Source organism: Streptomyces sp. NPDC004838 (assembly GCF_053600955.1).
The window spans coordinates 64298-175671 of sequence record NZ_JBSGAW010000009.1; the positions used below are offsets into that span (position 1 = coordinate 64298).

General features: G+C 69.6%; 116 protein-coding genes and 1 tRNA gene (2 of these 117 running past the window's edge). 39 read left to right on the forward strand and 78 right to left on the reverse strand.

The window, feature by feature from the left end:
• Positions 1-96, reverse strand: the 5' end (the start) of a protein-coding gene (locus tag ACWEFL_RS12690) for a response regulator transcription factor (RefSeq protein WP_003948568.1). It extends 516 nt beyond the left edge of the window; 96 of the gene's 612 nt are visible here — the first part of the coding sequence; it begins with the start codon at positions 94-96; its stop codon lies off the left edge, out of view.
• A gap of 441 nt (positions 97-537) precedes the next feature.
• On the opposite strand from ACWEFL_RS12690, the gene ACWEFL_RS12695 reads away from it, so the two are divergent.
• On the forward strand, positions 538-864 hold the full coding sequence (locus ACWEFL_RS12695) for a WhiB family transcriptional regulator (protein ID WP_451710936.1): 327 nt from the start codon (positions 538-540) through the stop codon (positions 862-864).
• A 686-nt stretch (positions 865-1550) separates the two neighbouring features.
• On the opposite strand, the gene ACWEFL_RS12700 is transcribed toward ACWEFL_RS12695, so the two are convergent.
• A complete protein-coding gene (locus ACWEFL_RS12700) occupies positions 1551-2468 on the reverse strand; it encodes a LysR family transcriptional regulator (RefSeq protein ID WP_451710938.1) in 918 nt (305 codons plus the stop codon).
• Positions 2469-2547: 79 nt separating this feature from the next.
• On the opposite strand from ACWEFL_RS12700, the gene ACWEFL_RS12705 reads away from it, so the two are divergent.
• Together ACWEFL_RS12705 and ACWEFL_RS12710 are read left to right on the forward strand one after the other, a co-directional pair.
• Entirely contained in the window at positions 2548-3231 is a 684-nt protein-coding gene (locus ACWEFL_RS12705; protein WP_451710940.1) for an MOSC domain-containing protein, read from the forward strand.
• Between the two features lie 123 nt (positions 3232-3354).
• On the forward strand, positions 3355-4128 hold the full coding sequence (locus tag ACWEFL_RS12710; RefSeq protein ID WP_451710942.1) for an SDR family NAD(P)-dependent oxidoreductase: 774 nt from the start codon (positions 3355-3357) through the stop codon (positions 4126-4128).
• Positions 4129-4334: 206 nt separating this feature from the next.
• Here ACWEFL_RS12710 and groL read toward each other — a convergent pair whose 3' ends face one another.
• From groL to ACWEFL_RS12730, 4 genes are all read right to left on the reverse strand, one after another.
• Positions 4335-5957: a chaperonin GroEL gene (groL, locus tag ACWEFL_RS12715; RefSeq protein ID WP_451710944.1), complete on the reverse strand. Its 1623-nt coding sequence runs from the start codon at positions 5955-5957 to the stop codon at positions 4335-4337.
• Between the two features lie 154 nt (positions 5958-6111).
• On the reverse strand, positions 6112-6420 hold the full coding sequence (gene groES / locus ACWEFL_RS12720) for a co-chaperone GroES (protein WP_266486653.1): 309 nt from the start codon (positions 6418-6420) through the stop codon (positions 6112-6114).
• A 526-nt stretch (positions 6421-6946) separates the two neighbouring features.
• Positions 6947-7597: a hypothetical protein gene (locus ACWEFL_RS12725; RefSeq protein WP_451710946.1), complete on the reverse strand. Its 651-nt coding sequence runs from the start codon at positions 7595-7597 to the stop codon at positions 6947-6949.
• A 307-nt stretch (positions 7598-7904) separates the two neighbouring features.
• Positions 7905-8732 (reverse strand): polysaccharide deacetylase family protein, encoded by an 828-nt coding sequence (locus ACWEFL_RS12730; protein WP_451711199.1) that lies wholly within the window; start codon positions 8730-8732, stop codon positions 7905-7907.
• Positions 8733-9171: 439 nt separating this feature from the next.
• Here ACWEFL_RS12730 and ACWEFL_RS12735 point away from each other — a divergent pair, with 439 nt between their 5' ends.
• Positions 9172-10380: a THUMP-like domain-containing protein gene (locus tag ACWEFL_RS12735; protein ID WP_451710948.1), complete on the forward strand. Its 1209-nt coding sequence runs from the start codon at positions 9172-9174 to the stop codon at positions 10378-10380.
• Positions 10381-10549: 169 nt separating this feature from the next.
• On the opposite strand, the gene ACWEFL_RS12740 is transcribed toward ACWEFL_RS12735, so the two are convergent.
• The 7 genes from ACWEFL_RS12740 to tsaB all read right to left on the reverse strand — a co-directional run bounded on the left by ACWEFL_RS12740 (position 10550) and on the right by tsaB (position 16483).
• Positions 10550-11158 carry a hypothetical protein gene (locus ACWEFL_RS12740; RefSeq protein WP_451710950.1) on the reverse strand — a complete coding sequence of 203 codons (609 nt, stop codon included), beginning with the start codon at positions 11156-11158 and terminating at the stop codon, positions 10550-10552.
• A 404-nt stretch (positions 11159-11562) separates the two neighbouring features.
• Positions 11563-12846, reverse strand: coding sequence for an RNA polymerase sigma factor (locus ACWEFL_RS12745; protein WP_451710952.1), 1284 nt, complete (start codon positions 12844-12846; stop codon positions 11563-11565).
• A 134-nt stretch (positions 12847-12980) separates the two neighbouring features.
• Positions 12981-13337 carry a YciI family protein gene (locus tag ACWEFL_RS12750; RefSeq protein ID WP_451710953.1) on the reverse strand — a complete coding sequence of 119 codons (357 nt, stop codon included), beginning with the start codon at positions 13335-13337 and terminating at the stop codon, positions 12981-12983.
• 356 nt (positions 13338-13693) lie between these two features.
• A complete protein-coding gene (locus ACWEFL_RS12755; RefSeq protein ID WP_451710955.1) occupies positions 13694-13987 on the reverse strand; it encodes a hypothetical protein in 294 nt (97 codons plus the stop codon).
• Positions 13984-15129 carry a tRNA (adenosine(37)-N6)-threonylcarbamoyltransferase complex transferase subunit TsaD gene (gene tsaD, locus ACWEFL_RS12760; RefSeq protein ID WP_451710956.1) on the reverse strand — a complete coding sequence of 382 codons (1146 nt, stop codon included), beginning with the start codon at positions 15127-15129 and terminating at the stop codon, positions 13984-13986. The genes ACWEFL_RS12755 and tsaD overlap by 4 nt, the downstream gene beginning before the upstream one ends.
• The gene (rimI, locus tag ACWEFL_RS12765) at positions 15129-15686 is read right to left on the reverse strand and encodes a ribosomal protein S18-alanine N-acetyltransferase (RefSeq protein WP_451711201.1); all 558 of its coding nucleotides are present in this window, start codon (positions 15684-15686) and stop codon (positions 15129-15131) included. The genes tsaD and rimI overlap by 1 nt, the downstream gene beginning before the upstream one ends.
• A gap of 29 nt (positions 15687-15715) precedes the next feature.
• The gene (gene tsaB / locus ACWEFL_RS12770) at positions 15716-16483 is read right to left on the reverse strand and encodes a tRNA (adenosine(37)-N6)-threonylcarbamoyltransferase complex dimerization subunit type 1 TsaB (protein ID WP_451710958.1); all 768 of its coding nucleotides are present in this window, start codon (positions 16481-16483) and stop codon (positions 15716-15718) included.
• A 116-nt stretch (positions 16484-16599) separates the two neighbouring features.
• On the opposite strand from tsaB, the gene ACWEFL_RS12775 reads away from it, so the two are divergent.
• Positions 16600-17148: a hypothetical protein gene (locus ACWEFL_RS12775; protein ID WP_451710960.1), complete on the forward strand. Its 549-nt coding sequence runs from the start codon at positions 16600-16602 to the stop codon at positions 17146-17148.
• A gap of 235 nt (positions 17149-17383) precedes the next feature.
• Here ACWEFL_RS12775 and ACWEFL_RS12780 read toward each other — a convergent pair whose 3' ends face one another.
• The 5 genes from ACWEFL_RS12780 to ACWEFL_RS12800 form a co-directional block, all read right to left on the reverse strand.
• Positions 17384-17578, reverse strand: coding sequence for a hypothetical protein (locus ACWEFL_RS12780; protein WP_451710962.1), 195 nt, complete (start codon positions 17576-17578; stop codon positions 17384-17386).
• Positions 17579-17728: 150 nt separating this feature from the next.
• Positions 17729-18292 carry a tRNA (adenosine(37)-N6)-threonylcarbamoyltransferase complex ATPase subunit type 1 TsaE gene (tsaE, locus tag ACWEFL_RS12785; protein ID WP_451710964.1) on the reverse strand — a complete coding sequence of 188 codons (564 nt, stop codon included), beginning with the start codon at positions 18290-18292 and terminating at the stop codon, positions 17729-17731.
• Positions 18264-19499: an alpha/beta fold hydrolase gene (locus ACWEFL_RS12790; RefSeq protein ID WP_451710966.1), complete on the reverse strand. Its 1236-nt coding sequence runs from the start codon at positions 19497-19499 to the stop codon at positions 18264-18266. Before ACWEFL_RS12790 ends, tsaE begins: the two co-directional genes overlap by 29 nt.
• A 91-nt stretch (positions 19500-19590) precedes the next feature.
• The gene (gene alr / locus ACWEFL_RS12795) at positions 19591-20832 is read right to left on the reverse strand and encodes an alanine racemase (RefSeq protein ID WP_451710968.1); all 1242 of its coding nucleotides are present in this window, start codon (positions 20830-20832) and stop codon (positions 19591-19593) included.
• Positions 20833-21231: 399 nt separating this feature from the next.
• The gene (locus tag ACWEFL_RS12800; RefSeq protein WP_451710970.1) at positions 21232-22683 is read right to left on the reverse strand and encodes an NAD(P)H-hydrate dehydratase; all 1452 of its coding nucleotides are present in this window, start codon (positions 22681-22683) and stop codon (positions 21232-21234) included.
• Positions 22684-22925: 242 nt separating this feature from the next.
• Between ACWEFL_RS12800 and ACWEFL_RS12805 the strand changes: the two genes are divergently transcribed.
• From ACWEFL_RS12805 to ACWEFL_RS12815, 3 genes are all read left to right on the forward strand, one after another.
• Positions 22926-23504 carry a hypothetical protein gene (locus ACWEFL_RS12805; RefSeq protein WP_451710972.1) on the forward strand — a complete coding sequence of 193 codons (579 nt, stop codon included), beginning with the start codon at positions 22926-22928 and terminating at the stop codon, positions 23502-23504.
• Between the two features lie 2 nt (positions 23505-23506).
• On the forward strand, positions 23507-25768 hold the full coding sequence (locus tag ACWEFL_RS12810) for an endoglucanase (protein ID WP_451710974.1): 2262 nt from the start codon (positions 23507-23509) through the stop codon (positions 25766-25768).
• 113 nt (positions 25769-25881) lie between these two features.
• Positions 25882-27108, forward strand: a complete 1227-nt coding sequence (locus ACWEFL_RS12815; RefSeq protein WP_451710976.1) for a serine hydrolase domain-containing protein — start codon at positions 25882-25884, stop codon at positions 27106-27108.
• Positions 27109-27207: 99 nt separating this feature from the next.
• On the opposite strand, the gene ACWEFL_RS12820 is transcribed toward ACWEFL_RS12815, so the two are convergent.
• The gene (locus ACWEFL_RS12820; protein ID WP_451710978.1) at positions 27208-27576 is read right to left on the reverse strand and encodes a holo-ACP synthase; all 369 of its coding nucleotides are present in this window, start codon (positions 27574-27576) and stop codon (positions 27208-27210) included.
• 142 nt (positions 27577-27718) lie between these two features.
• Positions 27719-29566, reverse strand: a complete 1848-nt coding sequence (gene glmS, locus ACWEFL_RS12825; RefSeq protein ID WP_451710979.1) for a glutamine--fructose-6-phosphate transaminase (isomerizing) — start codon at positions 29564-29566, stop codon at positions 27719-27721.
• 195 nt (positions 29567-29761) lie between these two features.
• On the opposite strand from glmS, the gene coaA reads away from it, so the two are divergent.
• Together coaA and ACWEFL_RS12835 are read left to right on the forward strand one after the other, a co-directional pair.
• Positions 29762-30757, forward strand: a complete 996-nt coding sequence (coaA, locus tag ACWEFL_RS12830) for a type I pantothenate kinase (RefSeq protein ID WP_451710980.1) — start codon at positions 29762-29764, stop codon at positions 30755-30757.
• A gap of 13 nt (positions 30758-30770) precedes the next feature.
• Positions 30771-31751, forward strand: a complete 981-nt coding sequence (locus ACWEFL_RS12835; protein ID WP_451710982.1) for a DUF389 domain-containing protein — start codon at positions 30771-30773, stop codon at positions 31749-31751.
• A gap of 106 nt (positions 31752-31857) precedes the next feature.
• Here the strand turns inward: ACWEFL_RS12835 and glmM are convergent, their stop codons facing one another.
• The 4 genes from glmM to ACWEFL_RS12855 form a co-directional block, all read right to left on the reverse strand.
• Positions 31858-33216: a phosphoglucosamine mutase gene (glmM, locus tag ACWEFL_RS12840; protein WP_451710984.1), complete on the reverse strand. Its 1359-nt coding sequence runs from the start codon at positions 33214-33216 to the stop codon at positions 31858-31860.
• Between the two features lie 154 nt (positions 33217-33370).
• Positions 33371-33901: a 30S ribosomal protein S9 gene (gene rpsI, locus ACWEFL_RS12845; protein ID WP_451710985.1), complete on the reverse strand. Its 531-nt coding sequence runs from the start codon at positions 33899-33901 to the stop codon at positions 33371-33373.
• 40 nt (positions 33902-33941) lie between these two features.
• The gene (rplM, locus tag ACWEFL_RS12850) at positions 33942-34385 is read right to left on the reverse strand and encodes a 50S ribosomal protein L13 (protein WP_451710986.1); all 444 of its coding nucleotides are present in this window, start codon (positions 34383-34385) and stop codon (positions 33942-33944) included.
• 412 nt (positions 34386-34797) lie between these two features.
• On the reverse strand, positions 34798-36420 hold the full coding sequence (locus tag ACWEFL_RS12855) for an ATP-binding cassette domain-containing protein (protein ID WP_451710987.1): 1623 nt from the start codon (positions 36418-36420) through the stop codon (positions 34798-34800).
• A gap of 55 nt (positions 36421-36475) precedes the next feature.
• Between ACWEFL_RS12855 and ACWEFL_RS12860 the strand changes: the two genes are divergently transcribed.
• Positions 36476-37426 (forward strand): hypothetical protein, encoded by a 951-nt coding sequence (locus tag ACWEFL_RS12860; RefSeq protein WP_451710988.1) that lies wholly within the window; start codon positions 36476-36478, stop codon positions 37424-37426.
• Here the strand turns inward: ACWEFL_RS12860 and truA are convergent.
• From truA to ACWEFL_RS13035, 35 genes are all read right to left on the reverse strand, one after another.
• The gene (truA, locus tag ACWEFL_RS12865) at positions 37397-38278 is read right to left on the reverse strand and encodes a tRNA pseudouridine(38-40) synthase TruA (RefSeq protein ID WP_451710990.1); all 882 of its coding nucleotides are present in this window, start codon (positions 38276-38278) and stop codon (positions 37397-37399) included. The two genes, ACWEFL_RS12860 and truA, sit on opposite strands and share 30 nt — an antisense overlap.
• 77 nt (positions 38279-38355) lie before the next feature.
• The gene (gene rplQ / locus ACWEFL_RS12870) at positions 38356-38898 is read right to left on the reverse strand and encodes a 50S ribosomal protein L17 (protein ID WP_451710991.1); all 543 of its coding nucleotides are present in this window, start codon (positions 38896-38898) and stop codon (positions 38356-38358) included.
• Positions 38899-39365: 467 nt separating this feature from the next.
• Positions 39366-40388, reverse strand: coding sequence for a DNA-directed RNA polymerase subunit alpha (locus ACWEFL_RS12875; protein WP_146481858.1), 1023 nt, complete (start codon positions 40386-40388; stop codon positions 39366-39368).
• 124 nt (positions 40389-40512) lie between these two features.
• Positions 40513-40917, reverse strand: coding sequence for a 30S ribosomal protein S11 (gene rpsK / locus ACWEFL_RS12880; RefSeq protein ID WP_003956432.1), 405 nt, complete (start codon positions 40915-40917; stop codon positions 40513-40515).
• 65 nt (positions 40918-40982) lie between these two features.
• A complete protein-coding gene (gene rpsM / locus ACWEFL_RS12885) occupies positions 40983-41363 on the reverse strand; it encodes a 30S ribosomal protein S13 (protein ID WP_389266408.1) in 381 nt (126 codons plus the stop codon).
• Between the two features lie 194 nt (positions 41364-41557).
• Positions 41558-41671, reverse strand: a complete 114-nt coding sequence (gene rpmJ / locus ACWEFL_RS12890; RefSeq protein WP_003956441.1) for a 50S ribosomal protein L36 — start codon at positions 41669-41671, stop codon at positions 41558-41560.
• Positions 41672-41739: 68 nt separating this feature from the next.
• Positions 41740-41961, reverse strand: coding sequence for a translation initiation factor IF-1 (infA, locus tag ACWEFL_RS12895; RefSeq protein ID WP_003956442.1), 222 nt, complete (start codon positions 41959-41961; stop codon positions 41740-41742).
• Between the two features lie 240 nt (positions 41962-42201).
• Positions 42202-43044, reverse strand: a complete 843-nt coding sequence (gene map, locus ACWEFL_RS12900) for a type I methionyl aminopeptidase (RefSeq protein ID WP_451710993.1) — start codon at positions 43042-43044, stop codon at positions 42202-42204.
• Between the two features lie 174 nt (positions 43045-43218).
• Positions 43219-43878, reverse strand: a complete 660-nt coding sequence (locus tag ACWEFL_RS12905; protein ID WP_451710994.1) for an adenylate kinase — start codon at positions 43876-43878, stop codon at positions 43219-43221.
• Entirely contained in the window at positions 43878-45197 is a 1320-nt protein-coding gene (gene secY, locus ACWEFL_RS12910; protein ID WP_451710996.1) for a preprotein translocase subunit SecY, read from the reverse strand. Before secY ends, ACWEFL_RS12905 begins: the two co-directional genes overlap by 1 nt.
• Positions 45198-45430: 233 nt before the next feature.
• Entirely contained in the window at positions 45431-45886 is a 456-nt protein-coding gene (gene rplO, locus ACWEFL_RS12915; protein ID WP_451710998.1) for a 50S ribosomal protein L15, read from the reverse strand.
• Positions 45887-45888: 2 nt separating this feature from the next.
• Positions 45889-46071, reverse strand: a complete 183-nt coding sequence (gene rpmD, locus ACWEFL_RS12920; protein WP_006347219.1) for a 50S ribosomal protein L30 — start codon at positions 46069-46071, stop codon at positions 45889-45891.
• Positions 46071-46676 (reverse strand): 30S ribosomal protein S5, encoded by a 606-nt coding sequence (gene rpsE / locus ACWEFL_RS12925; protein WP_451711000.1) that lies wholly within the window; start codon positions 46674-46676, stop codon positions 46071-46073. The genes rpmD and rpsE overlap by 1 nt, the downstream gene beginning before the upstream one ends.
• Positions 46677-46722: 46 nt before the next feature.
• Positions 46723-47106, reverse strand: coding sequence for a 50S ribosomal protein L18 (gene rplR, locus ACWEFL_RS12930; protein ID WP_451711002.1), 384 nt, complete (start codon positions 47104-47106; stop codon positions 46723-46725).
• A gap of 3 nt (positions 47107-47109) precedes the next feature.
• A complete protein-coding gene (gene rplF, locus ACWEFL_RS12935) occupies positions 47110-47649 on the reverse strand; it encodes a 50S ribosomal protein L6 (RefSeq protein ID WP_451711004.1) in 540 nt (179 codons plus the stop codon).
• Positions 47650-47669: 20 nt separating this feature from the next.
• On the reverse strand, positions 47670-48068 hold the full coding sequence (gene rpsH / locus ACWEFL_RS12940) for a 30S ribosomal protein S8 (RefSeq protein ID WP_018550614.1): 399 nt from the start codon (positions 48066-48068) through the stop codon (positions 47670-47672).
• 210 nt (positions 48069-48278) lie between these two features.
• On the reverse strand, positions 48279-48464 hold the full coding sequence (locus ACWEFL_RS12945; RefSeq protein WP_003956452.1) for a type Z 30S ribosomal protein S14: 186 nt from the start codon (positions 48462-48464) through the stop codon (positions 48279-48281).
• A gap of 5 nt (positions 48465-48469) precedes the next feature.
• Positions 48470-49027 carry a 50S ribosomal protein L5 gene (gene rplE, locus ACWEFL_RS12950; RefSeq protein ID WP_451711006.1) on the reverse strand — a complete coding sequence of 186 codons (558 nt, stop codon included), beginning with the start codon at positions 49025-49027 and terminating at the stop codon, positions 48470-48472.
• Positions 49027-49350 carry a 50S ribosomal protein L24 gene (gene rplX, locus ACWEFL_RS12955; protein ID WP_451711008.1) on the reverse strand — a complete coding sequence of 108 codons (324 nt, stop codon included), beginning with the start codon at positions 49348-49350 and terminating at the stop codon, positions 49027-49029. The genes rplE and rplX overlap by 1 nt, the downstream gene beginning before the upstream one ends.
• A 1-nt stretch (position 49351) precedes the next feature.
• Positions 49352-49720 carry a 50S ribosomal protein L14 gene (gene rplN, locus ACWEFL_RS12960; protein ID WP_003956455.1) on the reverse strand — a complete coding sequence of 123 codons (369 nt, stop codon included), beginning with the start codon at positions 49718-49720 and terminating at the stop codon, positions 49352-49354.
• Between the two features lie 124 nt (positions 49721-49844).
• Positions 49845-50126, reverse strand: coding sequence for a 30S ribosomal protein S17 (gene rpsQ / locus ACWEFL_RS12965; protein WP_451711010.1), 282 nt, complete (start codon positions 50124-50126; stop codon positions 49845-49847).
• Positions 50126-50350 (reverse strand): 50S ribosomal protein L29, encoded by a 225-nt coding sequence (gene rpmC / locus ACWEFL_RS12970; protein WP_451711012.1) that lies wholly within the window; start codon positions 50348-50350, stop codon positions 50126-50128. The genes rpsQ and rpmC overlap by 1 nt, the downstream gene beginning before the upstream one ends.
• On the reverse strand, positions 50350-50769 hold the full coding sequence (gene rplP / locus ACWEFL_RS12975; RefSeq protein ID WP_006347227.1) for a 50S ribosomal protein L16: 420 nt from the start codon (positions 50767-50769) through the stop codon (positions 50350-50352). The genes rpmC and rplP overlap by 1 nt, the downstream gene beginning before the upstream one ends.
• Before the next feature lie 5 nt (positions 50770-50774).
• On the reverse strand, positions 50775-51626 hold the full coding sequence (gene rpsC, locus ACWEFL_RS12980) for a 30S ribosomal protein S3 (RefSeq protein WP_451711015.1): 852 nt from the start codon (positions 51624-51626) through the stop codon (positions 50775-50777).
• Entirely contained in the window at positions 51626-51973 is a 348-nt protein-coding gene (rplV, locus tag ACWEFL_RS12985) for a 50S ribosomal protein L22 (RefSeq protein ID WP_358876482.1), read from the reverse strand. The genes rpsC and rplV overlap by 1 nt, the downstream gene beginning before the upstream one ends.
• A gap of 52 nt (positions 51974-52025) precedes the next feature.
• A complete protein-coding gene (rpsS, locus tag ACWEFL_RS12990) occupies positions 52026-52307 on the reverse strand; it encodes a 30S ribosomal protein S19 (protein WP_030742199.1) in 282 nt (93 codons plus the stop codon).
• Between the two features lie 12 nt (positions 52308-52319).
• On the reverse strand, positions 52320-53156 hold the full coding sequence (gene rplB, locus ACWEFL_RS12995; protein WP_451711018.1) for a 50S ribosomal protein L2: 837 nt from the start codon (positions 53154-53156) through the stop codon (positions 52320-52322).
• A 50-nt stretch (positions 53157-53206) separates the two neighbouring features.
• Positions 53207-53530: a 50S ribosomal protein L23 gene (gene rplW, locus ACWEFL_RS13000; protein ID WP_451711020.1), complete on the reverse strand. Its 324-nt coding sequence runs from the start codon at positions 53528-53530 to the stop codon at positions 53207-53209.
• The gene (gene rplD / locus ACWEFL_RS13005) at positions 53530-54183 is read right to left on the reverse strand and encodes a 50S ribosomal protein L4 (RefSeq protein WP_451711022.1); all 654 of its coding nucleotides are present in this window, start codon (positions 54181-54183) and stop codon (positions 53530-53532) included. The genes rplW and rplD overlap by 1 nt, the downstream gene beginning before the upstream one ends.
• 5 nt (positions 54184-54188) lie before the next feature.
• Entirely contained in the window at positions 54189-54833 is a 645-nt protein-coding gene (gene rplC / locus ACWEFL_RS13010) for a 50S ribosomal protein L3 (protein WP_451711024.1), read from the reverse strand.
• A gap of 14 nt (positions 54834-54847) precedes the next feature.
• Positions 54848-55156, reverse strand: coding sequence for a 30S ribosomal protein S10 (gene rpsJ, locus ACWEFL_RS13015; protein WP_003948644.1), 309 nt, complete (start codon positions 55154-55156; stop codon positions 54848-54850).
• Positions 55157-55822: 666 nt separating this feature from the next.
• A complete protein-coding gene (locus tag ACWEFL_RS13020) occupies positions 55823-56218 on the reverse strand; it encodes an Imm7 family immunity protein (protein WP_451711026.1) in 396 nt (131 codons plus the stop codon).
• A gap of 5 nt (positions 56219-56223) precedes the next feature.
• Positions 56224-60936: a putative T7SS-secreted protein gene (locus tag ACWEFL_RS13025; protein WP_451711028.1), complete on the reverse strand. Its 4713-nt coding sequence runs from the start codon at positions 60934-60936 to the stop codon at positions 56224-56226.
• Positions 60937-60943: 7 nt separating this feature from the next.
• Positions 60944-61585, reverse strand: coding sequence for a hypothetical protein (locus tag ACWEFL_RS13030; protein ID WP_451711204.1), 642 nt, complete (start codon positions 61583-61585; stop codon positions 60944-60946).
• 371 nt (positions 61586-61956) lie between these two features.
• Entirely contained in the window at positions 61957-63054 is a 1098-nt protein-coding gene (locus tag ACWEFL_RS13035; protein WP_451711029.1) for a hypothetical protein, read from the reverse strand.
• Positions 63055-63358: 304 nt separating this feature from the next.
• Here ACWEFL_RS13035 and ACWEFL_RS13040 point away from each other — a divergent pair, with 304 nt between their 5' ends.
• The 5 genes from ACWEFL_RS13040 to ACWEFL_RS13060 all read left to right on the forward strand — a co-directional run bounded on the left by ACWEFL_RS13040 (position 63359) and on the right by ACWEFL_RS13060 (position 68989).
• The gene (locus tag ACWEFL_RS13040) at positions 63359-63793 is read left to right on the forward strand and encodes a hypothetical protein (protein WP_451711031.1); all 435 of its coding nucleotides are present in this window, start codon (positions 63359-63361) and stop codon (positions 63791-63793) included.
• Positions 63794-64264: 471 nt separating this feature from the next.
• A complete protein-coding gene (locus ACWEFL_RS13045) occupies positions 64265-65254 on the forward strand; it encodes a helix-turn-helix domain-containing protein (protein WP_451711033.1) in 990 nt (329 codons plus the stop codon).
• Positions 65255-65262: 8 nt separating this feature from the next.
• Positions 65263-66147, forward strand: a complete 885-nt coding sequence (locus tag ACWEFL_RS13050; protein ID WP_451711035.1) for a hypothetical protein — start codon at positions 65263-65265, stop codon at positions 66145-66147.
• Between the two features lie 68 nt (positions 66148-66215).
• The gene (locus ACWEFL_RS13055) at positions 66216-66539 is read left to right on the forward strand and encodes a hypothetical protein (protein ID WP_451711036.1); all 324 of its coding nucleotides are present in this window, start codon (positions 66216-66218) and stop codon (positions 66537-66539) included.
• Positions 66540-66877: 338 nt separating this feature from the next.
• On the forward strand, positions 66878-68989 hold the full coding sequence (locus tag ACWEFL_RS13060) for a PIG-L family deacetylase (RefSeq protein WP_451711205.1): 2112 nt from the start codon (positions 66878-66880) through the stop codon (positions 68987-68989).
• A gap of 313 nt (positions 68990-69302) precedes the next feature.
• On the opposite strand, the gene tuf is transcribed toward ACWEFL_RS13060, so the two are convergent.
• The 6 genes from tuf to ACWEFL_RS13090 all read right to left on the reverse strand — a co-directional run bounded on the left by tuf (position 69303) and on the right by ACWEFL_RS13090 (position 75543).
• Entirely contained in the window at positions 69303-70496 is a 1194-nt protein-coding gene (gene tuf, locus ACWEFL_RS13065) for an elongation factor Tu (RefSeq protein ID WP_451711038.1), read from the reverse strand.
• Positions 70497-70649: 153 nt separating this feature from the next.
• A complete protein-coding gene (fusA, locus tag ACWEFL_RS13070; RefSeq protein WP_451711040.1) occupies positions 70650-72776 on the reverse strand; it encodes an elongation factor G in 2127 nt (708 codons plus the stop codon).
• A 39-nt stretch (positions 72777-72815) separates the two neighbouring features.
• Entirely contained in the window at positions 72816-73286 is a 471-nt protein-coding gene (gene rpsG, locus ACWEFL_RS13075) for a 30S ribosomal protein S7 (protein ID WP_003956472.1), read from the reverse strand.
• Between the two features lie 2 nt (positions 73287-73288).
• On the reverse strand, positions 73289-73660 hold the full coding sequence (rpsL, locus tag ACWEFL_RS13080; RefSeq protein WP_003948652.1) for a 30S ribosomal protein S12: 372 nt from the start codon (positions 73658-73660) through the stop codon (positions 73289-73291).
• A gap of 451 nt (positions 73661-74111) precedes the next feature.
• Positions 74112-74807, reverse strand: a complete 696-nt coding sequence (locus ACWEFL_RS13085) for a hypothetical protein (RefSeq protein WP_451711041.1) — start codon at positions 74805-74807, stop codon at positions 74112-74114.
• 301 nt (positions 74808-75108) lie between these two features.
• Entirely contained in the window at positions 75109-75543 is a 435-nt protein-coding gene (locus ACWEFL_RS13090) for a helix-turn-helix domain-containing protein (protein WP_451711043.1), read from the reverse strand.
• A gap of 195 nt (positions 75544-75738) precedes the next feature.
• Here ACWEFL_RS13090 and ACWEFL_RS13095 point away from each other — a divergent pair, with 195 nt between their 5' ends.
• The 3 genes from ACWEFL_RS13095 to ACWEFL_RS13105 all read left to right on the forward strand — a co-directional run bounded on the left by ACWEFL_RS13095 (position 75739) and on the right by ACWEFL_RS13105 (position 77231).
• The gene (locus ACWEFL_RS13095) at positions 75739-76038 is read left to right on the forward strand and encodes a WhiB family transcriptional regulator (RefSeq protein WP_451711044.1); all 300 of its coding nucleotides are present in this window, start codon (positions 75739-75741) and stop codon (positions 76036-76038) included.
• A gap of 378 nt (positions 76039-76416) precedes the next feature.
• Positions 76417-77052 (forward strand): hypothetical protein, encoded by a 636-nt coding sequence (locus ACWEFL_RS13100; RefSeq protein WP_451711046.1) that lies wholly within the window; start codon positions 76417-76419, stop codon positions 77050-77052.
• Complete coding sequence (locus tag ACWEFL_RS13105; protein ID WP_451711047.1) at positions 77049-77231, forward strand: hypothetical protein; 183 nt, start codon at positions 77049-77051, stop codon at positions 77229-77231. The genes ACWEFL_RS13100 and ACWEFL_RS13105 overlap by 4 nt, the downstream gene beginning before the upstream one ends.
• A gap of 220 nt (positions 77232-77451) precedes the next feature.
• Here ACWEFL_RS13105 and ACWEFL_RS13110 read toward each other — a convergent pair whose 3' ends face one another.
• On the reverse strand, positions 77452-77754 hold the full coding sequence (locus ACWEFL_RS13110) for a hypothetical protein (protein ID WP_451711049.1): 303 nt from the start codon (positions 77752-77754) through the stop codon (positions 77452-77454).
• A gap of 300 nt (positions 77755-78054) precedes the next feature.
• On the opposite strand from ACWEFL_RS13110, the gene ACWEFL_RS13115 reads away from it, so the two are divergent.
• The 18 genes from ACWEFL_RS13115 (at position 78055) to ACWEFL_RS13200 (ending at position 93085) form a co-directional block, all read left to right on the forward strand.
• On the forward strand, positions 78055-78462 hold the full coding sequence (locus tag ACWEFL_RS13115; RefSeq protein WP_451711051.1) for a hypothetical protein: 408 nt from the start codon (positions 78055-78057) through the stop codon (positions 78460-78462).
• Positions 78463-78621: 159 nt separating this feature from the next.
• Positions 78622-79230 carry a phage tail tube protein gene (locus tag ACWEFL_RS13120; RefSeq protein WP_451711053.1) on the forward strand — a complete coding sequence of 203 codons (609 nt, stop codon included), beginning with the start codon at positions 78622-78624 and terminating at the stop codon, positions 79228-79230.
• A gap of 102 nt (positions 79231-79332) precedes the next feature.
• Positions 79333-79623: a hypothetical protein gene (locus ACWEFL_RS13125; protein WP_451711055.1), complete on the forward strand. Its 291-nt coding sequence runs from the start codon at positions 79333-79335 to the stop codon at positions 79621-79623.
• A gap of 131 nt (positions 79624-79754) precedes the next feature.
• A complete protein-coding gene (locus tag ACWEFL_RS13130; RefSeq protein WP_451711056.1) occupies positions 79755-80042 on the forward strand; it encodes a hypothetical protein in 288 nt (95 codons plus the stop codon).
• 449 nt (positions 80043-80491) lie between these two features.
• On the forward strand, positions 80492-80728 hold the full coding sequence (locus tag ACWEFL_RS13135; protein ID WP_451711058.1) for a hypothetical protein: 237 nt from the start codon (positions 80492-80494) through the stop codon (positions 80726-80728).
• Between the two features lie 111 nt (positions 80729-80839).
• Entirely contained in the window at positions 80840-81721 is an 882-nt protein-coding gene (locus tag ACWEFL_RS13140) for a hypothetical protein (protein WP_451711059.1), read from the forward strand.
• A 28-nt stretch (positions 81722-81749) separates the two neighbouring features.
• Positions 81750-82946, forward strand: a complete 1197-nt coding sequence (locus tag ACWEFL_RS13145; RefSeq protein WP_451711060.1) for a phage tail protein — start codon at positions 81750-81752, stop codon at positions 82944-82946.
• 8 nt (positions 82947-82954) lie between these two features.
• Positions 82955-84199, forward strand: coding sequence for a tape-measure protein (locus tag ACWEFL_RS13150; protein WP_451711061.1), 1245 nt, complete (start codon positions 82955-82957; stop codon positions 84197-84199).
• A gap of 43 nt (positions 84200-84242) precedes the next feature.
• A complete protein-coding gene (locus ACWEFL_RS13155; RefSeq protein ID WP_451711062.1) occupies positions 84243-85151 on the forward strand; it encodes a phage distal tail protein in 909 nt (302 codons plus the stop codon).
• Between the two features lie 423 nt (positions 85152-85574).
• Positions 85575-86768: a hypothetical protein gene (locus ACWEFL_RS13160; RefSeq protein WP_451711064.1), complete on the forward strand. Its 1194-nt coding sequence runs from the start codon at positions 85575-85577 to the stop codon at positions 86766-86768.
• 45 nt (positions 86769-86813) lie between these two features.
• Positions 86814-87998 carry a hypothetical protein gene (locus tag ACWEFL_RS13165; protein WP_451711065.1) on the forward strand — a complete coding sequence of 395 codons (1185 nt, stop codon included), beginning with the start codon at positions 86814-86816 and terminating at the stop codon, positions 87996-87998.
• A gap of 42 nt (positions 87999-88040) precedes the next feature.
• On the forward strand, positions 88041-89177 hold the full coding sequence (locus ACWEFL_RS13170) for a hypothetical protein (protein ID WP_451711067.1): 1137 nt from the start codon (positions 88041-88043) through the stop codon (positions 89175-89177).
• Positions 89178-89187: 10 nt separating this feature from the next.
• Positions 89188-90288 carry a hypothetical protein gene (locus ACWEFL_RS13175; protein ID WP_451711069.1) on the forward strand — a complete coding sequence of 367 codons (1101 nt, stop codon included), beginning with the start codon at positions 89188-89190 and terminating at the stop codon, positions 90286-90288.
• Positions 90288-91004, forward strand: coding sequence for a hypothetical protein (locus ACWEFL_RS13180; RefSeq protein WP_451711071.1), 717 nt, complete (start codon positions 90288-90290; stop codon positions 91002-91004). The genes ACWEFL_RS13175 and ACWEFL_RS13180 overlap by 1 nt, the downstream gene beginning before the upstream one ends.
• 22 nt (positions 91005-91026) lie before the next feature.
• A complete protein-coding gene (locus ACWEFL_RS13185; protein WP_451711072.1) occupies positions 91027-91410 on the forward strand; it encodes an ATP-binding protein in 384 nt (127 codons plus the stop codon).
• An 82-nt stretch (positions 91411-91492) separates the two neighbouring features.
• On the forward strand, positions 91493-92458 hold the full coding sequence (locus tag ACWEFL_RS13190; protein WP_451711074.1) for a peptidoglycan-binding protein: 966 nt from the start codon (positions 91493-91495) through the stop codon (positions 92456-92458).
• Positions 92459-92592: 134 nt separating this feature from the next.
• Positions 92593-92832 carry a hypothetical protein gene (locus tag ACWEFL_RS13195; protein WP_451711076.1) on the forward strand — a complete coding sequence of 80 codons (240 nt, stop codon included), beginning with the start codon at positions 92593-92595 and terminating at the stop codon, positions 92830-92832.
• Positions 92819-93085 carry a hypothetical protein gene (locus ACWEFL_RS13200; protein WP_451711078.1) on the forward strand — a complete coding sequence of 89 codons (267 nt, stop codon included), beginning with the start codon at positions 92819-92821 and terminating at the stop codon, positions 93083-93085. The genes ACWEFL_RS13195 and ACWEFL_RS13200 overlap by 14 nt, the downstream gene beginning before the upstream one ends.
• Before the next feature lie 79 nt (positions 93086-93164).
• On the opposite strand, the gene ACWEFL_RS13205 is transcribed toward ACWEFL_RS13200, so the two are convergent.
• The 10 genes from ACWEFL_RS13205 to ACWEFL_RS13250 all read right to left on the reverse strand — a co-directional run bounded on the left by ACWEFL_RS13205 (position 93165) and on the right by ACWEFL_RS13250 (position 106899).
• Positions 93165-97082: a DNA-directed RNA polymerase subunit beta' gene (locus ACWEFL_RS13205; RefSeq protein ID WP_451711079.1), complete on the reverse strand. Its 3918-nt coding sequence runs from the start codon at positions 97080-97082 to the stop codon at positions 93165-93167.
• Positions 97083-97182: 100 nt separating this feature from the next.
• Entirely contained in the window at positions 97183-100665 is a 3483-nt protein-coding gene (rpoB, locus tag ACWEFL_RS13210; protein WP_451711081.1) for a DNA-directed RNA polymerase subunit beta, read from the reverse strand.
• A gap of 589 nt (positions 100666-101254) precedes the next feature.
• On the reverse strand, positions 101255-101638 hold the full coding sequence (gene rplL / locus ACWEFL_RS13215; protein ID WP_451711083.1) for a 50S ribosomal protein L7/L12: 384 nt from the start codon (positions 101636-101638) through the stop codon (positions 101255-101257).
• Positions 101639-101746: 108 nt separating this feature from the next.
• Positions 101747-102277: a 50S ribosomal protein L10 gene (gene rplJ / locus ACWEFL_RS13220; RefSeq protein WP_451711085.1), complete on the reverse strand. Its 531-nt coding sequence runs from the start codon at positions 102275-102277 to the stop codon at positions 101747-101749.
• A 666-nt stretch (positions 102278-102943) separates the two neighbouring features.
• Positions 102944-103888 carry a hypothetical protein gene (locus tag ACWEFL_RS13225; RefSeq protein ID WP_451711087.1) on the reverse strand — a complete coding sequence of 315 codons (945 nt, stop codon included), beginning with the start codon at positions 103886-103888 and terminating at the stop codon, positions 102944-102946.
• A gap of 166 nt (positions 103889-104054) precedes the next feature.
• Complete coding sequence (gene rplA / locus ACWEFL_RS13230; RefSeq protein ID WP_451711088.1) at positions 104055-104777, reverse strand: 50S ribosomal protein L1; 723 nt, start codon at positions 104775-104777, stop codon at positions 104055-104057.
• 107 nt (positions 104778-104884) lie between these two features.
• Entirely contained in the window at positions 104885-105319 is a 435-nt protein-coding gene (rplK, locus tag ACWEFL_RS13235; protein WP_451711089.1) for a 50S ribosomal protein L11, read from the reverse strand.
• 166 nt (positions 105320-105485) lie between these two features.
• The gene (gene nusG / locus ACWEFL_RS13240) at positions 105486-106358 is read right to left on the reverse strand and encodes a transcription termination/antitermination protein NusG (protein WP_451711091.1); all 873 of its coding nucleotides are present in this window, start codon (positions 106356-106358) and stop codon (positions 105486-105488) included.
• 77 nt (positions 106359-106435) lie between these two features.
• Positions 106436-106717, reverse strand: coding sequence for a preprotein translocase subunit SecE (gene secE, locus ACWEFL_RS13245; protein WP_451711092.1), 282 nt, complete (start codon positions 106715-106717; stop codon positions 106436-106438).
• A gap of 109 nt (positions 106718-106826) precedes the next feature.
• Positions 106827-106899 (reverse strand) — tRNA-Trp (locus tag ACWEFL_RS13250).
• 424 nt (positions 106900-107323) lie between these two features.
• Here ACWEFL_RS13250 and ACWEFL_RS13255 point away from each other — a divergent pair.
• Complete coding sequence (locus ACWEFL_RS13255) at positions 107324-108550, forward strand: pyridoxal phosphate-dependent aminotransferase (RefSeq protein ID WP_451711094.1); 1227 nt, start codon at positions 107324-107326, stop codon at positions 108548-108550.
• A 176-nt stretch (positions 108551-108726) separates the two neighbouring features.
• A complete protein-coding gene (locus ACWEFL_RS13260; protein ID WP_451711096.1) occupies positions 108727-109767 on the forward strand; it encodes an adenosine deaminase in 1041 nt (346 codons plus the stop codon).
• A 115-nt stretch (positions 109768-109882) separates the two neighbouring features.
• Here the strand turns inward: ACWEFL_RS13260 and ACWEFL_RS13265 are convergent, their stop codons facing one another.
• Together ACWEFL_RS13265 and ACWEFL_RS13270 are read right to left on the reverse strand one after the other, a co-directional pair.
• Positions 109883-110938, reverse strand: coding sequence for a UDP-N-acetylmuramate dehydrogenase (locus ACWEFL_RS13265; protein ID WP_451711097.1), 1056 nt, complete (start codon positions 110936-110938; stop codon positions 109883-109885).
• A 145-nt stretch (positions 110939-111083) separates the two neighbouring features.
• On the reverse strand, positions 111084-111374 hold the 3' portion of the coding sequence (locus ACWEFL_RS13270) for a MaoC family dehydratase (protein WP_451711207.1). 138 nt of this gene lie beyond the right edge of the window; the window shows 291 of its 429 coding nt (coding positions 139-429); the start codon falls outside the window, past its right edge; the stop codon is at positions 111084-111086.

Here is a 111374-nt window from a genome sequence, read left to right on the forward strand (position 1 = left end):
GGTCGTCACGCGCTCGACGCCGGGCACGGTCGCGACCGCGCGGCGGAGCGCCTCTCGGGCAAGCGGGGAGTCGTCGCAGACGAGGACGGATGTCATGGCCGCCCTCCGCAGCTGATGCGCGTCACCTTGTGCCTCCAGGCTGGGTACGTTTCGTCACCTGTGCGGTTGAACGCACTCGGACATGTGCCCGAGCACTCGTTCCTTCAACCGCCTCCGACCTACCAACGACGGTCACTCGAAAGAGTTACGGGTTCCCTGGCTCTCTTCAACACTCCACGCGAAACGGCGTGTACGGAGGGGAGTCGCGCGGGAGCGGTGCAGGTCAGAGGCTTGTCACCCAGAAGCTATGCCCCATTTGGACGCATTTCTTCACTTTGAGTAGTGTCTGCGGCTAGATTTCACAATGAATCATATTTACATCTACTTACATAGTCGATGTACGGTCGTGAGGCATGGTGCGGGTGCTGGATGCGGCTCGCATCCCTCACGCGCCAACCTGACCGAATCCACTCAGCACGGTTTCAAGGGGCAAGCGCTATGGCAGATTTCTCCCGCCTTCCCGGACCCAACGCCGACTTGTGGGACTGGCAGCTCCTCGCGGCCTGCCGCGGGGTGGACAGTTCACTCTTCTTCCACCCTGAAGGTGAGCGGGGGGCCGCACGGAGTGCGCGCGAGAACTCGGCGAAAGAGGTTTGCATGAGGTGCCCGGTACGCGCGGAATGCGCGGCGCACGCACTGGCGGTGCGGGAGCCGTACGGCGTGTGGGGCGGACTGACGGAGGACGAACGCGAAGAGCTGATGGGGCGCGCGCGGCACCGGTTGATCCCGGCGACGAGCGGAGCGCCGGGAGCGGGGCGCGGCTGAGTCCGTCATCCGCCCGACCATCGCAGAAACGATTCTTCGAGGTCCTGGGCGTGTAGGCGGGCGCGGGCCGCGGGGTGCGGTTCCGCGTCGGTGAGGCGTGCGCGTTTCCGCCGGGGGCGGGAACGGGGGCGTCCCGCAGGCGTGCGCGTTTCCGCCGGGGCGGGAACGGGGGCGGGGTCTCGTGGCGCGGGGCGGGCCGTCTGTGCGGGTCCTCGCCGAGGCTCGGGCCCCGCGCCTCACACGTCGGCGAGACGGAAAGGGGGCGGGGGCTCGTGGGTGCGGCCGCCGTGGTGCTCCCTGCGGGAGTCCGCGGCACCGCGTCGGCGGGCCGCGGCGGACGGGTGCGGCCGCCCCGGCCCCTGCGGGCTCCCGCGCTCACGGGCTCACGGGCTCCGTACGGTCACAGGGGTCGACTCACAGGCGTCGACTCACAGGCAACGGTTCACAGGCGACAACGCGCCGGAGCACGCGCTCCGGCGAACGCGGCCACTCCAGCCGAGGCCGCGCCCCTGCGGGAAACCCCGGCACCGCCCGCTCCGGCGGGCCGCGACATGACGGGTGCGGCTGCCTTGGCTTCGGCGCTCACGGGACCGTCCGTACGGAACCACGAGGGTCGGGGGCGGCCCGCCCGCGGCGGCAGGGCAGGGCAGGGCAGGAGCGGACTTCGCTGGACTGCGGTGCCGAGGTCACGCGGGGGACGGGGTGGAGCGGGAGGCCGCGAGGGTCAGGTGGTGGAGGGTGGCCGACACCGCGGGGACCTGGGCGAGGTCGGGGAGGGTCAGGGCGACGATCTCGCGGGCCACGCGGGGGGCCACCGTGACCGTACGGGTGCCGTTGAGGCGTACCGACTCCAGCGCGAGTTCCGGCAGGACCGCCACGCCCAGGCCCGCTCCGACCAGGCCGATGACCGCGGGGTAGTCGTCCGTGGCGAAGTCGATGCGCGGGGTGAATCCGGCCTCTTCGCAGACCTCGACGAGTTGGCGGCGGCAGCGGGGGCAGCCGGCGATCCAGGGGTCGTCGGCGAGATCGGCGATGGCGACGGAGCCGGACTCGGCGAGCGGGTGGGCCTCGGGGAGCAGGCCGACGAGCCGGTCGTCGAGCACCGGGCGGACGATCAGGCCGTCCCATTCCGCTTCCCGTTCGGCGGTGCCGCCGTAGCGGAAGGCGAGGGCCACATCGCAGTCGCCGTCGCGCAGCATCTCCACCGAGCGCGGCGGTTCCGCCTCCACGAGGGAGACCCGTGTGCCGGGGTGGGCGGCCCGGAGTGCCGCCAGGGCGGTGGGGACCAGGGTGGAGCTGCCGCTGGGGAACGAGACCAGGCGGACCCGGCCGGCTCTCAGACCGGCGATGGCGGCGATCTCCTCCTCGGCCGCGGTCAGACCGGCGAGGATGCCGGAGGCATGGCGGACGAGGGCCTCCCCGGCCTGGGTGAGCCGCATCTCGCGGCCCGTGCGGATCAGCAGCGGGGTGCCCGCGGACGCCTCCAGCGCCTTCATCTGCTGACTGACGGCCGGCTGTGTGCAGCCCAGGGCGCGTGCCGCGGCGGAGAACGAACCGCTGGCGGCGACCGCGCGCAGGACTCGGAGATGACGGGCCTCTATCACCCTTCGATGATAAGAGTTCCTTGGGGGTGAAGCGAATTACTCGCTGGTTTCTTTGAGGGGTGCGGTTTAGCGTGGGGGCATGAAGCTTCTGACCGTGAATGTGGGCCGTCCCAAGGTCGTGGACTACTCGGCTACGCCGGGCGGGCTCACGGGGATCGACAAGCGGCCGACGGACGGGCCCGTTCGGGTGACGGACCCCGGTCCGGAGGGAGAGGGCGGCAGCGGGGTCGCGGGGGACAGCATCTGCGATCTCCGCTATCACGGCGGTACCCACCAGGCCGTGTACGCGTTCGCGCGGGAGGATCTCGACTTCTGGCAGCTCGAACTGGGCCGCCCCATCCCCAACGGCACCTTCGGTGAGAACCTCACCACGGTCGGCGTCGATGTGAGCGGGGCCAGGATCGGCGAGCGCTGGCGCATCGGCGGGGAGCTGGTGCTGGAGGTGACGAACGGCCGCGTTCCGTGCCGTACGTTCGCGGGCTGGCTGGGTGAGAAGGGCTGGGTCAAGCGCTTCACCCAGCAGGCCGAGCCCGGCGCGTACTTCAGGGTCGTCGAGCCCGGTGAGATCCGCGCGGGCGACCCGATCGAGATCGTGCACCGGCCGGACCACGAGGTGACGGTCTCCATGGCGTTCCGCGCCGCCAGCACCCAGCGGGAACTGCTGCCGTCGGTGCTCGCGGCGGGCGACGCGCTGCACCCCCTGCTGGCGGCGAAGGCGCACGACTACCTGCGGAAGCACGGGGACCGCCGCCTCCCGCTGTAGGTCTCGCGGTGGGCGACCGGTCCCCCTGGGGGGATGGGGCCGTTCGGTACGGGGCGGCGGGCGGGCGGCCCGCGTACGCCGGAGTCGTACGCGGGGCACGCGCGGGGCACTAACGTGCCGCCTATGACGACTGCACTGATTACGGGAGCGACCGCGGGCATCGGTGCCGCGTTCGCGCGGCGGCTCGCCGCCGATGGACGCAACCTGGTCCTGGTGGCCCGCGACACCAAGCGGCTGCAGGAGCAGGCCACCGAACTCCACGACCGGCACGGCATCGAGGCGGAGGTGCTGACCGCCGATCTGTCGCGGGACAACGGGATCGCGGCGGTCGAACGACGGCTCGCGGACCGCAGGCATCCGGTGGATCTGCTGGTCAACAACGCGGGCTTCGGCAACAAGGGGCACTTCCTGGAGGTGTCCATGGCCGATGAGCTGATGATGCTGAAGGTCCACTGCGAGGCCGTGCTGCGGCTCACCGCGGCTGCGGCGGAGCCGATGCGCGAACGCGGCCGGGGTGGCGTGGTCAATGTGGCGTCGGCGGCGGCCTTCCTCCCTCGCGGCACCTACGGGGCGTCCAAGGCGTGGGTGGTGCAGTTCACCCAGGGCGTCGCACGGGACCTGGCGGGGTCGGGCGTGCGGCTGATGGCCCTGTGCCCCGGATTCGTACGCACCGAGTTCCACCGGCGGGCCGGGATCGGGACGGACAAGATCCCGGGCTGGATGTGGCTCGACGCGGACAAGGTGGTGGAGGCCGCGCTGACGGACCTGGCGCGTGGGAAGCAGGTCTCCATCCCGGACGCCCGCTACAAGGCGCTGCTGGGGATGGCGAAGCTGGCGCCGCGCGGAGTGCTGGGCGGAGTCACCTCGAGCACAGGGCGCAAGTACGGCCCGCGGTGAGCCCGCGGTGAGCCTCTGGCAGGTCCGCGCCCCGGGTCGATGACGCCGGCCCGGCGGGCGGGGTCCGGTGCGAGGGGCGTGAGCCGCCGGTTCGGAGGCGTCGGCGCGGTGTGGAAGCAGCGCGGGCCCGCGGGCGGGGGTCTCGAAGACAGCGAGCCCGGTGCCCCCGCGACGGGGGCACCGGGCTCAGCCGTTGGCGTACCGGGTCAGTGGGCGTGACCGTGGCCGTGGCCCGCGTCGGCCTCTTCCTCGGCCGGCTTCTCGACGACCAGGGTCTCGGTCGTGAGCAGCAGGGAGGCGATGGACGCGGCGTTCTCCAGCGCGGAGCGGGTGACCTTGACCGGGTCGATGACACCGGCCTTCACCAGGTCGCCGTACTCGCCGGTCGCGGCGTTGAAGCCCTGGCCCTTGTCCAGCTCCGCCACCTTGGAGGTGATGACGTAGCCCTCGAGGCCGGCGTTCTCGGCGATCCAGCGCAGCGGCTCGACGGCGGCGCGGCGGACGACGGCGACACCGGTGGCCTCGTCGCCCTCCTTGCCGAGGTTGCCGTCCAGCACCTTGACGGCGTGGACGAGCGCGGAGCCACCACCGGAGACGATGCCCTCCTCGACCGCGGCGCGGGTCGCGGAGATGGCGTCCTCCAGACGGTGCTTCTTCTCCTTGAGCTCCACCTCGGTGGCGGCGCCGACCTTGATCACGCACACGCCGCCGGCCAGCTTCGCGAGGCGCTCCTGGAGCTTCTCGCGGTCCCAGTCGGAGTCCGTGGCCTCGATCTCGGCCTTGATCTGGTTGACACGCCCCGCGACGTCGGCGGAGTCGCCGCCGCCGTCGACGATGACGGTGTCGTCCTTGGTGATGGTCACGCGACGGGCGGTGCCCAGCACGTCCAGACCGGCCTGGTCGAGCTTGAGGCCGACCTCCTCGGCGATGACGGTGGCACCGGTGAGGGTGGCCATGTCCTGGAGCATCGCCTTGCGGCGGTCGCCGAATCCGGGGGCCTTGACGGCCACGGCGTTGAACGTGCCGCGGATCTTGTTGACGACGAGCGTCGACAGGGCCTCGCCCTCGACGTCCTCGGCGATGATCAGCAGCGGCTTGGAGCCACCCGACTGGATGACCTTCTCCAGCAGCGGCAGGAGGTCCTGGATGGAGGAGATCTTGCCCTGGTTGATCAGGATGTACGGGTCGTCGAGGACGGCCTCCATACGCTCCTGGTCGGTCACCATGTACGGGGAGAGGTAGCCCTTGTCGAAGGCCATGCCCTCGGTGAAGTCCAGCTCCAGACCGAAGGTGTTGGACTCCTCGACGGTGATGACACCGTCCTTGCCGACCTTGTCCATGGCCTCGCCGATCAGCTCACCGACCTGCTGGTCCTGAGCGGAGAGCGCGGCGACGGCGGCGATGTCGGCCTTGTCCTCGATGGGACGCGCGGTCGCGAGCAGCTCGTCGGAGACGGCCTTGACGGCGGAGTCGATGCCCTTCTTCAGGGCGGCCGGGGAGGCGCCTGCTGCGACGTTGCGCAGACCCTCGCGGACCAGCGCCTGGGCCAGCACGGTGGCGGTGGTGGTGCCGTCACCCGCGATGTCGTTGGTCTTGGTCGCCACCTCCTTCACCAGCTGGGCGCCGAGGTTCTCGTACGGGTCGTCGAGTTCGACCTCGCGGGCGATCGTGACACCGTCGTTGGTGATGGTGGGAGCGCCGAACTTCTTGTCGATGACGACATTGCGGCCGCGGGGGCCGATCGTCACCTTGACCGTGTCGGCAAGCTTGTTGACGCCGCGCTCGAGGGCGCGACGGGCGTCCTCGTCGAACTTCAGAATCTTCGCCATGAGAGCTTCTCTGTCCTCTTCTGATACGAACCGCGCCCCCAGCGCCCGGTTATGAGAGTCAGCGGGGGCCAGGGGCGCGGTTCAAGACAAAACGGAGTACGAAGAGCGCGGGTCGTCCGGAGCGAGCCCCGGGAAACCCGTGCTTCCCCTTCGACTACTTCTCGACGATCGCGAGCACGTCGCGGGCCGAGAGGACGAGGTACTCCTCGCCGTTGTACTTGACCTCGGTGCCGCCGTACTTGCTGTAGAGCACGACGTCGCCGGTCTTCACGTCGAGCGGCAGGCGCTCGCCGTTCTCGAAGCGACCCGGACCGACGGCGAGGACGACGCCCTCCTGGGGCTTCTCCTTCGCAGTGTCCGGGATGACCAGGCCGGAGGCCGTGGTCTGCTCGGCGTCGAGCGGCTGGACCACGATGCGGTCCTCAAGCGGCTTGATGGCAACCTTGGAGCTGGCGGTCGTCACGATCCGACCTCCCCCTTCGGAGATCTCACGGGGTTAACTGTCTGAGGTGGCGACCAGGTGGATCCGTCGTCGCGGGTGCCGGACCTGCCCGTCGCTGTGTTGGCACTCTCCGGTGGGGAGTGCCAGAGGCGAGACTATGACCGCGATTAGCACTCGGTCAAGCGGAGTGCCAATGCGGCGGGCGTGGCGAGGGTCCGGCGGGGGCCGGAAGGGGTGCGGAAGCAGGCCGGGACAGGGCCGGGAGAAGGCGGGGGTGAGACGGGGGCGAGACGGGGCGGAGAACTGCCGGGGCGTCCGGCGTGGCGACGATCCGTGGGCGGGCGACCCGGCCGGGGGCGGGTCGGCCGGGATGAGGTGGGTTGACCGTGCCGGGGTGGGCGACGTCCGGGCTCCGCCTCGGCTGACATGGGGTTTCCATGGTTCAGGGGTCCCTGTGGTCTGGAGGTCCGGCCGGGGGGGCTCTACGGCTCGCCACGGCGCATGAGCCGGCTTGTGAGCCGGCTTGTGAGGCGACTTATGAGGCGGCTCATGCGCCGCCCCGGCGGGCGCTCGGGCCTGTGTCGCCGTTCCGGTTCTCTGTGTCCACGCGGGTGCGCGGGGGAGCTTTCGGGTGTGAAGGAGCGGGGGCAGGCGTACGGAAGCGGTGGAGGCGGGTCAGCAGGCGCGTCGTCGATTCGGTGAACGCGGGCGGGTGAAGTCCGGGCGTACGCGGGGTGGGGGCCGGGGCGGGCGCGGGCCGCGTGCGGACGCGTGGCGCGGGCGCTTTGTGGCGCGCTCTCCGGGGCGCGCGGCGAGCGCCCGAAGCCCCGGCCCCGGAACCGGGCTGGGCTCGGGCCGTCTCGGGGAGACCCTTCGGGGCCTCGGGGCCGTCGCCCGCCGAGGCGGGGCGGGCCCCAGGAGCCCTCGGCTGGGCATCCCGCCCGGCAGCCGGTTCCTCGTGCTGCCCGGCATCCCGCCCTGCGGAGTCACTCGCCCCCGGCGCGGGGCTCCGCCGGATCCGGGCCACGGACGCGGGGGCGTCGGGGTGGACCGCCTTGCGGCCGAGCCGTTCGATGGGATCCACGGACACGGTGGGGTCCATGGACGGCGGCGCGCATGCGGTGGAGGCGAGCAGCGCGCCGAGCACGACCGCGAACGGCCCCGCCAGCGCGGCCGGAAGCCGACGGACACGGCTCATGCGCGACGCTCCGGAACCGGGCGTTCCGGAGCGGGATACTCCGGAGCGGGACACATGGCCGCGCAACGCTCCGGAAGGCGAGGCCCCGGAACACGGCGCTCCGGGGCGCCGACCGCCGACTCACATACCGTCGGTTTGCAAACCATCGGCTCAGACACCGCCGACCCGCCCGCCCCCGGTGCGCCGGCATCCGCCGAGTCGGCGGTCTCCAGCGCGTGCGCTCGGCCCACCGGTCGCGGCCCGCCCGTCGCGGCCCGCCCGTCGCGGCCCGTCGGTCTCCGGCCCGTCGGTCTCCGGCGCGGCGAGGTCATACGTAGTCCTCAAGCCGTGCCACGGCGTACCCCTTGTCCGTCACGGTCTTCATGACCTGGCGGACCATGTCGGCCATGGAGCCCTTCCAGGCGCCGCGGCCCCGGAAGTGCGTGAGGATGATGTCGCCGGGATGCAGGTCCCGGTCCGTTTCCCGCCACTCCATACGGTCGGGGAACGCCTCGGCGGCCCAGATCGGCACCGCCTTGACACCGCATGACTGGGCAGCGTGCAGGGTTTCCCGGTTGTAGTTGCCGTACGGCGGGCGGAAGAGCGGGGGTCGCTTGCCGAACTGCTTCTCCAGGATGTCCTGCTGGCCGCAGATCTCCTTCTTCTGCTCGTCGTAGGAGAGGCCGGGCATATAGCGGTGGTTGAGGGTGTGGTTCTGCAGGGAGACGCCTCGGTCACGCATCTGCCGGAAGTAGCCGTAGTTGTCGTTGATCACATAGTCGCTGAGGAAGGCGCTGTACGGGATCTGGAGCTCCGTCATCATCCGGAGGAACTCGGGATCCTTCTCCGCGCCGTCGTCGATCGTCAGGAAGACGATCTTCTCCTTCACCGGCACCGTTGTGAAGACCGGTGGCAAGGACTCGCCATCCGCCACCTCGAAGCCCTTGCGGGTGGTGATCGTCGGTTTGATGGCGGGCGGCTGGGGCGCGGGCAGCGGGGTCTTGGTCAGCCCCCACTTTCTCGCCGCGACGGCACGTTGGGCCTGTAGGCGTTTGACCCTCTCCACATACGCGGCGAGCGACCCGGCGGGGCCCGCCTGCTGTGCCGCCTTCTCCGCCTCCTCGATCTGATCGGCCTCCACCTCCTGGCCGGGCAGCGACTTCACCCTGTCGCTGTCTTCCTGGGTGATGACACCGCAACCGGTGCCGAAGAGGCCCAGGAGAAGGGCTGCCGCGACGGCGCGGCGGCACGATCGGCCACGGGCGGCCCGCGCACCGGTCGGCCGGCCGCGTGGCCGGGGGACAGGGTGGCCGACCGTGTGCCGAGGGTCCCGCTCGTTCGCCGGGCCGCCTGCCGAACCGACCCCCGAACCGACCCCAGGACCGGCTGCCGGTCCGGCTGCCGAACAGACCGCCGGACCGGCTGCCTGCCCGGCACCCCGGCCCTCGGCCGTCGCTTTTCCCGCTTGTCTGACTAGCTGCATGGCGCTGGATCCTGTCAGCGCGGATCAGCCGGACCCGGCCGACACCGCGGCCACCGGTGGAGAGTGACCCTCCTGGTCCACAGCGGAGACGGCACCTGGCCCACAATGGACAATGGACCGGGTGAACGACCTCTCCGCCCTCCTCACCGACGAGGGCCAGGCCCTGCTCGCCGAAGTCCGGGACCACGACCACTCCCAGGAGTTGGCGATCGCCACCCGCCTCCGCCGCGATCACCCCGCCGAACTGGTCTCGGCGGCACTCGGCCAGGCGCGGCTGAGGCAACGCGCGGTGGCGAAGTTCGGCGAGCACGACGCGTACCGCATGTACTTCACGCCGAACGGTGTCGAGCAGGCGACCCGTAAACCGGTCGCCGAGTACCGGGCCGCCCGCTTCGCCGCCCTCGGGGTGCGCAGCGCGGCGGATCTGTGCAGCGGCGTCGGCGGCGACGCGATCGCCCTGGCACGCGCCGGCATCCGGGTGCTGGCCGTCGACCGGGACCCGCTGACCGCCTCCGTCGTCCGCGCGAACGCCGAGGCCCTCGGGCTCGCCGACCTGATCGAGGTCCGGTGCGCGGATGTCATGGCGACCGACACCTCGGCGTACGACGCCGTCTTCGTGGACCCGGCCCGCCGGGGCGGCCGTGGCCGGGTCTTCGACCCGGAGGCGTACTCACCGCCGCTGTCCTGGGCGATCGCCGCGGCCCGCACCCGTCCGCACGCGGCCCTCAAGATCGCGCCCGGTGTCCCGCACGAGCTGGTTCCCGCCGACGCCTCGGCGGAGTGGATCTCGTACGAAGGCGATGTGAAGGAGGCGGTCCTCTGGTTCGGCACGGCACCGGACACGCGCACCGGCACGGTACCGGGTGGGATCGCCGCGACCCTGCTGCCGGGGCCGTACACGCTGACCGGCCGTGGCCTCCCGAACCCCGCGGTCCGTCCCGTCGGCCGCTTTCTCTACGAGCCGGACGGGGCGGCGATCCGCGCGCATCTGGTCGCCGAGGTCGCCGCCGAGGTGGACGGCGGTCTGATCGACGAGACGATCGCCTACATCGCCTCGGACGTTCTGCGGGCGGTTCCGTACGCCACCGCGTACGAGATCACCGACGAACTCCCCTTCAGCCTCAAGAAGCTGAAAGCCCTGGTGCGCGAGCGTGAGATCGGTGTGCTGACGGTGAAGAAGCGGGGCTCGGCGGTGGAGCCCGAGGAACTGCGGCGCAGGGTGAAGCCACAGGGGCCGAACGCCGCGACGGTGTTCCTGACGAGGGTGGCGGGAGCGCCCACCATGCTGATCGGCGGGCCCGTGCGAACGGAGTCGCCCTGATGTGCCCCCGCGGCCCGAAGGCGTACTCACCGGCGGACCGCTGACGCGGCTCGTCGCACGGCCGCGCTCGGGCCGGACATGGACCGGACGCGGGCCGGACATGACCGGAGGCGGATCGGAGGCGGATCGGAGGCGCGGACGCCGCGGGTTCACCGGCAAGCCTCTCCGGTCAGCGGTGTGCTCCTCCGCGTTCGCGGGACGGGACCGCGGTGAGGAGGCCGGCGGCCCAGCGATGGTGGGCGATGGTCTTCGTCAGGCCCAGGACCCCCGCCGCGCAGAGGAGAACGCCCGTGCCCACCAGGAAGGTGGTGAGGCTGGTGGTCGTGCCGCCGACGGGCGCGGGGCTCGTGAGCGCGGTGACGGTGAGCCAGAGGCCCGTCGTGGTGAGCGCGAGGGACAGAAGCAGCCAGGCCGAGGTCATACCGGGCCACTGGAAGCGGGTGTCACCGACCGGGTCGCGGTCCAGATCCCCCCACTGGCGGAGCAGATCGCGTACGGCCCGGTCGCGGCGGACCCCGATGACCAGGGCGATGCCGGACGGCACCAGAACCGGGAGAGCCAGGACGCAGAAGGCGGCGGAGAAGACCAGAGTGAACGCGTCCACGGTGTCTTCGAGGGAGATCAGCGCCGTGCTGACCAGCGCCCAGCCCAGTTCGCTCCCCGCCACCACCAGCAGGAAGAGCGCCAGCCTGGCCGGGCCGACGGATTGGCGCGTCAATTCGGTCAGGGCCGCGGTCCGGTCCGCGAACAGGGCGTCGCGGTCCTGGCGGGACCGCATCCGCTCACATGGTGGGGGTGGGGGGAGCGCGGGGGGCATGGCGCGAGACTATCGAGCGCCGACGTGGTACCAGTCCGTCCCGCCGAACGCCGCGCTATCACCGCGCCCTCACCGCCCGCCTCGGCCTGGCCGCCCCAGCCGTCCATGAACCGTCCATGAACCGTCGGCCCAGCCGCCGTGGGTCCGGGTTGGGACAGGTCGCGAACCCGGTCCGGTCTGTGCACGGTCCGGATGCCGCTCCTCCTTCGCTTTCCGGTCCGGAACTTCCTGGTTCGGAATTTCCCGGTCCGGATCCTGCGCCCGGCCCCGGCTCCGGCCCTGATTCGGATCCTGGGCCCAACCCTGGACCCTGTCCCGGTCCCGGTCTCCCGGTCCGGGTGCGGCCCCGTACCCGTACCCCTCAGTCAGCCGTCCGTCCCCCCGCCGACTCCCCCCGCGCGTGCCCGCAACAACTCGCGCTCCCTCTCGTTCCGGGTCAGCTCGGCCGCCCGTTCGAACTCCCGGCGGGCCTCCGCCGTGCGGCCGAGGCGGGCGAGCAGGTCTCCGCGAACGCTCGGCAGGAGGTGGTACTCCTTCAGTGCGGGGGCCGACGCGACCGCGTCCACCAGGGGAAGGGCCGACTCGGGGCCGTATGCCATGGAGACGGCGACGGCACGGTTCAGTTCGATGACCGGGGACGGGACGATGGACGTGAGCCGGTCGTACAAGGTGGCGATGATCCGCCAGTCGGTGTCCTCGTAGCGGACGGCTCGGGCGTGGCAGGCGGCGATCGCCGCCTGGAGGACGTACGGCCCCGGCGGGCCGCCCAGCGCGTTGGCGCGGGCGAGAGCCGTGAAACCCCGCTGAATGAGGAGTTTGTTCCAGCGGGTGCGGTTCTGGTCGGCGAGGAGGACGGGTGCGCCGTCCGGAGCGGTGCGGGAGGCGATGCGGGACGCCTGGATCTCCAGCAGCGCGCTCAGGCCGTGGACTTCGGATTCGCCGGGCATGAGGCCGGCGAGCACCCGGCTCAGGCGGAGCGCGTCCTCGCAGAGGGCGGGGCGGAGCCAGTCGTCGCCCCTGGTGGCGGAGTAGCCCTCGTTGAAGACGAGGTAGACGACTTCCAGTACGGACCCGAGGCGGGCGGCGCGATCGGGTCCGTACGGCACCTCGAAGGGGACGCCCGCCGCGGCGAGGGAACGTTTCGCCCGGACGATGCGCTGGGCGATCGCCGCCTCCGTGGCGAGGAAGGCTCGCGCGATCTCCTCCGTGGTCAGCCCGCCCAGCAGCCGCAGGGTGAGCGCGATCCGGGCGTCGGTCGACAGCACCGGATGGCAGGCGGTGAAGATCAGCCGCAGAAGGTCGTCGTCGATGTCGTCGGCGTCCGTCAGCAGGGCCGGTTCGGCGGGCGGCGGGACGTCTTCGAGGGCGCGCCCGACCTCCGCCAGCTTGCGGGCGTAGGTCTCCTTGCGGCGTACGAGATCGATGGCGCGGCGCTTGGCGACCGCCGTGAGCCAGGCTCCGGGTCTCTCCGGGACGCCTGATCGCGGCCACTGCTCCAGCGCGGCGACCAGGGCGTCCTGCGCGATCTCCTCGGCAATGCCCACATCCCGGACGATCCTGGTGACACCGGCGATGATCCGCGCCCGCTCGATCCTGAATGCCGCTTCCACCGCGCCCGCGGGCGTGTCCGCCGTGCTTACTGTCGTCACGGCAATCCATCAGAACAGCCCCGGGCAGCGGCGGCAACCGCGACGGATCCGGACCGGTCCGGGGCGAGTCCGGAGCGGTCCGGGGCGAGTCCGGAGCGGTCCGGGGCAGTCCCGTCGGTACCGGTCAGTTCATGTCAGTCCTCGGAGATCTGGCGCACCTCGGCGGTGACCGTCCACTGGTCGTCGTGGACCTGGAGGAAACGCTTCGCCCATTCCAGCGCCTCGGCCTTGTCCTTGCACTGCGTGATCGAGTAGCCGCCGATCACTTCCTTGCTCTCGGTGAACGGCCCGTCGGTGTACGACAGCTTGCCGCCGGCCCAGGTGACGCGGGTGCCGTCGGCGGTCGGGGTGAGGCCGGCCGTGTCGAGCATGACCCCGGCCTTGGTGATCTCTTCGAGCAGGGCGCCCATCCGCTCGCCCATCTCCTCGCTGAAACCTTCGGCGGGGATGTTGTTCTCATCGATACGGATCATGGTCAGAAAGCGCGGCATGGTGACTCCTCGGTCGAACCGGCCGACGCGGCGGTCGCGGCGGTCGCGGCAGTCGCTGCGGTTGCTGCGGTTGCTGCCTTCGCTGCGGTTGCTGTGATCGCGGCGGTCGAACCGGTCGATTCGTTCGGTGTGGTCGTGGCGGCGGGATCGTTCCCGCCGCCCTCTCTCACCCCTCTGTCGAACGGGAGACGACCGGATCGACACCTTCCGCGAAATTCTCCGAAGTTTTCTTCCCGGCGGCCACCGGAGCCTGGCCGACCCCGGCCCCGACCCCGACCCCGGCCGCGACCCCGACCCCGCCCGGCAGCACGACCGGCGCCGTCAGGGAACCCGCCGCCGACCCCGGACGTCGGCGGTCAGTCGGTTCCCAGCGATTCGAAGCGCCAGCGGTGCACCGGCCTGGTGATCAGGTCCGCCGCGGGCTCCGGCAGTTCCGGAAGCTCCGCACCCGCGCCGACGCTCCCGGCCGGGCCCTCACCCGCGTCCGCCATCTGCCACCACGTGATGACCAGCACCCGGTCCCGCCCGGCCCGGAAGGACTCGCGGCGCAGCGGATCACGGGCCAGTTCCTGGGCCCGGGCCCACTCCAGCAGCTCCGCGCCCCGGCCCTGGACCGCCCGCGCCTCCCACATCAACGCCACGACGGTCATGAGTACAGGTTGTCCTTACTGACCTCGTGCACATGGTCGTGAGAGTGAGCATGAGCATGGGAGTGGGAGTGGGAGTCCGTATGGGCGTGGGCACGGGACTGGCCCGGCACATGCGGGTCCGTCACCGGCAGCGAGGAGTCCGCCGACAGCTCCAGATCCGATGCGGGCCGGTTCCGCGCCACCATCTCCGCGCCCAGTGCCGCCACCATCGCCCCATTGTCGGTGCACAGTCCGGGGCGGGGCACCCGCAGCCGGATGCCCGCGCGCTCGCAGCGCTCCTCGGCCAGCGCCCGCAGCCGGGAGTTGGCGGCCACACCGCCGCCGATCATCAGATGATCGACGCCTTCGTCCACACAGGCCCGTACGGCTTTACGGGTCAGCACATCGACCACCGCCTCCTGGAAGGAGGCCGCCACATCCCGTACCGGGACGTCCTCCCCCGCCGCCCGCTTGGCCTCGATCCAGCGGGCCACCGAGGTCTTGAGACCGGAGAAGGAGAAGTCGTACGCGGGGTCCCGCGAGCCCGTCAGTCCGCGCGGGAACGCGATCGCCGCCGGGTCGCCCTCCCTCGCCAGCCGGTCGATGACGGGTCCGCCGGGGAAGCCCAGATCCAGCACGCGCGCGATCTTGTCGAACGCCTCGCCCGCCGCGTCGTCGATCGTCGCGCCCAGCGGCCGTACATCGCTGGTGATATCGGGCGCGAGCAGCAGCGAGGAGTGGCCGCCGGAGACCAGCAGCGCCATCGTGGGCTCGGGCAGCTTGCCGTGCTCCAACTGGTCGACGCAGATGTGCGAGGCCAGGTGGTTCACTCCGTAGAGGGGCTTGCCCAGCGCGTAGGCGTACGCCTTGGCCGCCGACACCCCCACCAGCAGCGCGCCCGCGAGGCCGGGCCCGGCCGTGACCGCGATCCCGTCGAGGTCCCGCGCGGAGACCCCCGCCTCCTTCAGTGCGCGCTCGATCGTCGGAACCATCGCCTCCAGGTGCGCGCGGGAGGCGATCTCCGGGACCACTCCGCCGAAGCGGGCGTGGGTGTCGACGCTGGACGCGACGGCGTCGGCGAGCAGGGTCGTGCCGCGTACGACGCCGACGCCCGTCTCGTCGCAGGAGGTCTCGATACCGAGTACGAGCGGTTCGTCAGCCATCAGTGAACATTCCCTTGCACATGGAGCCGCATGACGAGCGCGTCGACGTTGGCGGGCTGGTAGTAGCCGCGGCGGATTCCGATGGGCTCGAAGCCGAAGCGCTCGTACAGCTTCTGGGCCCTGGTGTTGTCCACCCGGACTTCGAGGAGTACTTCCTCGCACTCGAAGGCGGTGGCGTGGCGCAGCAGATCGGTGAGGAGGCGCGCGCCGAGACCTGTGCCCCACTTCTCGCGGGCGACCGCGATGGTCAGCACGTCGCCGAGGCCGCCGGCCGCCGCCAGACCCGCGTATCCGACGATGGCTCCCCCGCCGGTCTTCCCGTTGTCGCCCTGGTCGTTGTCGTTGTCGTTCTGGTCGTTGTCGTTCTCGCGTTTCGCGTCGTTCGCGTCGCTGTCAGGGCTGCCGGTCCCTCCGGCCTCCGCCACGACGTATCGGCGGGTGGCGCGCGGCCCGCGCGCGTGGGCGAGATCGGACCAGAACATCCCGAGCGACCAGGCGTCCTCGGGGAAGAGATCCCGTTCCAGCTCGTACACGGGCCCGATGTCCCACCAGCGCATCTCGCGCAGGACGGGATCCTGTACGTCCGTCACTTCGGGGTGACCACCTTGTAGTTCTTCGGCACCTGGGCGTCCGGCCTGCGCAGGTACAGCGGCAGCGGCGGAAGGAACCCCGTCGTGGACGGGAGATCGCCGGGCGTCGGGGCACCGTCGGAACCACCGGCAGCGGCATCCGCCACGGCCGGCACGTCATCGGCCGGCACGTCCACGACCGCGCTCGCCGCCACGGCCCCGGCCGCGAGTCTCTCCGCGGCGAGCGACGCCAGCGCGCCGGCGCGGACATGCTCGGGGCCGCGCGCGTCCGGGAAGGCGTCGGGGTAGAGCAGCGCCCCCGCTCCGACGACCGGCAGACCCGCGACCCGCTCGGCGATCTCGGACGGCCGGTCCACGGCGGGCTCGCCGACCCGCTCGCGCGCGGACGCGTAGGGCGCCCAGTAGACCTCCTTGCGGCGCGCGTCGGTCGCCACCACGAAGGGCTCGTCGAGACCGCTCGCGTACGCGAGCCCGTCCAGCGTGCACAGCCCGTACACCGGCACGCCCAGCGCCGAGGCGAAGGTCGCGGCCGTCACCAGGCCGACCCGGAGTCCGGTGTACGGGCCGGGGCCGACGCCCACGACCACCCCGGTGACGGCGTCGAGTTTCACCCCGGCATCGGCGAGCACCCGGTCGACGGCGGGCAGCAGGAGTTCGCCGTGGCGGCGCGCGTCGACGCGGCTGGACTCGGCGATGACGCGGTCGCCGTCGTGGAGGGCGGCGGTGACGGCGGGCGTGGCGGTATCTACGGCGAGCAGGAGCACGCAAACAGCCTACGGCTCCCGCGCCGGGCGCACGGCTCCCGCTCTCAGGGGTGCGGCGGCTGCTACCGTCGCCCACGGGTACGTTCGATTCGAAGAGCTTCGAGAGGTGGCGCACGGTGGCACGGAGCAGCTCGGGACTGGTGGCCGGGCTCACGGCGACCGCTCTGGCCGCCGTCTGTTTCCTCGCCTATCAGGCGCAGGCGAGCGTTTCCGACGCCAAGGGCAAGCTCGGGACCCCGAGTGCGGCGCCCACGTCGAAGTCCCCCCAGAAGACAGTGGATCCGCAGGCTCTGCCCGTGAACTCGGGCAGTGGTGTGCGGGTCGTCTACGGGCTTGTGGCCAAGCGCGTCTGGCTGGTCGACGGGCAGAACAAGGTGTCGCGCACCTTCGAGGTCATGCCGTCGACCGTGAACCCCTCGCCCGGCTCGTACTCGGTGACCTCACGGTCAGGGACGATCCCCGGCTCGGACGGGCAGCCGATCGAGCACGTGGTGCGGTTCGCCACCGTCGAGAAGGTCTCGATCGGTTTCAGCGCCGCGGTGAACGGATCGATGAAGAGCCCCGACCCCGAGAAGAAGACCGGGGGCGTGCGGATGACACGCGCGGACGGCAACGCGATGTGGAAGTTCGCGGCGATCGGCTCGAAAATCGTCGTCGTTCCGTAGTCCCGTGGTCCCGTGGTCCCGTGGTCCCGTGGTCCCGTGGGGCCTCTCGTTCGGATCTTGCCCCCAGGGGCGCGGGAGAGCGGCCGGAATCCGTGGCCGCGAAACCGCTCGTACGAAGGACGCGGCGCGGACGGGAGTGGGCGCGGCCGGGCGGTCCGTCCCGTCGGTCGACGTCCCGCGAGCCCGTGGCGAGAACAGGCGAGATCACGCGACCGACCCGTACCCGTACGCGGTACTACGCGGCGTCGAGCGACTCCCCCTCCGAGCGCGATTCGGGGCACGGCGGGGTCGAGACCGCGCTCGCGGCGGCGCACGACGCCAGCAGCTCACGCATCGAAGGGGCCGGTGACGGTATCCGCGACGGGGCCACCGGCTCGGCGGACTGCTGCCGTGACGGCCGCTGGCCGGGTTCACGCTCGGACGCCTGCATGGATGCCTCCTGGGTCGCGGGGGCAGAGTGGTTAGGTAGACCTAACCAAACTTCCGTACCATGTGACCACGGAGGACACGGCACGCGCAATATTTTCCCGACGTCTTGTCGGAATACCCACAGTCCGGCGCCGGTAACCCGCCAACCGGTTCAGACCACCAGGTCCACGCCGGCCCACCGAGGCCCGTAGCCGGTCAGGGTCACCTCGCGTCGGTCGTCGCCCTCGGGGCGGTCGCCGTCGTCGGCCGTACCGTCCGCGGCGGCGCCCGCCACCGCTCCCCCGTGTCCCACGATCCGGTGGATCACCACATGCAGCCGGTCGTCCGAGAGGTCCTCGACCTTCCCGTCGCCCCACTCCACGACCACGACCGAGTCCGGCAGCGAGACGTCGAGGTCGAGGTCCTCCATCTCGTCGAGTCCGCCTCCGAGCCGGTAGGCGTCCACATGCACCAGGGCGGGCCCGCCGACCAGCGAGGGGTGGACGCGCGCGATGACGAACGTCGGGGAGGTGACCGCGCCGCGCACGCCGAGGCCCTCGCCGAGGCCGCGCGCCAGGGTCGTCTTGCCCGCGCCCAGTTCGCCCGTGAGCATCACCAGATCGCCGGGGCGCAGCAGCTTCGCGAGCCGCCGTCCCAGTTCCTGCATCCGGTCGGCGGAGTCGATCGACGTACGGGCGGCGGACGACTCAGCCGCCGGGCTGTGCGGTGCTTCCATACGGGCCAACGTTAGCCGCTGCCGGTACCGCGCCGACGCGCGCGAGCAGGTCCGCGAGCCGGTCCGTGACGACCTCCGGATGCTCCAGCATGACCAGATGCCCGGCGTCCGGCACGATCACCAGCTCCGAGTCCGGCAGCAGATCCGCGATGGCCTCGCTGTGCGAGCTGGGCGTGACCAGGTCCTTGTCTCCGGCCAGCACGAGCACCGGGACCTCCTGGAAGACGAGGAGCGCGCCCCCCTTCTCGTGGTCGTCGAAGGCCGGGTAGAACTCGGCGACCACGTCGATCGGCGTCGATTCGATCATCCGCTCCGCGAAACGGGCGATGGCCGGGTCCACGTCACGGGACGAGAACGAGTACCGCTTGATGAGGCCCGCGAAGAGATCGGCTGTGGCGCGGCGGCCCCGCTCCACCAGTTCGGCCTGCGAGCCGAGCGCCCGGAGCACACCGGGGAGTACTCGCTTTATGACGTTGACGCCCGCGAGCGGCAGACCGTAGTTCACCTCGCCGAGCGCCCCGCTCGACGTGCCGACGAAGCCGACGCCGACGACCCGTTCCCGTACCAGCTCGGGGAACTGGTCGGCGAGCGCCATCACCGTCATCCCGCCCATGGAGTGCCCGACGAGCACCAGCGGGCCCTCCGGCGCGGCGGCGGCGATGACGGCCATCAGATCGCGGCCGAGCTGCTCGATGGAGACCGGCACCCGGTCGGGGCCCTGCTGGGACGCGCCGCGCTCGGAGCGGCCGTGGCTGCGCTGGTCCCAGTGCACGGTACGGACCAGTCCGCGCAGGGCGGCGCGCTGGAAGTGCCAGGAGTCCTGGCTGAGGCAGTAGCCGTGGGAGAAGACGACGGTGACGGGAGCGGGGGTCTTGCGGCCGAAGAGTCTGCGGCGGCGCGGGCCGCCCGCGTCGGGGTCGATCTCGTCGATCTCGTAGTGGAGCTGGGTGCCGTCGTCGGCGAGCGCCTTGCCCGGCACGCCGCGCAGTGATCCGTACGGTCCCGAGGCGTCGAGTGCGAGGCGGGCCTTCTTGCGCATGCCCCGGCCGACGGTGACGCGTTCGATCGCGACGCCCGCCGCCGCCCCGGCGGCGAGCACGCCTATCGCGGCGCCGGCGAAGCCCGCGCGACGCCAGTTGCCGGTCGTGGCGGCCGAGGCGACGTCCGCCGCCGCCGCTACGGCGTCCCCCGTGCTGGTATCGCTCACCGTGCCGCTCCTCGTCGTCGCGATGCGTGCTGCGCTGCTGCTTGCCTCAGACGCTCTGGTTCGGGCTGCTCTGGTTCGGGCTGCTCTGGTTCTAGTCGGTCTGAGCCGGGCCGGACTGGGCTGGGCCGGACTGAGCCGGGCCGCTCCGGGTGGGGCCGTTCTCGTCCGGTGCGGCCTCGTTCGGGCCGCTCTCGTTCAGATAGACGCGTGGAACCCTCGCGCCGATGCGCGTGACGATCTCGTACGCGATGGTGCCCGCCGCCCGGGCCCAGTCCTCGGCGGTGGGCTCGCCCCTGTCGCCGGGGCCGAACAGCAGCGCCTCGTCGCCTTCCTTGACCTTCTGCCCGCCGAGATCGACGACGAACTGGTCCATGGCGACCCGGCCGGCCACGGTCCGCCGCTCACCGCCGACCAGGACCGGGCCCCGGCCGGAGGCGTGGCGCGGGATGCCGTCCGCGTAACCGAGGGGGATGAGGCCGAGGGTCGTCTCGTTCCCGGTGACGTACTGGTGCCCGTAGCTGACGCCGTGCCCCGCGGAGACCTCTTTGACGAGGGCGACGGACGCGGCGAGCGTCATCGCGGGCCGCAGGCCCAGTTCCTGATGGGTCCAGTGGTCGGGGACGGGCGAGACGCCGTACATCGCGATGCCCGTCCGTACGAGGTCGAAGTGGGCGTCGGGGAGGGTGAGGGTCGCCGGGGAGTTGGCCATATGACGGACCTCGGGCTCGATGCCCTCCTTCTCCGCGTACGCGAGCATGTCGCGGAACGCGTCGAGCTGGAGAGGGATCGAGGGGTGGCCCGGCTCGTCCGCACAGGCGAAGTGGGACCACACGCCGGTGACCTTGACCGTCCCCTCGGCCTCGGCCGCGCGGGCGGCGGCGACGAGTTCGGGCCAGTCGGCGGGCTGGCAGCCGTTGCGTCCCAAGCCGGTGTCGGCCTTGAGCTGGATACGGGCGGGGCGGCCCGCCTCGCGAGCGGCGGCGGCGGCCTCGGTGAGTGCCCACATGCCGCTGACCGCCATGTCGAGCCCGGCCTCGACGCCCTCCCGCCAGGGGTCGCCCGGTGTCCAGAGCCAGCACAGCACCGGCGCTTCGACACCGGCGGCGCGCAGCGCGAGCGCCTCGTGCGGGGTGGCGGTCCCGATCCAGGTGGCCCCGGCCTCCAGAGCGGCCCTGGCGCAGGGCAGCGCGCCGTGTCCGTACCCGTCCGCCTTCACGACGGCCATCAGCTGGGCGCCGGGCGTGCGGGCGTTCAGCGCGCGCACATTGGCGCGCAGGGCGGCGAGATCGATCTCGGCGCGGGCTCGTGGAGACGTGACAGGTGTCCGGTTCATCGCGCCCAGTCTCTCAGAGCCCTACGCCATCGCCCGTCCAACAGGTCCCGGTTTCAACGAGACCGTCCGTGTGCGCTTGCTCACGGGAGAGCGGGCCGTCCCACGGGAGAAGCCGCCCCCGCACTCACCTGCATGGGGACGCGCCCGCCTGGGCGGATGCGAGGGAATCCGGCCATTCGGGTGGTTTGGGGTCGCGGAGTCGCGGGGGGCGACCGGGACGGGTGGACGCGCGGGCGGGTCCGTACACCCGCCCCCGCAGGGCGGACCCGCACCCCGTCCACGCGAGCGCGGGCGTGGGCGTGGGCACGCCGGATCGGTTCGCTCCCGCCCAGGCGCGGGCCGGGGCGGCCCGAGCCACGCCCACCACCACCGAGACCGCACGGCACCGCGGCACCGCGGCTACCCCCGGCGGACGTCCCTCCACGCCAGGCCCAGGTTCTCCGCCACCTCGTATGAAGTGATCGGCGTTGCCGACGACGCCGCGTGGCGTGCCGCCAGGCCGTGGAGGTAGGCGGCCGCCGAGGCCGCGTCCCGAGGGGGGAGGCCGGTGGCGAGGAGGGAGCCGGCGAGACCGGAGAGGACGTCGCCGCTGCCGGCCGTGGCGAGCCAGGGGGTGCCCATGGGATCGACCCGGACAGGAGGCCCGCCCGGCCGGTGGACGCCGGGCGCGGCGATCAGGGTGGTGGAGCCCTTGAGCAGCACCGTCGCCCCGAAACGCGCGGCCAGTTCGCGTACCGACGCAAGGCGGGCGGACTCGACCTCGTCGCGGGTGACGCCGAGCAGCGCGGCGGCCTCACCGGCATGCGGGGTGAGCAGGGTCGGGGCCGCCCGGTCGCGTAGAGCGGACTCGTCCAGCGCGCGCAGGCCGTCGGCGTCCACCAGAACCGGGACGTCGGAGTCGAGGATCTCGTGTACGGGGTCGAGGTCGTCGCCGAGGCCGGGGCCGACCACCCACGCCTGGACTCGGCCCGCCTTCGCGGGCGGCCCGGCGTGCACGAGGGTCTCCGGGAAGCGGGCGATCACGGCGTCCGCCGGGTGGCCGACATAGCGGACCGCGCCCGCGCCGCCGCGCAGGGCCCCCGCGACCGCGAGAACGGCCGCGCCGGGGTAGCGGGCGGAACCGGCGGCGATGCCGACGACCCCGCGCCGGTATTTGTCGCTCTGCACCGCGGGGTCGGGCAACAGCCGGGCCACGTCGGCGTGTTGCAGCGACTCGAGACCGGGGACGGACGGCAGATGCGCGCCGAGGCCGATGTCGACAAGTCGTACCGTGCCCGCGTACTCCCGCGCCGGATCGATCAGCAGGCCCGGCTTGTACGTGCCGAAGGTGACCGTCGCGTCCGCCCGCAGGGCATCGCCGCGCACCTCGCCGCTGTCCGCCTCCACACCGCTCGGGAGATCGACCGCGACGACGACGGCGCCGGAGCCGCGCGCGGCCCGAGCGACGGGAACGGCGTCCGGCCGCAGCCCTCCCTTGCCGCCGATCCCGGTGATGCCGTCGAGGACGAGGTCGGCGGCGGCCAGCGCCTCGAAGGGGTCGTCGGCGATCCGCCCGCCCGCGCCGGTGAGCGCGGCGAGCCCACCCGGATGCGTACGGCCGGGCGCGAGCAGAACCGCGTTGACACCCGCTCCCCTGCGCGCCAGCCGTGCCCCCGCGTAGAGCGCGTCACCGCCGTTGTCCCCGCTGCCGACGAGGAGGACGACCCGCGCTCCGTACACCCGCCCGAGCAGATCCGCGCAGGCCGCCGCCAGTCCGGCGGCGGCACGCCCCATGAGCGCGCCTTCCGGGAGCCGTGCCATCAGCTCGGCCTCGGCGTTTCTGGCGGTGTCCACGCTGTGAGCGGTACGCATGCTCCCGAGTCTGCCCCAGGGCGGGCCCGGCCGCCCCATGTGACCCAAATGCGCCGCGAGAGGTCCGAGTTGCCACCCGCAGGCAGCGGGCGAGACGGGGTTGACGCGACCTCAAGAGCAACTTAGGTTTGCCTTACCTAACCAGCTCCTGAACTCCGGCTGTCTCATGGGCCCGTGAAACCGGCGACCCACGAGACCTGCGAAGACCTAGACTCCCGAACCCCGCGAAAGGTGTCCTCACCATGCGCTCTGCCGCTCGCACCGCCACGCGTACGACCGCTCGCGCCGCCGTCGCCCTGCTCGGGGCCACCGCCCTCACCCTGGGGCTCGCGTCCGCCGCCTCGGCGGCCACCGTCAACCGCACGGTGGTGGACGGCCCGACGTACAACCTCTCCCTCACCGCGCCGAGCACGGCCGCCGCGTCCGGACAGAACGTCACCGTCAGCGGCACCGGATACAACCCCTCCCAGGGCGTGTACGTCGGCCTGTGCGCCATACCCTCGGGCGTCGACGTGACCGACCCCGCCACCTGGGACAAGAAGCCGACCCCGTGTCTGGGCGGCCAGGACCAGGCGGGCACGACCGGCGCCTCGCACTGGATCAACAGCGACTGGTACTGGATGTCCCCGAACAACTCCTCCCCTTACACGGAGGCGAACGGGCGCGGCAGCTTCAGCGTGCAGATCCACGTCAAGGCCCAGATCTCATCCACCGTCACCTGCGGCCAGTCGGGCGTGACCTGCGCGATCGTCACCCGCGCCGACCACTTCGACTCCAACGACCGCAAGTACGACGTCTACGTCCCGGTGACCTTCTCCTAGCCATGGACCCACGCACCAGGGCCAGAACCAAGACCCGGCTCCAACCTCAGCCCAGAGCCGGAGCCAGAGCCAGAGCCAGAGCCAGGACCGGGGCCGGAGCCAGGACCGGGAGACCGGCGGAGAGACGGCGCGGCTTCCTGGCCACCGCGCTGCTCCTGCTCGCGGCGGCGCTGACCGCCGCGAGCCCGGCGCAGGCCGCCACGCCCGGCGAGGCCACCGGCCCCACCGGCCAGAAGCTGAGCGTCTCCGAGACCGAGAACATCGATCCGGCCGGCCAGAAGGTCACCGTGACCGGTACGGGCTATGACGTCACCAAGGGCGTCTACCTGGCCGTCTGCGCCATCCCCGAACGGGGCCGGGAGCCGAGCCCCTGCCTCGGCGGCACCGATATGTCCGGCGCCTCCGGATCCTCGTACTGGATCTCCAACAACCCGCCGCCCTACGGAGAGGGCCTCACCAAGAAGTTCACCGTCACAAGCGACGGCAAGGGCAGCTTCACGCTGGACCTGACCATCAAGGCGAAGGACAGCAGCGCCGACTGCTCCCAGACGGCCTGTGCCGTCGTCACCCGCGCCGACCACACCCATCTCGCCGAGCGCGATCAGGACGTCATCGTCCCGTTCACCTTCGGCAGCGGCGGCGGCGAACCGAACCCCGAGGTCCCGGCCGGGACGGTGCGCCACCAGACCGTACGCACGATCGCCCCGCCGCTCGGCGGCGTCAGCGACGCCGAGGCGGACCCGGAGACCGGACGGCTGTACGTCGCCAACAGCGACAGCACCACCCACCAGTTGACGGTCTACGACTCCGCGAGCGGCGAGGTCGTCGGCACACCGGCCGTTCTGCCCCAGGTGTCCACGGTCCTCGCCCTCGACGCGAAGGCGGGGACCCTGTACCTCGGGCTCGGCAACCGTGTCGGGACGTACGACACCACCACCGGGAAGGTGACGGACAACCGGGCCGAAGTGGCCGGCAACATCAGCTTCCTGGCGGCCGATCCGGGCGCGAACAGGCTCTATGTGGCCACCCAGGAAGGCAGGGCCGGAGCCGTACGGGTCTACGACACCCAGCGGTGGCAGCTCGTCGGCGAACCGGTGAAGCTGCCGTTCCTGCCGGGCGGGCTGGCCGTGGACACCTCGGCGCACATCGGCTACGTCACCTATGTCGGACCGAACACGTCGACCCAGCCGCTCAGCTTCTTCAACATGCTGAACGCGATCGACGGCTCCACCGGGCAGCTCATCGGCTCCCCCCTCGGTCTCGGCACCACCGCGCTGGGCAGCATGGGCGTGACCGTCGACCCGGCCACCCGTACCGGCTATGTGGCCAACCTCGCCGCGGGCACCGTCTTCACGGTGGACCTCAAGGCGAACAAGGTCACCGGCACGCTGGACGTGGGAGCCAACCCGAGGGCCATGGCGTACGACCCCGGAACCGGCCTCCTCTACACGGCGCGGACCACGGCGGCCACGGTCGCCGCGGTGGACCCGGTGAGGAACAAGGTGGTCGAAGTGCTGGCCACCGGGAACGGCCCCAGCGCACTGACGCTGGACCCGAAGACCCACACGCTGTTCTCGGTCGCCGAGGGCAAGGTCACCCAGACGCAGCGCCGCGTCTCGCCGTCCGTGGCCACGTCGCCGAAGCCGGTGTCGGTGAAGGCCGGGGCACGGGCGGAGTTCACGGTGGCGGCGACGGGAACGCCCGCGCCGACCACGAGCTGGGAGGTCAGCACCGACGACGGCGACAGCTGGCGGCCGGTCGCGGGCGCCACGACGGAGCGGCTCTCCTTCGAGGCGGCCGAGACTCAGAACGGCAACCAGTACCGGGCGGTGTTCTCCAACCCGGTCGGGAGCCTGCGTACGGCGGCCGTGATGCTCACCGTCACGGCCGCCGAGGACCCCGATCCCGATCCCGACCCGGATCCGGGCAACGGCTCCGGCGGTTCGAATGCCGGATCAAGCTCGGGATCAAACTCGGGGTCGAGTTCGGGATCAAGCTCCGGATCGAGTTCCGGTACGGGCGGCGGCGACGCTCCCGGCCCGGACGCCCGGTCCGGCGGCGCGTCGCAGGGTTCCACGGTGGGCGGCGGCGACAGCGGCGGCGGTGTTGTGGGCGGCTCATCGGGCAGTGCCTCGGGCGGCGGCGGGAATCTCGCCTCCACCGGTTCGCCGGTCCTCCCGTACGCCGTGTTCGCGGCCGTCCTCGCCACGCTGGGCGTGGCGGCGGTGGCCGTACGCCGCAAGGTCAGGGGTCAGTACAGCTAAGGGTTGGTTGATCGAGCGACCGTACCGGGCAGCGAACGGGACGTGTTCATGGCTGCGGTCGGAGCGCGAAATCGCTGTGCGCACGGAATGGCTGATAGAGGCTCAACTCCGCGGTGACGGGCAACGCGACACCCCCGTCGGGGAGTCCTTCTCGCCGACGCAGTCGACCGAGGGAGCCGAAGATGTCAGCAGGCACGGTCCGCACAGCATTGGTCACGGCGGTGGCGGCACTCGCCACCGCCGTGCTGGTGGCACCCGCCACCGCGCATTCCACCGCGACCGGGGGAGGCGGAGACCGACACGGAGCCACCCAGCGGGCGCTCGAACAGGCGGTACGGGACGGGGTCCCCGGCGCCGTCGCCCAGGCCCGGGACCGGGCCGGAAGCTGGAGCGGCACCGCGGGCGTCGGTGAACTGAGCACCGGGAAGAAACGGAAGGCCCAGGACCGCTACCGGATCGGCTCCATCACCAAGACCTTCGTCGCCACCGTCCTGCTCCAACTGGAGGCCGAGGGGCGGCTCGACCTCGACGACACCGTGGAGCGGTGGCTCCCCGGCACCGTCCGGGGCAACGGCCACGACGGCCGGCACGTCACCCTGCGCCAGCTCCTCAACCACACCAGCGGCATCTACGGCTACACCTCCGACCCCGACTTCCAGGCGAAGATCTTCGGCGAGGGCTTCCTCCAGCACCGCTACGACACCTGGACCCCCGAGCAACTGGTGGGCCTCGCGATGCGGCACAAGCCCTACTTCGCCCCCGGCACCGACTGGCAGTACTCCAACACCAACTACATCCTCGCCGGAATGGTCATCGAGCAGGTGACCGGCCGGGGCTACGAAGCCGAGATCGAACGCCGAATCCTGCGCCCGCTCCAACTCCGCGCCACCTCCGTCCCCAGGACCGACCCCCGGGTGCCGGCCCCCGCGAGCCGCGCCTACTCCCCGCTCACCTCGGACCCGGCCGCGAAGATCCGCGATGTGACCGAGCTGAACCCGTCGCTGGCCGGGGCGGCGGGCGGCATGATCTCCGACTCCAAGGACCTCCAGACGTTCTTCCGCGCCCTGCTGAAGGGCCGACTGCTCCCGTCCGAGCAGCAGAACGCCCTGACCACGACCGTGCCGATCGACCCCCAGCAGCCGGAGTACCGCTACGGCCTCGGCCTCCAGTCCTCCCGGCTCAGCTGCGGCAAGGAGGTCTGGGGCCACGGCGGAGGCATCCACGGCTCTCAGTCCGAGGCGTTCGTCACCCGGGACGCGAGTCATTCGCTGGCGCTGAACTTCAACGGGGACTGGACGGGGAACAGTGCGGCGGTGACCGAGGCGGAGTTCTGCGGGTAGCCGCGAGGTTCTTCGCCTTTACGGGGCTGCCGGGTTCGCCGGGGTGCCGGGGTGCCGGGGTGGAAGCGTTGCGCCCGGACCGTCACCCCTCGGCGCCGGTCACCCCTCGGCGATCGCCACCGCCGAGGCCACCCCCGCGTCATGGCTGAGCGAGATATGCCAGGACCGCACCCCGAGCGCCTCGGCCCGCGCGGCGACCGTGCCGTAGACCCGGAGGTGCGGGCGACCGCTCTCCTCGACGCACACCTCGGCGTCCGTCCAGAGGAGGCCGGCGGGCGCACCGAGGGCCTTGGCGACGGCCTCCTTCGCGGCGAAACGGGCCGCCAGGGAGGCGTAGCCACGGCGTTCCCCGCTGGGCAGCAGCAACTCACGGTCCAGAAAGAGCCGTCCGGCCATGCCGGGAGTCCGCCGCAAGGACGCGGCGAACCGGTCGATCTCGGCGACGTCGATCCCCACCCCGATGATCATCCGACGGTGACCGCCCAGCGCCGGATCCGGCTCCCCGCCCCACTCCGGTCCCCGTACCCTCGCTCCCGGCGAAGGCCCCGGCCCCCCGGTCCGCGCCACCCCTGCCGCCCCTGCCGCCCCTCCCGGAGGCTTCCTCCGACGCTCACTCCACCGTCACCGACTTCGCCAGATTGCGCGGCTGGTCGACCTCGTTGCCGCGCGCCGTCGCCAGCTCACAGGCGAAGACCTGGAGCGGCACCGTCGCCACCAGGGGCTGGAGCAGCGTCGGCGTGGCCGGGATGCGGATGAGATGGTCCGCGTACGGAACGACCGCCTCATCGCCCTCCTCCGCGATCACGATGGTCCGCGCCCCGCGCGCCCGGATCTCCTGGATATTGGAGACGATCTTGTCGTGGAGCACCGAGCGCCCCCGCGGGGACGGCACCACGACCACCACCGGCAGATCCTCCTCGATGAGCGCGATCGGCCCGTGCTTCAGCTCACCGGCCGCGAACCCCTCCGCGTGCATATACGCCAGCTCCTTGAGCTTCAGCGCGCCCTCCAGCGCCACCGGATAGCCCACATGCCGGCCGAGGAAGAGCACGGTGTCCTTCTCCGCGAGGGAGCGCGCCAGCGCCCGCACCGGCTCCATGGTCTCCAGCACCCGGTCGACCTCGCCGGAGATCTTCGCCAGCTCCCGAATGACGGCCTGGATCTCGTCTCCCCACTGGGTGCCACGGACCTGGCCCAGATAGAGGGCGACCAGATAGCAGGCCACGAGCTGCGTCAGAAACGCCTTGGTCGAGGCGACCGCGATCTCGGGGCCCGCGTGGGTGTAGAGCACGGCGTCCGACTCCCGGGGAATCGTCGACCCGTTCGTATTGCAGATGGCCAGCACCCTCGCGCCCTGCTCGCGCGCGTGCCGCAGGGCCATGAGGGTGTCCATGGTCTCGCCGGACTGGGAGATCGCGATCACCAGGGAACGCTGGTCGAGGATCGGGTCCCGGTAGCGGAACTCGCTCGCCAGCTCCACCTCGCACGGGATCCGGGTCCAGTGCTCGATGGCGTACTTCGCGATCAGCCCGGCGTGGAAAGCGGTGCCGCACGCCACGATGACGACCTTCTCGGCCGCCCGCAGCACGGAGGCGGGGATACGGACCTCGTCGAGCGTCAGCGAACCCTCGGCGTCGATCCGGCCGAGGAGCGTATCGGCCACGGCCTTGGGCTGCTCGGCGATCTCCTTGAGCATGAAGTAGTCATAGCCCCCCTTCTCGGCGGCCGACGCGTCCCAGTCCACGTGGTAGCTCCGCACATCCGCGGGAGCCCCGTCGAAGTCGGTGACGATCACTCCGTCCCGCCGCAGCTCCACGACCTGGTCCTGGCCCAGCTCGATCGCGGACCGCGTATGGGCGATGAACGCGGCCACGTCCGACGCGAGGAAGGACTCACCGTCTCCAACGCCCACCACCAGCGGGGAGTTCCGCCGCGCGCCGACCACCGTGTCCGGCTCGTCGGCGTGTACGGCGACGAGGGTGAAGGCGCCCTCCAGCTGCCGGCAGACCTGGCGCATCGACTCGGCGAGGTCACCGCAGGACGAGAACGACTCCGCCAGCAGATGCGCCACGACCTCGGTGTCCGTCTCGGAGGCGAGGTCGTGGCCGCGTCCGCGCAGTTCGGCGCGGAGGGCGGCGAAATTCTCGATGATGCCGTTGTGCACGACGGCGACCCGGCCCGCGTTGTCCAGATGCGGGTGCGCGTTGGCGTCGGTCGGGCCGCCGTGCGTCGCCCATCTGGTGTGCCCGATGGCGGTGGCACCGCTCGGCAGCGGCCGTTCCACCAGTTCCTTCTCCAGGTTGACGAGCTTGCCGGCCTTCTTCGCCGCGGCCAGCCCCCCGTCGGCGAGGACCGCGACGCCGGCGGAGTCGTAGCCCCGGTACTCCAGCCGCTTCAGGCCCGCGATGACCACATCCAGCGCCGACCGCCCGCCGACGTAACCCACGATTCCGCACATGGCCGCAGCCTACGACCATCACCGCGGCCGGCCCCGCGGCACACCGTCCGAGCGCGCGGAGCCCGCCCGTACCGCCGCCCCCCTCACCACTGCGCTCACCGATACGCGAACCGATACGCGAACCGATACGCGCGCCTTGCCCGGCGTGACCTAGCACACGGCCCGTATCCGGCCGGGAGCGCCGACAATGGCCGTGTGATCACTTCGCCGCCACGAAGCACCCACCGCCGGGCCGAGCACGCGTCGACTCCGTACGTCGATCTCACCCGCGCGGAGTGGAGCGCCCTGCGCGACAAGACGCCGCTGCCGCTCAGCGCCGAAGAGGTCGAGCGGCTGCGGGGACTCGGCGACGTCATCGACCTCGACGAGGTGCGGGACGTCTATCTGCCGCTCTCCCGGCTGCTGAATCTGTACGTCAAGGCCACGGGCGAGCTGCGGGGAGCGCTCAACACCTTCCTCGGGGACGCGGGCGGGGGCCAGGGCGAGCAGCGCGGCACCCCCTTCGTCATAGGCGTCGCCGGCTCCGTCGCGGTCGGCAAGTCCACCGCCGCGCGCCTCCTCCAGGCGCTGCTGGCCCGCTGGCCCGAGCACCCGCGGGTGGAACTGGTCACCACGGACGGGTTCCTCCTCCCGATGAAGGAACTCCAGTCCCGCGGACTGATGTCGCGGAAAGGTTTCCCCGAGTCGTACGACCGGCGGGCCCTCACCCGGTTCGTCGCCGACATCAAGGCGGGCAAGGACGAGGTCACCGCGCCCGTCTACTCGCATCTGATCTACGACATCGTCCCCGGTGAGCGCCTGACCGTCCGCCGCCCCGACATCCTCATCGTGGAGGGACTCAACGTCCTCCAGCCCGCGCTGCCGGGCAAGGACGGCCGCACGCGGATGGGGCTCGCGGACTACTTCGACTTCTCCGTCTACGTGGACGCCAGGCCCGAGGACATCGAGCGGTGGTATCTCCACCGCTTCCGCAAGCTCCGGGAGACGGCCTTCCGGGACCCGTTCTCGTACTTCCGGAAGTACACGCAGGTCTCCGAGGAGGAGGCCCTGGAGTACGCCCGTACGATGTGGCGCACCATCAACAAGCCCAATCTGCTGGAGAACGTGGCTCCCACCCGAGGCCGTGCCACGCTGGTGCTGCGGAAGGGCCCGGACCACAAGGTCCAGCGTCTTTCGCTGCGCAAGCTCTGAGGAGTCCCGAGGCGTGCTGCATCTGCGTCTGATCACACCGGCCGACCGCACCGCCGATGTGGTCCGTCTGGTCGAGAACACGGTCGGCACCGCCCATCTCGTCGTCCTTCCGGGCGCGGCCCGCGATCCGCGGGGCGATCTGGTGCTGTGCGATGTGGCCCGTGAGGCGGGCGACGAGCTGATCAGCGGTCTGCGGTCGCTCGGCATCGACGAGACCGGCTCCATCGCCGTGGACGACGTCGGCCTCTCCCTGTCCCGGCGCGCCGATCAGGCGGAGGAGGACGCCCCGGGCGAGGGCGCGGACGCCGTGCTCTGGGAGCACCTGACCGATGTGACGCACGAGGAGTCGACGCTCTCCGTCACCTACATCGCCTTCCTCACGCTGGCGACGATGATCGCCGCGTGCGGCGTCGTCCTCGACAACGCGATCCTCATCGTCGGCGCGATGGCGGTGGGCCCGGAATTCGGCCCCCTGGCGGGCTTCTCCACGGCCGTCGTCCAGCGCAGGCCGCGGCTGGCGTGGCGTTCCCTCCACGCGCTCGTCGTCGGCTTCGCCGTCGCGATGCTGCTCACGGTCGGCTTCAGCCTCTTCATGACGTGGATCGGCCTCTTCGACGAGGTGAAACTCGACGCCGCACGCCCCAACACCAACTTCATCTACCAGCCCGACGCCTTCTCCTTCGTCGTCGCGGTCCTCGCGGGCATCGCCGGCACGCTCTCCCTCACCTCCGCGAAGTCCGGCGCCCTCGTCGGCGTCGCCATCTCCGTCACCACGGTGCCCGCGGCGGCGAACGCGGCGGTCGCCTTCAGCTTCCAGGAGTACCGGCAGGCGTGGGGCTCCACGGAACAGCTGCTCCTGAACCTCCTGGGCATCGTCCTCGCGGGCGTGCTGACCCTGCTGGTCCAGAAGGCCCTCTGGTCCCGCCGCGACCGCACTGCGCACCACCACACCGCGCCGCAGCGCACACCGGGGCCGAAGCCGGATCGCGGGTAGCCGCACGGCCCGCCCCGGACGGCGTACGTACACGGAGAGGGCAGTACGGAGGGCCGGGGCCCAGTGCGGACCCCGGCCCCGGCCCGGAACGGTTCGGAACCCGGACTCAGCCCAGCGTCGACTTCACCGCGTCGGCCAGCCGCCCCGCCACCGACCGCGCCTGCTCGATGTCGGCGGCCTCCACCATGACCCGTACGAGCGGCTCCGTCCCCGACGGCCGCAGCAGCACACGCCCCGTCGCACCCAGCTCACGCTCCGCCTCCGCGACCGCGCCCGCGAGCTCCGCGGAGGTGCCGACGCGGGACTTGTCCACGTCGGGCACATTGATCAGCACCTGGGGCAGCCGGTCCATCACGCCGGCCAGCTCCGCCAGCGACCGTTTGGTCGCCACGACCCGCGCCGCCAGCATCAGACCGGTCAGCGTGCCGTCGCCCGTCGTGGCATGGTCGAGGACGATGACATGGCCGGACTGCTCGCCGCCGAGCGCGTACCCGTGCTCCTTCATCGACTCCAGCACATAGCGGTCGCCGACCGCCGTCTGCACCAGCTCCAGGCCCTCCCGCTCCATCGCCAGCTTGAAGCCGAGATTGGACATGACGGTCGCGACGACGGTGTTCCCGCGGAGCGTGCCCGCCTCGCGCATCGCGAGGGCCAGCACCGCGAGGATCTGGTCACCGTCGATCTCCTCGCCGGACGCGTCGACGGCGAGGCAGCGATCGGCGTCACCGTCGTGCGCGACGCCGAGGTCCGCGCCGTGCTCGACGACCGCGGCCTTGAGCAGCTCCAGATGCGTCGACCCGCACCCTTCGTTGATGTTGAGCCCGTCGGGCGAGGCGCCGATCGTGACGACCTCCGCGCCCGCCCGCGCGAACGCCTCCGGCGACACCCGCGCGGCCGCGCCGTGCGCCTCGTCGAGGACGACCTTCAGCCCGTCGAGCCGGTTCGGGAGTACGGCGATGAGATGCGCGACGTACTTGTCGAAGCCCTCGTCGTAGTCCCTGACCCGGCCGACGCCGGCTCCCGTCGGGCGCTCCCAGGGCTCCCCCGTGCGGTGCTGCTCGTACACCGTCTCGATCCGGTCCTCCAGCTCGTCGGCGAGCTTGTGCCCGCCGCGCGCGAAGAACTTGATGCCGTTGTCCGGCATGGCGTTGTGGCTGGCGGAGAGCATCACGCCGAGGTCGGCGCCGAGCGCGCCGGTGAGATACGCCACGGCCGGAGTGGGCAGCACACCGACGCGCAGGACGTCCACGCCCGCGCTCGCGAGACCCGCCACGACGGCCGCCTCCAGGAACTCTCCCGACGCACGCGGATCTCGCCCGACCACCGCGACCGGCCGATGCCCTTCAAAAGTCCCCGCCTCGGCGAGCACATGCGCCGCGGCGACCGAGAGACCGAGCGCCAGCTCGGCCGTCAGATCCGCGTTGGCGACACCGCGCACACCGTCCGTGCCGAAGAGTCGTCCCACAACCGTCCTCCGAAAATGTTCCGTGTTGCTCCGGGAGTGCGAGCCTGTGAATGATTCATGCCCGTTCTACGCCCTGGGTCGAGAAAAACGTACGCCCCGGCGGCACGGAGCAGTGCCGCCGGGGCGTACGTACAGAGCAGAACTTCGCAGGCGATCAGCGCTTGCTGTACTGCGGGGCCTTACGGGCCTTCTTCAGACCGGCCTTCTTGCGCTCGACCGCGCGGTCGTCGCGGCTCAGGAAGCCGGCCTTCTTCAGCGCGCCGCGGTTGTTGTCCACGTCGGCCTCGTTCAGCGCACGGGCCACGCCGAGGCGCAGGGCGCCGGCCTGACCGGAGACGCCGCCACCCGAGATGCGGGCGATGACGTCGTAGCGGTTGTCGAGCTCGAGCACCTTGAAGGGCTCGTTGACTTCCTGCTGGTGCACCTTGTTCGGGAAGTAGTCCTCGAGGGTGCGCCCGTTGATCTTCCACTTGCCGGTGCCCGGAACGATCCGGACGCGGGCGATGGCGTTCTTGCGGCGGCCCAGGCCGGCGGCCGGCTGCGGGTCGCCGAAGCGGGACGCCAGGGACTCGGAGGTGTACTCGCCCTCGACGGGCGCCTCCGACTCGAAGGTCGTGACCTCGGCGTAGGTCTCTTCGCCCTCGGCAGCGGTCTCGACGGGGATCTCGGTGGTGGTCTCGGCCACGATGTTCCTCAGATTCTCTTCGTCTTAGGGGATGGCCGGACTACTGCGCGACCTGGGTGATCTCGAACGGGACCGGCTGCTGAGCAGCGTGCGGGTGGTTCTCGCCCGCGTAGACCTTCAGCTTCGAGAGCATCTGACGGCCCAGGGAGTTCTTGGGGATCATGCCCTTGATGGCCTTCTCGACAGCCTTCTCGGGGCTCTTGGCCAGCAGCTCGTCGTAACGGACGGAGCGCAGACCACCCGGGTAGCCGGAGTGGCGGTACGCCATCTTCTGGGTCTTCTTGTTGCCGGACAGGTGAACCTTGTCGGCGTTGATGATGATGACGAAGTCGCCCATGTCCATGTGGGGGGCGTAAGTCGGCTTGTGCTTGCCCCTGAGGAGGTTCGCTGCCGTTGACGCCAGGCGGCCCAGGACGATGTCCTGCGCGTCGATGATGTGCCACTGGCGCGTGACATCGCCGGGCTTGGGGCTGTACGTACGCACGGTCGTAGCCTTCGCTTCTTCAGTGAGTGGGACTCCCCCGGTCCGTACGGACCAGGCGAGCGGGTTCCTGACAAGGCCACCCGGACGATCACGACAGCCCTGGCCGCACACGGGGACGCAACCCGAATGCATGCCGCTGGTCATCGGCCCGGTGAACCGGCGTAAGGGCCCCTCACGTGAGATAGAGCAAGCCGATACGCATGACAAAGCAGCAGCTTACCCGGATGCCTCCGGACGGGTCAAAACGCGGCTGACGGGGTGGCCGGGGGGCACCGGAATCCGACCCCGGCCGTGCTCCGGCGGGGCGTCTTTCACGGCTCCGGTACGACCGGTCCCCGAGCGTAGAGGCCCCCGAGCGCAGAGGCCAGCCGAGGGCAGGGGCCCGCGCCGACGCGAGGGGCGCGGATCGCCGCTACCTCGCCCGCTCCACACGGCGCTCGTCCCAGACGGGCTCCGCGGTCTCCCGGACCACCCCGTCCGAGCCGAAGACCAGATAGCGGTCGAAGGAGCGGGCGAACCACCGGTCGTGCGTGACCGCCAGCACCGTGCCGTCGTACACCTCCAACCCGTCCTGAAGCGCCTCCGCCGACTCCAGGTCCAGGTTGTCCGTGGGCTCGTCCAGCAGCAGCGCGGTCGTGCCCTGAAGCTCCAGCAGCAGAATCTGGAACCGCGCCTGCTGGCCGCCGGACAGCTTGTCGAAGCTCTGGTCGCCCTGCCGCTCCAGCTCGTACCGCCGCAGCACCGACATCGCCCCGCCCCGGTCCTTCGCGTGCTCCGTCCACAGAATGTCGACCAGCGTCCGGCCCAGAAGCTCTGGATGCGCGTGGGTCTGCGCGAAGTGACCGGGAACGACCCGCGCCCCCAGCCTCCACTCGCCCGTGTGCGCCACGGACCCGTCCCCCGCCAGCAACCGCAGGAAGTGCGACTTGCCCGAGCCGTTCGAGCCGAGCACGGCGACCCGCTCCCCGTAGAAGACCTCCAGGTCGAAGGGTTTCATCAGCCCGGTCAGCTCCAGGCCGGCGCAGGTCAGCGCCCGCACCCCCGTGCGCCCGCCCCGCAGCCGCATCCGGATCTCCTGCTCCCGCGGCGGCTCCGGCGGCGGACCCGCGTCCTCGAACTTCCTGAGACGGGTCTGCATCGCCCGGTACCGCGACGCCATGTCGGGACTGTTCGCCGCCTGCTGCCGCAGCCTCAGCACCAGCGCCTTCAGCCGCGCGTGCTCCTCGTCCCAGCGCCGCTTCAGCTCCTCGAACCGCGCGAACCGTTCCTTCCGCGCCTGGTGGTACGTGTCGAAGCCGCCGCCGTGCACCCACACATCGGAACCCGCCGGTCCCGGCTCCACACTCACGATCTTCTGTGCCGTCCGGGACAGCAGCTCCCGGTCGTGGGAGACGAAGAGAACCGTCTTACGGGTCTCCTTCAGCCGCTCCTCCAGCCACCGCTTGCCGGGCACGTCCAGATAGTTGTCCGGCTCGTCCAGCAGCAGCACCTCGTCCGGGCCGCGCAGCAGCGCCTCCAGCGCCAGCCGCTTCTGCTCGCCGCCGCTGAGCGTCTTCAGGTCGCGGAACTGGGCGCGCTCGTACGGCATGCCCAGCGCGGCCACCGTGCACATGTCCCAGAGCGTCTCCGCCTCGTAGCCGCGCGCCTCCGCCCAGTCGCTGAGCGCCTGCGCGTACGCCATCTGCGCGGACTCGTCGTCCACCGTCATGATCCGGTGCTCGGCCGCGTCCACCGCGGCCGCGGCCTCCCGCACACGGGGCTGGGCGAGCGACACCAGCAGATCCCGCACCGTCCGCTCGTCCCGCACCGAGCCGATGAACTGGCGCATCACGCCGAGCCCACCGCTGGAGGAGACCGAGCCGCCGTGCGGCTCCAGCTCGCCCGCGATCAGCCGCAGCAGGGTCGTCTTGCCCGCGCCGTTGGCCCCCACCAGGGCGACCACGGCGCCGTCCCCCACCCGGAAGGAGGCGTCCCCCAGCAGCACCCGCCCGTCGGGCAGGTAGTACTCCAGATGCGCGGCTTCGAGATGTCCCATGGTCCGATTCTCAGGGTCGACGCCCCGTCGGCCCAACCGGTTTAGGATGCGCGGCATGAGCTTTGGGCAGGGGGGACCTCAGTGGGGGTCCGGTGACGGACAGAACCGGGATCCCTACGGGTACCGCCAGGAACCGTACAACTCCCGCCGGCCAGACCAGGACTGGGATCCCTTCGGCACGCGCGCCGCCGCCTCGGGCGACACCCCCGACTGGGCCGCCCTGGCCGACGCCTCCGCCTCCCGCGCCCGCCGCAAACGGTGGCTGATGCTGGGCGGCGGCGTGCTCGCCACCGCCGCGATCGCCACCATCGTGGCATTCGCGATCCTCTCCTCCAACGACGGCGGCGGGAACCGGGCCTCCCAGAGCGCCTCGAACGAGCTGCCCGGCCCGCCGAACCAGCCCGGCGGCACCGGCGAGCCCGAGCCGTCGTTCTCCTCGGTCGCGCCGCTTCCCGCGCCGGTCCCCAAGGACTTCGTCTCCGACGAGAAGAAGGACAAGGCCCCCCTCACCATCGACACCCTCTTCCCCGGCGGGAACCTCACCCTCGACGACCGGAAGTACACGAAGGGCGCGACCGCCCGCACCGGCACCTGCTCATCGGCCGCCCAGGCGGGGCTCAGCGCGGTCCTGGAGAACAACGGCTGCGACCAGGTCTTCCGCGCCACCTACAGCAGGGACGGCATCGCGGTCACCATCGGCGTCGCCGTCTTCGGCACCGAGGCCGAGGCCAAGAAGTCCACCGGGACCACCCGGAACATCGCCCCTCTGCCGGGCGCGGGCATCGCCTCGTTCTGCAAGGGCGGCCGGGTCTGCCGATTCACCGCCAACTCCTACGGCCGCTACGCCTACTTCACCGCCACCGGCTACACCACGGCCAAGTCCGTCACCACGAAGGACACCAAGGCGTTCCAGGTCGGCGACGACATCGCGGAGTTCGCCTTCCGCCAGATCGTGCGGCGCGGCGAGGCCCAGGCGTCAGCAGCAGCCACCGCCCCCGTCGGCTGAGACCACGGGCAGCGAACGCCTGTTGCGGGCCTCCCGGCTCCGGGCCGCCAGCAACTCGTCGGCGGGATAGCCGACTTCCTCCAGCGTGAGTCCGTGCGGCCGTACGACATGGACCGCCGAGTCCCGTACGCCCGCCGCCAGCACCTTCGCGGGCCACTCCACCGGCCGGTGCCCGTCCCCCACGAACAGCAGCGCGCCCACCAGCGACCGCACCATGTTGTGGCAGAAGGCGTCCGCTCGGACGGTCGCGGTGACGACCCCGCTCGGATCCCGCTCCCAGGACAGCCGCTGAAGCGTACGGATGGTCGTCGCGCCCTCGCGCTTCCTGCAGTACGCGGCGAAGTCGTGCTCCCCCACCAGCCGCCGCGCGGCCTCGTTCATCGCGTCCACGTCCAGCGGCCAGTCGTGCCAGAGCACATGCCCGCGCAGCAGCGGATCGACTCCGCCGGGGCTGTCGGTGACCCGGTACGCGTACCGCCGCCAGATCGCCGAGAACCGGGCGTCGAAGCCCTCGGGGGCCTCGGCCACCCGCCAGATCCGCACATCCCGCGAGAGCCGCCCGGCGAGCCGCTTCAGCAGCTTCTCCCGGTGCTCGGCCCAGACCTCGGCGGGCAGATCCACATGCGCCACCTGTCCCCGCGCGTGCACCCCCGCGTCGGTGCGCCCGGCGACGGTCAGCTCATACGTCCGCGAGGACCTCGTCACCGTACGGAGGGCGTCCTCGATCTCGCCCTGGACGGTGCGCCGTCCCCCGGCCTGTCTGGCCCAGCCGGAGAAGTCCTTGCCGTCGTACGAGAGGTCCAGCCTCAGCCGTACGGGAGGGGACTCGATGTCGTCACTGTCGTCGCTCACGCGTCAGATCCTTACTCGGCGAACAGCGGAACGGGTCCGCTCCCCGAGGGGACCGGACCCGTTCCAGAGCCTTGGACTCAGGCGTCCTTGGACTCCTCGGCGGCCGCGTCGGCCGGCTTGGCGTCCGAAACAGCCTTGTCCTCGACAGGCGCGTCCTCGACAGGGCTCGCGTCCTCGACGGGCGCGTCCTTCTTGAGGGCGTCCTCCTTGACCGCGCGCTTGGTCGCGGCCTCGGCCTCGGCGACGGTCGCCTTCTTGGCGATCTCGCCCTCGACCAGCTCGATCACGGCCATCCGGGCGTTGTCACCACGGCGGTTGCCGATCTTGGTGATACGGGTGTAGCCACCCGGACGCTCGGCGTACCGCGGCGCGATCTCGGTGAACAGGGTGTGGACGATCCCCTTGTCCGTGATCGTCTGAAGAACCAGACGACGGTTGTGGATGTCGCCCTTCTTCGCCTTGGTGATCAGTCGCTCGGCGACCGGACGCAGACGGCGCGCCTTGGCCTCGGTCGTCCTGATCCGGCCGTGCTCGAACAGCTGCTTCGCGAGGTTCGCGAGAAGCAGACGCTCGTGCGCGGCACTGCCGCCCAGACGGGCGCCCTTGGTGGGCTTCGGCATGGTGTTTCTCCTTGTGTGCTGCACCGGCCGTATCAGGTACCGATGTCAGTTCCCCCCGGACGGCTGCCCGGAGGAAGTCTTCAGCCCGACGGCATCGAGCCCGCCCGGCATCCGAGGCGAGAGCCTCGGCCGCACCGAGCCCGTCCCGCGTACGCGGGACAGCCCGGAACGGCAGCGCTCGGGCCTTGGCCGGGCTCGCTTCCCCGACCGCGCCCCCCGCGTTCCAGCCCGTCCGGCGTTCGAGGACGAGCCTCACCCCAGGGGCGGAGCACCGGGACGAACCCCGCCTGCCCCGCCGGAGGCGACTAGGCCGCTTCTGGCGGATCTTGCTGGGCTCGCGTGCCCTGGCACCGCGCCTCGCTGCGTTGTCGTCGGTCACCTATGCTCCGCATGGATTCCCTCCTCCGCCTTGCGATGCACGGCACCAGACCCCGCTCACTGATCCAGCCTGATCCACCAGAAACGACCTAGTACTGCTCGGTCTCCACGAAACCCGCGTCCGCGTCGTCGTCCGCGCCGAACGCGTCCGCCGCGGCGGTCGGGTCGAATCCGGGCGGGCTGTCCTTGAGGGCCAGGCCCATGCCGGCCAGCTTCGCCTTGACCTCGTCGATCGACTTCGCGCCGAAGTTGCGGATGTCGAGCAGGTCCGCCTCGGAGCGGGCGACCAGCTCGCCCACGGAGTGGATGCCCTCGCGCTTGAGGCAGTTGTAGGAGCGGACGGTGAGTTCCAGCTCCTCGATCGGCAGAGCCAGATCCGCGGCGAGCGCGGCGTCCGTCGGGGACGGGCCCATGTCGATGCCCTCGGCGTCGATGTTCAGCTCGCGCGCGAGACCGAACAGCTCGACCAGGGTCTTTCCGGCGGAGGCCATGGCGTCACGGGGACGCATCGCCTGCTTGGTCTCGACGTCGACGATCAGCTTGTCGAAGTCGGTGCGCTGCTCGACTCGGGTCGCCTCGACCTTGTACGTGACCTTGAGCACCGGCGAGTAGATGGAGTCGACCGGGATCCGGCCGATCTCCTGGCCCACCTGCTTGTTCTGCACGGCGGAGACATAGCCGCGACCGCGCTCGACGGTCAGCTCCATCTCCAGCTTGCCCTTGCCGTTGAGCGTGGCGAGGACGAGGTCGGGGTTGTGGACCTCGACACCGGCCGGGGGCGCGATGTCGGCGGCGGTGACCAGACCCGGTCCCTGCTTGCGCAGGTACATCACGACCGGCTCGTCGTGCTCCGAGGAGACGACCAGCTGCTTGATGTTGAGGATGAGGTCGGTGACGTCCTCCTTGACGCCCGGCACGGTGGTGAACTCGTGCAGAACGCCGTCGACGCGGATGGACGTGACCGCCGCACCCGGAATCGAGGAGAGGAGCGTACGGCGGAGGGAGTTGCCGAGGGTGTAGCCGAAGCCCGGCTCCAGCGGCTCGATGACGAACCGGGAACGGTACTCGTCGACTACCTCTTCGGTCAGCGACGGACGCTGAGCGATCAGCATGCGAGAAATCCTTCAGTCGGGGGCGCCCGCTATTTGACGCCCGACAGGTGTCTTACAAGGGTACGGGCGGCACGTCCCGAAGGAGCCGTACCGCCCGGACGCCCGGTTCCAGCGACGCGCGACGTCAGACGCGGCGGCGCTTGGGGGGACGGCAGCCGTTGTGCGGCGTGGGGGTGACGTCCTGGATCGAGCCGACCTCGAGGCCGGTGGCCTGGAGGGAGCGGATCGCGGTCTCACGGCCGGAGCCGGGACCCTTGACGAAGACGTCGACCTTGCGCATGCCGTGCTCCTGCGCGCGGCGGGCGGCCGACTCGGCGGCCATCTGCGCGGCGAAGGGGGTGGACTTGCGCGAGCCCTTGAAGCCGACGTGGCCGGCGGAGGCCCAGGAGATCACGTTGCCGGAGGGGTCCGTGATCGAGACGATCGTGTTGTTGAACGTGCTCTTGATGTGCGCGTGGCCGTGAGCGACGTTCTTCTTTTCCTTGCGGCGCACCTTCTTGGCAGCGCCCTGACGACCCTTGGGGGGCATCTAAATCTCCTACGGGGAGGTGGTCGGTCCTACAGCGAAGACCGCGGAGGGGAGTCCGCTGAGGACTACTTCTTGCCCGGCTTCTTCTTACCGGCGATGGCGCGACGCGGGCCCTTGCGGGTACGGGCGTTCGTGCTGGTGCGCTGGCCGTGGACGGGCAGACCGCGACGGTGCCGCAGACCCTGGTAGCAGCCGATCTCGACCTTGCGGCGGATGTCGGCCTGGATCTCGCGCCGGAGGTCACCCTCGGTGCGGAGGTTGGCGTCCACGTACTCGCGGATCTTGACCAGGTCCTCTTCGGCCAGGTCACGAACGCGGGTGTCGGGGTTCACGCCGGTCGAGGCGAGGATCTCCTTGGACCGGGTGCGCCCGATACCGAAGACGTAGGTGAGTGCGATCTCCACGCGCTTTTCGCGCGGGATGTCGACACCGGAAACGCGTGCCATTCAATGGCTCCTGTGTGTTCGGGGGTCTTCAGCAGAACCGCTCCCGGCCGCCGACCGCCCGGTTGAGGCGGTGGTACGTCCAGGTCCCCGGCCCCCGCCGGAGGTGTCGCCGGCCCTCGCGGGCTGGGCGGGCTCTGCGTATGTACGTATCGCTTGCGTCGCGCGAAGAACTGCGAGGTGCAGGTTGGCGTGCGTCAGCCCTGGCGCTGCTTGTGGCGCAGGTTGTCGCAGATGACCATGACCCGGCCGTGACGGCGGATCACCTTGCACTTGTCGCAGATCTTCTTGACGCTCGGCTTGACCTTCATGGGATGTGAGGTTCTCCGGGTCAGTGTCAGCGTCTCGCGCCGGGAAACGGGCGGGACGCGGACAAGATCTACTTGTAGCGGTAGACGATCCGGCCACGCGTCAGGTCGTACGGAGACAGCTCCACGACGACCCGGTCGTCCGGGAGGATACGGATGTAGTGCATCCGCATCTTGCCGGAGATGTGCGCGAGGACCTTGTGACCGTTCTGAAGCTCCACCTTGAACATGGCGTTCGGGAGGGACTCGATCACGGTGCCCTCGATTTCGATGGCACCTTGCTTCTTGGCCACGCTTCGCCCTTCGAATCGGCTACCTTGATCGACTCTCGTCGCTGCGCGCCACGCGAATACGGGCACACGGATACACGAGAGCCGACACATCAGTCTACGACAGGGCATCCCAAAAGACGAATCCAGCAAGTTTGCCCATTCGCGATGATCGTTATGCGCATGCGGGGCGCGGATCGCCCGGACGCACGGAATGTTCCGCGGGGCCGAAGCCCCACACGCCCCCGATCCCCGCCGGAGGGCTCAGTGCCGGGCGAGCGGGTCCGGGGCCGCCGTGACGCCCAGTTCGGCGAGCTTGGCCCGGCCGCAGTCCGGGGAGGTGAGGACCAGCGGGCCCTCGTCGGTGAGCGCGACCGAATGCTCCCAGTGCGAGGACCAGGTGCCGTCGGTGGTGATGACGGTCCACTCGTCCTCCAGCACCTTGGTCTTCGGCGTGCCGAGGGAGACCATCGGCTCGATCGCCAGACAGAAGCCGGACACCAGCCGCGGGCCCTTGCCGCGCTTGCGCGAGACGTAGTTCAGCAGATGGGGGTCCATGTGCATCTCGGTGCCGATGCCGTGGCCGCCGTACTCCTCGATGATCCCGTAGCGCCCGCCGCCCGGCTTCGGCTGGCGGCGGATGTAGCTCTCGATGGCGCGGGAGACGTCCACCAGCCGGCTGCCGGCCTTCATGGCGGCGATCCCGGCCCACATGGACTCCTCGGTCACCCGCGACAGCTCGATCAGCTCCGGGGCGTGCCCCTCGCCGACGAAGACGGTGTACGCGGCGTCGCCGTGCCAGCCGTCGACGATCGCTCCCGCGTCGACGGAGATGATGTCGCCGTCCCGCAGGACGGTCTTCTCGCTCGGGATGCCGTGGACGACGACGTCGTTGACCGAGGTGCAGATGGTGGCGGGGAAGCCGCCGTAGCCGAGGAAGTTCGAGGTGGCCCCGTGGTCGGCGATCACCTTGCGGGCGACCTCGTCCAGGTCCTTGGTGGTGGCGCCGGGCACGGCCGCCTCACGGGTCGCCGCGTGGATCGCGGCGACGACCAGTCCCGCCTCGCGCATCTTCGCGATCTGCTCCGGGGTCTTGATCTGCACCATGGCCTTGCCCGCCCTCCTGCGCGGCCGCACCGCCGCATCGCGCGGAGGTGGTCGCCTCCGCCGTGTTCCGTTCAATTATCGGCCGGTGGCCGGTGGGCCCGCCGCACGAGGACGGCCGCGATGTCCTCGGGACACCGCGGCCGTGAAGAACCCCTGCCGAACCCGGTCAGCCGGTCAGCCGGTCCTAGTATTCTTCAGTGCGTCCATCGCGCGCCGGGTCACTTCCGTGACCGGGCCGAGCGCGGAGATCGTCACCACGAGGCCCTGACCCCGGTAGTAGTCGATGATCGGCTCGGTCTGGGTGTGGTAGACCTCCAGGCGCTTGCGCACGGTGGTCTCGGAGTCGTCGTCGCGCTGGTACAGATCGCCGCCGCAGGTGTCGCAGACACCCGCTTCGGCCGGGGGCGAGTACGTCATGTGGAACACATGACTCGAGTCGTTGCGGCAGATGCGGCGGCCCGCGATCCGCTTGACGACCTCGTCCTCGGGGACCTCCAGGTCGAGCACCGCGTCCAGCGTCATGTCCTCGGACTTCAGCATCGCGTCAAGCGCCTCGGCCTGCGAGACATTGCGCGGGAAGCCGTCCAGCAGGAAGCCGTTCGCGGCGTCCGGCCGATCCATCCGGTCCTTGGCCATGCCGATGGTGACCTCGTCGGGCACCAGCTCTCCCGCGTCCATGTAGGACTTCGCCCGGCGACCGAGTTCGGTGCCCTGGCTGATGTTGGCACGGAAGAGATCGCCCGTAGAGATGTGCGGGATCGACAGGTTCTCGGCAAGGTACGCGGCCTGCGTTCCCTTGCCGGCACCGGGTGGTCCGACGAGGACGATTCTCATCAGCGGAGGAACCCTTCGTAATTGCGCTGCTGGAGCTGGCTCTCGATCTGCTTCACGGTCTCCAGACCCACACCCACGATGATGAGGATGCTCGTCCCGCCGAACGGGAAGTTCTGGTTCGCGCCTCCGAAGCCCGCCAACGCCATCGTCGGAACAAGAGCAATCAGACCCAGGTACAGCGAGCCCGGCCAAGTGATCCTGTTGAGCACATAGCTCAGATACTCGGCAGTGGGCCGACCAGCCCGGATACCCGGGATGAAGCCACCATACTTCTTCATGTTGTCCGCGACTTCCTCGGGGTTGAACGAGATGGCCACGTAGAAGAAGGCGAAGAAGACGATGAGGAGGAAGTAGGTGACGATGTAGTAGGGGTGATCGCCCTTGATCAGGTGGTTTTCGATCCAGGTCTTCCAGGATGAGGTGCCCGTGGAGAACTGCGCCACCAGCGCCGGGATGTAGAGCAGCGACGAGGCGAAGATGACAGGGATCACACCCGCCTGGTTCACCTTGAGGGGGATGTACGTGGAGGTGCCGCCGTACGACCGCCGGCCGATCATGCGCTTCGCGTACTGCACCGGAATACGGCGCTGAGCCTGCTCGACGAAGACGACCAGGGCCACCATGACGAAGCCGATGATGATGACGGTTCCGAACTCGATCCAGCCCTTGGCGAGCTTTCCGCTCTCCTTGATCGCCCACAGCGCGCCGGGGAAGCCCGCGGCGATCGAGATGAACATCAGGATCGACATGCCGTTGCCGATACCGCGGTCGGTGATCAGCTCACCGAGCCACATGACGGCCGCGGTGCCCGCGGTCATCGTGAGGACCATGACGACGGTCGTGAAGATCGACTGGTCCGGCACGATCTGATTGCCGACCGAGCAGCCCTGGAACAGCATGCCGCTCCGGGCCGTCGCCACCAGACCGGTCCCCTGGAGCACGGCGAGGGCCACCGTCAGATACCGGGTGTATTGTGTGATCTTCGCGGTGCCGGACTGACCCTCCTTCTTGAGGGCCTCCAGCCGCGGGATGACCACGGTCAGCAGCTGCAGGATGATGCTCGCGGTGATGTACGGCATGATGCCGAGCGCGAAGATGGTGATCTGCAGCAGCGCGCCACCGCTGAACATGTTCACGAGGCCGAACAGGCTGTTGTTGTTCTTCGACGCCTGGTCGACGCAGAACTGCACATTCCCGTAGTCGATTCCCGGAACCGGGATGTGCGACCCGAGGCGGTAGAGCACGATGATGGCGAGCGTGAAGAGCAGCTTCTTGCGCAGGTCGGGCGTCTTGAACGCTCGGGCGAACGCGGTGAGCACGGTGCCTCCTGCGACCCCCGCGCTACTGCGTCAGAGGTGACGGTCTTGAGGATCGACGGATAGGTATTCAGCAAGCCGTGCGGCCCCTGCCGGGAGCGGGCCGTACGGGTAGTACAGAGCAATGCACGCCACCTTACCGGCGACGGTGCCACCCTTGGAACGACCAACCGGGGATGCCCCATATGAGAGGCATCCCCGGTCGATTGTCTCAGCCTTCAGCCACTGAACCCGTATCAGACGAGTTCGGTGACGGTGCCGCCGGCGGCGGCGATCTTCTCCTTGGCGGAGCCGGAGACGGCGTCGACCGTCACCTGCAGCGCCACGGAGACCTCGCCCTGTCCGAGGACCTTGACGAGATGGTTCTTGCGCACCGCGCCCTTGGCGACCAGATCGGCCACCGTGACCTCTCCACCCTCGGGGTAGAGCGCGGCCAGCTTGTCCAGGTTCACGACCTGGTACTCGGTGCGGAACGGGTTCTTGAAGCCCTTGAGCTTCGGGAGACGCATGTGGAGGGGCATCTGCCCACCCTCGAAGCGCTCCGGAACCTGGTAGCGGGCCTTGGTGCCCTTGGTGCCACGACCAGCGGTCTTACCCTTGGACGCCTCACCACGACCCACACGGGTCTTGGCGGTCTTGGCGCCCGGGGCAGGACGGAGGTTGTGGACCTTCAGCGGCTTGATCTCCGCCATGGTTAGTCGACCTCCTCGACCGTGACGAGGTGGCGGACGGTGTGCACCATGCCGCGGAACTCGGGACGGTCCTCCTTGACAACCACGTCGTTGAGCTTCTTCAGCCCGAGCGAACGCAGGGTGTCGCGGTGGTTCTGCTTGCTGCCGATGTACGACTTCGTCTGCGTGATCTTGAGGCGGGCCATTACGCACCCGCTCCCGCACGCGCACGGAGCAGGGCCGCGGGGGCCACGTCCTCGAGGGGCAGACCGCGGCGGGCCGCGATCTCCTCGGGACGCTGGAGACCCTTGAGGGCCTCCACGGTCGCGTGCACGATGTTGATCGCGTTGTCGGAGCCGAGAGACTTCGACAGGATGTCGTGAACGCCGGCGCACTCCAGGACGGCGCGCACCGGGCCACCGGCGATAACACCGGTACCGGGGGAAGCAGGCTTCAGCAGGACGACGCCCGCGGCCTTCTCACCCTGGATGGGGTGCGGGATGGTGCCCTGGATACGGGGGACCTTGAAGAAGTGCTTCTTGGCCTCCTCGACACCCTTGGCGATGGCGGCCGGCACCTCCTTGGCCTTGCCGTAACCGACACCGACGGTGCCGTCACCGTCGCCCACCACGACCAGCGCGGTGAAGCTGAAGCGACGACCACCCTTCACAACCTTGGCGACGCGGTTGATCGCGACGACGCGCTCAACGTACGCGGTCTTCTCGGCGGCGGATGCTCCGCCGTCACGGCCCTTCCGGTCCCGCCGCTCGCCGCCACCGGCACCGCCTCCGCGGCGCTGGGGTCCAGCCATTGGAATTACCTCTCTCTGTTACGTCCGCTAGCTCCGGAACCGGGGCTTAGAACTTCAGCCCGGCTTCGCGGGCGGCGTCAGCCAGAGCGGCAATCCGCCCGGCGTACTGGTTGCCACCGCGGTCGAACACCACGGCCTCGACGCCGACGGCCTTGGCACGCTCGGCGACGAGCGCGCCGACCTGCTTGGCCTGGGCGCTCTTGTCGCCCTCGCCACCGCGGATCGAGGTGTCCAGGGTCGACGCCGACGCGAGCGTGTGGCCCGCGATGTCGTCGATGACCTGCGCCACGATGTGGCGGTTGGAACGCGTCACGACCAGGCGCGGACGCTCCGGAGAACCGGAGATGCGCTTCCGGACGCGGATGTGGCGGCGCTTGATGGCGGCGCGCTTGTACGCGTCGCCCTTGGCGATCTTCACACCGTATGCCATGGCTTACTTACCCGCCTTTCCGACCTTGCGGCGGATGACCTCGCCCGCGTACTTGACGCCCTTGGCCTTGTACGGGTCGGGCTTGCGCAGCTTGCGGATGTTAGCGGCGACCTCGCCGACCTTCTGCTTGTCGATTCCCTCGACCGAGAACTTGGTCGGCGACTCGACCTTGAAGGTGATGCCCTCGGGGGCCTCCACCGTGATCGAGTGGCTGTAGCCGAGCTGGAACTCCAGGTTGGAGCCCTTCGCGGCGACGCGGTAACCGACACCGCTGATTTCGAGCGCCTTGGTGTATCCCTGGGTCACACCGGTGATCATGTTCGCCACCAGCGTGCGGGACAGGCCGTGGAGGGCCTTGTTCTGACGCTCGTCGTTCGGACGGGTGACGTTGAGAACGCCGTCCTCGCCCTTACCGATCTCGATCGGCGACGCGACGGTGTGGGTGAGGGTGCCCTTGGGGCCCTTCACCGCGACCGTGCGGCCGTCGATGGTGACGTCCACACCGGCGGGAACCTGGATGGGGAGCTTGCCGATACGCGACATTGCTGTTCCTCCGTTCCCGACTACCAGACGTAGGCGAGGACTTCCCCACCCACGCCCTTCTTCTGTGCCTGCTGGCCGGTCAGGAGGCCGTGGGACGTGGAGATGATCGCCACGCCGAGGCCGCCGAGAACCTTGGGCAGGTTGGTGGACTTCGCGTACACACGCAGACCCGGCTTCGAGATCCGCTTGATGCCCGCGATGGAGCGCTCACGGTTCGGGCCGAACTTGAGCTCCAGGACGAGGTTCTTGCCGACCTCGGCGTCCTCGACCTTCCAGCCCGTGATGAAGCCCTCCTGCTGGAGGATCTCCGCGATGTGCGACTTGATCTTGCTGTGCGGCATGGTCACGTCGTCGTGGTACGCAGAGTTCGCGTTACGCAGACGCGTCAGCATGTCCGCGATCGGATCAGTCATGGTCATGAGTTGGCCTTCGGCCTCTCTCGCCGGGGTTTCCTGTATGCGCCATCCCTCTCCCCGCACAGAGGCGGGACGGGTGCGGCACGGGGACCTACGGCGTAGTAAGTCGGTAGGGCGACGGGCGCCCAACCCTCCAAGCCTATGCCATGGAGGGTGGGACTCCCGCCAAACCCCTTGCTTACCGAGAGACTCCGGGAATTCCCTGGAAGGGAATTACCAGGAGCTCTTGGTCACGCCCGGCAGCTCGCCACGGTGCGCCATCTCACGGAGGCAGACGCGGCAGAGGCCGAACTTGCGGTACACGGAGTGGGGACGGCCGCAGCGCTGGCAGCGGGTGTACGCGCGTACACCGAACTTCGGCTTGCGGGCGGCCTTGGCAATGAGAGCCTTCTTCGCCATCTCGCTCACGCCTCCTTGAAGGGGAAGCCGAGGTGACGAAGGAGCGCGCGGCCCTCAGCGTCGTTGGTCGCCGTGGTCACCACGGTGATGTCCATACCCCGGACGCGGTCGATCTTGTCCTGGTCGATCTCGTGGAACATGACCTGCTCCGTGAGACCGAAGGTGTAGTTGCCACGGCCGTCGAACTGCTTGGGGGACAGACCGCGGAAGTCGCGGATGCGCGGAAGCGCGAGCGACAGGGTGCGGTCCAGGAACTCCCACATGCGGTCGCCACGGAGCGTGACGTGCGCACCGATCGGCTGGCCCTCACGCAGCTTGAACTGCGCGATGGACTTACGGGCCTTGGTGACGGCCGGCTTCTGGCCGGTGATCGTGATGAGGTCCTTGATGGCGCCCTCGATCAGCTTGGAGTCGCGGGCGGCGTCGCCCACACCCATGTTGACCACGATCTTGACGAGGCCGGGAACCTGCATGACGTTCTCGTACGAGAACTCCTCACGCAGCTTGCCCTTGATCTCCTCGCGGTACTTCGTCTTGAGACGCGGAGTGGTGGTGGTAGCCATCAGATGTCCTCACCCGTCCGCTTGGCAACGCGGATCTTGTTGCCCTCGTCGTCGAAGCGGTAACCGACGCGGGTCACGACCTTCTTGCCGTCCTTCTCCACGACGAGCTGAACGTTGCTCACGTGGACGGGGGCCTCGGTGGTGACGATCCCGCCGGTCTGCGAACCACGAGCGGTCTGGCCGGCCTTGGTGTGCTTCTTGACCCGGTTGACACCCTCGACCAGGACGCGGTCCTCACGGGGGAAAGCCTGAATGACCTTGCCCTGCTTGCCCTTGTCCTTGCCGGTGATGACCTGTACCAGATCACCCTTCTTGATCTTCATGTCACAGCACCTCCGGCGCGAGCGAGATGATCTTCATGAACTTCTTCTCGCGCAGCTCACGGCCGACCGGGCCGAAGATACGGGTGCCGCGGGGGTCGCCGTCGTTCTTCAGAATGACGGCGGCGTTCTCGTCGAAGCGGATGTACGAGCCGTCCTGGCGGCGGCGCTCCTTGACGGTGCGAACGATGACCGCCTTGACGACGTCACCCTTCTTCACGTTGCCACCGGGGATCGCGTCCTTGACGGTGGCGACGATGACGTCACCGATGCCCGCGTAGCGGCGGCCCGAGCCACCGAGAACACGGATGCAAAGGATCTCCTTGGCACCAGTGTTGTCGGCGACGCGCAGCCGCGACTCCTGCTGGATCACGTCTTATCTCCTGTTTGTCTGCCGGTTCCCCGGGGGCCGCGTGACGCTGCCCCCGGAGCCTGGCGGAACTGACCTGAGGGAAACCCCTCGGGTGATTTTCGGAACTTCGCAATTCCCGGAGGAATTACTTGGCCTTCTCAAGGATCTCGACGACGCGCCAGTGCTTGCTGGCGGAGAGCTTCCGGGTCTCCATCAGGAGGACGCGGTCGCCGATGCCGGCGGCGTTCTGCTCGTCGTGGGCCTTGAGCTTGTTCGTACGGCGGATGACCTTGCCGTACAGCGCGTGCGTGACGTGGTTCTCGACGGCGACGACGACGGTCTTGTCCATCTTGTCGCTGACGACCAGACCCTCACGGGTCTTGCGTGCGTTGCGCTGGTTCTTCTCTGTCACATTGCTCTCGCTCATCAGGCGCTCTCCACCGTTTCGATGCCCAGCTCGCGCTCGCGCATCAGGGTGTAGATCCGCGCGATGTCCTTGCGGACGGCCTTCAGCCGACCGTGGTTCTCGAGCTGACCCGTCGCCGCCTGGAAGCGGAGGTTGAACAGCTCTTCCTTGGCCTCGCGGAGCTTGGCGACAAGCTCCTCTCCGCCCAGCTCGCGCAGTTCGGACGCCTTGGTTCCGGCCGACATCACGCCTCACCTGCCTCGCGCCGAACGATGCGGCACTTCATCGGAAGCTTGTGAGCAGCGCGGGTGAGCGCCTCACGAGCAATCTTCTCGTTCGGGTAGGACAGCTCGAACATCACCCGACCGGGCTTGACGTTCGCGATCCACCACTCCGGGGAACCCTTACCGGAACCCATGCGGGTCTCGGCGGGCTTCTTGGTGAGCGGGCGGTCCGGGTAGATGTTGATCCAGACCTTGCCGCCACGCTTGATGTGGCGGGTCATCGCGATACGGGCCGCCTCGATCTGGCGGTTGGTCACATACGCCGGCGTGAGGGCCTGAATGCCGTACTCGCCGAACGCGACCGTCGTACCACCCTTGGACATACCGCTGCGCTTGGGGTGGTGCTGCTTGCGGTGCTTGACCCTACGGGGGATCAGCATGTCGGTCAGACCTCCGTTCCGGTGCTCTCGGCCGGAGCAGCGGCGGTGGAAGCCTCGGCCTTGGGGGCCTCGGCACTCGCTCCACTGCCCTGAGCGGCCTGCTGCGGCTTGCGGCCACCGCGGCCACCGCGCTCGCCACCGCGGCCACCACGGCCGGCCGGGCGGTCGGCGCCGCCACGGGCCGGGCGGTTGCCGGCACGGGCGGCGGCGTTCTCCGCACGGACCTCGGCGATGTTCTTGACGTCGCCCTTGTAGATCCAGACCTTCACGCCGATGCGGCCGAAGGTGGTCTTGGCCTCGAAGAAGCCGTACTCGACGTTCGCGCGGAGCGTGTGCAGCGGCACCCGGCCCTCGCGGTAGAACTCCGAGCGGGACATCTCGGCGCCGCCGAGACGGCCACCGCACTGGATCTTGATGCCCTTGGCGCCCGCCTTCATCGCCGACTGCATGCTCTTGCGCATGGCACGGCGGAAGGAGACGCGGGAGGAGAGCTGCTCGGCGACGGCCTGGGCCACGAGCTGAGCGTCGACCTCGGGGTTCTTGACCTCGAGGATGTTCAGCTGGACCTGCTTGCCCGTGAGCTTCTCGAGGTCGCCGCGGATGCGGTCGGCCTCGGCGCCACGGCGGCCGATGACGATGCCGGGACGCGCGGTGTGGATGTCCACCCGCACACGGTCACGGGTGCGCTCGATCTCCACCTTCGAGATGCCGGCGCGCTCCATGCCGGACGTCATCATCCTGCGGATGGCGACGTCTTCCTTGACGTAGTCCTTGTACAGCTTGTCGGCGTACCAGCGGGACTTGAAGTCCGTGGTGATGCCGAGCCGGAACCCATGCGGGTTAACCTTCTGGCCCATTACCGGGTTCCTTCCTTGCTGCTGACGACCACGGTGATGTGGCTGGTCCGCTTACGGATCCGGTAGGCGCGGCCCTGGGCGCGCGGCCGGAACCGCTTCAGGGTCGGGCCCTCATCCACGTACGCCTCGCTGATGACCAGCGTGGAGGCGTCGCTGTGGTCGTAGTTGTGCGCGGCGTTGGCGATGGCGCTGTCCAGCACCTTGCCGACCGGCACGCTCGCGGCCTGCGGGGCGAAACGCAGGACCGCCTGAGCCTCCGTGGCGTCCATGCCACGGATGAGGTCCACCACGCGGCGGGCCTTCATGGGCGTGACGCGGATGTACCGCGCCTGGGCCCTGGCTTCCATGGTTGTCCCTTCAGTGTCTGACACGTTCGTCATAGTCGTTCACACCCCGCGATCAGCGGCGCTTCGACTTCCGGTCGTCCTTGACGTGGCCTCGGAAGGTGCGCGTCGGCGAGAACTCGCCGAGCTTGTGGCCGACCATCGACTCGGTGATGAACACCGGGACATGGATCTTGCCGTTGTGCACCGCGATCGTGTGGCCCAGCATGGCCGGGACGATCATCGAGCGACGGGACCAGGTCTTGATGACGTTCTTGGTGCCTGCCTCGTTCTGTACGTCCACCTTCTTGATCAGGTGGTCGTCGACGAAGGGCCCCTTCTTGAGACTGCGCGGCATCTGAACCCGCTCCTAGCGCTTCTTGTTCGTCTTGCGGCGGCGGACGATGTACTTGCTGCTCGCCTTCTTGGGAGAGCGAGTACGACCCTCCTTCTGACCCCACGGGCTGACCGGGTGGCGACCACCGGAGGTCTTGCCCTCACCACCACCGTGCGGGTGGTCGACCGGGTTCATCGCGACACCGCGGACGGTCGGGCGGACGCCCTTCCAGCGCATGCGGCCGGCCTTGCCCCAGTTGATGTTCGACTGCTCGGCGTTGCCGACCTCGCCGATGGTGGCGCGGCAGCGGACGTCGACCAGCCGGATCTCGCCGGACGGCATGCGGAGGTGGGCCATGGAGCCCTCCTTCGCCAGCAGCTGCACGGAGGCACCCGCGGAGCGGGCGAACTTCGCGCCGCCGCCGGGCCGCAGCTCGATGGCGTGGATGGTCGTACCGACCGGGATGTTGCGCAGCGCCAGGTTGTTGCCGGGCTTGATGTCGGCGGCCGGGCCGTTCTCGACACGGTCGCCCTGGTTCAGGCCACGCGGCGCGATGATGTAGCGCTTCTCGCCGTCCGCGTAGTGCAGGAGCGCGATGCGCGCGGTGCGGTTGGGGTCGTACTCGATGTGAGCGACCTTGGCCGGCACGCCGTCCTTGTCGTGGCGACGGAAGTCGATCAGACGGTAGGCACGCTTGTGGCCACCGCCCTGGTGACGGACGGTCACACGACCGGTGTTGTTACGGCCGCCCTTGCTGTGCAGCGGGCGGACCAGCGACTTCTCCGGCGTGGACCGCGTGATCTCGACGAAGTCGGCGACGCTGGAGCCACGACGGCCCGGGGTCGTCGGCTTGTACTTGCGGATACCCATTGTCTCTCAGTCCTCGGAATAATCCGGACTTCAGAACGACTCGACCTCCGTCAGGAGGTCGGGCCGCCGAAGATGTCGATACGGTCGCCTTCGGCAAGGGTCACGATGGCGCGCTTGGTGTTGGCGCGCTTGCCGAAACCGGTGCGGGTGCGCTTGCGCTTGCCCTGGCGGTTGATCGTGTTGACCCCGGTGACCTTGACCGAGAAGACCGCCTCGACGGCCTGCTTGATCTGGGTCTTGTTGGCACGCGGGTCGACGATGAACGTGTACTTGTTCTCGTCCAGCAGCGCATAGCTCTTCTCGGAAACGACCGGCTTGACGAGAAGGTCACGCGGGTCCGAGAAGGTCTTGCTGGTGACGACGGCCTCGCTCATCAGGCGTCGCTCCCTTCGGTCTCATCGGCCTTGTCGGGGCCAGACACGAAGGACTCGAAGGCGGCCTGGGTGAAGACCACGTCGTCGGAGACGAGTACGTCGTACGTGTTCAGCTGGCCCGGCTCCAGGATGTGCACCTGGGGCAGGTTGCGGGCGGACAGCCACGCGGCCTCGTCGGAGCGCTCGACGACCAGGAGCACGTGCTTGCGCTCCGAGATCTTGCCGAACAGCGTCTTGGCGGCCTTGGTGGAGATGTCGCCCTCGACCACGCCGGTCACGACGTGGATACGGGAGTGGCGGGCCCGGTCGGTGAGGGCACCGCGCAGGGCGGCGGCCTTCATCTTCTTCGGGGTCCGCTGCGAGTAGTCACGCGGCTGGGGACCGTGCACGACGCCACCGCCGGCGAACTGCGGAGCGCGGGTCGAGCCCTGACGGGCGCGGCCGGTGCCCTTCTGGCGGTACGGCTTGCGGCCACCACCACGGACCTCGCCACGCCGCTTGACCTTGTGCGTGCCCTGACGGGCGGCGGCCAGCTGCGCGACGACGACCTGGTGGATCAGCGGGATGCTGACCTTCGCGTCGAAGATCTCGGCCGGGAGCTCAACGGTCCCGGACTTGTCGCCCGCGGGCGACAGAATGTCAATGGTGCTCATAGTCCTCAGGCCCCCTTGGCCGCAGTGCGGACCAGGACCAGGCCGCCGTTGGGTCCGGGAACCGCGCCCTTGATGAGCAGCAGGCCCTTCTCCGCGTCAACGGCGTGAACGGTCAGGTTCTGGGTGGTGACCCGCTCGTTGCCCATACGGCCAGCCATCCGGAGGCCCTTGAACACACGGCCCGGGGTGGCGCAGCCACCGATGGAGCCGGGCGAGCGGTGCTTGCGCTGGGTGCCGTGACCGGCGCCGAGGCCCTTGAAGTTGTGACGCTTCATGACACCGGCGAAGCCCTTGCCCTTGCTCTTGCCCGTGACGTCGACCTTGACGCCGGACTCGAACACGTCGGCGGTGATCTCCTGGCCGAGGGTGTACTCGGCGGCGTCGGAGGTGCGGAGCTCCACCAGGTGGCGGCGGGGGGTCACGTCGGCCTTGGCGAAGTGACCCTTGAGGGGCTTGTTCACCTTGCGAGGGTCGATCTCGCCGAAGGCGATCTGGACCGACTCGTAGCCGTCGGAGTCGTTCGTACGGACCTGGGTGACGACACAGGGCCCGGCCTTGACGACGGTCACCGGGACGACACGGTTGTTCTCGTCCCAGACCTGGGTCATGCCGAGCTTCTCGCCCAGGACGCCCTTGATCTGCTTTGCCATCTCTTCCGCGCCTCTCAGAGCTTGATCTCGATGTCGACGCCGGCCGGAAGGTCCAGGCGCATCAACGAGTCAACGGTCTTGGGCGTCGGGTCGAGGATGTCGATCAGGCGCTTGTGCGTACGCATCTCGAAGTGCTCGCGCGAGTCCTTGTACTTGTGCGGCGACTTGATGACGCAGTACACGTTCTTCTCAGTGGGCAGCGGCACCGGGCCCGCGACCGACGCGCCAGTGCGCGTCACCGTCTCGACGATCTTCTTCGCGGAAGAGTCGATGACCTCGTGGTCGTAAGCCTTGAGCCGAATGCGGATCTTCTGTCCCGCCATGGCTACTCAGTAGTCCTGTCTCGTGTTGAACGCTCTGGTACTCGGCGGGCTCTGCGTTCTTCTCCGACCCACGCGGTCGGGCGTGTCGCACACCCTCTACGGAGAAATCCCGAAGGATGTCCCGACCAAGGGGGTGCGGGCCTGAGCCGCGCATCGGGGGAAGACACCCACCGAGTGCCTGGTCGGTACCCCGCTGACACTTCCCGGAAGATTCCCGTACGTCCGCCTCAGCGCTGCCTGAATCGGCAGATGGGGCGACGAGTACTGTGGGACTCGCTTCCGGTCCTCCCGGCGGGAGGCGCGCAGCATCGGCACTCAACCGAGCAACCCCGGTAGTCTGCCATACGGGGCGAGGGCCTGGCCAATCGGGCGGTAGAGCGTACCCCAGGTCGCCCGCGGGCACACGCGGGGCGCTCCGGGGAGCGGTCACCGCGCTTGGCCGGGCCGACGGTCCGGGCGGCTCCGGGGCCGAAAGGCGAGCCGCACCGGCCAGGCGACGGTGCAGACGGCCGGCTGGAGTGTGCGGCCAGGTCGGCCGGTGCCCGCCGGGGGTACAGCGGGGCGTACAGAGGTCGCGGGGAGGTGTCGCTCAGGGTGCGCCGTAGTCCTCGATCGGCCCCGGTGGAGAAGCCACGTCACTTCCTCACCGTCGCCGGGCCCTCGCTGTCAGTCCTCGATGGTCGGCCGGACGGGCGACAGGAACGGGTCCAGCCGGACGTGGATCTCGCCCCTGGCCATCACCCGGACGCGGAATGCGCCCTGCCCCGGTGGCTCGTCCATGTCGGGTGAGCGTTCGTAGAGCAGGCCCCAGGAGCCGGGGAAGCGGGCGGCGACGTAGCGGAGGAGGGCGTCCAGCTCTGCGGCCTCGTCGCGGCGGCGGTTCATCAGACCGTTGGCGAGGAGGAAGAACTCGCCGTTGTGGATGTTCAGTGCGACTTCCCCGGTCGCCCAGTCGATGTCGGCGATCCGCGCCCGCAGTTCCGCGATGCCCGCGTCGAGGGATCCCGCGTCCGCTTCCTCCGGAGATTCGGCGATGCCGAACCAGCCATGAAACTCGTACATCGCCCTCATTCCAGCGGAGTCGTGTCGATCACGGGCTCGATGCCATAGCGCCGACCGTATTCCTTGAGTTTGTTGATCACGCCCGGACCGGGTTCGCCATCGAAGTGGAAGTACGGTGTGCGGCCGGACTGTATCGCGTACTCGAACGTCGCCTTCGCCTGGTTTCGCAAGGCGCTGCCCATCTGCATCCCGCCTGGCTTCGACTGCGCGACGTAGTCGTCGCTGATCGCGTCGATCTCCCGTCCCGCCGGATCATGCTCGAACTTGACGCGGGATTCGCCACCGAGCCGCTCGGCCAGGGCATCGGCCGCGGGGTCGGGCTTGTTCACCTGGACCAGATTGCCGAGTCCGCCGTTGTTCTCGTAGGGCGCCAGGCCGAGGGGATCGCTCCAGGTGTGAGGGTTGTGGACATAGGCGGCGGGATCGGGCGCGGGGGCCAGGCCCAGAGGGTCGGGGGTGGTGTAACGGCCGAGCTGCGGATCGTAGTAACGGTGGTGGTTGTAGTGGAGACCCGTCTCGGGGTCGTAGTACTGGCCGGGGAACCGCAGTGGGGTGTACGCGGAGGCGCCGACGTTCCAGGTGGTCGTGCCCCACAAGGCGGCGCGCCCCCGCCAGGCGATGTCGCCCCGTTCGTCGATGAGCTCGGTGGGAGTGCCGATGAGGTCGGTGGCGATGGCGAAGAATCGTGTGTCGATCTCGCGCTGGTTCGCGGAGTCCGTGAGCCGCTCCGTCTGGGCGATGGGAGTGAGGCCCTGGTGGTCCCATGTCAGGGTGACCTCGTGCGGGGCCCCGGCACGGATGGTGGTCTGCTCTGTGAGGACCGGCCCGTCCCAGGTGAAGTCCGTCCGCTCCAGTACGTCTTCGCCGCCGGGGTCCATCCGCTCCTTGCGGGTACGGCGGCCCAGCGGGTCGTAGCGATAGCGCCAGACCGTGCCATCGGGTGTGACGGCCTCGGCGAGCCGGTCCTCCACGTCGTAGGTGTAGCGCCAGGTGTCCGGCTTCCTGGACAGGCGGGTCCTGGTGCGCCGGACGAGACGCCCGGCGCGGTCGTACTCGTAGCGGTTGGCGCCTGCGCGGACGACCCTGGTGCCTGTGTACGTGCGCTCGCCCCGGGCGTCCGCATCCGCGTGCCGGTCCGGCCAACCCGCTGTGATCTGCCTGCCGCTCCGGTCGTAGGCGTACGACTCGGTCCAGTCGGCGGCGGTGACGGTGGTGACCCGGCCGACGGCGTCGAGATCGAAACGGCGCTGCCCGCCCAGCGCGTCGTCGACCCCGATGAGATGGCCATCCTCGCGATAGGTGTAGCTCCGGCGGTTGACGCCGCGCCCGCCGGCCGTGATCACCTGTTCGGTGACGCGCCCCGAATCGTCCCGTATCGAGGTCAGGGTGAGTGTCTCGCCGAACCTGCGGACCAGTTCCCGGCCCGACGCGTCCCGTGTGAAGCGCATTTCGCGGTCGGCGGCGGTCATTCGAGCGGGGCGGCCCGCGGCGTCGTAGGCGTACGAGGTCACCTGGCCGCCCGGCGTCATCCGTCGGACGCGTCGGCCGGCCCGGTCGTAGGCGTAGGTGACGGCCTTGCCGCCCACGAGTTCGGTCTTCACCCGCCCCGCGCGGTCGTACTGGTAGATCAGTTCGCTGTCCGGGGCCGTTGCCCGGACCAGTCGTCCGAGTGGATCGTAGGCGTACGTCGTGAGGTGTCCGGCCGCGTCCTTGCCGGTCACGCGGCCGAGGACATCGCGCTCGTAGCGAACGGTCTCGCCGAGCGGGGTGATCCGGGCGGACACCCGCCCCATGGGGTCGTTCTCGTAGCTCGTCGATCGCTCGTCGAAGTCCGTCTCGGCGATGAGCCGACCCGCACTGTCGTACGCGTACGACCAGCTCAGACCCTGCGGATTGACCACCCGCGTCAACCGCAGCTCGGTGTCGTGGACGAACTCGTGGCGAGCGCCGTCCGGGTCGGTGCGAGCCGCGAGCAGATCGAAATGGGTGTATTCGAAGCGGGTGACCCGGCCCATGGGGTCGGTGTGGCTCGTGCAGTTGCCCTCGCCGTCGTACGTCCACGCCTCGGTCGCGCCGTCGGGTCCGGTACGACGTGACGGCATCCCCTCGACGGTCCACTCGAAGACGGTCGCGGCGCCGTCCGGACCCACGAGTTCGGTGATGCGGCCGAAGGCGTCCCTGCGGTACCGGGTGACCCCGCCCGCCGGATCCTCGCGCTCGACCAGCAGACCGGCCGCGTTGTGGCGGAGCCGCGTGACCCCTCCGACCGCATCGGTCACCGAGGTGACGTGTCCCAGGGAATCGTGTGTGTAGCGGGTGGTGCGACCGGACGGATCGGTCACGGAAACGCGGTTTCCGCGCGCGTCGAACTCCTGCTGCCAGCGCGCCCCGCCCTCCTGTGTCAGCTCGACGGGCATTCCCAGGTCGTTGTACACGGCTCGCATCAGGCTTCCGTCGGCGCGGGTGACGGAGGTGAGCCGGCCGCCGTCGTCGTAACCGAACACCGTGGTCGCGCCGAGCGGGTCGGTCCGTGTCAGGAGCCGGTTGCAGCGGTCGTGGGTGGTGCGGACGGTCGCGCCGGTCGGATCGGTTTCGGCGATCACCTGAAGACGGCCGTTGACCGTGTATCGCCAGACACCGCCGAGGGAGTCGGTGACGGTGGTGGTGCGCACCCCCGTCTCGGGGTCGGGCCCCGCATAGTGGAACTCCGACCGCAGATGTCCCTCCGCGCCCGTCTGGGTGACACAACGGTCGTTCTCGTCGTAGACGAAGGTGAAGGACGAGTCGTTGGTGTCGGTCCAGGCCGTGATACGGCCCTCGACGTCGTACTCGTAGCGCAGCGGCACATCCGAGGACCGTGTGACCCCGGTGAGGTGGCCACCCCGGTATCCGTAGCGGACCAGGACGGTGTCCCCCGGGGGCCTGCCACCAGGCTCAGAGGCGGTCGGAGTGATGCCGCTCGGGGTGACATCGCTTCGCGTCAGCGCGGTGATGCGGCCGTCCTCGGTGGTGAACTCCAGCCGGTATCCGCCGGAGTGGGTGAGCGAAAGCGGAGCCCCCCGCTCGTCGTACTCGGCGGTGACCGTGTTGCCGTTGCGGTCCTCCACTTGGGCCAGCGGTCCGACGCCGTCGCCGCCGGGTTCGGCTCCGGGCGGGGCCAGGAAGTGCCGGACATGCCCCCTGTCGGGGTCGAAGAGGGAGTAGCTGCCGTCCGTGTGACGCTCCAGCCGCCAGCGGGGGCCCGCCTCCGCGAGCACCGGCAGACCCGGCACGGGGTGCGGGAAGGCCAGCAGGAGGTTGTCCTCGCCGTGGAACACCACGCCGAGTGAATCGACCGTGAGGCGCTGGTCGATGGTGGACGACCAAGTGGGGCCGAACCAGCGGCCCGCTCGGTAGGACGACTCGTAGTCGCGGCGGAACTCCAGGGGAAACGAACCCGGCAGGGACACATCGGTCTCTGCCAGCAGCATCCGCCCTGTGGCGAAGTCGACTGGCTCCCGGCCACAGCACTTGTCCTTGACCTTGCGGCTGGCGTCCGCGGGATTGTCGGCCCTGCGTGCCGCGTCGGCGAGGTCGTCGGCGAGACGGGCGCCCTTCACGGCCGCTCCCCCGCCTCCGGTGGCGACGGTCAGCAGCACATCGGGAACCAGCCGGCCGAGGCCCTCGGAGGGGTCCTTCATGAAGTTGGTGACCATCTGCTTGCCCGTGCCCCACGGGTCGTTGACCGCCTGGACCACACCGGCCGTGAGGTTGTTCAGCGACAGGAGATATTCCGCCGGATGCGTGATGTTGTACGGGTCGGTCGGGTTGACGCTGCGCACGAACGCCAGAAGCCCCGCCGTCCCCTTGATGACACCGGCGCCGAAGTGGGCGTTCATGATCTGCGCTTCATACAGGCCGTCCGTGGCCTGCTGGGCGTACGACGGTTTGGGCGGGGCCTCGTCGCGAGCCGCCCTCACCGCGGCGCGCGCCGTCTCCGCCGCCGTGTTGCGCTGCTTGCGGGCCTCCGCCAGGATCTGCTGCGCCTCCTCCATCCGGGCCTTGCCCGGATCGGTGAACGCGCCCGGCTTCGGCGGCAGGGTGGCCGGATCACGCTGGTCGGCGGGGAGCGCGTTGTACTTGTCGGCAGCCTGGTTGTAGGTGTCGACCCGCGTCTTGTACGCGTTCAGCGCGTCCTCGGACGCCTTCGTGCCCGCCTTCCACTTCTCGATCGCCGACTGGGCCTGTCCCTGCGCCCACTCCACCGTTCCGGCGAAGCCCTCCAGCGCCTTGGCGGCCTTCTCGCAGGCGTCGGCGGCCTTGAACCACTTCGGCGGTTCGATCTTCACCGTGGACCGGAAGGCGTCCGCGGCCTGGCCCTTCAGGGAGCTGGAGTCCAGACCCTCAAGGCCCAGGCCGACGTTGTTGAACGCCTTCTGTAAATCCTTGAGATGGGAGGAGGTGGAGCGGAGCTTCGACGGGGATCCGTAGATCAACTTCGTCTTGTCCTCGGTCTGCCCCAGGTCCATCTCGTCGACCTCGGCGCCCATCCGGTTCGCCAGGGAACGGGACTGCTCCCGCACCCAGTCCGCGCCCGAGTCCCAGCCGACGTCCTGCAGCCGGTCCGCGGTCCAGTCCCCGGCGTCCTCGACACGGTCGCCGACCCATTCGGTGGCGTCCTCGACCGCGTCCTCGATCACATCAGGCGTCAGATCGCTGACGATGTCCCCGAAACCCATGGCTCAGCTACCCCCCGTTCTCCTGCTGGGCGGCCCGTTCCTCGGGCGACGGCCCGAAGGTGTCGTCCACCGCCTGGTCGAATTCCTCCTGGTCGACGCCGATCAGGTCGTTCAGCGCGCTGGTCCGCTGACCGCCCGTGCCCTCGGTCAACAGCGCCCGGCCGGTGTCCTTCCAGGTCTGCTCGGCCTCGTCGGCCGCGCGCCGGAACGACTCCGGGCTGTAGTCCGGGGTCATCCTGGACGGGTCGAACATCTCGCCCCAGCTCTGTTTGACGACCTCGTCCTCGGAGGCGTGGGGATTGCCGACCAGCGAGTTCACGGCGACCTTGAACGTGCCCTGGAGGTACTGGTCCTCTTCCCAGATCAGCCCGGCGGCCAGCCCGAGCTTCGCGGCGATGGTGTTGGCGTCCTGGACCAGGGCCCGTACGCCCCACTCCCAGCGCTCGCAGTAGTCCTCGAAGTCGACCGACAGACCGTGATGCCCGGCCTCCATGCCCGTCATAGACATGCCCGATACGCCCTTGCCCAGCAGAGACCCGGTCCCGCTGCCGACTTCCTTCAACTCGGCCATGGCGGCACGCAGCCCGTTGGTGATCCGCTGGACACTCGCCTTGTCGACCTTCAGATCCTCCGCACCGCCACCCATCAGACCTCGCCTCCTCGCGACCGGCCCGCCCGGGGCCGACTCGTATACGACCGGTCGGCGGGTGACCGGCCCGCGGGTGACCGGCCCGCAGCTACGGCGACCGTGTTCGGGACGATGCCCGCCACCGGCGCACGTGACTCACGCGTGCCTGTACCCGTGTCCACCGCGGCCTCCTACGCGTCGCCGTTCGACAGTGCGCGTGCCCCTTTCCGTACCGTAAGACTTCACGCTTCGGCGGCAGCAGATAGTTCCCGGCCACGGGACTTGGCAAGAACCCGCCACAGGGCGGGAGTTGGCCGCCTGCGGGAGGCGGGCTTCGGGGCTCGGGCGCGGGCTTCAGTCTCCGGTTGGGGGGCTCGGGTACGGGTGCGGGCTCAGGTGCGGGTGACCGTGCCGCACTCCTGCGGAAGGAGCGCGAGGTCCTTGCTGCGGTCGTACGGGTCGACGGTCGGTCCGGCCGCCCCGGACGAGGAACGCGCCCGGTCCGCCAGGAACTGCGGCCTCAGAAATCCCTCGCCGTCTTTTCCGCACTCGGCGTTTCCGCTGCTCATGTCCATCCTGGTGACGTACAGCCTGCCGGGTGTCGTCACCACCTTGGCCGGGTCGTACAGCTCGAACGTCATCTGACGGCGGACGATGGTCCGCGTCACCTCTTCCGAGCCGGGCTCAGCCCGCGCCAGCGGATAGACGAAGGTGTAGTCGGTGTTCACCCGGACCGCTCCGGGGCGTTCGCTCTCGCCGAAGGCCATCCGCCCCCGCGTTTTGACGACGTCACCGACCACGCGCACCTCGGCCGGGTCGAAGCGGCTGAACAGCCACAGAGGGTCCTCCCGCGCGCTCGGCTTGCGCAGCCCTCGCTCCAGCAGGCCGTGTCCGTCCTTCTGCAGCGGGTCGATCAGCTTGAACGCGGCGGCGGGCCGCTCGCCCCGGAGAGTGGCCGGGTCGAGATTGGCGGAGATCAGGAGTTCCCTGGTGCTGCGCAGGGCGTGCTCGACCTGAGCCTTGCTCATACCGCCGACGGCTCTGGCCTCGGGCACCTGGATGCCGGCGGCCCCGTCCGCCCAGACGGCCGCGGGCGACCCCCGGAAGGGCTCCTTCAGCGTCGGCGTGTCGGGGAACAGTTCCTCAGCGGGCGCGGTGGTCGGCCGCGCGGTCTCGGGCGCGAGCGGTGTGGTGCTCTTGGCTCCGACGTCTCCGGCCTCCCACCTGTCGGTCACCAGTTCCGGTCGCATCGCGACGACGAGCCCGATGGCGGCCAGGACCCCGAGCCCGCCCAGGATCCGTCGGCGCCTGCGGGCCCGCCCGTCGGCCTCCCGCCCTGCCGGCCCGGTCCGCCGCCCCTCGGGCTGCGGCTGGTCCCGTAGCCGCGCGGCCACCATCCGCGCTCGGGCGGACGGCTCCTTCGGCGCGTCGCCGTCGCCGTCGCCGTTCCCGACCCGGCGAACGAACTCCGCCCATTCCTCGTCCGACACCGGGCTCCCGTCGCCGGGCCGCCCCTCCGGCGCACTTGTACCCACTGCCCCACCCTCTGATCACGAAATCTCCGCAAATACCCCACAAGAGTCGATTGAGGATACAAGCGGGTCGATCACGAGGTCGGAATGCGTCTGAACGTACGGCGGGGCGGCCCCGACTTCGGAGGGTGAGCGGGTTCCGGGGCCCTGCTTCTCGACCCGAGGATTCGACGTCAACACGACCACCCCTCGCTCACTCGTTCGTATGGTCATCCGTTCATGACTCGGTCTGATGATCCAACTCCGGTCTAAGGTCCGGTTCATGGTCACTTCCTCACACGAGGCCGCGCACCGGATCTTCCAGGACCGGCCCGAGCTGCTCACCCCTGTGTCCGAGGACGTGGGTCTTCCTTTGACGGCGAAGTACCTCGTCGAACTGGTGGAAATCGGGCTGGGAGACACCCCGGCAAGAGAAACCTGGAGGAATCTGATGGTCGGAACCTACTTCCCCGGCCGGGGAACGCTGATCGAGACGACCTTCCTGGAGGGCAAAGAGGAAGGCCGGGAAGAAGGCCGGATCGAAGAGCGCTCGCGGGCGATCCTGAGCATCCTGGAAATGCGACGCATCCCGACCCTCGCCTCCCACCGCGACCGGATCCGGGACTGCGACGACCTCGATGTCCTCGAACGCTGGATGAAACACGCGATCACCGTCACCGACGCCGAAGACCTCTTCGCCGAGGACGACGACGACTGACAGCAGCGCGTCCCACTCCCGGCTGGCTCACCAGGGTGGGACGCGGGTCGAAGGCGGTCGGTCGCCGTTCCTCGACCGGCGCACTTCCAACGGGCGTTCGAACCGGACGACGGCGAGTCCGGGCGCGGGTCGGCCTCGTACCGGAGAAGGGTGTGTCGCGGCCCGCCGCACCGGAGCACGGGCACCCGCGCTTCGGCGACCCAGGCGGTCTCCTCCCAAGAAACAGAGTGAGAAGAAGAACCCTGCCGAGCCCACCCCTCCCGCCCGACGACTCGTCTCACTCTCACGGGTGAACATCGCCAACTGAGCTGGCGGAAAGACGGGTTGGGTGCCCTACGCTCACGGCGACACACCACCCCAGACATACGACGGCCCCCGCCGGGACGCCAATCCCAGTGCGAGGGCCTGACCACCGAGGAAGAAAGCCGCTTCCTCGAGGGCCTGACCACCGAGGAAGAAAGCCGCTTCCTGATGGATACCCAGCACCCTAGCGCGTGCATACCCACCCCGTCGGCCGTTCCGGACACCGACCGCGACGATGTCCACGGCCGCACCCGCGCCACCCACCGCGAGCACCCCGCGTACGGCGTCACCCACGCCAACACCCGCCACACCACCCGCTTCACGGTCATCGGCAACCATCTCGCCCAGCACGCCGAACTGTCCTTGCTGGCGATCGGGCTGGCCGTGCACATCCAGTCCCTGCCGACCGGGGCCCGTGTGGACATCAAGACCCTCGCCGCCCGGTTCCCGGAGGGAGCGGCCCGTATCTCCGGAGCCTTACGCGAACTGGAGGCCCACGGCTATCTGCGGCGAATACGCGAACGGGCTACGGGCGGCCGGATCGTCACCCGAACGGTCTCCTGCAACCAGCCCAAGCCCCCAGGGCGGACCCACGAAGCCGGGCCCAGGTCCGCGGTCCGCGCCGACAAGCCCACACCCTCCCACCGCCGTGAAACCCACGGCACACACCCCACCGAACCTCCCGCGGCTGCCGCCGCTGCCCCCTCGCCGCGCCGCGAACCCCAGCCCTTACTCGTGCCGCAGCCGGGGTTTCCCACCCCGTCGCTCCTCCAGGCGGCCGCCGACCTGCTCACCGGCCTGCACCACGCCGACCCGCGCCTGTTGTTCTCGGCGCGGGACGCCGAGCGGCTGGTTCCGGGGGTTGCCGCATGGCTGGAGCGGGACGCGGGTCCAGCCGCCGTACGACACGCCCTGACGGCCAACCTCCCACCGGGAGGGCTGCGCCGACCGGCCGGGTTGCTCGCCCACCGGCTCACCGCACAGCTTCCGCCACCGCCACCGTTCCGCACACCCGCCGAGGGCACGGGCAGGCCCTTACCGCTCCAGAACTGCGACCGCTGCGACCGGGCATTCCGCAGCTCGGCACCCGGAGCGTGCCGGGGGTGCCGGACCACCACAGACCGACCTCGACACTCACCGCAACACTCATATCGATAGGAACCGGAATGGTCAGCTCACCCCACGAAGCGATGCACCGCATCTTCCAGGAGTACCCCGGATTATTCGCAGGGGTCTGCCAGGTGCTCGGCCTCGACTTCGCCCCACCCACCTCCGTGACGGTCCTGCCGACCGACCTCACCGAGACCAAGCCGGTCGAACGCCGGGTGGACACGCTGCTGCGCTTCGACACCGAGGACGAAGGGGCGTTCCTGCTCGCCGTCGAGGCCCAGGGCAAAAAGGATCCGGACAAGCCCGGCAGCTGGGCTTACTACCTGTCGTATCTTCACACCAAATACAGGCTTCCCCCTCTGCTCCTGGTCGTCTGCCAGGACCGGGCCACGGCCGAGTGGGCCGCGCGGCCCGTGACGATCGGCCCCAGCCAGTGGCCGTCTATGACCCTGCGCCCGCTCGTGGCGGGGCCGCACAACATTCCCATGGTCACGAACCCGACGGAGGCCGGGAAGGACCTGGTGTTCGCCACCTTGTCCGTCATCACACACGCCGCCGATCCGGACGTGGGTGCCATACTGAAGGCGCTGTCCACCGCTCTGCGGGACGCTCCGGAAGCCATCGCAGACCCCATCGTCGAACTCATCGCTCAGGGCCTGGGCAACCGCCCGGCCGCAAAGTACTGGAGGAACCTGGTGGCCGTGGACCTTTCTTTCTACAAGTCCGCGATCTCAGAAGAGATCCGGGACGAGGGTCGAGCCCAGGGCCAGGTCCAGCGCGGGGCCGAGGATGTTCTGCTCGTCCTGGAACTGCGCGGAATCAACGTCTCCAACGAAGTACGCGAACGAGTCACCAACTGCGACGACCCCGACATCTCGCGCACCTGGCTCGCCCGCGCCATCACCGCCACCACCGCCGAAGACATCTTCAAAAACGCCTAACCACCCCCAGCACCCGGCCGGACCCCACACAGGGTCCGGCCGCACAGCACTGGAGAAACCTGCCGGACGTGGACCTCTCTTTCTACAAGTCCGTCATCTTGGAAAAAATCCGGGACGAGGGCCGAGCCCAGGGCCTGGCCGAAAGCCGAGCCCAAGGCTTTGCCGAAGGCTTTGCCGAAGGCTTTGCCGAAGGCTTTGCCCAGGGCCTGGCCGAGGGCCGAGCCCAAGCCCGGGCCGAGAATATTCTGATCGTCCTGGAGCAGCGCGGGATCAACGTCTCCAACGAAGTACGCGAACGAGTCACCAACTGCGACGACCCCGACATCTCGCGCACCTGGCTCATCCACGCCATCACCACCACCACCGCCGAAGACATCTTCAAAGACGCCTAACCACCCCCTACACCCGGCTGGACCCCACACGGGGTCCAGCCGGGTGCTGTACCCCCGAGAAGCCGCCGCCGGAACCGCCGACCGCCCTGGGCGAATCCCATGGGCGGTACCACGCCGCCACACCCTCCACAGAGGTGCGCCACCGGTAGGACGAATGTCGCTCCTAGGAGCAACCTGGGAGCGCGTTAATCCGTCTAGATGATCGCGGAAGGGGCCTGACCAGCCCATTCGCCGCATCGACAGATCACTGTAAGCAGACGGGGGCACGCCTGCCCGCTGCCGGGGAAGCGGACGGAGCACATCATCACATGCACGACACGACCATCCGCGCTCCACGCATGCCGGGAGACGCGGACGAATCGAGCGCGCCCGCCGACCCGCGTCGGCGTACCGTGCTCGCCGCGATCTCCGCACTCTCCGCGTTCGTGGGGGTGGGCGCCGTCAGCGGTTGTACCGTGCCGCCCGCGCAGCGGGCCGTACCGACGGCGGATCCCGCGCCCGGGATGGCGATCGCGAGCACGCGCCGGGCCCAGCTGATGCAGATCCTGGCGCACCCGGACGACGATCTGTACTTCATGAACCCGGACACCCAGCGCCTGCTGGACGCCGGAGTGCCCCTGGTCTGCGTCTATGTCACCGCGGGCGAGCACAAGGGCAAGAACCACATACCGGGGAACCACGCGGAGCCCCCGTCGGACCGGCCCGCCTACTCGTCCGCGCGGCACCAAGGGCTGCGGCAGGCGTATGCGACGCTCCTCGGGCTGGACAAGTTCACGCACTGGACCAAGGGGGTCGCCTCGCTGCGCGGCGACCGGCTCGCCGAGATCAACACGCTCACCAACGGAAGCCGCCGAGTCGAGCTGATCTTCCTCAATCTGCCGATGAACACCTCCCGGCACCGCTCCGCGCTCCCCGGGCTCTGGCGGGAGCGCGGGCTAGGCGTGCAGACCGTCGTCGCCAAGGACTCGCCGCTGCGCAGGACCGTGCCGTACGACTACAAAGGGCTCATCGACGTGCTCGTGGGGCTGATGGAGCAGTACCGGCCGACCGTGATCCAGACCCTGGACCCGGATCCGGATATTCAGCACAGCGACGAGGCCACCCGCAGGAAGGACAGTGAGCAGCCCGGTTACTCCGACCACGCCGATCACACCGCCGCCGCCTGCTTCAGTTGGGCCGCGATGGTGCGCTGGGTCCGGGACGCCACCGCCGACAGCGGGCAGGTGCCCGCGTTCGTCGCCACGGCGTTCCGCGGCTACTACAACCGGCACTGGCCCAAGAACCTGCCCGCCCAGGTCCTCAAGGAGAAGGCGTCCCACCTCATCCCGTACGGCGGCGCCCCCGACTGGCGGTGCGGCAATCCGTCCGGCTGCGGCGACTACGCCGTGGGCGGGGTGCGGCCGCTGCGGAACAAGAAGGGGTGGGTCCGTTCGACTCACCACCGCTACCAGGGGCACCGGCCCGTCGCCGTCGTCGAGCGGGATGGGCGGCTCACGGCGTACGGGGTCCTGGGGCTGCGCGTGGTCCGCTGGCGGGAGACCCGGCCGGGCAGCCGGGAATGGGGAGCGCCGGCCGACCTCGGCGGCGGGCCGCTCGCGCCCGCGCTCGGCTCGGCGGCGCTCAAGGACGGCCGGCAACTGCTGTTCGGGCTGCGGTTCGCCGCGATCGGGGGCCGGGGCTCGTCCAACAGCCGGGAGATCATGCTCCTCGAACAGCGCACGCCCGGTGGGGAGTTCCTCGCCTGGAAGGGGCTCGGCAATCCGGAGCGCGGCGACGACAGGGGGCGCCGGATCGGCGTGCCTGTGGCGGTGACCGCGGGTGACGGCCGGGTCCATCTCTTCGTGCGCAACGCGGAGAAGGGGGTGAGCACCCGCGTACGGGAGGCGGACGGGACCTGGAGCGGCTGGCACGACCTCGGCGGGGAGTCCGTGCAGGACGGGCTGTCGGCCGTCGTCGACAGCGCGGGCCGCGTCCATGTCTTCGCCGCGGGCCATACCCGCGTGCACCACTGGGCGCAGGGCACGGCCGGCGGACCGGTCGCCTTCGAGGAGGGCGCCGGCAATCCGTCGGCCCGGCCCGGCGGTCCGGTCGCGGCTCTGCCGTCGGGGGACGGCGGGATCGATCTCTACTACCGGCCGGCCGCGTCCGCGCATCTCGTCTCGGTACGGGCCGGTGACACCGTCTCCCGCCCGCGCAGGGTCGGAAAGCTGGACGGGTACGGCCCGGTGAGCCTGGCCTCGGTCTCCGGCAAGCCGGTCTTCCTCGGCAGGGATCTGCGGGGCCGGATCCGGCTCCACGCACCCGGAGGCGGGTCGGTGCACGCGGAGTCGCTGGCCTCCCCCACCCTCGTCGCGCACTCCTCGCGGGTCATGGCGGTCGGCATGGGCGCGAACGCCCATCCGTGGGTGTTCGGGCCCATGCCGACCGTGAGGGTGGCCGCCGCGGGCTGATCCCGGTTCCGGGGCGGCCTCGGATCCCGTACGGACCCGGCTTCCGTACGGCCCCGGCTCCCGTACGTCCCGGGAACCCGGAATCCGGACCCCGGCCTCGCACCGCTCCGGCCCTTCAGGGCTCCGGGGCGGACGCGAGTTCCCCGTACAGAAGAGACTCCGGCGCGAGAAGGCTCCCGCATAGAGGAGCCCGTACAGGTGAGCCTGCGCAGAAGAGCCTGCACAGAAGAGAAAGAAAGAGGCCCCGCACCTTCCGGTGCGGGGCCTCTCCCTTGGTGCTCGTATGGAGCTACCAGGTCAGATCGGCAAGTGATTACTTGTTGATCTTGGTGACCTGGCCGGCGCCCACGGTCCGGCCACCCTCACGGATGGCGAACTTCAGGCCCTCTTCCATGGCGACGGGCTGGATGAGGTTCACCGTCATGACGGTGTTGTCACCCGGCATGACCATCTCGGTGCCCTCGGGGAGGGTCACCACGCCGGTCACGTCCGTGGTACGGAAGTAGAACTGCGGGCGGTAGTTGTTGAAGAACGGGGTGTGACGGCCACCCTCGTCCTTCGACAGGATGTACGCCTGCGCCTCGAACTCCGTGTGCGGGGTGACCGAGCCCGGCTTGATGATGACCTGGCCGCGCTCGACGTCCTCGCGCTTGATGCCACGGAGGAGCAGACCGACGTTCTCACCGGCCTGGCCCTCGTCGAGCAGCTTGCGGAACATCTCGATGCCGGTGACCGTGGTGGTGGTCTTCTCGGTCTTGATGCCGACGATGTCGACGGTCTCGTTGACCTTGAGGACACCACGCTCGATACGGCCGGTGACGACGGTGCCACGACCGGTGATCGTGAAGACGTCCTCGATCGGCATCAGGAACGGCTTGTCGACGTCACGCTCGGGCTGCGGGATGGACTCGTCGACGGCGGCCATCAGGTTCAGGACCGACTGGCCCCACTCCTTGTCGCCCTCGAGAGCCTTGAGCGCCGAGACCTTGACGACGGGAACGTCGTCGCCCGGGAACTCGTACTCGGAGAGAAGCTCACGCACCTCGAGCTCGACGAGCTCCAGGATCTCCTCGTCGTCCACCATGTCGGCCTTGTTCAGGGCGACGACGATGTACGGAACGCCGACCTGGCGGGCCAGGAGCACGTGCTCCTTGGTCTGCGGCATCGGGCCGTCAGTGGCGGCGACCACGAGGATGGCGCCGTCCATCTGCGCGGCACCGGTGATCATGTTCTTGATGTAGTCCGCGTGACCGGGGCAGTCCACGTGCGCGTAGTGACGCGACTCGGTCTGGTACTCGACGTGCGCGATGGAGATGGTGATACCGCGCTGGCGCTCCTCGGGAGCCTTGTCGATCTGGTCGAACGCGGACGCCTCGTTGAGGTCCGGGTACGCGTCGTGCAGCACCTTGGTAATGGCGGCCGTGAGGGTCGTCTTACCGTGGTCGATGTGACCGATGGTGCCGATGTTGACGTGCGGCTTAGTCCGCTCGAACTTCGCCTTCGCCACTGGGGTCCTCCTGTGGAGTGGTTCTGTACGCCTTACTCATCGGCGCCAGGTGATCTTTGCTGGGATGCCGGGGCCCGGGGCATTCTCTCCGTTGTGGGAGGGAATGCACACCGCGGGCTCCGGTGACAAGCCTAAAGCGTGAACTCGGGTGAGTTACTCGCCCTTGGCCTTCGCGATGATCTCCTCGGCGACGTTCCGGGGAACCTCGGCGTAGGAGTCGAACTGCATCGAGTAGCTTGCGCGACCCGACGTCTTGCTGCGGAGGTCTCCGACGTAGCCGAACATCTCCGAGAGCGGCACCAGGCCCTTGACGACCCGGGCGCCGGCCCGCTCCTCCATGGCCTGGATCTGGCCACGCCGGGAGTTGATGTCGCCGATGACGTCGCCCATGTAGTCCTCGGGCGTGGTGACCTCGACGGCCATCATCGGCTCGAGGAGCACGGGGCTGGCCTTGCGCGCGGCCTCCTTGAACGCCTGCGAACCGGCGATCTTGAAGGCGAGTTCGGAGGAGTCGACCTCGTGGTAGCCACCGTCGATGAGCGTGACGCGAACGCCCGTCATCTCGTAGCCGGCCAGGATGCCGAACTGCATGGCTTCCTGGGCGCCCGCGTCCACCGAAGGGATGTACTCCTTGGGGATACGGCCACCGGTGACCTTGTTCACGAACTCGTACGAGGCGTCGCCGCCCTCGATCGGCTCGATCGCGATCTGCACCTTGGCGAACTGGCCGGTGCCACCGGTCTGCTTCTTGTGGACGTAGTCCACGCGCTCGACGGCCTTGCGGATCGTCTCACGGTAGGCGACCTGCGGCTTGCCGACGTTCGCCTCGACCTTGAACTCGCGGCGCATCCGGTCGACGAGCACTTCGAGGTGGAGTTCGCCCATACCGCCGATGACGGTCTGGCCGGTCTCCTCGTTGGTGTGCACCTGGAAGGAGGGGTCCTCCTCCGCGAGACGCTGGATGGCGACACCCAGCTTCTCCTGGTCGCCCTTGGACTTGGGCTCGATCGCGACCTCGATGACCGGCGCCGGGAAGTCCATGGACTCCAGGATCACCGGGTTCTTCTCGTCCGCGAGCGTCTCACCGGTGGTGGTCTGCTTCAGGCCCATGACGGCGACGATGTCGCCCGCGCCCACCGACTCGATCTCCTCACGCTTGTTCGCGTGCATGCGGTAGATCTTGCCGATGCGCTCCTTGCGGCCCTTCACGGAGTTCAGCACCGCGGTGCCGGACTCCAGACGGCCGGAGTAGATGCGCACGAAGGTGAGCTTGCCGAGGTGCGGGTCGCTCATGATCTTGAACGCGAGCGCCGACAGCGGCTCCTCGTCGGACGGCTTGCGCTTGACGATCTCCTCCGGGTCCTTGACGGAGTGGCCTTCGATGGCCTCCACGTCGAGGGGGGAGGGGAGGTAGCGCACGACCGCGTCGAGCAGGGGCTGAACGCCCTTGTTCTTGAACGCGGTCCCACAGAACACCGGAGTGATCGTGATGTCCTTGGACTTGCCCGAGGCAATGGTGATACGGCGGATCGCGGCGTACAGCTGCTCCTCGGTGGGCTCCTGGCCCTCGAGGTACAGCTCCATGATCTCTTCGTCGTTCTCGGCGACGGTCTCCAGAAGCTTGCCGCGCCATTCGTCGGCGGCCTCGGCGTGCGTGGCCGGGATGTCGACGATGTCGTACATCTCGCCCTTGGCGGCCTCGGCGGACCAGACGAACGCCTTCATGGTGACCAGGTCGACGACGCCCTTGAAGTCGGCCTCGGCGCCGATGGGGAGCTGCATCACGATCGGCGTCGCGCCCAGGCGGTCGCTGATCATGTCGACACAGCGGTGGAACTCGGCACCGGTGCGGTCGAGCTTGTTGACGAAGCAGATACGCGGAACGCCGTAGCGGTCCGCCTGACGCCAGACGGTCTCGGACTGGGGCTCGACACCCGCGACACCGTCGAACACCGTGACGGCGCCGTCGAGGACGCGGAGCGAACGCTCCACCTCGACGGTGAAGTCGACGTGACCCGGTGTGTCGATGATGTTGATGGTGTGATCGACGTCCTCGAGCGACCAGTGACAGGTGGTCGCGGCGGACGTGATCGTGATCCCCCGCTCCTGCTCCTGCTCCATCCAGTCCATCGTGGCAGCGCCGTCGTGGACCTCACCGATCTTGTAGCTCACACCGGTGTAGAAAAGGATGCGCTCGGTGGTCGTCGTCTTCCCAGCGTCGATGTGGGCCATGATCCCGATGTTGCGGACCCTGGCCAGGTCAAGCGAAGTAGTGGCCATTTTGGCTCAGTCTTCTCTCGGTCTCGATGTGGGCAGCGACTACCAGCGGTAGTGCGCGAAGGCCTTGTTGGACTCGGCCATCTTGTGCGTGTCCTCACGCTTCTTGACCGAAGCGCCGAGGCCGTTGGAGGCGTCGAGCAGTTCGTTCATGAGGCGCTCGGTCATGGTCTTCTCACGGCGGGCGCGGGAGTAACCGACGAGCCAGCGGAGCGCGAGGGTCGAGGCGCGGCCGGGCTTGACCTCGATCGGCACCTGGTAGGTCGCGCCACCGACACGGCGGGACTTGACCTCGAGCGCGGGCTTGACGTTCTCCAGGGCGCGCTTCAGCGTGATGACCGGGTCGTTGCCGGTCTTCTCGCGGAGGCCCTCCATGGCGCCGTACACGATGCGCTCGGCGGTGGAACGCTTGCCGTTCAGCAGAATCTTGTTGATGAGCGAGGTCACCAGAGGAGAACCGTAAACCGGGTCGATGATGACCGGGCGCTTCGGGGCGGGGCCCTTACGAGGCATTCTTACTTCTCCTTCTTGGCGCCGTAGCGGCTGCGGGCCTGCTTGCGGTTCTTGACACCCTGGGTGTCAAGGGAGCCGCGGATGATCTTGTAGCGAACACCCGGCAGGTCCTTCACACGGCCACCACGCACGAGCACGATGGAGTGCTCCTGCAGGTTGTGTCCCTCGCCCGGAATGTAGGCCGTGACCTCGATGCCCGAGGTCAGACGCACACGCGCGACCTTACGGAGAGCCGAGTTGGGCTTCTTCGGGGTTGTCGTGAACACACGCGTGCAGACGCCGCGTCGCTGAGGGGAACCCTCGAGGGCAGGCGTCTTGTTCTTCTCGACCTTGTCCTGCCGGCCCTTGCGGACCAGCTGCTGGATCGTAGGCACTACTTCTCCGGTTTCTGTGTGCCGTTCAGTGAAACTAACCTGGAACGCACCGACCCACGCGGTCGGGTGTGTCGAAGCTGCGGGGCTCCGCCCGCGGAGAGCGGAGAAGGCGCAGAATGCGGTGGCCGGTCATTGAACCCGTCAGCGGTTGAGGACACGCTCACGAGCCCAGGCACACCCCAGGCACAAGGTCTGAGCGTACCTACCGCATGGACTCCGGTCAAAACAAATGCCCACGCGCGGGAAGCGCCTTCCGGGCCGCGGAACGACGTCTTCGGGCACCCCGCGCAAAGGGGCTCTCGCGGCGGTCCGTTGAGGGGCGGGGGTCCGGCGCGGGGCTCTCGCGGCGGGTGCGGTGAAGCCGCCTCGGCGGGCGTCCGGCAGGGTCCGACGACTGCTGGAAACCGTCGTACTCCATCTGTCTATCAGTCGCAGTCGCGGTAGCAGTCGCCTACAGGGCGTCGCCGTCCGGGCCCGGCGGGGCGTCGCGCTGGTAGCGGCGCGGGGAGGAGAGCCGGGGGATGGTGGGGACTTTCGACTTGCGGCTCTTGGGGAGGAAGGCCGGGCGGCCCGCCGCGGTCGGCTCCTCCCGGTCCACGGGGGCCGGCGGCGCGTCGCGGGCGTTCTCACCGTCCGCGGCGGGCGCGCTGTTCCCGGCGGCCCTCCGCTGGTCGTTCTCGCCTTTCTCCCCGTTCTCGCCCTTCTCCCCGTTCCGGTCGCTCTCACCGTTCCGGTCGCTCTCACCGTTCCGGTCGTAGCGGTCGCTCTCGCCGCTCGCACCGGTCGCGCGGCCCTCACCGCTCTCGCGGGGATCGCCGCCGGTCGCGCGCTCCCGCTCCCGTCCCCGGCCCTCCCACCTGTCCTGCTCGCGGGGGAACGGGATGACGGCGGCCTGGCCAGGCGTACGGCCGACCAGCCGGAGGGGCCGGTTCCTGGCGGCGACGCGGGCCTCCTCCAGAGCGGAGCCGTACTCGGCGGCGGCATCACGCCACCCCTTGGCGTACGCGTCCAACTCCAGCCGGTCGAGTTCCTCACGGAGGAGTACGGCGACGGCGGCGGGGTCGTGGCGTTCGAGAAGCGTGCCGAGCAGGGCGAGCAGGCCGGGAAGATCACTCGGAGGAGCCTCCGGGAGGTCGTCCGGCGACACGGGAGGTACGGGAGGCGCTGGCGATGCTGCCGACGGAACCGCTCTCGCGCCTTCCCCCGCACCGTCGCCCTCGGCCATCCGTATCTCTCGCCCCGTCCCCTCGGTGGCCAGCCCCCCGGCTATGCCTCCCCCGCCCCTGTGTCCCCAGCCCATGCGTGACCAGGGCGTGCCTCGGCGACGTCTCCGGATCGCCGGAGGCGTACGGCCTGCGTGAACGTAGGGACAGGCCGCCTCAGTCTACTGGGGGCGCACTTGCCACTGGGATGTGGAGCCGGAGTTGACTCGGTTCCCGCGCCGGAGGTCAGTCCTTCGCCAGGGGCTGGTGACGGGCCGGGGCGGACGGCAGGAACTGGCCGGCGACCTTGATGAAGATCTCCCGCTGATCGGCGGGGATGCCGAGTCCGGCCGCCGCTTCCTCCAGGGTCAGCCGGCGCTCCGTGGCCTGCGGCGCGTGCTCGGCCGCCTGCGGCAGCGGCAGATCCTGCTCGGTGAGCCGACCGGACCGGATGAGCATGTCCCGCACCGGCACGTCGAGTACGTGCGCGAGGCGGCGGGTCGTCTCCAGGTCCGGCATGCTCTGCCGCTGGAGCAGTCTCGTGATCGCGGCGCGGTGGACACCGGCCTCGTCCGCGAGACGGGACTTGCCGCCGCCGCGCGGGCTGTCGATGTCGTAGCCCCGGCGGCGGATGAGCTCTTCGATCCAGGCGGCGAACTGCTCCACATCACTGGCGGTCATGACTGGTCGCCTCCCTCCAAAGCGAACCTCAGAGTAGCGCGCTTGCGCGCAAGGAATTACGTGACCTTGCACGCGCACACACTTCCGTCACCGCATGTATGCCGTGCGTATAACTCAGGAGTAAGTTGCGTGCGCACGCGCAACATGCCAGAGTGGCGGATCCCACAGCAGGTCACTCAGTCAGGAGTCGCCGCCATGCCCCTGCCCGATTCGCCGGAGTCCACCGGCTGGCGCGCGGCAGCCGCGTGCTCGGGACTGCCCCCGCAGATCGTCTTCGCCCGACGGGAAGCAGAGGCGCGACCTGCGCTGAAGGCATGCGAGCGGTGTCCTGTCGTACGCCTCTGCGAGGAGGCGGTGGCGCCGGCGGAGAGCTTCTTCGACGGTGTGAGCGCCGGCCGCCTGTGGCGCAACGGCCGAGCGGTGCGGCTCCGCGGCACCTCCGTTGCGCGCCCGCGCGATGGGCGTCCCGCCCCGTATCCCGATTCACAGACATGACACCCATGTGCTCGTACCCGGTATACGACCTTGCAGGGGACACGTATGACACGCAACGCGTACACGGGGTGCCAACGCGTACACGGGGCACCTAGGAACGGGGCGCCGGGCTCCTAGGAACGGCGCACCCAGGAGCGGCGCGCCTGGGAAGGGGCCGTCGCACCGGCCGACGCCCTCGCGAGAACCCCGCTCCCCGTTCGGCGGCGCGCGCGGCGGCCGGAGCCGGTGCCGGTGCCGGTGCCGGACAGCCCGGCCACCGTGCGGCGGGGGCGCGCCGTTCCGCATCGCGCGCTGTGCCGGGGAACCGGGGCTCCCGCGGCACGGAAGCCCGCAGTTCGCAGTCCGTACCCGCTCATCGTCCTACCCGGGGAGGCACTCTTGGCCACCACATCCGCCCATGACGCAGCCGTCTGGATCGACGCGCTGACGCGCCGGTTTCCCGAACTGCTCACCGAGTTGGCGCCCAGCCGCCGCTCGTCGTCCGTCGGAGGCGGCGGGCGCGCCACGCCGACGCACCCGGCGGCTCCCGTCCGTCTGCACGTCTCCGACGCGATACGGGACGTCACGGACGGGGTGATCGAACTGGACGAGGCCGTGCACGACCGGCTGGGCCTCGGGCGGCCCCGGCACGCGCGCGTGCCGCAGCGGCTGGCGCGGATCGCCGGGCTTCTCGCCGACGTCTCGGCGCATCCCGATCTCGCGGAGCATGTACGGGACGAGGCCCGCAGGATGGTGGGCCGGTGCGCGCGGGCTCTCGGGGAGTCCGAGTCGATGGTCCGGGTCGAGGGCCGCTGCCCGTGGTGCGGCTCCGTCTCGCTGCGGGCGTTTCCCGAGCGCCGTGCCGTGCTCTGTGTGAATCCGGGCTGCCGCTGCGCCGACGCGGAGTGCGACTGCCGTACGGACGTCGTGTACCGCCACACCTGGCGGGAGGGGGACGCCGACGCACCGGTGGCGGCGGGGTGGCCCGCGATCGCCGCCGCCATGAACGCGGCGGCCGAAGGGGTACGCCGATGACCGCGGCGGGACCGCTGATCACGGGAGCGCTCGCCGCGAGCGAGGCCGGGGTGGTCCCGGCCACCATACGGAAGTGGGTCCAGCTCGGTTTCCTCGTGCCCTCCGGGCGGCGGGGCCGGGCTCAGCTCTACCGGCTGGAGGATGTGTTCGCCGCGGAGCGCGCGGCCCGCCGCAAGTAGGCGGCGCTGGGCCCTGGAACGGTTCGGGGTGCGGCGCCAGGCTCCGGGCGCCGGGCGCGGCACCGGCGAGCGGGACGCCGTGGGCGCGGGACGGCAGGCGCGGTGCACGCAGTCGATGGACGCAGTCGGTGAACAGAAGGCGGTCGCCCCATCCGGGGCGGCCGCCTTTTTGGGTGTGTACGCCTGACCGGGCACGTACGCGTGACCGGGCCGCGTGACCTCACCGCCCGGCGTCCCTCTCGGGCCGTATCCGCAGCACCCTGCCGTCGTCGCCCCCGGCCGGACCGCGCCCGTCGACGGCCCGGAGGGCCTCCTGCCAGCCACTCGTGAACCCCTGCATCTCGGCGTCCACGGCGATCCGGGCGCCGACCTTCCCGACCATCGCGGTGAGCGTTCTCGCCACGTCGCAGGTGTAGTCCCCCGACTCCCCCGCCTCGGCGGCGACTTCCACGGCGGCCGCCACCACCTCGGCCAGCCGCTCCCGCGCGCTGACGGCACCGTCGACACCGCTGACCACACCCACACGCACCCACCCCTCAGACCATTGCTCGAAAACTTGTTCGAAAGCTTGAGGCTTGAGAGTAACTCGCCCTCCGGGCACGACACCACACATGACACACCTCAAAAGTGCGCCCGCGCGCGACCTAGTTGCGCGCTCGCACGATCTGAATCACAATGGGTGCAGCGGCGGAGCTGTGCCCGCAAGACGGGCAGCGGCTCCGCCGTTCGCTGCCGGGCGGCGTCCTGCCCACGCCCCCTTCCCCCCGGGACGCCGCCCGGCGGCCTCCACTCACCCGCCCTCACAGCACCGAGGTGAACCGTCATGACCACACCCCCGAGTGCCTTTCCCGACGTAGAGGCGTTGGTCGTCGACGTCCTCAAGGCTGACACCGCGCTCACCGGCGTCCATGTCGCGGTCGACCCGCCGCCCGCCTTCAACGGCACCACGCCCGCCGTCCTCGTCAACCGGCGGGGCGGGGCCTGGACCGGCGATCTGCACGTCGACATGCCGCTGATCGAGTTCGAGGTGTACGGGCCGACCAAAGCCGCCGCCCATGTCCTGTGCAACAAGGCGCGGCGGGTGCTGCTCGCCGCGATCGGCAGGACGTACGGCGTCAATGTGATCACCGACGTCGAGGAGGAGGACGGGCCGCGCTGGACGCCCGACTACGTGTACGCGGCGGCCAACCGCTATGTGTGCGTGATCCGTCTCTCGCTGACCGTCTTCTGAGTCGTGCGAGTCCGCTGACGTCGCAGCTCACACCCGGTGTGTTCACACACCGACCCCACGATCGAGGCCCTGCCGTCCGGCGGGGCCTTCGCCGTTCCCGGGCGAAACCGCGAAACCGCTCCGGGAACGGCACCACCCCCTCTATAAGGAGAAGCCACCATGGCAGGCAACAACTCTTCCGAGATCCGCGTAGCCGGCAGCGGCCGACTCTTCGTCGCCCCCGCCGGCACCGCGGCCCCGACCGCTTTCACCGACAACTCCAGCACGGACTGGGGTGCCACGTGGAAGGACCTCGGTTACACCTCCGCCGACGGCGTGACCTTCGCCAAGAAGGACAAGCTGGAGCCGGTCGACTCGTGGCAGGCCGTCAGCCCGGTCCACTTCATCTACTCGGACCGGGATCTGACGCTGAAGTTCTCCCTGCTCCAGTTCAACGAGGACACCCTCCCGTTCTTCATGGGCGGCGGCGAGGTCAAGCAGGAGGGCACTCCCCCGGTGGCCGACGTCTACCGGTACGACATCCCGGAGCGCGCCTACGCGGACGTCCGGGCCCTCGGCCTGGAGTTCACCGACGTCAAGGCCGGCACGAACACCACGGTGAAGTACCGCTTCTTCATCCCTCGCGGCCAGGTCACCGCGTCGGACGACATCAAGCTGGCCCGCAAGTCCGCGGCGCAGCTGGGCATCACGTTCACCGCGATGTCGCCGGGCAACGGCGGCCCGCTGGCGAGCTTCGTGATGAAGGACTCCACGTACGCCGCGGTCTAACCCCTGCTCTAATCCCTGCTCCCCGGGTGCGGGGCGGCCCCGGCCGTCCCGCACCCACCCCTTTCTCCGCATCTGCACACTCGCGAACAAGGAGTACGCATCATGGCCCGTTTCGACGTCAACGCAGCCCGCGCCCAGCGCCTGGAGGCCCGTGGCACCACCTGGTCCTTCGAACTGGACGGCGAGAGCTTCACCCTGCCCACCGAGATGGGCCGCAGCACCGCGAAGGGACTGCGGAAGCTCGACGACAACGACGTGGACGGGCTGCTCGCACTACTGATGGGCGACAAGCAGTTCGCGCGCTTCGAGAAGCACGACGTGACCATGCAGGACATCGCCGCGATCCTGGAGGCGTACGGCAAGGAGACGGGGCTCAGCCTGGGGGAAGGCTGAGCCTCGCCGAGTTCGTCGACGAACACGCCGAGGCCCTTGAGGCGGACCTGCTCCGCCATTACGGGCTCGACCTGCTGGACTGGCACCGGGGCGAGCTGTCCAGCCGCCGACTGCTGGTGCTGCTCAGGAACATGCCGTACGACAGTGCCGTCAACCGGTCGGTGAACGGCGAGGCGGCCACCTGGACGGTCACCGATCACCTGCTGGCGGCGACGGTGGACCATCTGGCCGCCGCCAACTGGATGTTCGTCTGTGCCAACTCGGCCGACGAGCATGACACCCCCGAGCCACCGAAGCCCGTACCGAGGCCCGGGGACAGGCACGAGCCGGAGCCCGGTGGCGACGGCGAGGGCGGACCGGACGAGGGAAGCGGCGAAGCCGTCCCGTCGCCGGAGCAGCTCGCCCGGTTCTTCGGGTGAGCACCAATCCCACCGGATGCGCCGCTCCCGGCCGCCCCCGTTGTGACGGAACGATTCTGAGGGGGGCACGATGGGCCGTCCCCGCCTGCCGCGCAGCACTCTGCCAACCGGCTGGGCGCTGCTGCGGCCGCGCATCTCCCGGGCGGAGAGGAACGGGCCAGTCTCGGGGCGCTGAGGTGTCCCGTGCTCGTCCGCGCGTCCGTGCTCGTTCTGCTTTCCCAGCCAAGCGATTGGGGGAACAACGTCACCCTACCGCGAGCACTTTGACGCCCGCTCATGGTGCCCGCTGGTCGGCGGACGGTGCGAGACGGCACACGAATCGGCACCGGGCCGCGCCTCCCACCGCCGTCCGCCCGCCGCTTCGGCGCAGGTGTGCGCGGGGCGACGGGCCAAGGACCGACGAGCGCGGGTTCCACCTCGGCCGCAAGCGACCGGAAGGCAGGACACCATTGACGTCCCAGACCGGGGGAAGCCCGGCGCAGGGCGCGCCCCTCGACCGTCTGCGCGAACTGCTGTACGGCCCCGACCGCCTCGGCGGCGACGCCCTGCTCGCCGCACTCGACGCGGAGTTCGCCGCCGAGTTCACGGCCCGCGAGACGCGGGCGTACGCGGCGGGATGGAACGACGCGGTCACGGCGAGCCGGAGCGGCCGGCCGTTGCCGCAGTCCCGCCCGGGAGCCTCTTGACCACTGCCACCCGCACTCATGGCCCCATGAGGCATCCGCCGCACGGACTCCGGAGGCCGAACCCTGCGGAGTGCCGGCACCATTCACCACTCCAGAAGTGGAGGAATCTCGATGGCAGAACCAAAGACCCCGACCGAACCGAAAATCCCGGCAGAACAGAAGGTCCCGGACGACATCATCAAGTGGATCAAATCACTGAAGATCGACTTGGACTCGGTCAAGAATCCGGCCGGAGCCGTCACAAGGGATTTCATTATCGGTCAGACAAAGATACTGATCGCAGCGATCGAGAAAGGAAAGAAGGACGAACCCAAGCTCTGGTGGGAGATAGCCCTTGAAACGATCGGACTCGGCGATTTCGCCAAGTCACTCAAGGAGAACATGGGGTTGCATCAGACCCTCCTGACTCTCCTGATCCCACTCGCCGCCCTCGCGCTCCCCATCGTGGCGGCCATCGCGTACTTCAAGGCGACCGGGAAGGTCATCGGCCGGGACCCCAATACGAACATGCCCAGGCCGATGACCCCTCAGAAGAGGGACGAACTCACCGCGATCGCCTTCAACGTAAACCCTACGGGCCTCACACCCGAAAAACTGGAAGATCTCAGGAAGGGCCTCGTAGAGGTCACCAGGGTCACCCCCGCGTTCAACGCACAAATTGGCAATCTGAAACCGGCGGCGGAGTACGACGCACTCGCCAAGGCGATCAAGGAGATCGGCGATTCGCTTGCCTCCGAAGGCTTGAAGAACGAGGCACTGAAGAAATTCGGGGAAGCAGCCGCACACACCGCACTCGACGACACCAAACTCTCCAAACTCGTCAAGAATGTAGGCGACCTCGACACAAAGCTGACGAATCTCAAGGCCGCCGACCTGAACACCACCGCTTCGGCTGCGGACAACCTCGCCGAACCCACGGAGAGACTGGCGGCCAAGTTCCGGGACCTCGCACGCTCGGCAGGAGAAATCAGGGCCATCCTGGACGCGCAATAAGCCTCACCTCACCGAAAGGAGGAACGGAATGAGTCTTGTCCGTTCCATGAAGAACGCGTCCGGTGCCGTCAATTCTTTCAAATCATCGGCCTCCGGAGCCGCAGCACCGATCCGCGGCATCGGCGACGCCAGCGGCCGGGCCTCCGGCCAGCTCCGTGGGCTCCGCTCCGCGTCGCAGCAGTCCTCCGGGCAGCTCAGGAGCCTGAAGACAGCCACCGACCGGGCCGAGCGCTCGATGGCGAAGGCCGGCACCACCGGCCAGTCGGCCGGCGGCAAGCTCGGCCGGTTCAAGTCGGGAGCCGACCGGGCCGCCCAGGGGCAGGACCGGCTCAACCGGTCCATGCGGGGCAACTTCCTCGTGCGGCTGCTCGAACTCTTCATGCCGCTGATCGAGATGATCGTCCAGATGGCCGCGCGGTCCAGGACCATGCAGACGGTCATCCGGACCGCGTTCAACGCCATCCGGACCGTCATCAGCGCGGTCATGAAGGTCGTCGGCCCGATCATGCGGGCGGCCGGATCGCTGATCCGGTCGGTGTGGAACGGCATCCGGAGTGCCATCTCCACCGTCGTCAGGGTCATCGCCACCGTCATCCGTACCTACGTCAACATCTGGCGGAACATCCTCACCACCGTGATGAACGCCATCCGGACCGTCATCCGGACCGTCTGGAACGGCATCAAGGCCGTCATCACGCCGGTGATCAACTGGATCCGGACGGTGATCCCCAGGGCCTTCAGCACCGTCAAAGAGAAGATGTCGAGCATCTGGAACGGCCTGAAGGACATCGCGTCCAGGGCGTTCAACGGCATCAAGGACGGGGTCAGGTCCCCGATCAACGCCGTCATCGGGCTGATCAACTCGATGATCGGCCGGCTGAACGCGATCAAGGTCAGCGTGCCGGGCTGGGTCCCCCTGGTCGGCGGCAAGACCTTCGGCGTCAGCCTCCCCACGATCCCTCAACTCGCCGCCGGCGGTGTCGTCATGCCGCGCCGCGGCGGTGTCCACGCGATCGTCGCCGAAGCCGGTGAGGCCGAGGCCGTCATGCCGCTGTCCAAGCTGGACCGGCTGCTCGCCATCACCGCCAAGCGGGCCCGGATGGCGCAGAACCAGGCGGGCTCCGGCAAGGGCGGTTTCCACATCGAGCACTACCACGCGGCCCGTAACGCCGACCCACGGGCCACCGCCGCCGCCCTGATGTACCTCGCGAAGGCCCGCGGATGAGTGCGGCCATGGCACTGCCGCTGAACCCCCTGCGGAACGCCGCCGGCTCCACGAGAAACCTCAGCGGTGGAATCGGGCAACTCTCCGGCCCCCTCCGCACCATGACCACCAACATCCGGAACGCGGCCTCCGGCGTCGGCCGGCTCCCCGGCGCGCTGAACCCCGCGGGCGCGGCCATACGCGGGATCAGGACCCGCGCCTCCGGCGTCTCGGCCTCCGCCGCCAAGCTCGGCCGCTCCACCGCGCCCACCGGAGTCCGCCGGTTCGGCGCGGCCGCGGGCCGGGCCAAGGCGTCCGTCGACAGGATCGGCGGCGGCCCCCTGGGCACCATCATGGGAATGATCGTCGGGATGGTCGACATCGCGTCGCTCCTCAGCGGCCTGATGGGCCGCTTCGGCATCGTGATGACCATCGCGTCCATCGCCATGACCGGAGTCAACACCGCCATGCGCGCCAACCCGCTCGGCTTCGTGCTCGGCATCATCATTCCGGTCGCCGCCTACCTCATCGAACTGGCGCTGAGCAGCGAGACCGGCCAGCGGATCATGAAGCAGGTCTTCGCCCAGGTCCTCCGGAACTTCCAGCGGATCGCGGCATTCCTCGGGCCCATACTCAAGTCCATCGGCAGCCGCGTCGGCACCGCTTTCACGGCGATACGGAGCACCGTCACCGGAGTGCTGCGTTCCCTCGCCGGCACCATCGGCACCATCGCACGCATCGGTTCGGCCATCGCGGGCGTTTCGAACGCCATGCGCGCGGTCGCCTCGCTCGCCTTCAACCGGTTGAGGGGCGCGGTGCGGCCCATCCAGAAGTGGATCACCGACACCGCTCCGGGGTTCTTCACCAGGGCGAAGAACGCCGTGGCCGGCGCGATGCGCGGCATCGGCGACATGCTCGAAGGCGGGATGCAGACCGTCCTGAGCGTCGTGAAGGGGCCGATCAGCGGCCTGATCGCCTTCGCCAACTGGGTCATCGACGGGCTGAAGAAGCTCAGCTTCTCGATCCTCGGCAAGAAGTTCGGGGTCAAGCTCGACAAGATCCCCCAGCTCGCCGAGGGCGGCGTCGTGTTCCCCGGCATGTCCGACCGGGCCCCGCGCATCCAGCCGCTCTCGGAACTCGAGCAACGGCGGGTGCTGTACGGGTCCGCCGCCGCCCCGAAGCCGTACCGCATCGAGCACTACCGCGAGGAGCCGGACGCGGGTCCGCGTTCCACCGCCGAGGATCTGCTCTTTCTCACCGCCGCTCACGCCTGAGCCCCTACAGCCGTACAGCCCTACAGAGTGAGGTGACGGCCCCATGGCCGAGACCACAACCGCATACACCGCCGACCTCGCGCCCGGCTCGCTCATCACCCAGGACGGGCAGATGCAGTGGGCCGGGCTCCTCATCGGCACCGGCACCCCCTTCGCCGTCGACCGGTCCGGGCTGACCGGCTGGGAGGACCTGCCGGAGTACGACTCGTCCGACGCCGAGCGCCCCACCTCGCACGGCGCCTGGCCCGGCGCCCGCTACGCCAAGCCCCGCAAGGTCGGCGGCACGGTGTGGATGACACCGGAGGCCGGGACCGCCCCGGCCGCCGTGTACGCGCTCCGCCAGGCCCTCGCCCTCAGCGACGAGGAGCGCTGGCTCGCGGTGCGGCTGCACGGCGAGGTCCTCGCCGTGCGCGCGCGGGTCAGCCAGCGCGTCGTCCCCGCAGACCGGGTCTTCGCCACGCAGGGCGCGGCGAAGGCGTCCGTGCAGTGGCTGGCGACCGACCCGCGCCGCTATCTGGTCAATGAGCAGTTGGCGACGACCGGGCCCCCGGAGCCGGAGTCGGGCCTCACCTGGCCGCTCACCTGGCCGCTGAACTGGGGCCAGGCGAAGAGCACCGGCGATGTCATGGCCGAGAACACCGGTTCCGCGCCCACCAACCCGGTGATCGTCTTCCGGGGCCCGTGCACGATGCCGACCGTCACCGAGCGGGTCAGCCGCCGCCGTCTGCGGTACGCGATCGACCTCACGGCCGCGGACGTACTGGAGGTGGACACCGGCGCGGGCACCGTCATGCTCAACAACTCGGCGTCCCGCCGCCACACCGCCATGGGGGACTCCAGCCCCGAGGAGCTCTTCGCCTTCGAACCGGGCCGGGCGGAGCTGTCGTTCCGGCCGGACTCGGCGGGCGAGGGCGCGCAGATGACCGTCCGCTGGCGCAGCGCGGAGTGGTAACCCGCAGGCCGGACCGGCCGCGGAGTGGTAGCCCGCGGGCCGGACCGACCGCCGCCCGGCCGCCGACCCGCCGGGACCGCCCCTTGACCCGCCTCCGGGTCCTGCTTCCGGTCCGGCTCGGGTCTGCCTCCGCGTGCGCCGTCCGGCCCGGTTCCGGAACTGCCGTCGCGTCCACCGTCCGGCCCGACTCCGGCTGCCGGCCCGACTAACGGCTTCCGGCTCCCGGCTCCCGAAACGCCGTCGGGCCCACCGTCGGACCTCATCCCCGGACCGGATCGGACCGCACCCACCGCGCCGGCGGCCCGCGGCCACCCACCGCACACCCCCACCGCCCGCCCCGCCCCGCACGCACCGCGCATGCGGCCCGCACCCGAACCGTCGCCCGTCTCCAGCGGGGAAACCCGCACTTCGCAGAGGTGAATCATGACCGTACGCGCCGCATGGCTCCAGCCCACGGGCCAGACCCGTGAGGACACCCGCATCACCCTGTCCACACTGCTCACCCCCAGCGGGCAGGACGCGACCGACCCCCCGCTCCGCTCGCGGGCGGGCATCGTGCCGGGCGGCTTCGCCCTGTCCGGCGCCGCCGGCATGCAGTGCTCCATCGGCCCCGGCCGGGCCGTCGTCCAGGGACTGCAGACCGACCAAGGCGCCTATATGGTCGCCGTCACCGCGCCGCAGCTCCTGACCTTCGCCGACGGCGACCCGCTGCACGGCCGGATCGACCTGGTGGAACTGGTCGTGCGGGACGACGACTACGAGCAGTCCGGCGTGAGCGCGGCGCAGGTGCGGCTGGTCCAGGGGACCGCCTCGGCCACTCCGAGCCCCCCTACGAGCGGCCCGGGCAGCTCGATCCCGCTCTACCACGTCTCCGTACCGGCCGGCACCTCCGCCGGCACCGGTGGCATCGCCTGGCTGACGGCGGCGGTCACCGCCCTGCACTATCCAATGGTGGCGCTCGGCGGCATCACGCCCAGCGGCGGCTTCAACGGAGCGTACGCGGGCCAGTACCGGGACAGTTCCACCGTCCTCCAGCGCTGGAGCGGCACGTCCTGGGTCTCGTACTCCAAGGCGATCGGCGGGATCGTCCCCAACGGGACGCTCACGGTCGGGAACTACACGGGCCAGTACCGGGATTCCGGCGGTTTCCTGGAGCGCTGGGACGGCTCGGCCTGGGTACATGTCGAGGGTCGCGCGAAGGTGCTGTTCAGCGTCTCGCAGACGGCGATGCAGACCGTCGGCAGCGGCCCCTGGACCCCCATGCAGCTCAACTCCGTCGACGTGGACGACTCCGGCGGCTGGAACGGCACCGATACCTACACCGTGCCGCGGACCGGCTGGTGGCGGGTCTCCGCCCACATCGCCTGGATCGGCGACTCGCCCAACGGCTCGCGCGGAGCCCGTGTGCTGATCAACGGGATCGGCCTGCCCCGCGGCACCTGGCTGACACTCGCCGGCACCAGCTCGGCGATCGTCGTCGGCGGGCAGTGCCTGGTCAGGCTCACCGCGGGCAACACCCTCCAGCTCGCCGGATCCCAGAACTCCACGGTCAGCCTCCGGACGCTCGGCGGCTCCGGCTACTACAGCAACCTCTCGGCCGAGTGGATCAGGTCCTGACGACCTGCTCCCCATCGCCCTCCCCTCTTCGAACGGAGACCGCAGATGAACCTGCGCAGCAGCTGGCTGGCCGAGACCGGCCAGACCCGTGAGGACACCCGTCTCACCCAGATCGGCGCGACGACCCCGCAGAACACCCTGGAGTCCCGGTCGGGCATCCTGCCCGGCTCGTACGACGGACTGGCGCGGCTCGCCGGCTTCTGGCTGGAGGGCACCGCGCCGATGACGGCGAACCTCCACGGAGGGCGGGCCGTGATCCAGGGCCAGGCCGGCCAGGGCGTCTATCCGGTGGCGCTGACCGCGACCCAGAGCCTCGTCTTCGCCGACGGGGACGCCCAGGGCGAGCGGATCGACCTGGTGGTCGTCAAGATCTACGACAATCTGTACGACGGTTCCACCCGCCACGAGGCCGTCGCGGAGATCGTCCGGGGCGTCGCCGGGCCCAGCCCCACGCCGCCCGCCGTGCCCCCGCTGAGTCTCCCGCTCTACCAGGTGAGGGTCCCGGCGAACGCCAGTGCGGGCAGCGGCGGAATCACCTGGAACACTCAGGTCACCGACCTGCGGACCCCGGTCGTCGCCATCGGTGGCATCCTCCCGGTCCACGGCGACAGCCGCCCGGGCTCCTTCCCGGGCCAGTACCAGGACTCGGGCGGCACCCTTCAGCGCTGGGACGGCTCGGCCTGGGTCCCGTATCCGTACGCGCTCGGCGGGATCGCCCCGGCGGGCGCGATCACCACCGCGAGCTACACGGGCCAGTACCGCGACTCCACCGGGGGCCAGCTCCAGCGGTGGAACGGCGCCGCCTGGGCGCCGGCCGTGCCGGGACCGTATTTCAACGACTCCCTGGACGCCGGGTACACCACGTCGACGACGTACACGCCGACGCTGGTGGAGAGGACGGTCAACCCGCTCTCGGTCACCTTCACCGCCCCGCCGTCCCGCGCCGTGCTGGTCACCTTCGGAGCCGCGATGCAGACCGCGGCGAGCACCACCGCGTCCGCCTACATGAGCCTGCGGGGCACTCAAGGCACGACCGCGGTCCGGGAGCCGAGCGACGATCTGTCGGTGGTCTACGCGGGGCCGCTCTCGGCGTCGGTGTCCACCACCATGCGGTGGCACAGCCTGACCCCGGGCCTCTCGTACACCCTGACCGCCTACCACCGGTGCACCATCAACACGGTCAGAGCCTGGTACGACGGCGCGTTCATCCGCGTCGACCCGCAGGCGTGAGCCGCCCCCGACCCATCCCACCACCGCACCAGGAGTGAACCCATGACGCTCCACTCCGGCTGGCTCGCCCCCACCGGACAGACCCGGCAGGCCACGCGCCACACCGCGTTCGGCGGTACGACACCGGCGGGCCCGATCCAGTCGCGCTCCGGAATCCTGCCGGGCGCGGACGACGGCACCCGTCGGCTCGCCGGGCTGTCGTTGAGCGGGCTGAGCCCGATGACCGCCAACGTCTCCGCCGGCCGGGCCGTCGTCCAGGGCCCCGCGCTCCAAGGCGCCTACCCGGCGGCGCTCGACCAGGGCACGGCGATCTCCTTCACCGACGGGGACTCCGCGAACCCCCGGATCGACCTGGTCGTCCTGCGCGTGTACGACAGCGAGTTCGACGGCTCGCAGCGCACCGAGGCGGCCATCGAGATCGTCCCCGGCACCCCGTCACCCACACCGGTGCGCCCGGCCGTACCGGCTCTCGCGCTCGCCCTGTACGCCGTCCGTATTCCGGCCGGCACCTCCGCCGGCACCGGGGGCGTCGACTGGGCCACGGCCGTCACCGATCTCCGCACCGCGGTCGTCGCCGTCGGCGGCATCCTGCCCGTACACGGCGGTACGGCGGTGGCCGGCGCGTACCCCGGCCAGTACCAGGACACCGACGGCTCGTCACAGCTCCAGCGCTGGAACGGCACCGCCTGGATCCCGTACCCGAAGGAGACCGGCGGCATCGCGCCCGCCGGCGCGATCAGCACCGCGAGCTACACCGGCCAGTACCGGGACACCCCCGGAGGGCAGCTGCAGCGCTGGAACGGCACCGCCTGGGTGAACTACCAGCCGCCGGTCGAGGTGGAGACCACGACCACCGGCGCGACCGCGCTGACGGAGTGGGCGCTGGTCTCCTTCGACGCCCGTCGCACCCGCGGAATCTGCACCCTGACCCTCCTGTTCGCACGGACCGGCCCCAACATCCCCGTACCGAGCCACGGCAACATCACCGACGAGCAGGTGTGCACCCTCCCCGCCGGCTGGCGCCCCGCCTTCGACGTCGAAGCCCCTGCCTGCGACGGATACGGCTCGGGCGGCGCGACCATCGCGCCCAGCGGGCTGGTCAGGCTGCGCACCTGGACCGGCAACGGGGAGCTGAGGACCGACCGGCAAGTGCGCATGACCGCCACCTTCGTCCAGTGAGGGCCGCTCCATGACTCTGAACACGCCCTACCGGGCGATCTTCTGCGATGTCCTCACCGACCAGACGATCGACATCCTGCCCCTGCGGGACGTCCAGATCGACGACTACATCGGCAAGCCCGGCTCCCTGTCGGGCACCGTCCCCATCCCCGACGCGGCCATCGCCGACCGCGTCCACCGCGTCGAGGAGGGCCGCACCGCGGTCTATCTGGAACGCGGCGGCGACCTGTGGTGGGGCGGAATCATCTGGACGAGCACCCTGCAGAGCAGCGAACGCGGGGTACTGACCCTGGGCATCCAGGCCGCCACCTTCGACTCGTACGCCGGGCGACGCCGTATCCGCGAGAACCTGTCGTACACGGCACAGGACCAACTGGAGCTGGCCCGGGAGCTGTGGCGCAAGCTTCAGTCGACCAGCGGCGGCGACATCCGGGTCCGGTACGGACAGGAGACGTCCCAGGTCCCGCGGACCATCTCGTGGCGGGACGGCGACGAGACCTCCTTCGCCGACGCCATGGACCAACTCGCCACCATGGACAACGGGTTCGAACACCACATCGCCGTCTACCGCGACCCCGCCACCGGGGAGCGGGTGCGGCGGCTACGGCTCGGCAGCCCCCGTATCCGCACCGGCTCCACCGACCTGATCCTGGACCGGCCCGGCACGATCCTGTCGTACTCCTTCCCGCGCGACGCGACCCGCGGCGGCACCACCGCCCGCACCCGCGGCGCTTCCGTCAACAGCAACCAGGCGGCCGAGTCGCGGCCGCTGGTCTCGACCGAGATCGTCGCCGACGATCTGATCGCCGGCGGCTGGCCCCGCGTGGACCTGTCGGCGGACCACAACGAGGTGAGCAGCGTCGAGACCCTGAACTCGCTGGCCAGGGCCGAACTGGCGCAGGCCCGCGGCGCGGTGGTGATCCCCGAGATCGCGATCCGCCTCGACGGTGTGGTGCCGCCCGCGCTGCTCGGCCGCACCGCCCGGATCCGGATCACCGACGAATGGCACCCCCAGGGCCTCGACGCCCGCTACCGCGTCATCGGCGTGAAGGTGAGCCCCTCGCAGCGGGGCCGCCCCGACACGGCGGAACTGTATCTGGAGGAAACCTGATGCCACAGCTGCCCGAGGACATCATCGACCGGATCACCGCCATGGAGCGCCGGATCCAGCAGTTGTCCACCGCGGTCAACAGCCGCCCCGCGCTCAACAAGATCAGCGGGGGTGCGGTCGAGATCACGGACGGCGGCTCGCTGGCCGTCCGCGCGCCGGGCGGCACCGCCGTCTTCCAGGTGGGCTCGTGGAGCGGAAACGAGTACGGCGTGGCCCTGCGCCGCCAGACCGGCGAGAACGCGCTCACGCTGTTCAACGGCAACGGCTCGGGCACGTCCACGCAGGTACTGCGGCTGCTCGACTCGCGAGGCAAGGAGATCTTCTCCGACGACATCAACGCCGGCGGGATCGCCCGTCCCTGGCTCGCACTGCTGCCGCCGCAGGACGTCCGCTCCACCAACTGGCTCCAGACGACCGCCACCAACTGGTCCACCATCGGCCACTGCGAAAATCCGATCTGGCAGCCGAAGATGCGACTGCAGGTGGGGACGCGCAGAGACACCGGCTCCGCGGGCGAGATACGGGTGTTGCTCAACGGCGTCCAGTGGGGGCCCGTGGTCGCCGCGCCGGGCACCTTCGACCACACCGGCCCGGTCGCCGCCGACATGGCCGTCGCCCTCGGCACCATGATGAAGATCGAGATCCAGGGCCATGTCACCAGCGCCACCGGCACGGTCTACGCCCAGCCCCTCGCCATCTACGGCACCCAGAGCTGACGACTACCCGAAGGAGAAGACCGTGATCATCGATCCGACCCAGCCCTGGGGCGTGGCCATCGACTACGCGGGCCGCGCCACCATCACCGAGGGCGGCCACACCGTCAACATCCGCGTGTACGACAACTCCCTCGATCTCGTTCTGCGGCCGGACCCCATGACCGGCAACTACCCGTCGGTCTATGTGACCGCCAGCATCATGGAGGACGGGGCGGCGGGCATCAGCCTGCACGGCCACGGCGATGTGATAGTGAACCCGCAGAGTCCCAACCCGAACCCCGTCCCCGTCCCGCCCAACCACACCGCCGTGCCGACGGCCGTCGCCGCCGCGCTGACCGACTTCGAGACCCGCCGGGCCGCCTACGCCGCGCTCTGCGCCACCTGGGCGCCCCCCGGCAACCCCTGAGCCCACCGCCCGACCCGTACACTCCGCCCCGCGCCAGGCCCGTCGCCGGCCGGGGCTCTCGCATGTTCGGAGGCAACCTTCCATGGCCACCCCACTCACCGCGGACCGGCTGCTCGCCGCGCTGCGGGCCGAAGGCGTCACCGTGGTCGAACACCGCGGCTGGCGCGGCCACCACCGCAACAGCGCGGGCCCCTGGGGCCCCGTCAACGGCGTCATGATCCACCACACCGTGACCACCGGCACCGCCGCCTCCGTGGAACTCTGCTTCAACGGATACGCCGGACTGCCCGGCCCCCTCTGCCACGGAGTGATCGCCAAGGACGGCACCGTCCACCTCGTCGGCGACGGCCGCGCCAACCACGCCGGCGGCGGCGACCCCGCCGTGCTGAAGCAGGTGTCGGACGAGAGCTACGGCGACCGCCCCACCCCCTCACGCAAGCACCAGGGCAGCCCCGGGGCGGTCGACGGCAACGCCCGCTTCTACGGATTCGAGTGCGTCAACCTCGGCGACGGGGCCGACCCCTGGCCCACCGCCCAGCTCGACGCCGTCGAACGCGCCTCCGCGGCCCTGTGCAGGGCCCACCGGTGGAGCGCCAGAAGCGTCATCGGGCACCTCGAATGGTCCGACTGGAAGAGCGACCCCCGCGGCTTCGCCATGCCCGACATGAGGCAGCGCATCGCGCGCCGCCTCGCACGGAAACCCGACGGAAAACCCCCGGCCGCCAAACCCCCCGCCGCCAAGCCTCCGGCCAAACCCCCGGCCGCCAAACCCCCAGCCACACCGCCGGGCACCCCGCGCCACCAGCCCTTCCCCGGCACGGCCTTCTTCACCGGCCGCCCCAGCTCGCCGATCGTCACGGCGATGGGGCGGCGGCTGATCGCCGAGGGCTGCTCCGCGTACACGGTCGGCCCCAGCCCGCGCTGGAGCGAGGCGGACCGGCGTTCCTACGCCAAGTGGCAGCGGAAGCTCGGCTTCAGCGGCTCCGACGCGGACGGCTGGCCGGGCCGCGCCTCCTGGAACGCCCTGAAGGTCCCCTACACCGAGTGAGTCCCCGTGAGAACCCACAGCCCGCCGAGCCCCACCGAGCCCACGGCTCTCATGGAACCCGGCAGAACCCGGCAGCACCCGCAGACGCCGCAAGAACTGGCAGCACCCCACAACACCCGCGAAAGGAGCCGGACATGTCCGAAGCCGCCAGGCGCACAGCCCGTACCGTCCTTCAGACCGCCGTCGGCATCGCCGTCGCCCTGCCCGCCCTCATGGACGCGTCCGGACTGCCCGCCACGCTCCCCTGGGTCGCGGGGGCCCTGGCCGTCGCGGGCGGACTGACCCGGATCATGGCCCTGGAGGCCGTACAGCGGCTACTGCCGTCCTGGCTCCGCACCGACGCGCCCCGAGGAGCCGCCGATGAGCGAGCCTGACCCGCCCGCAGGTCCGGTCAGCGTCGCCATCGAGCTGGAGCGGCTGCGCGGCACGCTGGAGGCCGGGTTCGCCCGCGTCGACGGCGCGCTCGCCCTGCTCGTCCAGCGCAGCGACCAGACCGACAAACAGCTCGCCGACATGGAGTCCCGGCTGGACTCCCTGGAACGCTCCCGCTGGCCGCTGGCCAGCATCGCCGCGCTCACCGCCGGCGTCGGCACGGTCCTCGCGGTCTGGGAGCTGGCCGGCCGGTGAGACGCCGGAAGGCGGCCACCCCGTACGGAACGGGGTGGCCGCCTTCAGCGGACGTACGCCTTACTGGTTGTACGGCGCCTTACTGGTTGTACGGACCGTAGTCGTAGTCCTCCAGCGGAACGGCCTGGCCGGAGCCGGTGCCGAACGGCGAGTAGTCGATGTCGTCGTAGCCGACGGCCGAGTACATCGCGGCCTTGGCCTCCTCGGTGGGCTCCACCCGGATGTTGCGGTAGCGGGAGAGACCCGTACCGGCCGGGATGAGCTTACCGATGATGACGTTCTCCTTGAGGCCGATCAGGGAGTCCGACTTGGCGTTGATCGCCGCGTCGGTCAGGACCCTGGTCGTCTCCTGGAAGGACGCCGCCGACAGCCACGACTCGGTGGCCAGCGATGCCTTGGTGATACCCATCAGCTGCGGACGGCCGGAGGCGGGGTGACCGCCCTCGGTGACCACACGACGGTTCTCGGTCTCGAACTTCGAGCGCTCGACCAGCTCGCCCGGCAGCAGCTCCGCGTCGCCGGACTCGATGATCGTCACCCGGCGCAGCATCTGCCGGATGATGATCTCGATGTGCTTGTCGTGGATCGACACACCCTGCGAGTTGTAGACCTTCTGGACCTCGCCGACCAGGTGGACCTGGACGGCCCGCTGGCCGAGGATGCGCAGCACGTCGTGCGGGTTGGTGGCGCCGAACGTCAGCGCCTGTCCCACCTCGACGTGGTCGCCCTCGCGCACCAGGACCTTGGCACGCTTCGAGATCGGGAACGCCGTCTCGTCGCTGCCGTCGTCCGGGGTGACGACGATCTTCTTGGTCTTCTCGGTCTCCTCGATACGGACGCGGCCGGCCGCCTCCGAGATCGGGGCGACACCCTTGGGCGTACGCGCCTCGAACAGCTCGACGACACGCGGCAGACCCTGGGTGATGTCGTCACCGGCCACACCACCGGTGTGGAAGGTACGCATCGTCAGCTGGGTGCCGGGCTCACCGATGGACTGGGCGGCGATGATGCCGACCGCCTCACCGATGTCGACCAGCTTGCCGGTGGCGAGCGAACGGCCGTAGCAGTACGCACAGGTGCCGACCGCGGACTCACAGGTCAGGACCGAGCGGGTCTTGACCTCCTCCACACCGGCCGCGACGAGCGCGTCGATGAGCACGTCACCGAGGTCGACGTTGGCGGGAGCGATGACCTTGCCCTCGACGACGACGTCCTCGGCGAGCATCCGCGCGTACACCGACGTCTCGACGTCGTCGGTCTTGCGGAGGCGGCCCTCGGAGTCCTTCTGGGCGATCCGCAGCTTGAGGCCGCGGTCGGTGCCGCAGTCCTCCTCGCGGATGATGACGTCCTGCGAGACGTCCACCAGACGACGGGTCAGGTAACCCGAGTCGGCGGTACGCAGGGCGGTGTCGGCCAGACCCTTACGGGCGCCGTGCGTGGAGATGAAGTACTCCAGCACGGACAGGCCCTCACGGAAGGACGCCTTGATGGGACGGGGGATCGTCTCGTTCTTGGCGTTGGACACCAGACCACGCATACCGGCGATCTGACGCATCTGCATCATGTTTCCGCGAGCGCCCGAGTTCACCATCATGAAGATGGGGTTGGTCTTCGGGAAGTTCGCGTTCATCGCCTCGGCGACCTCGTTGGTCGCGCGGGTCCAGTTGTCGATCAGCTCGTTCGTGCGCTCCTGCTTGGTGATCAGACCGCGCTCGTACTGCTTCTGGATCTTCTCGTCCTTGGCCTCGTACGAGGCGACGATCTCCTTCTTCGCCTCGGGGACGACCACGTCCGAGATGGCGACGGTGACGCCGGAACGGGTGGCCCAGTAGAAGCCCGCCGCCTTCAGGTTGTCGAGCGTCGCCGCCACGATGACCTTGGGGTAGCGCTCGGCGAGGTCGTTGACGATCTCGGAGAGCTGCTTCTTGCCGACGGAGTAGTCGACGAAGGGGTAGTCCTCGGGCAGCAGCTCGTTGAAGAGCGCGCGGCCCAGCGTCGTACGGAGCCGGAAGGTGTCGCCCTGCTGCCAGGAGCCGTTGAGGCCCTCGGCGGCGGAGCCGTCCTCGGCCGGCGGAGGCGTCCAGCCGCGCGGCGGGATGGTGCCCACCGGGAAGCGGATGTCGATCTTGGCCTGGAGGGACAGCTCACGGGCGTCGAACGCCATGATCGCCTCGGCGGTGGAGCCGAAGGACCGGCCCTCGCCGCGCACCTCGCGCTCCTCCTCGTCCGTGGTGAGGAAGAAGAGGCCCAGCACCATGTCCTGCGTGGGCATGGTGACGGGACGGCCGTCGGCCGGCTTGAGGATGTTGTTCGAGGACAGCATCAGGATGCGGGCCTCGGCCTGCGCCTCCGCGGAGAGCGGCAGGTGGACGGCCATCTGGTCACCGTCGAAGTCCGCGTTGAACGCGGTGCAGACGAGCGGGTGGATCTGGATGGCCTTGCCCTCGACGAGCTGGGGCTCGAACGCCTGGATGCCAAGGCGGTGCAGCGTGGGCGCACGGTTCAGCAGCACCGGGTGCTCGGCGATGACCTCTTCGAGGACGTCGTACACCACGGTGCGGCCGCGCTCGACCATGCGCTTGGCCGACTTGATGTTCTGCGCGTGGTTCAGGTCCACCAGGCGCTTCATCACGAACGGCTTGAACAGCTCCAGCGCCATCGCCTTCGGCAGACCGCACTGGTGCAGCTTGAGCTGCGGGCCGACGACGATGACGGAACGCGCGGAGTAGTCCACACGCTTGCCGAGCAGGTTCTGGCGGAACCGGCCCTGCTTGCCCTTGAGCATGTCGCTCAGGGACTTCAGCGGGCGGTTGCCGGGACCGGTGACGGGACGGCCGCGGCGGCCGTTGTCGAAGAGCGCGTCGACGGCCTCCTGGAGCATCCGCTTCTCGTTGTTCACGATGATCTCGGGCGCGCCGAGGTCGAGAAGCCGCTTGAGGCGGTTGTTCCGGTTGATGACGCGGCGGTACAGGTCGTTCAGGTCGGAGGTGGCGAAGCGGCCACCGTCGAGCTGCACCATCGGACGGAGGTCCGGCGGGATGACCGGTACGCAGTCCAGCACCATGCCCTTGGGGCTGTTGCTGGTCTGCAGGAACGCGGAGACGACCTTGAGGCGCTTGAGCGCGCGGGTCTTCTTCTGGCCCTTGCCGGTACGGATGATCTCGCGGAGGCGCTCGGCCTCCTCGTTGAGGTCGAAGGACTCCAGGCGCTTCTGCAGCGCGGCGGCGCCCATCGAGCCGTCGAAGTAGGTGCCGAAGCGGTCGCGCAGCTCGCGGTAGAGCAGCTCGTCGCCCTCCAGGTCCTGGACCTTGAGGTTCTTGAAGCGGTTCCACACCTCGTCGAGACGGTCGATCTCGCGCTGGGCGCGGTCGCGCAGCTGCTTCATCTCGCGGTCGGCGCCCTCGCGCACCTTGCGGCGCACATCCGCCTTGGCGCCCTCGGCCTCCAGCTCGGCCAGATCGGTCTCGAGCTTCTTGGCACGGGCCTCGACATCGGCGTCGCGGCGGTTCTCGACCTGCTGGCGCTCGACGGAGACATGGGCCTCCAGCGACGGAAGGTCGCGCGTACGGCGCTCCTCGTCCACGAACGTGATCATGTACGCGGCGAAGTAGATGACCTTCTCCAGGTCCTTCGGCGCGAGGTCCAGGAGGTAGCCCAGGCGTGAGGGAACGCCCTTGAAGTACCAGATGTGGGTGACGGGAGCGGCCAGCTCGATGTGGCCCATCCGCTCGCGGCGCACCTTGGCGCGGGTGACCTCGACGCCACAGCGCTCACAGATGATGCCCTTGAAGCGGACGCGCTTGTACTTGCCGCAGTAGCACTCCCAGTCCCGGGTGGGGCCGAAGATCTTCTCGCAGAAGAGTCCGTCCTTCTCGGGCTTCAGGGTGCGGTAGTTGATGGTCTCGGGCTTCTTGACTTCGCCGTGGGACCACTGGCGGATGTCGTCAGCGGTCGCAAGGCCGATCCGAAGCTCGTCGAAGAAGTTGACGTCGAGCACTATGCGTCAATCCCTCTCAGGGTTGTGTCTCAAAGTGGTCTGTACGGGGTCCGGGGCTGCGGCCGGGACCGCTCTCGCGAGACGGTCCCGGCCGGACCCGTCAGACCTCTTCGACGCTGCTCGGCTCGCGCCGGGACAGGTCGATGCCGAGCTCTTCCGCAGCGCGGAAGACATCCTCGTCGGTGTCGCGCATCTCGATGGACATGCCGTCCGAGGACAGCACCTCCACGTTGAGGCACAGGGACTGCATCTCCTTGATGAGCACCTTGAAGGACTCGGGGATGCCGGGCTCGGGGATGTTCTCGCCCTTGACGATGGCCTCGTAGACCTTCACGCGGCCGGTGACGTCGTCGGACTTGATGGTCAGCAGCTCCTGGAGGGCGTAGGCGGCGCCGTATGCCTCCAGCGCCCACACCTCCATCTCACCGAAGCGCTGGCCACCGAACTGGGCCTTACCACCCAGCGGCTGCTGGGTGATCATCGAGTACGGACCGGTCGACCGGGCGTGCAGCTTGTCGTCGACCAGGTGGTGGAGCTTGAGGATGTACATGTACCCGATCGAGATCGGGTCCGGGAACGGCTCACCGGAGCGGCCGTCGAACATCCGGGCCTTGCCGGACGGGAGGACCATCCGGTCGCCGTCGCGGTTGGGGATCGTGGACTCGAAGAGTCCGGCGATCTCGTCCTCGCGGGCGCCGTCGAAGACGGGGGTGGCGACGTTGGTGTTCGGCCGGACGTCGTCCGCGCCGATCGACTTCAGCCGCTCCATCCACTCCTCGTTGCCCTCGACCTTCCAGCCTTGGCTGGCGAGCCAGCCGAGGTGGATTTCGAGGACCTGTCCCGGGTTCATCCGGGAGGGGACGCCCAGCGGGTTGAGGATGATGTCGACCGGGGTGCCGTCCTCCAGGAACGGCATGTCCTCGATCGGCAGGATCTTGGAGATGACGCCCTTGTTGCCGTGACGGCCGGCGAGCTTGTCACCATCGGTGATCTTGCGCTTCTGGGCCACGTACACCCGGACCAGCTGGTTGACGCCGGGCGGGAGCTCGTCGCCTTCCTCGCGGTCGAAGACGCGTACGCCGATGACCTTGCCGGTCTCGCCGTGCGGCACCTTCAGCGAGGTGTCACGGACCTCACGCGCCTTCTCGCCGAAGATCGCGCGGAGCAGGCGCTCCTCCGGGGTCAGCTCGGTCTCACCCTTGGGGGTGACCTTGCCGACCAGGATGTCGCCGGCGATGACCTCGGCGCCGATGCGGATGATGCCGCGCTCGTCGAGGTCGGCGAGGACCTCCTCGGAGACGTTCGGGATGTCCCGGGTGATCTCCTCGGGGCCGAGCTTGGTGTCACGGGCGTCGACCTCGTGCTCCTCGATGTGGATCGAGGAGAGGACGTCGTCCTGCACGAGGCGCTGCGACAGGATGATCGCGTCCTCGTAGTTGTGGCCCTCCCACGGCATGAACGCCACGAGCAGGTTCTTGCCGAGCGCCATCTCGCCCTGCTCGGTGGCCGGGCCGTCGGCGAGGACCTGGGCCTCGATGACCCGGTCGCCCTCGGAGACGATGACCTTCTGGTTGACCGAGGTGCCCTGGTTGGAGCGGGAGAACTTGGCCACCCGGTAGGTGGTGTAGGTGCCGTCGTCGTTGGCGACGGTGATGTAGTCCGCGGAGACCTCCTGGACCACACCGTCCTTCTCCGCCTTGATGACGTCACCGGCGTCGACCGCGCAGCGGTACTCCATGCCGGTGCCGACCAGCGGCGCCTCGGCCGTGATCAGCGGAACGGCCTGGCGCATCATGTTCGCGCCCATGAGGGCGCGGTTGGCGTCGTCGTGCTCCAGGAACGGGATCATGGCGGTCGCGACCGACACCATCTGGCGCGGCGAGACGTCCATGTAGTCCACGTCCGTGCCGGGCACGTAGTCGACCTCGCCGCCACGGCGGCGGACCAGGACGCGGTTCTCGGCGAACCGCATGTCGTCGGTGAGCGCGGCGTTCGCCTGCGCGATGACGAAGCGGTCCTCCTCGTCGGCGGTCAGGTAGTCGACCTCGTCGGTGACCTGGCCGTCGACGACCTTGCGGTACGGCGTCTCGATGAAGCCGAACGCGTTGACGCGGCCGTACGAGGCGAGCGAGCCGATCAGACCGATGTTCGGGCCTTCCGGCGTCTCGATCGGACACATGCGGCCGTAGTGCGACGGGTGCACGTCACGGACCTCGAAGCCGGCCCGCTCACGGGAGAGACCACCCGGGCCCAGCGCGTTGAGACGGCGCTTGTGCGTCAGGCCGGAGAGCGGGTTGTTCTGGTCCATGAACTGCGACAGCTGGCTGGTGCCGAAGAACTCCTTGATGGAGGCGACGACCGGCCGGATGTTGATCAGGGTCTGCGGCGTGATCGCCTCGACGTCCTGGGTGGTCATGCGCTCGCGCACGACGCGCTCCATACGGGCGAGACCCGTACGGACCTGGTTCTGGATCAGCTCGCCGACGTTGCGGATACGGCGGTTGCCGAAGTGGTCGATGTCGTCGGTCTCGACCATGATCGAGCGGCCGGACTCGCCGACCGTCTCGGTCTCACCGGCGTGCAGCTTCACCAGGTACTTGATCGTCGCGATGACGTCGTCCGTGGTGAGGACACCGGCGTCCAGCGGCTCGTCCGCGCCCAGCTTCTTGTTGACCTTGTAGCGGCCGACCTTGGCCAGGTCGTAGCGCTTGGGGTTGAAGTACAGGTTCTCCAGCAGCGTCTGCGCGGCCTCACGCGTGGGCGGCTCGCCCGGGCGCAGCTTGCGGTAGATGTCGAGCAGCGCGTCGTCCTGGCCCTGGGTGTGGTCCTTCTCCAGGGTGGCGCGCATGGACTCGTACTCGCCGAACTCCTGGAGGATCTGCTCGGTCGTCCAGCCGAGGGCCTTGAGGAGGACGGTCACGGACTGCTTGCGCTTGCGGTCGATGCGGACACCGACCATGTCGCGCTTGTCGATCTCCATCTCCAGCCAGGCGCCCCGAGACGGGATGATCTTGGCCGTGAAGATGTCCTTGTCGGACGTCTTGTCGATGCTGGAGTCGAAGTAGACACCCGGCGAACGCACCAGCTGGGACACCACGACGCGCTCGGTGCCGTTGATGACGAAGGTGCCCTTGTTGGTCATGAGCGGGAAGTCGCCCATGAAGACCGTCTGGGACTTGATCTCGCCGGTCTCGTTGTTGGTGAACTCGGCGGTGACGAAGAGCGGGGCGGCGTACGTGAAGTCGCGCTCCTTGCACTCGTCGATCGAGTTCTTCGGAGGCTCGAAACGGTGGTCGCGGAAAGTCAGCGACATCGACCCGCTGAAGTCCTCGATCGGGGAGATCTCCTCGAAGATCTCCTCCAGACCGGACTTCGTGGGGACGTCCTGTCCGCTGTCCAGAGCCGCCTCGACACGAGCCTTCCACGCGGCATTGCCGAGCAGCCAGTCGAAGCTCTCGGTCTGGAGCGCGAGGAGGTTCGGAACCTCAAGGGGCTCTTTGATCTTTGCAAAGGAGATGCGCAGCGGGGCGGTGCTGGCGCCGTTGTTCGTATTCGCGGTCGAGGCGTTGCGCGAGGCGGCCAAGAGGGGGTCCTTCCGAGGGCTCGGACTCACTACGCGCGTACCGGTCCCAAGCCAGGCACAGGGACGGAAATCCCAGGTCAGGGATTGCTCGGTCCACGATGCTCATGCGAGGGGATGCCCCTGGTGACGGGCAGGAGGCAGTTAACAGGCAGCGCAAAGGGTCAGTGTAGCCACTTGGCACACTGATGTCCAGTGCGGGCTTTCGAGACCCTCGCTGCCCTCGTTGTTCTCAACTCCGCGACACCCTCGCGCCGTGAGGCGCACATCGATACTGCCCATTCGGTCGCCGATCCATGCCTCGGATTCGGATCGTTGTGACGACGCGTCCTGAGAATTGCGCGCTACGTGCGGTTCGTCAAGGCCCCCTGCCCCGAACTGGCTGCTGAGATCGTCACTGACCAGGCATTGAGGCCCACGAGGCGCACGGCGATGATCACCATACTCGTCGGCCGCCAAAGCGCAACGCGGCCCTCGCGGAGCGCCGAAGGGCGACCACCCGGATGGGTGATCGCCCTTGGCTGGGTCTCGTCCACGGCCCCTGGGGGCCGGGTGAGAGGAGTCTCACAGAATCACGGTGAGACTCGTGGGGTCACTTGACCTCGACGGACGCGCCCGCGGCCTTGAGGGACTCGGCGGCCTTCTCGGCGGCCTCCTTGGCGACCTTCTCGAGGACCGGCTTCGGGGTGCCGTCGACGAGGTCCTTGGCCTCCTTCAGACCCAGGGAGGTCAGCTCGCGCACGACCTTGATGACCTGGATCTTCTTCTCGCCGGCGCCGGTGAGGATGACGTCGAACTCGTCCTGCTCCTCGACGGCCTCGGCGGCGGGGGCACCCGGGCCACCGGCGGCGACGGCGACCGGCGCGGCGGCCGTGACGTCGAACTTCTCCTCGAACGCCTTCACGAACTCGGAGAGCTCGATGAGGGTCATCTCCTCGAACTGGGCGAGCAGGTCGACCTGGCTGAGCTTCGCCATGATGGGCGATCCTTCCACTGAATCGGCTGGTGCCGGATGTATGTGACGGCGGGCGTGCGGCCCGCTGCGACTCAGCGCGCCGGGCGCTGGGTCAATGCGCGAGCCGAATTACTCGGCACCGCCCTGCTCGGCCTTCTTGGCACGAAGCGCCTCCGCGGTGCGGACGAACTTCGAGGGAAGCGCCTGGAAGAGCGCGGCAGCCTGGGACTGCTTGCCCTTCATGGCGCCCGCCAGCTTGGCGAGCAGAACCTCGCGGGACTCGAGGTCCGCGAGCTTCTTGATCTCATCGGCGGACAGCGCCTTGCCATCAAGGACACCGCCCTTGATGATCAGGCTCGGGTTGTCCTTGGCGAAGTCACGAAGACCCTTCGCCGACTCCACCGGGTCACCGGTGACGAAGGCGACCGCCGTCGGACCCGTGAACAGGTCGTCGAGCGCGTTGATCCCGGCCTCGTTGGCCGCGATCTTGGTCAGCGTGTTCTTCACCACGGCGTACTGGGCGTTCGCACCGAGGGAACGGCGCAGCTCCTTGAGCTGCGCCACGGTGAGACCCCGGTACTCGGTCAGCACGGCGGCGTTCGAGCTGCGGAACTGGTCCGTCAGCTCGGCTACCGCGGCAGCCTTGTCGGGCCTTGCCATGGGCGTCGGCCTCCTTCCGGGTGATGAGGACCGCGCGGACCCGAAGGAGGAGGCTGGACAGACGAAACGCCCCGGCGCGGGCGCACGGGGCGTAGCTCAACCGGAAACACGTCCGGGAGCTTTCCACAGTCACCTGCGCAGGTCGTCCGCGACTAGCGGTTCCTTCGGCCGCCGCATCCTCTTGCGAGCACGCGGCAACAACCAGCGGTCTTTGGCTTCCGGGGAAGCGTACGGGAGGGGGCACCGATCAGGCAAATCGCCCCCGCGGCCCTCCACGGGGGGCGCGAGCCGCTCCATGGGCGCCTGGGCCGTGTCCGACGCGCCCTGTGCGGCCTCGCGACGCCCCGCTACGCGCATTCGCCGCGTGGCCGGGCCCCATCCACGTACGCGGGCGGGCCGGGCCCGTCCACGTACGCGTGCGGTACGAGACCGGCCCTTCGCCTCGCGACCCCGCGCACCCGGACTCCACGGGCCCCCGGCCCGCGGGTGGACGACGCCACTCGCCGGAACGACCGGGGGCCCTGTATCGCGGCTCCGGGTCTCGCGCACCGGCCGCCGCCCGTCGCGGGGTGGCCCCACCCCGTCTCACGGGCGGGGCCACGGCACCCGCGACGGGGCCCGGCACCGGGCCCCGTCTTCGTCCGGGGGGCGGGGCCAACGGGTGGCTTACGCGGCCGGCTGGCCGGTCTCCTTCTGGAGGCCCTTCAAGATCTCCGCGAGATCGAAGGTGTCCTTCGCGGGCGGTGCCTGGACCGTCGCCTTCGCCCCGTAGTCGGAGTAGTCGGACACGACCGACACCTTGCCCTCGGGGCTGGCGAGGCCCAGGTTCATCCGCACCGGATAGCCGTCGTCGTTGACCCAGACCTCGGTGTCGTACCCCTTGAGGCCGGACTTCTTCATCTCGTCGAGCAGTTCCTTGCGCTCCTTGTCGCTGATGACCCCCTGCGACCCCTCCGCCGCGATCACCTCGTCGAGCGTCAGGGTGCCCTTGTAGTGCTGGGTCTCGACGCCGTCGATCTTCTCGGGGCCGATGTGCTTGAGATTCTTCGATTCGAGCATGATCGCCAGCTGCTGGGCCGGATCCTGGTTCATGTTCTCCAGGCCGCCGGTCAGCCGCTTCTGCAGCGCCTTGTCCCCGGACGCCTCGGCGAGGGCGCCGACGTCGAACGTCATCCAGCGCTTGCCGTCCATCTCCTTGGCGGCCTCGGCGCCCATGTCCATGTACAAGACGTTGTCGGCCCACAGCATGCGGATCTGCTCGGGCATGTCCGTGCCCGTGCCCGCGCCGACCTGAAGCCCGGACGTATTCATCGTCATGTCCATCACCGTGGGATCCCAGCCGATGACGCCGGACATCTCCATGGTCCCGCCGCCCTCCGCGGACGCGGGCATGGTCATCTTCATCCGGACCTTCGCCGACTTCGCCTCGGAGGTCTTCTTGAACGCGGCCGTGAGAGCCTGCGTCGCCTTCTCGCCGGACTGGAGGACGCTCCCCGCGGCCTTCTTCTCACCACCCCCGTCCCCGTCTCCGCTCTGACATGCCGCCGCGCCGGCCATCACGGCCAGAGCCGTCAGCGAAACGCCCGCGCGCCTCCATACGGACTTGGACATACCCCACCCCTTGTTTTCCTTCAGTGAACCCTTGAACCGTAACCCAGACGTATGACAGCGGGCTCACAGAAAAACCGGCCCCCGTACCTCCTGAGAGGCGCGGGGGCCGGTTCCGGTCCATCGAAACCCGCGGCGGGTCCGTGCGAACCCGCGGCTGCCGTCCGGATCAGACGGCGGCCGGGTCCTCCTCGACGAGGAGGTTGCGGGTGCGGTTGGAGTCCAGCGGAATGCCGGGGCCCATCGTCGTCGTCAGGGTCGCCTTCTTGATGTAGCGGCCCTTCGCGGCGGACGGCTTCAGACGGAGGATCTCCTCCAGCGCCGCCGCGTAGTTCTCGACCAGCTTCGTGTCGTCGAAGGAGACCTTGCCGATGATGAAGTGCAGGTTCGAGTGCTTGTCGACGCGGAACTCGATCTTGCCGCCCTTGATGTCGGTCACGGCCTTGGTGACATCGGGGGTGACGGTGCCGGTCTTCGGGTTGGGCATCAGACCACGCGGACCGAGGACCCGGCCGAGGCGGCCGACCTTGCCCATGAGGTCGGGGGTGGCGACGACGGCGTCGAAGTCCAGCCGGCCCTTCGACACCTCGTCGATGAGCTCGTCGGCGCCGACGATGTCGGCGCCCGCGGCACGCGCGGCCTCGGCACGGTCACCGGTCGCGAAGACCAGGACCCGGGCGGTCTTACCGGTGCCGTGCGGAAGGTTCACGGTGCCACGGACCATCTGGTCCGCCTTGCGCGGGTCGACGCCCAGGCGCAGGGCGACCTCGACGGTGCCGTCGAACTTGCTGGCGGAGGTGTCCTTGGCGAGGCGGACGGCTTCGAGCGGGGCGTACAGGCGCTCCCGGTCGATCTTGGCGTCCGCAGCGCGGAGATTCTTGCTGCGCTTCACTTCTGCTCCTGCGTTGGTTCAGGTGTGGAGTTGTGGTGCGGACCAGCGCGTGGTCCTGCCACAGGGGCCGGGCGGGGCCGTCGGCCCTCGCCCCGATCGCTCGGGCGTCAGCCCTCGACCGTGATGCCCATGGAACGGGCGGTGCCGGCGATGATCTTCTCGGCGGCGTCCAGGTCGTTGGCGTTCAGGTCGGGCATCTTGGTGGTGGCGATGTCGCGGACCTGGTCGCGCGTGAGCTTGGCGACCTTCGTCTTGTGCGGCTCGCCGGAGCCCTTCTCCACGCCCGCGGCCTTGAGGATCAGCTTGGCGGCCGGCGGAGTCTTGGTGACGAAGGTGAAGGAACGGTCCTCGTAGACCGTGATCTCCACCGGCACGACCATGCCACGCTGCGACTCGGTCGCGGCGTTGTAAGCCTTGCAGAACTCCATGATGTTGACGCCGTGCTGACCCAGGGCGGGGCCGACCGGCGGAGCCGGGTTGGCCGCGCCGGCCTGGATCTGGAGCTTGATAAGCCCCGTGACCTTCTTCTTCTTGGGAGGCATTGCTCTCTCCGGGTCCTAGTGAGAGTTTTCAGCGCTCCAGCCGGTCATCCGGATGGAGGCATACCGCACAACGATAACGGGTATAGGTGTGCGCTTAAAAACCGACAGGTCAGAACAGCCACAAGGGCGGTTCTGACCTGGCCGGAAGTAGATGCCCGCGGGCGGGTCAGTTCTTCTGGATCTGGTCGAAGCTCAGCTCGACCGGGGTCTCCCGGCCGAAGATCTCGACCAGGCCCTTGACCTTCTTCGAGTCGGCGTTGATCTCGTTGATCGTCGCCTGGAGGGTGGCGAACGGGCCGTCCGTGACGGTGACCGAGTCGCCGACCTCGAAGTCCAGCACCTGGACCTCGACCTTACGGGCCGGAACCGGCTTGCCCTCGGCCTCGGCGGCCTCGCGCGCGGCCTTCTCCTCCGCCTCCGGGGCGAGCATCTTGACGATCTCGTCCAGGGTCAGCGGGTACGGGTCGTACGCGTTGCCCACGAAGCCGGTGACACCGGGGGTGTTGCGGACGACGCCCCAGGACTCGTTGGTGAGGTCCATGCGAACCAGGACGTAACCGGGAAGCTTGTTCTGGCGGACGTTCTTGCGCTCGCCGTTCTTGATCTGGACGATCTCTTCCTCGGGCACTTCGGCCTGGTAGATGAACTCCTCGACGTTCAGCGAGACGGCACGCTGTTCGAGGTTCGCCTTCACGCGCTTCTCGTACCCGGCGTAGGTGTGGATGACGTACCACTCACCGGGCAGGAGGCGCAGTTCCTCGCGGAGCGCGGCGACCGGGTCGACCGGAGCCTCGGGCTCGGCGTCGCCCTCGGCGGCGTCGGCAGCCTCGGCGGCGTCGTTGTCGGACGCGGCATCCGTGTCGTCCTCGATGTGGAGCGCGGCCTCCTCGGCCGGCTCGCCGGCCGCGGCGTCAGCAGCTTCAGCCTCGTCCTCGTCGGCCGCCTCAACGATGTCGAGCTCGTCCTCGGCGGACTCGGCGGCGGCCTCGAAGCTCTCGTCGCCTGGCTCAACAGTCTCGTTCAGGTTCGCGTCAGACACGGTGGCTGCTTCTTCCTGGATACAGATGGGTGGAACATGCGAAAGGGACGCCGCCGCGGCCGACGCCCTCCGCGGGATCAGCCGAAGACGTACTTGACGGCTTCCTGGAACCCATAGTCAATCACGGTCACCAGACCGATCATGATGACGACGAAGACAATGACCACCACGGTGTAGGTCGTCAGCTGGTTCCTCGTGGGCCAGACGACCTTGCGAAGCTCCGCGATGATCTGCCGGTAGAAGAGCGCGAGGCGGCCCAGAGGGCCCTTCTTACCGCGCTTGCCGCCCTTGCGGGACTTCTTCTGCGGTGCTTCGTCCTCGGCATCAGGCATGTCGATGGAGCCCACGGCGTCCGTCACGTGTTTTCACCTGATTCCCGGGTCGTGGCCATGCCGCGCCCGGTGGAGCCGCACGGCGATTCATTGAATATACGTACATGCGCACACATCCTGGCGATGGTGTGTGTAGCAGGGCCGGAGGGACTTGAACCCCCAACCGCTGGTTTTGGAGACCAGTGCTCTACCAATTGAGCTACGACCCTTTGTGGCGTCCCCAACCTACCGCATCCGGGGACGCGGTCGGCGAGGGGCCGACGACGAGTGAGTGTACGTGGTCGTGGGCCCGGCGTCGAACAGATAGCTCCGCAGCGGCTCTTGTCCACTCCGGAGAGTGGCACCGGTTCCGTTTTCCCCGCCCGCGCCCCCGTCTGCCCTCTTCACACTCTCCCTCCCGATGCCCCGGCAGCCCCTGGTGCCCCAGCTGCCCCGGCGGCTCCCCCACTCCTCCTCACTCCTCCTCCTCGCTTCGGCCGTCCGTCCGTCGTCCGGCTCCGGGTCGTCGCTCCGCGTCGCTTCCGCGCACGATCCCGCCCGTGCCGGCGTCGCTTGTGTCGTCTCCGTCGCCACTTCTGTCCGGGAGGCGAAACGCGTGTGCCGGGCACGATTGGCGTCTGGGACCATGGACGCATGAGCGCTGCAACCCCACCCACCGAGCGCCGGGTCTCCGCGCGTATCGGCGCGATCTCCGAGTCCGCGACCCTCGCCGTCGACGCCAAGGCCAAGGCCCTCAAGGCCGCGGGGCGTCCGGTGATCGGTTTCGGCGCGGGCGAACCGGACTTCCCGACACCCGACTACATCGTCGAGGCCGCGGTCGAAGCCTGCCGCAACCCCAAGTACCACCGGTACACCCCGGCCGGCGGCCTGCCCGAGCTCAAGAAGGCCATCGCGCAGAAGACGCTGCGGGACTCCGGCTACGAGGTCGACCCCGCGCAGGTGCTGGTCACCAATGGCGGAAAGCAGGCGATCTACGAGGCGTTCGCGGCGATCCTGGATCCGGGCGACGAGGTCATCGTCCCCGCCCCGTACTGGACGACCTACCCCGAGTCGATCCGGCTCGCGGGCGGCGTCCCGGTCGACGTCGTGGCCGATGAGACGACCGGCTACCGGGTCTCCGTCGAGCAACTGGAAGCCGCGCGCACCGAGCGTACGAAGGTCGTGCTCTTCGTCTCCCCCTCCAACCCGACGGGCGCGGTCTACAGCCGTGAGGACACCGAGGCGATCGGCCGCTGGGCCGTCGAGCACGGTCTGTGGGTGCTGACGGACGAGATCTACGAGCACCTCGTCTACGGCGACGCCGTGTTCACCTCGCTCCCGGCGGTCGTCCCCGAGGTGCGCGACAAGTGCGTCGTCGTCAACGGCGTGGCCAAGACGTACGCCATGACCGGCTGGCGCGTCGGGTGGGTCGTCGGTCCCAAGGACGTCGTCAAGGCCGCGACGAACCTCCAGTCGCACGCCACGTCGAACGTCTCCAACGTCGCGCAGGTCGCGGCGCTGGCCGCGGTGTCCGGGGACCTGGAAGCGGTCGCCGAGATGCGGGCCGCCTTCGACCGCCGCCGCCGGACGATCGTGCGCATGCTCAACGAGATCGACGGTGTGGTGTGCCCCGAGCCCGAGGGCGCGTTCTACGTCTACCCGTCGGTGAAGGCCCTCCTGGGCAAGGAGATCCGCGGGCAGCGCCCGAAGACGTCCGTGGAGCTGGCCGCGCTGATCCTGGACGAGGTCGAGGTGGCGGTCGTACCGGGCGAGGCGTTCGGTACGCCGGGCTATCTGCGGCTGTCGTACGCGCTGGGCGACGAGGACCTGGTGGAGGGCGTCTCGCGGATCCAGAAGGTGCTGTCGGAGGCCACCGACTGAGCACGCCGTACGCGCGCGGGCAGCGGCCACGGCCGGCGACGGCCGGGGTCCTGCGACGGGCACGCCGGGGAGAGTTCCCGGCGTGCCCGTTTCTTTGTTCCGGTTCTTTGTTCCGGCGAGCGCCCGATCAGGGAAACCGGCTGCCACAGGCCCGAGCCGTACGGCAGGATCCGAGAATGGAACGCGTACGAGATGTGAGCCTGCTCCCCAAGGCGCATCTGCATCTGCACTTCACGGGCTCGATGCGGCCCTCCACCCTGATCGAGCTGGCCGACAAGTACGGCGTGCACCTCCCCGACGCGCTGACCGGCGGGGAACCCCCCAGACTGCGGGCGACGGACGAGCGCGGCTGGTTCCGCTTCCAGCGGCTGTACGACATCGCGCGGTCCTGTCTGCGCTCCCCGGAGGACGTTCGGCGGCTGGTGCGGGAGGCGGCCGAGGAGGACGTCCGGGACGGTTCGGGCTGGCTGGAGATACAGGTCGACCCCACTTCGTACGCCCCGATGCTCGGCGGGCTGATCCCCGCGCTGGAGGTCATCCTCGACGCGGTGGAGAGCGCCGGGCGCGAGACCGGTCTGGGCATGCGCGTACTGGTCGCGGCGAACCGTATGAAGCACCCGCTGGACGCCCGTACGCTCGCGCGTCTGGCCGTCCGGTACGCGGACCGCGGAATCGTCGGTTTCGGGCTCTCCAACGACGAACGCCGCGGCATGGCGCGCGACTTCGACCGCGCCTTCGCGATCGCGCGGGACGGCGGGCTGCTGGCGGCTCCGCACGGCGGGGAGCTGACCGGACCCTCGTCCGTACGGGACTGTCTGGACGATCTGCACGCCTCGCGCATCGGGCACGGGGTACGGGCGGCCGAGGACCCCAGGCTGCTGCGGAGACTGGCGGAGCGCGAGGTGACCTGCGAGGTGTGCCCGTCGTCGAATGTGGCGCTGGGGGTGTACGAGAAGCCCGAGGACGTGCCGCTGCGGACGCTGTACGAAGCCGGGGTGCCGATGGCGCTCGGGGCGGACGATCCGCTGCTCTTCGGGTCGCGGCTGGCGGACCAGTACGAGTTCGCGCGCCGGCACCACGGCTTCACGGACGCCGAACTGGCGGAGCTGGCGAGGCAGTCGGTGCGCGGCTCGGCGGCGCCGGACGCGGTCCGCAAGGAACTCCTGGACGGGATCGACGCCTGGCTCACCGGCGGGGAGGGCACTCGTCCGGCCTGATCGCGTCGGTTCGGCCCGATCGCGTGCGGTCCCGGTCCCGTGCGCCGGCTCCGGTTCACCGGCTCCGCTCACCGATCCCGTTCAGCGGCGCGCGCGGGCGGGCCGGGCGCCGGGCTCAGAGGGTGACGCCGACCGTGACCGGTTCATTGACCAGGGTGACCCCGAACGTCTCGTGGACCCCGGCCACCACCTCGCGCGCGAGCGCCAGCAGGTCCTCGGTGGTGGCCTCACCGCGGTTGGTGAGCGCGAGGGTGTGCTTGGTGGAGATGCGGGCCGGGCCGCTCCCGTATCCCTTGGCGAAGCCCGCCTTGTCGATCAACCATGCGGCGGAGGTCTTCGTGCGGCCCTCCCCCGCCGGGTACGCGGGCGGGGTGACGCCGTCGCCGAGGCTGGCGTGTACGCGGTCGAGGAGGACGGCGTACGCGTCGGCGTCGAGGATCGGGTTGGTGAAGAAGGAGCCGGCCGACCAGGTGTCGTGGTCCTCGGGGTCCAGGACCATGCCCTTGCCGCCGCGCAGTCCGAGCACGGCGAGGCGGACCATGGCCAGTTCCTTGCGGTCGCCGGGCGACACCCCGAGAACGCGGGCCGTCTCGGGGTACTTGATCGGGGCGGAGAGCCCTTCCGCGTCCTCCAGTCCGAAGCGGACGCGCAGGACGACATAGCGGTCGGGGTCCTGCTTGAAACGGCTGTGCCGGTACGAGAAGCCGCATGCCGCGTTGGGCAGAACGACCGTTTCGGCGCGGTGACGGTCGTATGCGACGACCTCGGTGATGACCGAGGAGACCTCCTGGCCGTACGCGCCGACGTTCTGGATGGGGGTCGCGCCCGCCGAACCGGGGATTCCGGCGAGGCACTCGATGCCCGCGAGCCCGGCGGAGACGGTACGGGCGACCGCGTCCGTCCACACCTCGCCCGCCGCCAGCTCCAGCTCCGTGCCGTCGAGGCGGAAGCCCTCCGTCGCGATGCGCAGCGCGGTTCCGTCGAACCCCTTGTCGCCGATGACCAGATTGCTGCCGCCGCCGATGATCAGCAGCGGGGTGCCGGCGTCGTCCGCCTCGCGTACCGCCGCGATGACCTCGTCGTCCGTGGTGGCGGTGAGGAGGCGGGTGGCGGGGCCGCCGAGCCGGAAGGTGGTCAGGGGGGCGAGGGGGGCGTCGTGGAGTTCCTGCACGGGACAAGGGTACGGTCCGCGGCCGGGCGTTCCTTCCCGGCGCGGCCACGGACCGTACCCACCTGAGTGCGCGCCCACCGGACGGCGCGTCACGGACGGCGCGTCGCCCGAACACGTGTCGCCGGACGGCGCGTCGTCGTGCGGCTCAGGCGAGCCGTACGACGGCGCGGGCCATCCCCAGCACCTTCTCGCCCTCGCTGACGGCCGTCAGATCGACGCGCACGCGGTTGTCGTCGAGCAGGGCCGCGACCTTGCCGCTGACCTCGATCAGCGCGCCCTTCTCGTCATTCGGCACGACGACGGGCTTGGTGAAGCGGACGCCGTACTCGACCACGGCGCCGGGGTCCCCGACCCAGTCCGTCACCACACGGACCGCCTCCGCCATGGTGAACATGCCGTGCGCGATCACATCGGGAAGCCCGACCTCGACGGCGAA

Bases quoted from the DNA above. Each gene is read 5' to 3' on its own strand.
- rplC (WP_451711024.1), bottom strand. From the start codon at position 54,833: ATGGCAAAGCAGATCAAGGGCGTCCTGGGCGAGAAGCTCGGCATGACC.
- ACWEFL_RS12755 (WP_451710955.1), bottom strand. From the start codon at position 13,987: ATGACCGTCGTGGCGTTGATGTGGGAGGCGCGGGCGGTCCAGGGCCGG.
- ACWEFL_RS13105 (WP_451711047.1), top strand. From the start codon at position 77,049: ATGACCGCGGCGGGACCGCTGATCACGGGAGCGCTCGCCGCGAGCGAG.
- ACWEFL_RS13170 (WP_451711067.1), top strand. From the start codon at position 88,041: ATGACGCTCCACTCCGGCTGGCTCGCCCCCACCGGACAGACCCGGCAG.
- rpsQ (WP_451711010.1), bottom strand. From the start codon at position 50,126: ATGAGCGAGAGCAATGTGACAGAGAAGAACCAGCGCAACGCACGCAAG.
- ACWEFL_RS13145 (WP_451711060.1), top strand. From the start codon at position 81,750: ATGAGTCTTGTCCGTTCCATGAAGAACGCGTCCGGTGCCGTCAATTCT.
- ACWEFL_RS12820 (WP_451710978.1), bottom strand. From the start codon at position 27,576: ATGATCATCGGGGTGGGGATCGACGTCGCCGAGATCGACCGGTTCGCC.
- ACWEFL_RS13200 (WP_451711078.1), top strand. From the start codon at position 92,819: ATGAGCGAGCCTGACCCGCCCGCAGGTCCGGTCAGCGTCGCCATCGAG.
- ACWEFL_RS12740 (WP_451710950.1), bottom strand. From the start codon at position 11,158: ATGCGGTCCCGCCAGGACCGCGACGCCCTGTTCGCGGACCGGACCGCG.
- ACWEFL_RS13195 (WP_451711076.1), top strand. From the start codon at position 92,593: ATGTCCGAAGCCGCCAGGCGCACAGCCCGTACCGTCCTTCAGACCGCC.
- rplL (WP_451711083.1), bottom strand. From the start codon at position 101,638: ATGGCGAAGCTCAGCCAGGTCGACCTGCTCGCCCAGTTCGAGGAGATG.
- rplJ (WP_451711085.1), bottom strand. From the start codon at position 102,277: ATGGCAAGGCCCGACAAGGCTGCCGCGGTAGCCGAGCTGACGGACCAG.
- ACWEFL_RS12695 (WP_451710936.1), top strand. From the start codon at position 538: ATGGCAGATTTCTCCCGCCTTCCCGGACCCAACGCCGACTTGTGGGAC.
- rplP (WP_006347227.1), bottom strand. From the start codon at position 50,769: ATGCTGATCCCCCGTAGGGTCAAGCACCGCAAGCAGCACCACCCCAAG.
- ACWEFL_RS12750 (WP_451710953.1), bottom strand. From the start codon at position 13,337: ATGCCGCGCTTTCTGACCATGATCCGTATCGATGAGAACAACATCCCC.
- rplB (WP_451711018.1), bottom strand. From the start codon at position 53,156: ATGGGTATCCGCAAGTACAAGCCGACGACCCCGGGCCGTCGTGGCTCC.
- rplE (WP_451711006.1), bottom strand. From the start codon at position 49,027: ATGGCTACCACCACCACTCCGCGTCTCAAGACGAAGTACCGCGAGGAG.
- ACWEFL_RS13140 (WP_451711059.1), top strand. From the start codon at position 80,840: ATGGCAGAACCAAAGACCCCGACCGAACCGAAAATCCCGGCAGAACAG.
- ACWEFL_RS13040 (WP_451711031.1), top strand. From the start codon at position 63,359: ATGGTCACTTCCTCACACGAGGCCGCGCACCGGATCTTCCAGGACCGG.
- ACWEFL_RS13155 (WP_451711062.1), top strand. From the start codon at position 84,243: ATGGCCGAGACCACAACCGCATACACCGCCGACCTCGCGCCCGGCTCG.
- ACWEFL_RS13255 (WP_451711094.1), top strand. From the start codon at position 107,324: ATGAGCGCTGCAACCCCACCCACCGAGCGCCGGGTCTCCGCGCGTATC.
- ACWEFL_RS12705 (WP_451710940.1), top strand. From the start codon at position 2,548: ATGAAGCTTCTGACCGTGAATGTGGGCCGTCCCAAGGTCGTGGACTAC.
- ACWEFL_RS12805 (WP_451710972.1), top strand. From the start codon at position 22,926: ATGCGCTCTGCCGCTCGCACCGCCACGCGTACGACCGCTCGCGCCGCC.
- ACWEFL_RS12860 (WP_451710988.1), top strand. From the start codon at position 36,476: ATGAGCTTTGGGCAGGGGGGACCTCAGTGGGGGTCCGGTGACGGACAG.
- ACWEFL_RS12945 (WP_003956452.1), bottom strand. From the start codon at position 48,464: ATGGCGAAGAAGGCTCTCATTGCCAAGGCCGCCCGCAAGCCGAAGTTC.
- ACWEFL_RS13045 (WP_451711033.1), top strand. From the start codon at position 64,265: ATGGATACCCAGCACCCTAGCGCGTGCATACCCACCCCGTCGGCCGTT.
- ACWEFL_RS13050 (WP_451711035.1), top strand. From the start codon at position 65,263: ATGGTCAGCTCACCCCACGAAGCGATGCACCGCATCTTCCAGGAGTAC.
- rpsE (WP_451711000.1), bottom strand. From the start codon at position 46,676: ATGGCTGGACCCCAGCGCCGCGGAGGCGGTGCCGGTGGCGGCGAGCGG.
- ACWEFL_RS13125 (WP_451711055.1), top strand. From the start codon at position 79,333: ATGGCCCGTTTCGACGTCAACGCAGCCCGCGCCCAGCGCCTGGAGGCC.
- ACWEFL_RS13120 (WP_451711053.1), top strand. From the start codon at position 78,622: ATGGCAGGCAACAACTCTTCCGAGATCCGCGTAGCCGGCAGCGGCCGA.
- rpsH (WP_018550614.1), bottom strand. From the start codon at position 48,068: ATGACCATGACTGATCCGATCGCGGACATGCTGACGCGTCTGCGTAAC.
- ACWEFL_RS12735 (WP_451710948.1), top strand. From the start codon at position 9,172: ATGGACCGGGTGAACGACCTCTCCGCCCTCCTCACCGACGAGGGCCAG.
- ACWEFL_RS13175 (WP_451711069.1), top strand. From the start codon at position 89,188: ATGACTCTGAACACGCCCTACCGGGCGATCTTCTGCGATGTCCTCACC.
- rplD (WP_451711022.1), bottom strand. From the start codon at position 54,183: ATGAGCACCATTGACATTCTGTCGCCCGCGGGCGACAAGTCCGGGACC.
- ACWEFL_RS12725 (WP_451710946.1), bottom strand. From the start codon at position 7,597: ATGAGCCGTGTCCGTCGGCTTCCGGCCGCGCTGGCGGGGCCGTTCGCG.
- ACWEFL_RS13020 (WP_451711026.1), bottom strand. From the start codon at position 56,218: ATGTACGAGTTTCATGGCTGGTTCGGCATCGCCGAATCTCCGGAGGAA.
- tsaD (WP_451710956.1), bottom strand. From the start codon at position 15,129: ATGGCTGACGAACCGCTCGTACTCGGTATCGAGACCTCCTGCGACGAG.
- glmS (WP_451710979.1), bottom strand. From the start codon at position 29,566: ATGTGCGGAATCGTGGGTTACGTCGGCGGGCGGTCGGCGCTGGATGTG.
- rpsC (WP_451711015.1), bottom strand. From the start codon at position 51,626: ATGGGCCAGAAGGTTAACCCGCATGGGTTCCGGCTCGGCATCACCACG.
- rpmC (WP_451711012.1), bottom strand. From the start codon at position 50,350: ATGTCGGCCGGAACCAAGGCGTCCGAACTGCGCGAGCTGGGCGGAGAG.
- rimI (WP_451711201.1), bottom strand. From the start codon at position 15,686: ATGCGCTGGTGGGACATCGGGCCCGTGTACGAGCTGGAACGGGATCTC.
- rpmD (WP_006347219.1), bottom strand. From the start codon at position 46,071: ATGGCCCGCCTCAAGATCACGCAGACGAAGTCGTACATCGGCAGCAAG.
- ACWEFL_RS12800 (WP_451710970.1), bottom strand. From the start codon at position 22,683: ATGCGTACCGCTCACAGCGTGGACACCGCCAGAAACGCCGAGGCCGAG.
- ACWEFL_RS13180 (WP_451711071.1), top strand. From the start codon at position 90,288: ATGCCACAGCTGCCCGAGGACATCATCGACCGGATCACCGCCATGGAG.
- tsaE (WP_451710964.1), bottom strand. From the start codon at position 18,292: ATGGAAGCACCGCACAGCCCGGCGGCTGAGTCGTCCGCCGCCCGTACG.
- rplR (WP_451711002.1), bottom strand. From the start codon at position 47,106: ATGGCATACGGTGTGAAGATCGCCAAGGGCGACGCGTACAAGCGCGCC.
- rplO (WP_451710998.1), bottom strand. From the start codon at position 45,886: ATGGCGGAGATCAAGCCGCTGAAGGTCCACAACCTCCGTCCTGCCCCG.
- rplV (WP_358876482.1), bottom strand. From the start codon at position 51,973: ATGGAAGCCAGGGCCCAGGCGCGGTACATCCGCGTCACGCCCATGAAG.
- ACWEFL_RS13025 (WP_451711028.1), bottom strand. From the start codon at position 60,936: ATGGGTTTCGGGGACATCGTCAGCGATCTGACGCCTGATGTGATCGAG.
- rplW (WP_451711020.1), bottom strand. From the start codon at position 53,530: ATGAGCGAGGCCGTCGTCACCAGCAAGACCTTCTCGGACCCGCGTGAC.
- ACWEFL_RS12875 (WP_146481858.1), bottom strand. From the start codon at position 40,388: ATGCTGATCGCTCAGCGTCCGTCGCTGACCGAAGAGGTAGTCGACGAG.
- fusA (WP_451711040.1), bottom strand. From the start codon at position 72,776: ATGGCCACTACTTCGCTTGACCTGGCCAGGGTCCGCAACATCGGGATC.
- ACWEFL_RS13150 (WP_451711061.1), top strand. From the start codon at position 82,955: ATGGCACTGCCGCTGAACCCCCTGCGGAACGCCGCCGGCTCCACGAGA.
- ACWEFL_RS13160 (WP_451711064.1), top strand. From the start codon at position 85,575: ATGACCGTACGCGCCGCATGGCTCCAGCCCACGGGCCAGACCCGTGAG.
- rpsM (WP_389266408.1), bottom strand. From the start codon at position 41,363: ATGGCACGCGTTTCCGGTGTCGACATCCCGCGCGAAAAGCGCGTGGAG.
- rpsK (WP_003956432.1), bottom strand. From the start codon at position 40,917: ATGCCCCCCAAGGGTCGTCAGGGCGCTGCCAAGAAGGTGCGCCGCAAG.
- rplX (WP_451711008.1), bottom strand. From the start codon at position 49,350: ATGAAGATCAAGAAGGGTGATCTGGTACAGGTCATCACCGGCAAGGAC.
- rpsG (WP_003956472.1), bottom strand. From the start codon at position 73,286: ATGCCTCGTAAGGGCCCCGCCCCGAAGCGCCCGGTCATCATCGACCCG.
- rpsS (WP_030742199.1), bottom strand. From the start codon at position 52,307: ATGCCGCGCAGTCTCAAGAAGGGGCCCTTCGTCGACGACCACCTGATC.
- rpmJ (WP_003956441.1), bottom strand. From the start codon at position 41,671: ATGAAGGTCAAGCCGAGCGTCAAGAAGATCTGCGACAAGTGCAAGGTG.
- ACWEFL_RS12855 (WP_451710987.1), bottom strand. From the start codon at position 36,420: ATGGGACATCTCGAAGCCGCGCATCTGGAGTACTACCTGCCCGACGGG.
- alr (WP_451710968.1), bottom strand. From the start codon at position 20,832: ATGAACCGGACACCTGTCACGTCTCCACGAGCCCGCGCCGAGATCGAT.
- rpsJ (WP_003948644.1), bottom strand. From the start codon at position 55,156: ATGGCGGGACAGAAGATCCGCATTCGGCTCAAGGCTTACGACCACGAG.
- map (WP_451710993.1), bottom strand. From the start codon at position 43,044: ATGGTGCAGATCAAGACCCCGGAGCAGATCGCGAAGATGCGCGAGGCG.
- ACWEFL_RS13225 (WP_451711087.1), bottom strand. From the start codon at position 103,888: ATGTCCAAGTCCGTATGGAGGCGCGCGGGCGTTTCGCTGACGGCTCTG.
- ACWEFL_RS13090 (WP_451711043.1), bottom strand. From the start codon at position 75,543: ATGACCGCCAGTGATGTGGAGCAGTTCGCCGCCTGGATCGAAGAGCTC.
- rplF (WP_451711004.1), bottom strand. From the start codon at position 47,649: ATGTCGCGTATCGGCAAGCTCCCCATCCAGGTTCCCGCCGGTGTGGAC.
- ACWEFL_RS13190 (WP_451711074.1), top strand. From the start codon at position 91,493: ATGGCCACCCCACTCACCGCGGACCGGCTGCTCGCCGCGCTGCGGGCC.
- groL (WP_451710944.1), bottom strand. From the start codon at position 5,957: ATGGCGAAGATTCTGAAGTTCGACGAGGACGCCCGTCGCGCCCTCGAG.
- ACWEFL_RS12710 (WP_451710942.1), top strand. From the start codon at position 3,355: ATGACGACTGCACTGATTACGGGAGCGACCGCGGGCATCGGTGCCGCG.
- ACWEFL_RS13165 (WP_451711065.1), top strand. From the start codon at position 86,814: ATGAACCTGCGCAGCAGCTGGCTGGCCGAGACCGGCCAGACCCGTGAG.
- ACWEFL_RS13115 (WP_451711051.1), top strand. From the start codon at position 78,055: ATGACCACACCCCCGAGTGCCTTTCCCGACGTAGAGGCGTTGGTCGTC.
- rplQ (WP_451710991.1), bottom strand. From the start codon at position 38,898: ATGCCGAAGCCCACCAAGGGCGCCCGTCTGGGCGGCAGTGCCGCGCAC.
- ACWEFL_RS12810 (WP_451710974.1), top strand. From the start codon at position 23,507: ATGGACCCACGCACCAGGGCCAGAACCAAGACCCGGCTCCAACCTCAG.
- rplK (WP_451711089.1), bottom strand. From the start codon at position 105,319: ATGCCTCCCAAGAAGAAGAAGGTCACGGGGCTTATCAAGCTCCAGATC.
- ACWEFL_RS12905 (WP_451710994.1), bottom strand. From the start codon at position 43,878: ATGAGAATCGTCCTCGTCGGACCACCCGGTGCCGGCAAGGGAACGCAG.
- ACWEFL_RS13260 (WP_451711096.1), top strand. From the start codon at position 108,727: ATGGAACGCGTACGAGATGTGAGCCTGCTCCCCAAGGCGCATCTGCAT.
- ACWEFL_RS12780 (WP_451710962.1), bottom strand. From the start codon at position 17,578: ATGCAGGCGTCCGAGCGTGAACCCGGCCAGCGGCCGTCACGGCAGCAG.
- ACWEFL_RS13095 (WP_451711044.1), top strand. From the start codon at position 75,739: ATGCCCCTGCCCGATTCGCCGGAGTCCACCGGCTGGCGCGCGGCAGCC.
- ACWEFL_RS13130 (WP_451711056.1), top strand. From the start codon at position 79,755: ATGCCGTACGACAGTGCCGTCAACCGGTCGGTGAACGGCGAGGCGGCC.
- ACWEFL_RS13060 (WP_451711205.1), top strand. From the start codon at position 66,878: ATGCCGGGAGACGCGGACGAATCGAGCGCGCCCGCCGACCCGCGTCGG.